The following is a 114,595-nucleotide window of genomic DNA, read 5'->3' as shown; positions in this document are numbered from 1 at the left end:
CGGAGCCTCGCCGACCGTCCAGGCCAGACGCACGCCCCCGTATGCCACGGCCCAGCCGAGCACCGCGTACGTCAGACCATGGACGCTCCGCCCGACGATCCGTGTCGATGTCGTCATGGACCGATCCTGCCGGCGTCCCAGGGTGGGCGGGCCCCGCTGACAGGGGAAGGCACTCCCTCCCAGGAGGGAAGTGCCGACGGGGCGGGCGGCGGGCGGACTCGGGGGCGGTGCTCACCGTCGTCTCGGCGTCGAGCTTCGCGGCGTTGAGTCCGCGCTGATTCTCGTCTGACATCGCCCCACTCCAGGAATGATTGGCGGCGAAGATAGGTTGTTTGACAAACGATAGGCGCAAAACATGATAGGTTGACCAAACGATCGCGCGGATGGTGAAGCAATGTCGGACTATGGGCACGAACTCCGGTTTGGGTCGTTCCTGACACCCAGCGTGCACAACCCGGACCAGGTGGTGGCGCTGGCCGAGCAGACCGAGGCTGCGGGGCTGGACCTGGTCACCTTCCAGGACCACCCGTACAACGCGGAGTTCCTCGACACCTGGACACTGCTCAGTTGGGTCGCCGCCCGCACGCAGCGACTCCGGATCTCGGGGAACGTCCTCAGCCTGCCGCTGCGCCCGCCGGCCGTGCTGGCCCGGGCCGCGGCGAGCCTGGACCGGCTGTCGCACGGCCGATTCGAGCTGGGCCTCGGCGCCGGAGCGTTCTGGGACGGGATCGAGGGCATGGGAGCTCGTCGGCTGACCGCAGGGCAGGGCGTCACGGCGCTGCGGGAGGCGATCGACGTCCTGCGCGGCGTCTGGGACGAAACCGCCACCGGACCGCTGCGGCTGACCGGGGAGTACTACCCCGTACCCGGCATGCGGCGCGGCCCGAAGCCGGCACATGACATCGACATCTGGCTCGGCGCGTACCAGCCGAAGATGCTGGCCCTGACCGGCCAGAAGGCCAACGGCTGGCTGCCGACGCTGGAATACCTGCGGTCCCCGGACCGGGTGACCGCCAACCGGCTCATCGACGAGGCGGCCATCGCCGCGGGGCGCGAGCCCCGGGAGATCCGACGGCTGCTCAACCTGTTCACTGTCGGCGTCTCGTCGCGCAGCCGCGGCTTCCTCCAGGGTCCTGTCGCGCAGTGGGTCGACCAGCTCCTCCCACTGGTCGTTGAGGAGGGGTTCAGCACCTTCCTGATCGGCCGTGACGATCCACGCCTCATCCAGACCCTCGGGCAGGAGATCGCCCCCGCGCTGCGGGAGGCGGTAGCCAGGGAGCGCGCCGGCGGTGCGGTCGGCGGCGGGCCGACCCGCACCACCGTCACGTTGGCCGAGCGGCACGCCGGCCTCGACTACGACGCGCTGCCCCCGTCGCTGGCGACCAGCTCCGTCGAGCCCGGTGACCCGGAGTACGAGCGGGTGCGCCACACGTACAGCCGGCACGGGTCGCCGGCCCTGGTGATCCGTCCGCGGAACGCCGCCGAGGTGGTCGACGCCGTGTCGTACGCCCGGACTCAGGACGTCCCCCTGTCGGTGCGCAGCGGCGGGCACGGCATCAGCGGCCGGTCCACGAACGACGGGGGAGTCGTCATCGACCTGTCGAGGATGAACAAGGTCCAGGTGCTCGACCGGGCGACCCGTCGGGTGCGGCTGGAACCGGGCGCCCGGTGGGGCGACGTGGCCCAGGCACTCGCCCCGCACGGCCTGGCGATGAGCTCAGGCGACTACGGAGACGTGGGCGTCGGTGGTCTCGCCACCACCGGTGGCGTCGGATACCTGGCGCGCAGGTACGGCCTGACCATCGACCACGTCGTGGCCGCCGAGATCGTCACGGCGGACGGCCGCCTGCTCCGCGTCGACGACGAGCATCAACCCGACCTGTTCTGGGCCGTCCGGGGGGCCGGCGGGAACTTCGGTGTGGTCACCGCGCTCGAGCTGGAGGCGTACGAGGTCGGCAACGTCGTCTACGCGCAGCTTGTGGCGGACGCGACCGACACCGCCCGGCTGCTGCTCCGGTGGGGCCAGTTGGTCGAGGACGCGCCACGGGAGTTGACGAGCTTCCTCTCCCTCTTTCCCGGCCGCCGTGGCAACCCTCCGGCTGCTCAGGTCACCCTCGTCTACGCCGGTGACGACGTCGAGGCGGCGCAGTCCGCCCTGAGCCCGTTCCTGGAGATCGGGCCGATCCTCGACCAGCAGGCGCAGCTCGTGCCGTACCCGGCGATCGTCGTGCCGCCGGGCAACCAGCATCGGGGGCAGGGGCTGGAGGACACCCGCAGCGGTCTGTTGCACCACGTCACACCGCAGGTCGCCGACCTCATGGAGCACATGATCCATTCCGGTGATGTGATGATCATGCAGGTGCGATCCGTCGGTGGTGCGGTCAACGACGTCGCCCGGGACGCGACCGCCTACCCGCACCGTCAGCAGAACTTCTCGATGCTCGCCGCCACCGTCCCGGAGCGCCGACCCCAGCTCGACAAGCTGTGGGCCGAGCTGTACCCGCACCTCGACGGCCTGTACCTCAGCTTCGAGAGCGACACCGATCCGGCTCGACTGCTGGATGCCTGGCCCGAGCCCACCCTCGGCCGCCTGCGTGCCATCAAGGCCAGCTACGACCCGGACAACGTCTTCAACCGGAACTTCCCCATCCCACCGGCCGGGGCGGTCGACTAGAGCACGCCGGACAGGTACTCGCGGCGACGCTGTGGTTCGAACTTCTCGATCGCGTACCGCAGCATCACCCGTGGCATCACTCGGTAGCGGCGGGCGAGGAACTCCTCCTCCGCCGCTCTGTCCCGGTTGCCCACCTCGCGCAGCATCCAGCCCACCGCCTTCCGAACGAGGTCGTGCGGGTCGTGCAGGAGCCGGTCGCCGAGGCGGAAGGTCCACTCGAAGTCACCGGCCTTGATGAAGGCGAAGGTCGCCATGATGGCGGCGCGTCGCTCCCACACGAGGCTCGACTCGGCCAACCGATCCAGGACGCCCCGGTCCCTGTCGAGCAGCCAGGGGCCGACGATGTACGGCGCGGACGAGTCCACCAGGTCCCAGTTGTTGATCCGGCCGGTGTTGGCCAGGACGATGTCGAAGATCTGAGCCCGTTCCGGCTCGTCACCCTTGGCGAACTTCCGCACCAGGATGAGCAGCGCGGTCAACCGTTCCTCGTGCGCGCCGCCGGTGAGCAACGTCGTCGTCTCGGCCAGCGAGAGGTCGCGCCAGAACCGTGCGGCCACAGTGCGCTGGTCGGGCACGGAGACACCGAGGGCACGGTCGCCCTCGCCGTACCCACCGGGGACCATCTGGAGGAACCGGCTCGACGCCTCGGCTCGACGTGGGTCGGCGAGGACGGCGAGTGCCCGAGACACGTCGACGCTGGTGGCCATGACCGTCGACGCTACCGGGGCTCAGCCGGCGCGGCGTAGGCGTCCGAGCATTCCGTCGAGGTCCTGGACGAACAGGTCGTGGCGGAAGAAGTGGCCGCCCGGCACCTCGCGCCACTCGTGCGGAATGCCGGCTCGGGCGAGTGCCCCGCGGAACTCGCGCTGACCGGCGAGCACCTGGGTCTCGTTGGCCGTGTCGAACCAGTTGATCGGGTCGGGGGAGGTCCCGGCCGCCAGGAAGATCCGCTTGTTCTGGAAACTTGGGATGCGCTGGACCGGGTTGTCGGCGTTGACCCGTGCCTCGTCCCAGAACGGGACCCCGTAGACGGTGCCTCCACCGAGGTCCAGCGCGGCGGAGGTGGCATTCGCCCAGTGCACTACCAGTCCGAAGTCTCGGCGGAGACTGGCCGGCCCGGAGTGCGAGCTGACCGAGCAGAAGTGGCCGTAGTACTTGGCCGCGTACTTCAGCGCACCGAAGCCGCCCATCGAGAAGCCGGCCACCGCGCGCCCGTTGTACTCGGCGAACGTACGGAAGTTCGCGTCGACCCACGGCAGCAGTTGGGCGATGTGGAACGTCTCCCAGTTGCGGGGCCCGACGAAGCTGGTCACCGGATTGCAGTACCAGCCGGTCGACGCGTCCGGCATGACGACTATGACCTCCCGGCCGGCGGTCAGACCGACGACGTTGTCCTGGAGGTGGAAGGTGCGGAAGTCGGCGTTGCCGCCGTGCAGCAGGTACAACACCGGATACCGCTTGCCGCTGGTGTGGTAGCCGTCGGGTAGCAGCACGTTCACGCCCGGGTCCCACTCGATGGCGTAGGTGGCGAAGCGGTAGTACTGGAGCCGGCCGCCGTTCTCGTTGCGGTCGACGATGCGCAGGCCGTACCCGTCACCGGCGGCCTGGGCGGCGGACGACCCGGCCAGGGCGCCGCCGAACATTCCGGTGGCCGCCGCCGCCGCGGAACCGCCGATCAGCCGACGCCGGCTGATCGACGCGGACGGGGGTACGTCGAACATCGCGGTCTCCCTGGGGTCAGAGGGTGGTTTCGTTGGGCAGCCCGAAGAAGTCGTGCCACTTCGCGCCGCCGAGGAAGCTGGTGCCTGTGGAGAGGCCGACGTAGACGTCGTTGAGGGTGCCCCTGGTGAAGGCGATGACGTCGTCCCGGCCGTCGCCGTTGAAGTCGCCCAGGTAGGGGAACTCGCCGGCCAGGCAGAAGAAGTCGTTCCACTTGACCGTGGTGCCGACGAACGAGGTGCCGGTGGAGACGGCCGCGTAGACGTCGGCGTCGGCGTTGCAGGTGAACGTGACGATGTCGTCGCGGCCGTCGCCGTTGATGTCCCCGACGCGCGGCAGCTCCGTGCCGACCGCGAACACGTCGTGCCAGGTCTGCGCCGCCCCGAACGCGGTTCCGGTGGACAGGGCGACGATGACGTCCGATGCCGTGACCGGCCCCTGGGTGAAGGTGATGATGTCGTCCCGGCCGTCGCCGTTGACGTCACCGAGAGCCGGGTACTCACCGGCGATCGAGAAGTACTCGTGCCACTTGAGTGCCGTCCCGCTGAACGACGAACCGGCGGACAACGCGACGTACACGTCCCCGGCACCGTCATGGGTGAAGGCGATGATGTCGTCGCGGCCGTCGCCGTTGACGTCCCCCACCGCCGCGACCTCGGCGTTCGGCGCGAACCAGTCGTGCCACTTGGTGGCGCCGGCGAACGACGACCCGGTCGACAGCGCCACGTACACGTCGGCGAGCGAGCCGTGGGTGAACGCCACGACGTCGTCGCGCCCGTCGCCGTTGAAGTCCCCGGACAGCAACGTCTCGTCGTTGAGGCCGAAGAAGTCGTTCCACTTCACCGACGTTCCGGCGAACGAGGAGCCGGTGGACGCCGAGACGTACACGTCGTTGAGCGCGCCACGGGTGAACGCGACGATGTCGTCGCGCCCGTCGCCGGTGAAGTCCGTCGGTGAACCCGCCAGGTACCGGCCTCCCGAGCCGCCGGCGTTGACCAGGGAGAGGTAGTAGTTCCAGTTCCAGTTCGGCCCAGGGTCGGTGTGGTCGTTGCCGGGCAGCTCGTTGTGACCCCTGATCGACGCACGGGTTTTCGGCAGCCCGTACTTGTCGCAGAGGTAGCGGGTCAGTGCGGCGGACGACCGGTACATGGCGTCGGTGAACCAGGCCGGGTTGTCCACGAACCCCTCGTGCTCGATACCCACCGCGTACGGATTGGCCGAGCGTGCGTGGTAGGCAGTGTCGCCCTCGCGCACCATCTGGGTGATCTCGCCGTTGCTCGATCTCACCACGTAGTGCGCGCTCACCCCCGCCGACGGGTTCTGGAACCAGCTGACCGTGCCGGCGTAGGACCCCTGGGTCACGTGGATTACAACAGTGGTGATCCGCGCCGATCGGCCGGCCTGGTAGTTACCGCCGTAGGCGGACACCCACCGGGCCGGCGCGTACTCCGGCACCGCGGCCGCGGCGTTCGCACCGGCGGCGCCCGCGGGGGCGACCCCCGCGTAGCGGCCGAGCTCGGGTCGCAGCGGTCGCGGCGCGACCCGTATCGGTCCGGCGGCGATGCCGGTACGCAGCAGGTCGTAGACGTGGTCGGCGTAGAGCCGGGCGGTCGAGGCGTCGACGGCGGCGCTGTAGCGCGCCACCACCGGATACCAGGCGGGGAGCCGGTCGCGGGCCCCGCCGGTCAGCCCCTCGTCGTCGGCCAGGTCGCGCAGCACCGCCGCGCCGCCGCGGATGTTGGCGGAGGTGACCGAGCGCAGGCGGTCGACCGGTTCGCCGGTGAGCGTGGCCGCCCGCTCCAGGCTGTGCTGGGTGGGGTTGCTGACCAGGTGCATCACCCCGTACCCGTTGGCCTGGCTGGGCAGGCCACCGTGCCCGTCCAGCCGGGACTCACCGTAGGCGACGGCGACCAGCAGGTCCCGGGGCACGTCGAACTCGGAGGCGGCCCGGGCGAAGTCAGCGGTGAGCGAGCCGGACGCCGCGGGCCCGGCCGCGTCGGCCGGCGCGACAGCTACCTGACCGGCCAGCGCCGCCGCCAGGAAGAGGGCACACGCGCGCCTGGTCAGTCGCATGAGGTCTCCAATCCGCTGATCACAGCGTCGTCTCGCCGTTGAGGCCGAAGAAGTCGTGCCATCTGGTGGCACCGAGGAAGCCGGTGCCGGTGGACAGCGCGACGTGGACATCGTTGGTGGCGCCCTTGGTGAAGACGATGAGGTCGTCGGTGCCGTCACCGTTGGCGTCGCCGAGATAGGGGAACTCGCCGGCCAGGCAGAAGAAGTCGTGCCATTTCACTGTGGTCCCGGCGAAGCCGGTGCCGGTGGAGGTGGCCACGTACACGTCGGCGTTGGTATCGCAGGTGAAGGTGACGATGTCGTCGCGGCCGTCGCCGTTGACGTCACCGACCCGGGGTAGTTCGGCGCCGACGGCGAACAGGTCGTGCCACTTCTGCGCGGCGCCGAAGGAGCTGCCGTTCGACAGGGCGACGATGACGTAGCTGGCGCTGGCCGGGCCCTGGGTGAAGGTGATGAGGTCGTCGGTGCCGTCACCGTTGACGTCACCGAGCGCGGGGAACTCGCCGAACGGGCTGAAGAACTCGTGCCACTTGAGGCCGGGACCGAAGCCGGTGCCGGTGGAGAGCGCGACGTACACGTCACCGGCGGGGTTGTGGGTGAATGCCACGATGTCGTCGCGCCCGTCGCCGTTGACGTCGCCGACCGCGCCGATCTCCGCACCTGGGGCGAACCAGTCGTGCCACCTGAGGCCCGCACCGAACGAGGTGCCCGTGGACAGCGCGACGTAGACGTCGCCGGTGTTGCTGTGCGCGAAGGTGACGACGTCGTCGCGGCCGTCGCCGTTGACGTCGCCGGTGGAGGCGGTCTCGCCGCCGAGGGAGAAGAAGTCGTTCCACCTCGCCGAGGTGCCGGTGTAGGAGCTGCCGGTGGACGTGCCCACGTAGACGTCGGCGAGGGCGTTCTGGGTGAAGGTGACGACGTCGTCCCGGCCGTCGCCGTTGACGTCGGTGGGGGAGCCACCGGCGATGGCGTGGGTTCGGGCCGCCTCGGTGAGCTGGGTCCGTGCGGTGGCGGCCGCCTGGTCGTACCGGTCGGGGAAGCCCGACCGTTGGACGCACTGCGCGACCTGACCCGCGCTGTATCCGGGGTTGTCGCGGTCGCAGACGATGGCCCGGGTGACGTACTGGGCGCTGGCGTAGACCGGGTCCATGATCTGCTCCGGAGTGCCCCACCCGTAGTCCCAGCGCTGTTGGAACACCCCGAGTGACGACTTGTCGCCACACGGGAGGTTGTTCATGTGTGACTCGACCCAGCCCGCCTCGAAGGCGGACAGCATCACCTTGTCGGTGGCGTTGTGGGCCCGGGCGACCCGGTAGACGACCAGCGTCACGGCCGGGTCGCGGTTGGCGGGGATGGAGGGGCAGGCCAGGGTGCCGACCGGGTCGGCGTGTGCTGGCGCCGCCGCGCCCGCCGCGGTGGCGGTACCGAGCGCGACCAGCAGTGCCAGGAGGGTACGTCGCACGATGCTCCTCGCGAGGTCGGGTGGTCAGCCGTTGCGTCGCACGGCTGTCTCGGACCGCAAGCCGGTTCTGGGAAGTTTGTTCAGAGCGGTGATGGCTGTCAATGTTCTGTGAAGATTTCCTTCAATGCGACGGTCCGGGCGGGCAGGCATTGACAGCGGTGCACGTCCCGGGTTTACTCGCCCACGACCGCTGTCCAACCGCCTTCGCGGCCTGGATGGATGCGACGAAGAAGGACTGTCATGGCTATGCGTCGTCGCTCGTTTCTCGGTCACGCCGCAGCACTGGGCGTGGCTGGCGTGGTCGGTGCCGCCGGCACGGTCCTGGCAACTGCCGCCCCGGCCCAGGCGGCGGTCTGGAAGAAACGGTTGACGGGCGCGGACCTGGACACCAGCAGCCGATGGCGGGTGGCCGGCACCGATCTGGGCATCCCCTACGTGCTGGAGAACGGATCCATCGGCTACCTCTTCGGCGACACCTTCGACACGCCGTGGCCCGAGGGCCCGCCAGTGCCGAACGACTGGCGGTCGCCGGTCATGTTGCGCTCCGCCGTCCACCCCGGCGCGCCGGGCGGAATCGTCTTCGACAGCGCCGCACGCGTCGCCGGCAACGGACGGGCCCCGGAGCTGATGCACAACGGCCACCACGGCATCGGCATCGACGGTCTTCCCGAGGTGACAGTCATCCCCAACGACGGCGTCAGCTTTCCGGAGACCGGCCGGCAGCTCATCTCCTACATGAGCATCGAGAACTGGAACTCCGCAGGCCCCGCCGGGCCGCAGTGGAAGTCCCGCTACGCGGGGCTGGCCTTCTCCGACAACGGCAACGACTTCATCCGTACGCCGTTGAAGTGGTGGAACAGCCCGGACAACAAGGACCCGTTCCAGATGTGGACCATGCAACGCGACGGCGAGTACGTCTACGTCTTCTCCGTCCGGTCGGGGCGGCAGGACGGTCCGATGATGCTGCGACGCGTCCGGTGGGATCGGCTGTTCTACCCCGAGTCGTACGAGGGCTGGGGCTGGAACGGCGCCAACTGGGGTTGGGGGAGGCCCTGCACACCCATCCTCACCGGTCGCTTCGGTGAACCATCGGTGCGCCGGCTGGCCGACGGGACCTGGGTGATGTCCTACCTGAACTGCCAGAACGGGTGCCTGGTCACCCGGACCGCATCCGGACCCGATCGGGCCTGGACGGCGGAGAAGGTGCAGGTGACCAGTTGGCAGGAGCCCGCGCTCTACGGCGGGTTCATCCATCCCTGGTCCAGCCGGAACGCCGACGACCTGCACCTGATGGTCTCGAAGTGGACCCGCACCCCGGACGGCCGCAGCACCGCCTACCACGTCAGCCAGTTCACCGGCTCGGTGTGACGGGGCCACCGACCGACCTCGTCCTGGCTTCTCGAGGTCAGCGCGGGTGTGGGTGCCTGGGCGGTGGGTAGGGCTGGACCATGCTGAAGCGAGCGGTGTGGCAGGGGCTGGTGGCGGGCCTGGCCGGGGCGGCGGTGATGACGGCGGCGGAGAAGATCGAACAGCGGGTGACCGGTCGACCCGACTCCTACGTTCCGGCCCGGGTTCTGGCACGGCTGACCGGCCTGCCGGAATCCTCGGGGCAGCCGTCCCGTTGGCAGAACCTGGCAATGCACTACGGCCAGGGCGTGCTGGTCGGTGTGCTGCGCAGCGTCATGGCGCAGGCCGGGTTGCGGGGCGTCTGGGCGTCGACGATGTTCACCGCGCTGCGCCTGAGCAACGATCAGATCCTGGAGAACGCCACCGGTGTGGGGGCGCCGCCGTTCACCTGGCCCCGCTCCGAGCTCGCCATCGACGTGTTGCACAAGTCCATCTACGCGTTCGCCACCGGAGCGGTGGCCGACGCGCTCGCCGCCCGCGACGGGGCGGGTCCCGGGCAGCGGCACGCGGCGCTGCGTCCCGGTCGTCACTCGGACGTCGGACCGCTGCCCCGGGCTGCCTGGGCGCGGGGTGCTTAGCTGAACGGATGATCACACCCGTTCCCCTCGGTACCTGGCCGACGCCGCTGGAGGCCGCCCCCCGGCTCGCCGCCCGGCTGGGGCTGGCCGAGCTCTGGTTCAAGCGTGACGATCTCAGCGGCCTCGGTGGGGGTGGCAACAAGATCCGTAAACTCCGGTACACCTGCGCGCAGGCGATGGCCGTCGGCGCCTCCACTGTCATCACCTCAGGGGCGCCGCAGAGCAACCACGCCCGGCTCACCGCGGCCGCCGCCGCGCGGCTCGGCCTCTCCTGCGTGCTGGTGCTCGCCGGCCCGCCTTCGGAGACCAGGCGGGGAAACCTGCTGCTCGACGAGTTCGCGGGCGCGGAGATCGTCTGGAGCCGAGACCGTCCGCCCGCCGAGGTGGCGGCGGCCGAGGGAGAGCGACGATCGGCGTACGTCATCCCGTTCGGCGGCACCTCACCCGCGTCGGTACAGGGTTACGTGGACTGTGGTCGGGAGCTGCGGGCCCAGTTGCCGGACGCCGACGGCGTCGAGGTCGTGACGGCGCTCGGGTCCGGCGGGACGATGGCCGGCCTGGTGCGGGAGTTGGGCGCGCGGCGGGTGGTCGGCGTGGACGTCGGCGCCGTGCCGGACCCACGGGCGACGGTCGCCGGGCTGCTCGCCGGCGAGATCGAGCCCGGGGAGCTGCGGATCGACGGCACCCAGGTGGGTGCGGGTTACCGCACGCTGACCGACGCCGTTCGCGACGCGCTGGAGGTGACCGCGCGTACGGAGGGGGTCTTCCTGGACCCGACATACACCGGTAGGGCGATGGCGGCGCTGCTGGCCGGCAGCTTCCCGCGCGGCGACCGGGTCGTCTTCCTGCACAGCGGCGGGCTGCCGGGGCTTTTCGGTCACCCCGAGCTGTAGGGGCGCCGGTCGGGCACGTACGGCGGTGCCCTCCGGCCGATCGCGCCGGAGGGCACCGCGTCGAGCTGTCGACGGGTCAGACGCTGGCGAAGTGCTCGCGGTGATCGCTGGCGAACTCGGCGAAGGTCCGCGGCTGCCGGCCGACGATCCGCTCGACATGGTCGTTGGTGAAGTCGCCCCACCCGGAGCCGTAGGCGACCCGGTACTCGGCGAGGACCTCGGCCGACCATTGGTCGAGGCCGGCCTGGAGCAGGCCGTCGCGTGCCTGCTGCGGGCTCTGCGGCACGTAGCGCACCGGCTGGCCGAGGGTGCGGGTGATCTCGTCGGCCGCTTGGCCGAGCGTGATGCTCTCCGGGCCGGTGGGCGTGTAGATCCTGCTCTCGTGCTGCTGTGGCGCGGCGAGGATCGCCGCCCCGGCGGCGGCGATGTCCCGTGCGTCGATCAGGCCGACCCGCGCGTCACCGAAGAGGCCGTAGAGGTGGTCACCGGCCTTGGCCGCGAGCAGGTTCTGCATGAAGTGACTCGGTCGCAGGATGGTCCAGGCAATGCCCGACTCCTGGAGCTCCGCGTCGGAGAGCGCGTGCAGGCGGCCGTTGCGGGTTGGCGCGTCGTGCGCGGCGCCGATCGCGGAGAGCCGGACGATGTGCCGCACGCCGGCCTGTCGGGCCGCCCAGACGGCGTTCATGCTCTGGCTCGGTGCCAGCGGGCCCATCGGCATCAGCAGCCAGAGCGTCGTCACACCCTCGAACGCCGGGGCCAGTGTGGTGGGGCTGTCCAGGTCGCCGACGACGTACTCGACCCCGTCGAGCCCTGGCGTACGCGACGCGTCCCGGACGAGGGCGCGAACCGGCTGCTTGCCGGCCAGCTCTCGCAGCACCTCCCGCGACACGGTGCCATTTGCCCCGGTTATCAGAATGGTCATGGTCATCCTCTCGGTCAGGCGGACCGAGGTCGGACCGCCGGTCGCCGCCAGCGACGATATAGTCCATAAGTTGTACCGTCCAATGATTGGACCAAATTATGAAGCGCAGCACACTGAAAGAGCAGGACCCCGACCTCGGGATCCTTGTCGTGCAGCTCTCCGCGCGCGTTCAGCGGGAGATCTTCCGCCGCTCGGCGGAGCAGGGATTCGACGATGTGCGGCCCCGCCACGGCGCGGTCCTCGCGTACCTGGACGCCGAGGGCACCCGCCCCGGTGAGCTGGCCCGGCTGGCCGGCCGCAACAAGCAGACGATGGGCGCGATCCTCGACGAGTTGGAACGGTTGGGTTACGTGCGGCGTACGCCCGACCCGGCCGACCGACGGGCGAAGTTGATAGTGCCGACGGATCGGGGCCTCAGCTTGATGGCGGCGTCCGACGGCTTCGTGCACCAGATCGAGCAGAACCTCGCCGACACGCTCGGCCCCGACCGGTACCGCGACTTCAGGGACGCGCTGGCGCGTGGCGTGGCCAGCCTTCCCGGGGTCGGCCAGGACACCGAGGGCTGAGCCGTGGGCATGTGTCGGCGCGCAACGGGTACGCCGACGTGGCCCCGGGGGCCGGCGGAACGCCCAGGCTGACCGCTCTCCACGCAGCCGAGGAGCACCGACATGCCAATCGCGGGGCGGGCCCGACTCACGCCGACGGTCTCCCTGGTGCTGCTGGCGTCCATCCTCGTGTCGTTCCTGGCCGCGTCGGCGGCTCCGACCCCGCTCTACGGTACGTACCAGGAACGCTGGCACTTCTCGCCTGTCACCACCACGATTGTGTTTGCCGTCTACGCCCTCGCGGTGCTCGCGTCGCTGCTCACCTTCGGCAAGTTGTCCGACCACGTCGGTCGGCGGCCGGTGCTGGGCGTCGCGATCGCGGTGCAGATGCTCGCGCTTGTCGTCTTCATCTTCGCCAACGGCGTTGCGTCCCTGCTGGTCGCCCGCCTCGTGCAGGGGCTGGCGGCCGGGGCCGCCACCGGTGCCGTGGGCGCCGCCATGCTCGACATCGACCGTGGACGTGGCACGCTGGCGAACTCTCTCGCCCCCGGTATCGGAACCGGAAGCGGCGCCCTGCTCTCGGCGTTGCTCATCCAGTTCCTGCCCGCGCCGACGCGACTGGTGTACGTCGTGCTGCTCGTCGTCCTGCTGATCCAGGCCGTCGGAGTCGCGCTGATGCCGGAGACGGTGAGCCCGATGGGCGGGGCCCGCCGCAGCCTCCGGCCGGACATCGCTCTGCCCCGTCCGGTGCGCAGGCCGGTCCTGGTCGTGGTGCCGGTGCTCTTCGCGGTCTGGGCCTTGGCCGGGTTCTTCGGCGCGCTCGGCCCAGCGCTCGTCCGCAGTCTCATGAGCACGTCCATCGTGATCGGTGGCCTCGTCCTCTTCGTCTTCGCCGTCTTCGGGTCGGCAGCCGTTCTGATACAGCGCAACACCGCCGCGCGGACCGTGATCCTGACCGGGATCACCGCGCTCATCCTGGGCATGGTCGTCACGTTGGTGTCGGTCATGGCGAAGTCCGTCCCGGGCTTCTTCGTCGGCCTCGCGCTCGGGGGCGTCGGCTTCGGCAGCGGCTTCCAGGGCAGTCTCAAGACGGTCATGCCGCTGGTCGAGGCTCACCAACGCGCCAGCGTGCTGTCGGTGCTCTACGTCGTCTGCTACGTCGGCTTCGGTCTCCCCACGGTGATCGCCGGCTTCCTCGTGGTCTACGCCGGCGGCCTGCCGAGGACCGCCGACGAGTACTCGGTCGCCGTCATCCTTCTCGCCGTGGTCGCCCTGTTGGGGGTGCGCAGGGCCACCAGGACGACGCCGGGCTGATGCCGGAGAGCCGGGGTCGAGCGGTAACGCAGACAGCAGCGTGATGATCAGGAAGGGAGCGGGGGATGAGCCCGAAGGTTGACCAGGGAGACGCGGGCGCGACATCGCGCATCGAGAGCCTCGACGTCAAGCTCGAGGTGATCGTCATTCCGGTGTCGGATGTCGACCGGGCGAAGGCGTTCTACGAACGGCTCGGATGGCGACTCGACCAGACGCCGCCCGGCATCGTCCAGCTGACTCCGCACGGCTCCGCGTGCTCCGTGCAGTTCGGCCCCGGGCTCACTCCGGCGGCACCCGGCTCGGCCGTGGCGTACCTGATCGTGTCCGACATCGAGGCGGCCCACGACACCCTCGTCGCCGCCGGTGTCGAGGTCGGTGACGTCTTCCACGTCAGCCCGGACGGCCCGGTCGACGGGCCGGACCCGCAGCGGCGCAGCTACTTCTCGCGTGCCACGCTGCGCGACCCGGACGGGAACACCTGGCTGATGCAGGAGATCACGACCAGGCTTCCCGGGCGCGTCGAGGGCGGCCTCACGTCGTTCGGCTCCACGAGCGACCTGGCGAGCGCGCTTCGGCGCGCGGCCGCCGCGCACGGTGAACACGAGGAACGTACGGGCGAGCATGACGACAACTGGCCCGACTGGTACGCGGCGTACATGGTCAGCGAGCAGTCGGGGGCGAAGCCGCCCGAGTGAGCTACGCCCCCGCGTAGGACCTGCTGATCGACGTACTGCCGGTGAGTCACCTGATGACTCACCGGCAGCGCCGTCTCCGCTTTCGGAGTGCGCGCCGCCACCCGCTGCGCGCTGGTCGTACAAGCGATGTACGCGGGTTGTACGCCGAGCGCCCTACCATCCCCCGGACGCGATGATCTTCGATCCAAGCGGCAGCGCCGGATTCAAGGCTGACTCGGGCGTGCCGTACCTCGTCGCCTGTGCGCGGTTCCCCGGCCGCCGGTAGGGAGGAGACCTCGATGACGAGTCCTGGTGCGGGCGGTGCGATGCCGTGACGCGGGTACGGTTTCTCGCCCTCGGCCCGCTTCACGCCGAGGTCGGCAGTGAGTGGCTCGACCTCGGGCCCGTCCGGCAACAGGCGGTCTTCGCGATCCTGCTGTTCAACGCGGACCGCGTGGTCACACCGGCGTCGATCCTGCAGGGCGTCTGGGGCGGCCAGACCCCGGCGACCGGCGCCAAGCTGATCCCGCCGTACATCTATCGCCTGCGACGCACGCTTCAGGCGGCGTGCGAAGGCCCCGACGGCCCCACGATCGACAGTTCCCGGATCGGCTACCGGCTGCGTCTCGGTTCGGCCCGCACCGACGTCGCGGACTTCGACGAGGCGGTGGAGCGGGCCGCCGTGGCCGAGGCGGCTGGCGACCTCGCCGGGGCGGCGGCGCTACTGGCCGAGGCCGAACAGAGCTGGGCGGGCGAACCATTGGCGGGCCTGACCGGCCCGTACGTGGAGAGCCGTCGACAGCACCTGCTCGAACGCCGCATCGTCTGCCTGGAACACCGGCTGGAACTGCACCTGCGGCTGGGCGACTGCCGCCGGGCGATCCCCGCGCTCACCGCGTTGCAGACGGAGTATCCGCTGCGGGAACGGCTCGCGATCATGCTGATGACCGCCCTGTACCAGACCGGCAGGCAGGGCGAGGCGATGGACCTGTTCGGGGCCTTCCGTACCCGCCTGGCGGCCGAGTTGGGCGTCGAGCCGACCCCGGCCTTGTTCGCCGCGTACACCTCGATGTTGCGGGGTGACCTGGGCCCGCCGTCGGTGCCGGGCCGTTTTCCCGAAGGACCCGCCCGGGCATGGGCGGCGACCACCACGTGATGCGCGGCGAAGCCGCGCGGTGAGGCGGAGCAGATGGACGACGGCCTTGCCCCGGTGCAGCCGGGGGACGCCAGATGGTTTCTCGGTCATTCCCTGCGGGAGCGGCTGAGCGGCGCGGCGCCGACCGGCCCCGTCGACGAGGATCTCGGCCGGACCCGGCTGAAGATGTGGCTGGACGAACCGGTTCACGTGCGGCGGCCCGACCTGGTCGCGCAGCGGCTGGCCCAGCACGAGCTCGACGAGGATGCTCTGGTCCGGGTCCTGGGCGAGCAGCCCGAGACCGTTCGGGCCCGGTTCGCCGAGGCGCCGGACTACGCCCGTCGGCTGGTCGAGGCCGCTCGGCGACATCCGGCCGCCGCGGTGGCGCCCGGGCACGGCGCGGCCGGACACGACGACAACGCGGGATTCGCGGTGCTCGTCGCGCCACTGATCGCCGCCGCACTCGAACGGTTGGGCGCGCGGGTGGCGGCGTTGGTCCACGGCCACCCGCATCTGTCGGCCGAGGCGATGACCACGCGCCTGGGCCCGGGGCCGGTCGACACCGTCAACATGCTGGTGGCCCGGACGATGGCGCTGGAACTCAACGTGCTGCGGCTCCGGGGCGAGCTGTCCGGGAGCAGCCCGCACGAGCGCTTCCACGACTTCCTCCACCGGCTGGAGCAGCCGCAGCGCGCGCTGCGCCTGCTTCGTGAATACCCGGTGCTGGCCCGGGATCTCGTGCGGGTCGTCGACAACTGGCAGGCCAGCCGGCTGGAGTTCGCCGAGCGCGTCGTCGCCGACCACGCGGAGCTGTCCGACCGGTGCGGGGGGCCGGACTCGCTCGGCGACCTGGCCGAGGTGAGCTTCGGGGCGGGGGACAACCATCGGGGCGGTCGCTCGGTGGCGGCCGTCCGCTTCGCGACCGGTGCGCGGGTGATGTACAAGCCCCGCCGCCTGCAGGTCGACGGCCACTTCCAACACCTCCTGGCCTGGCTGAACGAGCGTGGCGCGGACCCCGTGCTGCGCACGTTCTGGGTCATCGACCGTGAGGTGTACGGGTGGACCGAGTTCGTCGAGAGTGGACCCTGCGCCGACCGCGACGCACTCGGCCGGTTCTATCGGCGGCAGGGCGCCCTGCTCGCCCTGTTGCAGACCCTCGGCGCGACGGATTTCCATCTGGAGAACGTGATCGCCTCCGGTGAGCACCCGATGCTCATCGACCTGGAAGCGATGCTGCACAACTGGCAGTGGGAACGACCGGTCGGCGACCAGGCGGGCTACCTGCAGAGCGTCGGGGTCGAGTTGATGAGCAGGTCCGTCGTCACGGTGGGGCTGCTGCCGGCACCGGTGGTCTGGACCGAGGGCAACCAGGTCAACCAGTTCGACATGAGCGGGATGTCCGGGGCCGGCGGGCAGTTGACCGCCCGACCCGTCACGGTCTGGGACGGGTTCGGCACCGACGAGATGCGCCTGGACCGGCGGCGGGTGCTGCTGCCCGGCTCGGGGAACCTGCCCGCCCTGGGCGAGCAGCGCCCGGACGTGACGGAGTTCGCGCCCGAGATCGGCGACGGATACCGCACGCTCTACCGGATCCTGCTCCGACACCGCGACGAGCTGCTGGGCCCGTCCGGCCCGTTGGCCGCGTTCGCGCACGACGAGGTGCGGGTGGTCCTGCGCGCCACCGAGTCGTACGTGCGGTTGCTCGCCGAGACCCAGCACCCGGACCTGCTGCGGGACGCCTTGGACCGCGACCGGTACCTCGAGAACCTGTGGGCGGGGCACGAGCACCGCGAGCACCGCGACGCGCTCATCGCCGCGGAGCTGGCCCAGATGTACGCCGGCGATGTGCCGATCTTCGTGACCACACCCTCGTCGACGGACCTCACCGGTGGAGACGGCACAGTGGTGGCGGGGGTACTACGCCGTACCGGCCTGGACGCGGTCCACGACCGACTGGTGGGCATGTCCGAGGAGCACCTGGCCCAGCAGGGCTGGATCATCGAAGCCTCGCTCACCGCGCTGATCATGGGGGACCCGTCGCGGTGGCGTCCACCGAGCCGGACGGAGGCGGTGCGGCCGCTGCCGGTCGTACCCGGGAAGGCCGTGCCGTCGACTGTTGTGCCCGCGTCGGTCGCACCTGAGCGGTTCGTCGACGCGGCACGCGTCATCGGGGACCGCCTGCTGGCGACAGCGCTGACCGAGGACGACAGGATCTGCTGGCTGGGCCTGAGCCTGATCGCCGACAAGGTCTGGATGCTCGGCCCGAGCGCCATGGACCTCTACAACGGGATCAGCGGCATAGCGCTGTTCCTCGCCCGGCTGGCTGACGTCACCGGTGACGCGGCCTACCGGCAGGCCGCCGACCGGGCCGCCACGATGATGCTCCGCGAGGCGCAGAGCTGGCTCGCCGACCCGGCCGGAACCGCCGGCGTCGGCGGCTTCGACCACCTGGGCGGCTCGGTGTACGCCCTGAGCCACCTCACCGCCGTCCTGAACCGCGAAGACCTGGTCGACACCGCCGTGAGCCTCGCCGCGTCGATGGTCACGCACGCCACCGAGGGCCGCGAGTACGACATCATCAACGGCAGCGCCGGTGGGCTGCTGGCCCTGCTGTCGCTGCACCGGGTCACCGGTGACGCCGGCCTGCTCGACGGTGCCCGAACGCTGGCCCGACACGTGCGCGACGGCGCGCGGCCGGTCGGCGACGGGGTCGGCTGGTCCGGCGCCCTCTACGCCGATGCGCCCCTGGCGGGGTTCTCCCACGGCGCGTCCGGTATCGCTGCCGCACTGGCCCGATGGGACCGGTACGCCGGGACGCGCGAGCATCGCGACACTGTGGACGCGGCGCTGCGCTACGAGCGCACCCTGTACGACGAAAGAATCCGCAACTGGCGCGACCTACGACCGGACACGCCAGAGGGCGACTCCATGGTCGCCTGGTGCCACGGCGCGGCCGGCGTCGCGATGGCCCGCGCCGAGCTTCTGGGCTACGCCACCGACGACAGGTTGCTGCGCGACGACCTGCGGCGTGCGCTGACGACGACGCTCGACCCGGGCGCACTGCTGCACAACCACTCGATCTGCCATGGGGACCTCGGTAACGCCGAGGCGGCGCTCGCCGCCGCGCGAGCCCTCGGTGACGACGGGGCGGCCCAGCGTGCCGCCGCGACCGCGGCGGCAGCCGTCACGGACATCGAGAACCGTGAGTGGCGGTGCGGCGTGCCCAGGGGCGTGGAGACTCCCGGGCTGATGAGCGGCCTGGCCGGTATCGGGTACGCGCTCCTGCGCTGGGCCGATCCGGTGGGTGTGCCGTCGGTGCTGCTGCTGGAGCCACCTGCCGACCATCGCGGTGCCATCGATCTGCCATAGCGCGGTCCTACGTTTCCGCCCGTGGATCCGATCCACGTATGGCTCCACACCACCTAAAGATCGGAGTTGCACATGGACTACATCAGGGCGTGGAAGGACCCGGTCTACCGGGCGTCCCTCAGCGCCGAGGAGCGGGCCACCCTGCCGGCCAACCCGGCCGGCTTCGTCGAGCTGAACGACCAGGAGCTCGACGGCGCCGACGGCGGCACGCTCACCCCGACCCCCACGATCACGATGGTGACCGGGGCGGCGGGCTGCTTCAGCTTCAACGGCACCTTCTGCAACGGCACCTGCGCGGCGTTCACCGTCGGCTGCTGCGGCTGATCGATCCACCTCGGCGGTGAGCGCGGACGGTCCGTACAGCTGCGTTCTCCCGCCAGCACATACCGAATCACCTGAGGAGAGCCCTTCATGAACATCGTGCAAGCCTGGAAGGACCCCGAGTACCGGGCGAGCCTCTCCGCCGAGCAGTTGGCCGCGCTGCCGGAGCACCCCTGCGGCGTGGTCGAGCTCGGCGACGACGTCCTCGCACACATCGCGGGCGCACGCACCGAGGGCCTCTGGACCCTCGGTTGCTGCGGTGGCTTCACCGCCCGGGAGACCCCGTGCGGTTCCTGTGGCGCGACGTGCGGCGGGACCACCTGTGGCACGTGCCAGACGCAGTCGACCTGCGGTCTGTGCACCGCCTGATCCACGCGTTGAACCGGCGGTGCCCGGACACGTGAGTGTCCGGGCACCGTCCCCCGCGAGACCCGACCGCTGCGCGAGAGAGAGCACCCCCGATGACGCAGTCGCACCTGCCCGGCCACGACCCGGTGGACGTTTCGAACCCCTGCTGGTACCTGGCGTACTCCCTGCCGGAGAGGCTCGGCGGGGCGGCGCCGGCCGGCTCGGTGGACGAGGACCGGGGGCGGCTCCGGCTCGATCGGTGGAAGAACGAACCGGTCTTCGCCGGTGACACGGACCTGTTCGAGAGCTGGCTCGACGCGCTCGACCTGGACGAGCCGACGCTGACCAGGGTGCTGGGCGAGACGCCAGAGACGGTCCGCGGCCGCTTCGCCGACATCCCGGACTACGTGCGCACCATCGCGCGCGCCTGGCGCGACCACCGACCGGGCGAGACCGCCGACGCCGACCACCACGGGCATGACCACGGCAACGACCACGACCACGACCACGACCACCACCACGAGCCGCACCCGCACGCCGCGTTCGTCGAACTGGTGCGCCCGCTGGTGGACGACGGCGTCCGCCGGGTACGCGAGGCGGTGCACGCGGCCTGCGCGGGCTCGCCGGGCACGCACATCGACGCCGACCTGCTCGCCGACCAACTCTGCGAGCCGCCCTACGGGGCGATCAACCTGCTCGTCGGCCGGGTGCTCGTGCTGGAACTCAATGTCCTGCGGTTGCAGGGGCAGTTGGAGGGGGAGACCTCGCAGCAGCGCTTCCAGGACTTCGCCCGGCGGCTGCGCGACCCGAAGTACACGCTCGACGTCCTGATGGAGTACCCGGTGCTGGCCCGGGACGCGACCATCCTCATCGACAACTGGGTGGACGCCAGGGTCGAGTTCGCCCAGCGTCTCAGCGCGGACGCGGCGGAGCTGACCGCCCGGCTGGGCGACCCGGCGGAGCTGGGCAGCGTGACCGAGGTGTCGTTCGGCGCCGGTGACTCCCATCGCGGTGGCCGCTCGGTCGGGTTCGTCCGCTTCGCCAACGGCGCCCGCGCCGTCTACAAGCCCCGAGGACTGCAGGTCGAGCTGCACTTCCAGCAACTGCTGGACTGGCTCAACACGCGCGGCGCGCAACCGTCGCTGCGCACCATGTGGGTGCTCGACCGCGGTGACTACGGCTGGTCGGAGTTCGTCACCGCCGGGCCCTGCGCCGATCACGACGCGTTGCGCCGCTTCTACACCCGACAGGGCAGCTACCTGGCGTTGCTGCACAGCCTCGCGGCAGTCGACTTCCACCTGGAGAACATCATCGCCGCCGGCGAGCACCCGATGCTGGTCGACCTGGAAGCCCTCTTCCACCCGCAGGGTGAGCAGACCGACCAGCAGATCGGCGTCTCGGCGGAGTCTTTCCGCACGATGCGGGAGTCGGTCCTGGAGGTCGGGCTTCTGCCCCGGCCCATCATCTACCAGGACGACGACGGCGTCGGCGGTGTCGACTTCAGCGGCCTGGCCGGCACCGCCGGGCAGCTCACGCCCACCCCGGTCGCCACCTGGGAGGAGTCCGGCACCGACGAGATGCGCCTGGTCCGCAAACGGATCGAGATGGGCGGGGGGCAGAACCTTCCCAGCCTGAGCGACGCGGCACATCACACCCTCGACTTCAGCGCCGACATCATGGCCGGGTTCGAACAGACCTACCGGCTGCTGCACCGCCACCGCGACGAGCTGCTGGCACCCGGCGGGCCGGTGGCCGCGTTCGCCGGTGACGAGGTACGCGTGATCCTGCGCGCCACCCGCACCTACGGCAAGCTGCTGCAGGAGAGCCGCCACCCCGACCTGCTGCGCAACGCGCTGGACCGGGAGCGGTTCTTCAGCTTCCTCTGGTTGCAGGAGGAGTGGCCCGGGGCCGAGGCCCGGATCGCCACCGCCGAGCAGGCGCAGCTGAGCCGCGGAGATATCCCCTTCTTCAGCACGACACCCGCCTCGCACGACTTCGTCGCCGGAGACGGAACTGTCGTCGCCGGGGTGCTGCCCACCAGCGGTCTGGAGCGGTCGCGGCAGCGCCTCCACGCCCTCTCCGAAACGCACCTGGCCCAGCAGACCTGGATCCTGCGCAGCTCGCTCGCGGCGCTGACGATGGGTGTGGAGAGTCAGGGGCAGTGGTCGGAGTACCAGGTCACCGCCGCCACGGTTCCCGCCGACGTGGACCGCTTCATCGCCGCCGCGTGCGCCGCCGGCGACCGGCTGCTGCTGTCGGCCGACACCGGCGAGGACTCGATCGCCTGGCTCGGGCACACCCTGGTGGCTGACAAGATCTGGCAGCTCGGCCCGGTCGGGATCGACCTCTACAGCGGGCTGTCCGGAATCGCGCTCTTCCTCGGTTACCTCGGCGAGGTCAGCGGCGAGCAGCGCTTCCGCGGCGCGGCCGAGGTCGCCGCCGGCATGCTGGTACGTCAGATCGACCTGCTCGACGAGACGCCGACGGAGAGCCTGGAGAACTTCACCGTCGGCGCCTTCAATGAGCTGGGCGGGCCGCTGTACGCGTTGAGTCACCTGGGCGCCCTGTGGCAGCGCGACGACCTGTTGGACGCAGCCGGGCGCATCGTGCCCGTCCTGCTGCACCTCGCGCCGCAGGACGAGGCGTACGACGTGATCAGCGGCGCGGCCGGAGCGATCCTCGCGCTGCTGGCGTTGCACGCGGCGCGACCGTCGGAGCCGGTCCTCGACGCGGCCCGCACGTTCGCCCGGATCCTGGCGGACAAGGCCGAGCCGGCCGGCGACGGGGTCGGCTGGGCGGGCGCGGTGAACCCGAGTCGGCCGCTGGCGGGTTTCTCCCACGGTGGTTCCGGCATCGCGGTCGCCCTGGCCCGGCTGGACCGGGCCCTCGGCAACCGCGATCACCTGCCGCTGGTCGAGGGGGCGATGCGCTACGAACGTTCGGCCTTCGACCCGGAGCACATGTGCTGGCTCGACCTGCGCGACACCACGCCGGAGCGGTACTCCATGGTCGCCTGGTGCCACGGCGGGCCCGGCATCGCGCTCGCCCGCGCCGACCTGGCCGGCTACGTCGACGACCACGAGCTGCTCGACCGCGACCTCTCCGACGCCAGCACGGGCATGCTCCGGTTCGGCCTGACCGGCGAGGTCATCACCGGCACCGGTAACCACAGCATCTGCCACGGCGACCTCGGTAACGTCGAGGCCCTGCTGGCCGCCGCCCGGGTCCGCGGCGACGAGGACGCCGCCCGGCAGGCCGAGCTGGTGGCCGCCAGCATCCTGGACTACATCGACCGGGACGGTTGGCTGTGTGGGGTTCCGCTCGGCGCGGAGACTCCCGGCCTGATGAGCGGCATCGCCGGCATCGGCTACAACCTGCTGCGCCTGGCCTTGCCGGAGCGGGTCCCGTCGGTCCTGCTGGTCGAGCCTCCGATCTCGGCGGCGGGAGGTGACGCGCATGGCTGAGCAGCAGGTCTGGCCGTACCGCCCGCAGGCGTTGGCGACCTACCGCGGTGGCGTGCACGACGGCACCGCACGCAGCCCGATCCGGTCCTCCGGGCGGCCGCTGGTGGCGCTCGCCGTACTGCTGTTGATCGGCCTGGGCTTCGCGGCGGTGATGCGGGTGCCGCGCACTGTCGACGGCGCCGCGATCGGTGCCGACGGCTCGAATCTGGTCTCCATGTTCGCCGGACGCCTCGACCCCGAGCCGGCGCAGGGCACGGAGGTCACACTGGTCCAGGAGGGCGGACGGGCGACGCTGCGGGTCGTGCGGGCCGAGGTCGTCGTCGACGACGCCTCAGCTCGGCGCTGGAACATCCCGGCGGAGGTGGCCAAGCCGGTCACCGTCGTCCTGCTCTCCGGCGAGACGAAGCAGACCTTCGGCCGGCTCAGTCTCGTGGTCGCCAACCCCACCCTGCTGGAGTTGGTGCCGGGCGTCGAGAGGATGCTCCGATGACGCCGAGTTGGCTGCGACCGCGCCGCCGAGTGCCGATCATGCTTCAGATGAGCGCCACCGAATGTGGCGCCGCGTGCCTGGCCATGGTCTTCAGTTCCTACCGGCGGTGGACCTCGGTCGCCGAGTGCCGCGAGCAGTTGGGTATCGGCCGCGACGGTGCCACGGCGTTGCAGATGACCCAACTCGCCCGCCGCACGGGCATGCAGGCCCGAGGTGTCAGCGTCGATCTCGACGGACTGCCGCAGCTGCGGTTGCCGGCGATAGTGCACTGGAACTTCCGGCACTATCTGGTGCTGGAGCGGTGGGACCGACGGGGTGCCGTCGTCGTCGACCCGGGGATGGGCCGGCGGCGGATGAGTCGCGAGGAGTTCGGCGAGGGATTTACCGGCATCGCCATCGAACTCACCCCCGGTGAGGAGTTCGAGCGTCGCCCCAGCCCGGGACGGCTGGCCTCGTTGCGGTTCGCCCGCAGCATGCTGACCTTCTCCCGTCCGCTGCTCGGCCTGGTCCTGGTCGTCTCGCTGCTGCTCCAACTGGCGGTCCTGCTGCCGGCACTGATCACCAAGTTCGCTGTCGACACGGTGATCGGGCAGGGGCAGGTCGAAGCCCTGACCGTCCTCGGCCTCGGCATGCTCCTGTTGTTGGCCACCCAGGGCGTGGGCACCTACGCCCGAGGTGTCGCTCTCAACGTGTTGCACGCCCGCATGGACGACACCATGATGCGGCGCTTCTTCGACCACCTGCTCGCCCTGCCGTACTCGTACTTCCAACTCCGCAGCAGCGGCGACCTGCTGATGCGGATGTCCAGCAACACCGTCATCCGGGACCTGGTCACCAGCCAGACGATGTCGCTCGTCCTCGACGGACTGTTCGTCGTCGTCTACATCGGAATGCTGCTGGCGTTCACACCGCTCTACGCCTGGCTGGTGCTGGGCCTGGGTCTGCTGCAACTCGGTGCGATCGTGGCGACGTACCGGGCCATGCGGGAACGCACGCACCGGGACATCGCCGCGCAGGCCGAGGAGCAGAACTACGCGGTCGAGGTGCTGGCCGGCGCCGAATCGGTGAAGGCGATGGGCGCCGAGCAGCAGGTCCTCGGCCGCTGGTCCGGGCTGTTCCAGACCCGGCAGTTCGCCTCGCTGCACCGCCGTCAGCTGGAGACCGGGTTGGAGGCGACGCTCGGGGTGTTCCGAATGGGCTCGCCGCTGCTCCTGCTGTGGGTCGGCGCGCACCAGGTCGTCGCCGGGGCGATGTCGCTGGGCACCATGCTGGCGCTCAACGCCCTCGCCGCGGCCGTGCTCACCCCGCTGATGGGCCTGGTCAACACGGCCCGTCAACTACAGACGGTCGGCACCCACCTCGAACGGATCCGGGACGTGATGGACGAGGCCGTCGAGCAGGACCGTTCCACGTCCCAGCCACCGGGCCGCATCTCCGGGCAGGTGACGCTGAGCGGAGTCGGCATGCGTTACAGCGCCAACGCCGCCTGGGCCGTACGCGGGGTCGACCTCTCCATTCCGGCCGGCGCGAAGGTGGCGCTGGTCGGACGGACCGGTTCGGGTAAGACGACGCTCGCCAAGACGATCATCGGGCTGTACGTGCCCAGCGAGGGCGAGGTCCGCTTCGGCGGGCGCCTGCTGCAGGACCTCGACTTCCGCGAGCTGCGACGCTGGTGTGGCATGGTCACCCAGGAGCCCGCCCTGTTCGCCGGATCCGTCCGCGACAACATCACCCTCGGGCACCCGTCGGCGACCTACGACGAGGTCGTCCTCGCCGCCGAGCGCGCGCAGATCCACGACGAGATCATGGCGATGCCGATGGCGTACGAGACACGACTCACCGAGGGCGGTGGAGGGCTCTCCGGCGGCCAGCGGCAACGGCTGGCCCTGGCCCGCGCCCTCGTGCACAACCCGCCGCTGCTCCTGCTCGACGAGGCGACCAGCCACCTGGACGTGGTCACCGAGCGTCGGGTGGACGAGGTTCTCTCGGCGTTGTCGTGCACCAGGATCGTCATCGCGCACCGGTTGAGCACGGTGCTCAACGCGGACCTGATCGGTGTGATGGAGGAGGGCTCCCTGGTGGAGCAGGGCACGCACGACGAGCTGATCGCGCACGGGCGTCACTACGAGGCGCTGATCCGCGACCAGCTCCAGACGGCCCGGCCGCTGTAGCCGGGCGTCTCACTCGGGCGGGGTCACCGGGCCGCAGTGGCCGGGCGCGACGCGTACCAGCAGTTGCCGCACCACGTCCGCGGCGGGGTCGCCCAGGTCGTCGTAGATCCGGATGGCCCGCTGCCATGCCTCGGCAGCGGCCGGAGGGTCCGCCATCGCCTCGCGCGCCTCGCCGAGCCGGACGAGGGTCAGCCCCTCGTGATACCGGTTGGCCGATTCCTGGAAGCGTTGGACGGACTGCTCGTAACAGACCGCAGCTCTGGCCGGGTCGCCGAGCCGGTGGTACGCGAAGCCCAGACTGTCCAACGTCGCGGCCTGCCCGACGCGATCGTCGATCGCCTCCTGTTGGGCCAGCGCCTCGGCGCAGTCGACGACGGCCTGCTGGTAGTCACCGGTCAGGGCGTGCAGGTAACCCTTGACGTTCAGCGCGCGTGCCTCCGCGTACCGGTTGCCGATGAGCTGCGAGACCCGCAGCGCCTCGGCGCTGTGCTTGAGCGCCTCGTCCAGCCGGCCGTACTGGGTGCAGTGCTCGGTGTACTGGCGCAGGATCAGCGCCAGGCTGTCCAGGTCCCCAAGCTGTTCGTACAGTTCCAGCGCCCGCTGAACGTGGTGCTCGGCCGCGTGCTGGTCGCCGAGCCGCATGAGTGCGCGGGCGAGCATCCGGCTGGCCTGCGCCTGCGCCCGGACGTCGCCGATCCGCTGCGCCGCCGCGAGCGCCGCCTGCTGGGCCGCGAGCTGCTCCTGGAACATGCCTCTGGGCGCGAGGTACGCGGCGAGAGCCCAGGCGAGCTGGCAGGCGTACCGCTCGAAGCCCGTCTCCGCGGCCTGACGCAGCACCCGCAGCAGGACGGGGTGCTCGGCGTGGAACCAGGCCGCCGCGACGACCCGATCGGGCATCGGCACGTGCACGTTCGCCGGCATCGGTGGTTCCAGGTCGATGGGTGTCCAGGTCGGCTGGAGCAGCACCGCGCCGGGGTGCGCGCTGTGCAGGTAGTGGTCGTGCATCCGGCGCGCGGCGACCTGTCGCTCCTCGGCCAGGTCGGATGCCTGGGCCAGTTCGGCGGCGTACGACCGGAGCAGGTCGTGCAGGGCGTACCGCTCGGGTATGTGCTCGGTCAGCAGGTGCAGCCGGGTCAGCTCCTTCAGCAACGGGGTGACCGCCGCCCGGGGGCGGCCGACCAGCGCGGCGGCGGCGTCTCCGGTCAGGTCGGGGCCCGGGTGCAGGCCCAGCAGGCGCAGCAGGCGGGCCGCCTCGGCGCTCAGCGCCCGGTACGACCAGGAGAAGATCCGGCGGACGTCCCCGTCGGCCAGCTGCTCGAGGCGGGACTCGGACTGGCGGAGTTGGGCCGCGACGGCGTCGATCGGGAAGGTGCACCGGGCGGTCAGCCGGGCCGCCACGATGGACAGGGCGAGCGGGAGGCGTCCTGTCGACTCGATCACCTCGCTGGTCGCCGCCGGTTCCGCCGCCACCCGGGCGTCACCGAGTCGGCTGCGGAGCAGCCTCGTCGACTCGGCGGCGGTCAGCACCTCCAGCGTCAACGGTCGGGCGCCCTCGGCCACCGCGAGGCTGCTCAGCTGGTCGCGGCTGGTCACCAGGACCGCACACCGACCCACGCCGGGCAGCAGCGGGCGCACCTGGTCGGCGTCGCGCGAGTTGTCGAGGACGACGAGCATCCGACGCGAGGCGAGCAGGCTGCGGTACAGCCCGGCCCGAGCGTCGACGCTGCTGGGGATACGGCCGACAGGTACGCCGAGCGCCTCGAGGAAGTCGACCAGGGCATCAGCGGGGGATACCGCGTCCGCGTCGTCGTAGCCTCGGAGGTTGACGTACAACTGGCCGTCGGGAAAGCAGTCGGCGGCCCGGTGGGCCCAGTGCAGCGCGAGCGTCGTCTTGCCCACGCCGGCCATGCCGCTGATGGTGACGATGTCCACAGTGGTCTGTTGTGCGGATCGGGCGCCGAGGGTCGCGTCGAGAAGGTCGAGTTCGGCGCTGCGCCCGACGAAGCCGGGCATGGCAAGTGGCAGTTGCCGAGGGCGGCCCGGTGCCGCGCCGGTTGACGCGTCGCCCACCGGCCCCGTCGTCGTGGCCTGCTGGCTGAGGCGGTGGTGCAGGATGTCGTCGTGCAACCGGGTCAGTTCGGGGCCGGGGTCCATCCCGGTCTCCTCGGCCAGCGCACGTCTGGCCTGTTGGAAGGCTGCCAGCGCCCCGGCGATGTCGCCGATCTGGTAGAGGCCGGTCATGAGTTGGGACCAGGCCCGTTGCCGCAGTGGGTGACGGTCGAGCAGTGCCCGCAACCGGGGGATCACCTGGGCGGCCTCGCCGAGCGCGAGCCGCGCTGCGGCGTGGTCTTCCTCGGTTAGCAGACGCCGCTCGGTGATCCGCGCGACCCGGCCGGTGAGTAGCCGGGGCAGCGGCAAACCGGCGAAGGTCGACCCCCGCCACATGCCCAGCGCGCGGGCCAGTTCCGGCTGCGCGGCTGCCGGGTCGCCGGCGGCCAGCGCTGCCCGTCCGCGCGCCGCCGCCGCGTCGAACCGGTCCACGTCCCGCTCGTCCGGCTCGACGCGAAGCAGGTAGCCGCCCGGTGTGGTGAGGATCCGGCGGCGCTCGTCCGCGGCGCAGTCGAGTGCCTGGCGCAGCCCGCGCAGGTAGGTGCGCAGGTTCGCGGCGGCCGAGGCGGGGGGTTGGTCGCCCCACACCATCGTCATCAGCTCGGTGGCGGAGATCGCCTCACCCGGGCGTAGCAGCAGAGCGGCCAGCACCAGCTGCTGTTTCGTCGACCCGAGGGGGACCGGCCGGCCGTCCCGCGACACTGTCAGCGGCCCGAGCAGGTCGAAGTGGAGGGGCATCCTCACCTCAGCTTGCGGTGTCGGCCGGGCGAGACTGACGATCGCTTGAGCATCGATCAATGACGTTAGCACCGATTGAACATGATCTTCATATTTGGTCGGGCCGGCCCACCTCCTGGAGGCGTGGGGTGGCGGCGTCCAGTCCCCGAATTCCATGCAGTGGGTGAAGCCTTGTGGATACCCCACCAAAGCTGTAGGAATAGTAGGTCATAGTGATCGGGAGGAGCCGTGACAGTTGTTTCCGCAGTACAGACCACGCCCACCGACAGCGGCGCGGCACCGCCGGCACACCCACCGCGCGCGCAGCGGAGGGCCGGCTGGAGGCGACGCACCACGCTCCGCGTCGTCTCCCTGCTGGCGCTGCTGGCCCTCTGGCAGATCCTCGCGGTGCTGACCGACAACCCCACGTTCATACCGTCACCGGCTGCCGTGTGGGACCGCCTGGTGCAGACCTCCACCACCCACGACGGCGTTCGCGGCTACAGCGGCCACCTGCTCATCGAGCACCTCGGTGTCAGTCTGCGCCGCATCCTGATCGGCTCGGTGGTCGGCGTGGCCGCCGGGTTGGTGCTCGGCCTGGTGATGGGCACCGTCGCCTGGGTGCGGGTCGCGACCGAGCCGGTCGTCACCTTCGTCCGCGCGCTGCCACCGCTGGCGTACTTCAGCCTGTTCATCATCTGGTTCGGCATCGACGAGACGCCGAAGCTGTGGCTGCTGTCCATCGCCGCGCTGCCACCGGTCGCGGTCGCCACCGCCTCCGCCGTCAAGGCCGCGCCCGCCACCCTCGTCGAAGCCGCCAGGGCGCTGGGCGGCGGCCGTTGGGCGGTCACCCGTGACGTGGTGCTCCCGCACGCGCTGCCGGAGATCTTCACCGGCATCCGTCTCGCTGTGGGCATCGCCTACTCGTCGGTGGTCGCCGCCGAGACCATCAACGGCGTACCGGGCATCGGCGGCATGGTCCGCGACGCGCAACGGTACTCGCAGACCGACGTGGTGGTGCTCGGGCTGTTCGCCATCGGCCTGTCCGGCCTCCTCATCGACGCACTGCTGCGTACCGCGGAGGACCGACTCGTTCCCTGGCGCGGTCGAAGCTGACCCGCGCTGTCCACAACCTCTCAGAATGGGCGTCCCGTGCGTAGACCGATCACCCCAACCCTCATCGCGGCCGCTCTGCTCGCTGCCGTCGTGCCACTCGCGGCCTGCGGCGACGGTGCCGCCAGCGGCGGTGGCGATCCAGAGCGCAAGAGCCTCCGGCTCGCCTATCAGGCGTTCCCGAGCGGCGACCTGATCGTGAAGAATCAGCAACTGCTGGAGAGGGCGCTACCCGACTACAAGATCACCTGGACCAAGTTCGACTCCGGCGCGAGCATCAACACCGCGTTCGCGGCCGGCAGCGTGGATATCGCCGCGATCGGCTCCAGCCCGGTCGCGCGGGGCCTGTCGGCGCCGCTGAACCTGCCCTACAAGGTGGCCTTCGTCCTCGACGTCGCCGGCGACAACGAGGCGTTGGTGGCACGCAACGGCACCGGCGTCGCCAGCGTCAGCGACCTGCGGGGCAAGAAGATCGGCACCCCGTTCGCGTCGACCGCGCACTTCAGTCTGCTCGCGGCCCTGGAAGGGGCCGGAGTGAAGGAGAGCGAGGTGACGCTTGTCGACCTGGAGCCGCAGGACATCCTCGCCGCCTGGACCCGGGGTGACCTCGACGCCGCGTACTCCTGGCTGCCGTCCCTCGACGAGTTGAAGAAGACCGGGAAGGTGCTCGTGAGCAGCCGCGAGTTGGCCACCGCCGGCAAGCCCACACTGGATCTCGGGGTGGTCTCCACCGCCTTCGCCGACGCGCACCCGGAGGCTGTCGACGCGTGGCGCAAGGCCGAGGCGAAGGCCCTCGACCTCATCGCGAGCGACCCGACCGCCGCGGCGACGGCCGTGGGTCGCGAGCTGAACCTGGACACCGCCGTAGCCCAGCACCAGTTGAGTCAGGGCGTGTTCCTCAAGCCCGCCGACCTGGCCAGCCCCGAGTGGCTGGGCTCGCCTGACAAGGTCGGCGCGCTCGCCGAGAACCTCTACAACGCGGCGGTCTTCCTCAAGGGGCAGAAGAAGATCGACGCGATCCCGGACCGGTCGGTGTTCGAGGCAGCGATCTACACCAAGGGTCTGCCGAATGTCCTCCAGCCCTGACGCCGCGGTCGAGGTCCGCGACGTCACCCACACCTACGGGAGCGGTTCGGCCGCCGTCACCGCCCTCGGCCCGGTCGACCTCCGCGTACCGCCGGGCGCCTTCCTGGTGATCGTGGGCGCCTCGGGCTGCGGCAAGACGACACTGCTGCGGCTGATCGCCGGCTTCGAGCGGCCGACGGTCGGCACGGTGACCGCGGCCGGCCGACCACCGGTGCCGGGACGTAACGCCGGTCTGGTCTTCCAGCAGCCCCGACTGCTGCCCTGGAAGACGGTCGGCGGCAATGTCGGGCTCGCGCTGCGCTACGCCGGAGTGCCCCGCCCGGAGCGGTCCCGCCGGGTGTCCGCGCTGCTGGACCGGGTCGGCCTGCCGCACGTGGGGCACCGTCGCACGTGGCAGCTCTCCGGCGGCCAGCAGCAGCGGGTGGCCATCGCGCGGGCACTGGCCGTGGACAACCCGTTGCTGCTGCTCGACGAGCCGTTCGCGGCCCTCGACGCGTTGACCCGGGAGCGACTGCAGGAGGACCTGCGCCAGGTCAGCGCGGAATCCGGGCGGACGTGTGTGTTCGTCACGCACAGCGTGGACGAGGCCGTGTTCCTCGGCAGCCGGGTGATCGTCCTGACCCGGCGGCCCGGTCGGGTGGCCCTTGACCTCGACGTCGGTCTTCCACGCACCGACGTCGAGCCGGACGAGTTGCGTGGCTCACCGGAGTACGCGGCCCTGCGCGCCACCATCGGCCACGCCGTCCGTGCCGCCGCCGCCTGACAACGAAAGGACACCGTCATGACCGACACTCTCGTGAAACTGGCGCTGGAGCCACTCGGGCCGCACTTCGGGGCCGAGGTGCGGGACCTGGACCTGCACGACGCCACGGACGCCGAACTTGCCGCGGTACGGGCAACTCTGGTGCAGCGCAAGGTCCTCTTCTTCGCCGACCAACGCCTCGACGACGATGGCCAGGTACGCCTCGGTCGCCGGCTCGGCGAGCTGACCGCCTCGCATCCCGTGGTCGGTGGTGTCGACGAGAAACACCCCGAGGTGTACGCCCTCGACAGTGCGGACAACGGTTTCGCCGACGTCTGGCACACCGACGTGACCTTCGTGGCCCGTCCGCCGCTCGGTTCGATCCTGCGCGCGGTGACGCTACCGCCCAGCGGCGGTGACACGACCTGGGCGGACAGCCAACTCGCGTACGACTCCCTCGCCGAACCGGTGCGGCGGCTGGTGGACCAACTGGTCGCCGTGCACGACGGCAACCGGGAGTTCGGTTACTACCTGGCGCAGCGCCGTGGTGGCCGGGGCAGTGTGTGGGAGGGGGAGACGGTCACCCGGCTCGACCCGGTGGAGCACCCCGTCGTACGCGTCCACCCGGAGACCGGCCGTCGGGGCATCTTCGTCAACCCCGGCTTCACCTCGCACATCGTGGGCGTGTCCGAGGCCGAGAGCCGGGCGATCCTGGACCTGCTCTACGCCCACCTCACCAAGCCGGAGCACCTGGTGCGGCACCGCTGGCGGCCGGGTGACGTGGCGATGTGGGACAACCGCAGCACCGCGCACTACGCCAACCGGGACTACGGCGGCGCGCGGCGGGTCGTACACCGAATCACCCTGCGTGGCGACCACCCGCGGGGCCCGGTCGACCCCTGGCGTGGCGATGTGGCCTGACCGGTTGCCGGTCAGCGCAGTCCGCGGATGAGGTTGTCGACCAGGGTGCGGGCGAAGTCCTCGGTGAGCGGCAGGTCCGCGATGAGAAGCCGGTGGTAGCAGGCCCCCCAGAGCTGGTCGACAACCGATTCGGGGTCGATGTCGGCGCGTAGCTGCCCACGGGTCATGGCCGTGGTGAGGGTCTCGACGGCGAGGGCCCGGCGGGGGGCGGAGTAGCGCTCGCGGTAGGCGGCGGCCAGTTCCGGGTCGGTCTGCGCCTGCCCGATGAGTTGGCTGATGACCCGTCCGGCGGTGGTGTCCCGCACCAGGTGGACGAAGGCGACCAGTTGGTCGGTCAGGTCGGCCACGATGTCGCCGGTGTCCGGGAACGCCAGCGTGGGCGCGACGACCGTGAAGTAGCCGTCCAGGGCGAGCGCGCCCTTGGAGGGCCACCACTTGTAGATCGTCATCCGGCTGGCCCCGGCGAGGGCGGCGACCTTCTCGATGGTGAAGCCGGCCATGCCCTCGGCGAGCAGGAGTTCGCCGGCGGCCGTGAGGATCTCCGCTCGTACCTGATCGGTGGGCCGGCGGCCACGACCACGACGTGCTGGCGGCTGGGCATCCGGCGTGAGCTCGGCCACTGGTCCTCCCGGTTATGTGGACACGCTGTCTACTTGCTGGTTATATGGACACAGCGTACACAGCGGTGCCTGGGACGCCACCACGCACCGACGGCGACCGAAGGAGACGAGGGACATGACGGGTCTACGACGGCGACGGTTGGGTGCCTCCGGGCCGGAGGTGTCGATCATCGGGCTGGGCGCGATGGGCATGTCCGACCTGTACGGGCCGGCCGACGAGGCGGAGAGCGTCGCAACGCTGCACGCCGCGATCGATGCCGGCGTGAACCTGATCGACACCGCCGACTTCTACGGTTCGGGTCACAACGAGATGCTGATCGGCCGGGTGCTGCGGGAGCGTCGGCGGGACGAGGTACTGCTCAGCGTGAAGTTCGGCGCACGCCGGACACCCGACGGCGGCTTCCAGGCGGCACCGTACGACGTGTCGGCGGCGGCGGTGAAGGACCGGCTGGCGTACTCGCTGCGACGGTTGGGCACCGATCACATCGACATCTACCGGCCGTCGCGGCTGAACCCGCAGGTACCGGTCGAGGAGACCGTCGGCGCGCTGTTGGAGATGCAGCAGGCCGGCTACATCCGGCACATCGGGCTCTCCGAGGTGGGTGCGGACAGCATCCGTCGGGCCGCGGCGGTGGCACCGATCAGCGACGTCCAGATCGAGTACTCGCTGCTCTCCCGAGGCCCGGAGGCCACCATCCTGCCGGCGCTGCGCGAGCTGGGCATCGGGTTGACCGCCTACGGGGTGCTGTCCCGAGGTCTGCTCAGCGGCCACTGGTCGGCGGAGCGTGAGCTGACCGGCACGGACTTCCGGGCGAACAGCCCACGGTTCCAGGGCGAGAACCTGGCCGCCAACCTCCGCCTGGTGGACGCGCTCGGCCGGGTCGCACAGCGGCTCGGAGTGACCACCGGTCAGGTGGCGATCGCCTGGGTCGCGGCACAGGGCGAAGACATCGTGCCGCTGGTCGGGGCGCGGCGGCGGGACCGGCTGACCGAGTCGCTGGCCGCTGTCGACGTGGTGCTCGACCAGGACGCGGTGGACGAGATCGAGCGGGCGGTCCCGGCCGGCGCAGCCTCCGGCCAGCGGTACGCGACCGCCATGATGGGCCTGCTCGACAGCGAGAAGTGACGGCGGGGGAGCGGGCTCAGGAGGCTGCTCGCCAGACCCAGTTGCGACGTTCGTAGAGCGGCACCAGCCCGGCCCGGCGCATGTTGTTCAGCGAGGGGTTCTGCTGACCGGGCGCGGGCTTGCCGGTCTCGGCGAACAGCCACCGGCATCCCGCCTCGGCTGCGGCCCGGGCGCGGGCGGCGATCAGCGCCGACTGCGCCCCGAGGCCGCGGTGACCGGAGGCCGTCGCGGCGGCGTTGAGCGACGCGGCCTCGCCGTGCAGGAACAGGTTGCCGCCCGCGACCAGTTCGCCGTCGTCCCAGGCCGCATAGGGTCGCCACGCTGGCTGGCCGACCGTCGCGGCCAGCATGTCGGTGAGCCCACCGGTCGGCATGCCGAACCCGGTGAGGAGCACGTCGGCCCAGCGCCGTGCGTCGGCGGCCGGCACCGGGGCAACGCGCAGACGGGTCTGCGCCGCGGCGACGTCGCCGGGTCGGGCGGCGAGCTTCACCCAGGTGCTGCCCGGCTCGGGCCCGCGCGCCGCGGCGACCTCGTCGAAGCCCGCCGGCAGCACCGACGGAACGAGCTGGAGGACTGCCTGGTCGACGCCCCACTCCCGGTAGAAGTCGAGGACACGGTCCAGGGTCTGCACTGTGAACGGCTCGGTGGTGCCGAAGCCGAGGGCCTTGTTCCAGTACCCGCCGGAGGGATCGTTGCGCATGGCGAGGGCGACACCGCCGCCGATGCGGGTGGTCGCGATCCCGAGATCGGTGTACGCGGGCCCGGGCGCCTGCGACTCGTAGGAGTGCATGAATTCGCACTCCACGGCTTCGGCGAGCGGGGTCAGGTCGGCTGGCGCGGTCATCGGCTGATTATCGTCCGGCGCGTTCCCAGGCCCGCGCCAACTGCATCCGATTGTGAATGCCCAGCTTGTGGTAAATGGAGCGGAGTTGGGTGTCCACGGTGTGGAAGGAGACGAAGAGGATCCTGGCCGCCTCCTTCTTCGTGGCACCGGTGGCGAGCATCTCGGCGACCCGCTCCTCGGCGGGGGTGAGCGCGTCGATGCCCCGGCTCGGCAGCTCGTCCATCGAGGGTCGGTGGCGCGGGGTGGCGGCGAGGTCGGCGCAGCGCTGGTCCGCGATTGCCTGGTCGCCAGGAGCACCGATCCGGGCGTACAGGGCAGCCGCCTCGTGCGCGGCATCGCGCGCTTCTCCGGACCGCGTCCGAGGGCAGTTCGCGAGGTCCAGCAACGCGTCGGCCAGCGCCGGCCGGGCGGCGGTGGTGCGCAGTTGGTCGACCGCCGACCGGAGCGCGCCAGCGTCACCGTCACGCAACCCTCGGCTCTGGTCGGCCAGCGCTCGCCACAGCGGCACCGGCGTACGGGTGGACACCAGCTCCACCAGTTCGGTGACCCGACCCGCGGCCTGGGTGTCGCAGACTGCCACCGCCGCGCGTACCAGTCGGGGGCCGAAGTGCGGCACGGGCAGGAGTGGCCGGACCGATCGGTGCAGGTCGGTGACGACCCTGGTGAGCAGGCCCGCCGGAGTGCTGAGGGTGGCATCGCGCACCGCCGCACAGAACGCGAACGTCCACATCGTACGGTCGGGCCATCGGTCCTCGGCCAGGCAGGCGCGGAGGATGGCGCGGGCGTCGTCGTGTTCGCCGCGGCGGTAGCGGACCTCGCCGATCACCGCGACCAACAGGGCATGCACCTCCCTGCTGAGGTTCGCCGAACCGGAGCTGAGCGTCGTGACGGCCAGCGCGGCCGCCTCGGGTAGCTCTCCCACGGCCACCATGCGCAGGCAGTCCAGCCCGGGGAGTGATACGTCGGTCGCCTCGGGCGGCTGGTGGGTCGCGGCTCGCGCGTCCTGGTGCCGGCCCAGACCGAGCTGCACGAGGATGCGTTCCGCCCTGATGGACGGGGCGTCGGCGCGTGCCGCCCAGGAGTCCGGGTCGAGGGCCGCCAGCACGGCCTGGGCGCCCGGCAGATCGCCGTGCGCGAGTGATCGGGCGGCCCGGCCGAGGGCGAGATAGCGAGCGGACGCCTGATCACCCGACGCGGCGTGCGCGGTACCCGCGTCGCGCAGCAGGGCATCGGTGTCCGGATGTCCCGTGCGGGCCGCGATCGTGGCGACCAGGGCGAGCACCGTGCTGCGGCTGCGGTCATCCAGGCGGAGGTGCAACGCTTCCCGCAGCCCGGCGAGGGCGATGGTCGGCTGCTCCAGTGCCACGATCTGCGCCAGGCGCCCGAGCAGGAGGGCGCGGTGGCGCTCGCCGCTGCGACTCGTGGCAATCTCCGCCGCAAGGACGTGCAGCGCCTCCATCCCGCGCCCGGCCAGCCGGAGCTGGTCCGCCGTGGCGAAGAGCCGGTGCCGTCGTTGTGCGGCGTCGGTGGCGATGTCGTCGGCCGGAAGCGTTCCGGCGTTGAAGGGTGATTCGGACAATGGCATTCTCCCCGGTTGTTACCAGGCGCGTCGAAAGGCCGTCCTGCGACCGAGCCTATCGACGGCGTCAGGCAGGGGCGACCAGATCGACGAACCGGCTCGATTGGGCGGAATGACCTGCGCCGTCCGGGACCTGACCGGCGGCAATGGCGCGATCACGTGATGCGTCGGGCGGTGTTCGGCGCCAATCATCGAGTCATGGCCCCGCTCACCGAACTTCCCGGTCTGCATCGGCTCCGGGTCGTACTGCTGATGTTCGTTCTCTACGCCGGCACCGGTGCGGGTGGTCACGCTCCGGCGTGGACCCGTCTGGTGCTGATGGCGACCGCCGCGGCGATTCCGGTCGCGATCACGGTCCAGTACGGCTGGCCCGGACTTCGTGCCCTGCTGGGGGCCTCGTCCCGGCTACGGCTGCGGGGCGGATCCGTTCCCGCACCCAACCCGATCCAACCTGACTGAGGAGACAGCGATCATGGCGAACAGCGATCCCCAGCCGCGGCGCGGCGATCAGGGTGCCGCGCCGCTTGCCGGCCGTAACGTCGAGCTTGAGCGGCAGAACCCTGATCTGGTGGTGCCGCCGACGACCGACAGCCGGTTGGTGCCCAACCTCAAGTTCTCCTTCTCGCAGGCGCACACCCGGGTGGAGAAGGGCGGCTGGACCCGGGAGGTCACCAGTCGTGACCTCCCGATCGCCACACAGTTGGCTGGTGTCCAGTTCGGCTTGGAGCCGGGCGGATACCGGGAGATCCACTGGCACCAGCAGTCCGAGTGGGCGTACATGCTCAGCGGCAGTTGCCGGATCAGCGCCGTCGACCACGAGGGACGCAACTTCATCGAGGACGTGAAGGCCGGCGATCTGTGGTTCTTTCCGCAGGGCGTGCCGCACAACATCCAGGCGCTGGAGGACGGCGCCCAGTTCCTGCTGGTCTTCGACGACGGCATGTTCTCGGAGAACAACACGTTCCTGCTCAGCGACTTCTTCGCACACACCCCTCGGCACGTCCTGGCCAAGAACTTCGGCTGGACGATGGAACAGATGGAGAACCTGCCCGAGCGGGAGAAGTACATCTTCCAAGGTGATGTCCCGCCGCCCCTGCAACAGGACCGGGTGGTCAGCCCGACCGGTGACATCCCCCGGAGCTTCAAGCACCGGATGCTCGCGCAGACCCCGCAACGGTTCCGCGGGGGTACGGTCCGGGTCACCGACTCGACGAACTTCGCCGCCTCCGTGACCACCGCCGCGGCCCTGGTGGAGGTTGAGCCGGGAGGGATGCGCGAGTTGCACTGGCATCCCACCACCGACGAGTGGCAGTACTACATCTCCGGCACCGGGCGGATGGGCGTCTTCGCCTCGCAGGCCGCCGCCCGGACGTTCGACTTCCAGGCCGGCGACGTGGGTTACGTCCCCTTCGCGTACGGCCACTACATCGAGAACACCGGTGACGAGCCACTGGTGTTCCTGGAGATGTTCCGCCACCCCCGATTCGAGGACATCTCGGTGATGCAGTGGATGGCGAACACGCCCCACGAGATCATCGCGGACACGATCAACGTGCAGAAGTCGATAGTGGACAGCCTGCCGAACACCAAACAGGTAGTGATCTGAGCGAACCGTCCGGCCGTCCGGCCGTCCGTCCGAGGACGGACGGCCGCACAGGTGAATCAGCTCCCCGCGGGTGCCGGGGAGGTGGGAGCCGCGGCAGGTCGTCGGCGTCGGGACACCGCACCCACCACCACGTCGACGAGGAGGAAGGCGAGCAGGGTGAGCCCGAACAGGGGCAGCGTCCAGCCGATCGCCACCGTCACCGGTACGCCGATCAGCAGCGCCCAGAGCGGCAGGCCGCGTACGCCGCCGCGCGCCGGCGGGGTGCCGGCGATCGCACGGCGGTCGGCGCGGGTGGGCCGGCGTTGCCACCACATGCGGTAGCCCCAGAAGATGACGCAGAGCAGGCCGAGGGCGAGCGCGGCGAGCAGGATCTGGTTGACCAGGCCGAAGAGGATCCCCATGTGGGCCTGGATGCCGAGGCTGCTCAGTTTGGCCAGCAGGGGCCAGTCGGCGAAGTCGCTGCGGGCGGTGACCGTGTCGGAGGCCGGGTCGACGGCGATGCGGTCCTTCTTGACCGGCCAGGTGTTGTCGACCTGCGTGACGGTCCAGGCGGAGCCCGGCTCCGGCGCGGGACTGATCTCGACCGGACCGGAGAGGCCCGCGCCGCGAGCGACGGTCAGGACCCGATCGAAGGCCGCCGACTCGACGACCCCGCCCGCCCCGGCGGCACCGTGCTCGTGACTGCCGCCGGTCTCGGCAGGGGCGGTGGGGCCGGCGGTGAGGCTGGTGGAGATCTCCGGAGTGCGGGCACTGAGCGCGTCGAGGCCGGCGGCGAAGTTCGCGCCGGCGTATCGGGACCAGGTCAGGCCGGTGACGGAGAGGAAGAGGAGACCGACGGTGAGCCAGATGCCGGTGGTGGCGTGCCACCCTCGGGTACGGCGGACACCCTTACCCGTGGACAGGTCCGGCACGAACAGGTGCCGGGCGGCGGCTCGGGCGGCGCCACGTCGCCGCCACCAGAGGACGACCCCACCGAGCGCCATCACCCACAGCCAACTCGCGGCCAGCTCGGAGTAGTGCTCGCCCACCGTTCCCAGGTGCAGGTGGCGGTGCAGGTCGTCCAGCCAGGTGGTGATCGGCGTGGACCCGAACCAGGTGGTGAGCTGCCCCTGGGACTCGCCGGTGTACGGGTTGATGTAGACGGTGTGCTGGTTCTCGCCGAGCTCGGGCAGGGAGAACACCACAGTGGTGGTCTGGTCGCCGGCGCCGGGTTGCAATGTGGTGATGCTGCCGTCCGGGTGCGCGTTGCGCGCGGCCCCGATCTGCTCGGCCAGCGGCAGTTGCCGGTCACCCACCTGGGCGACTTTCAACTGGTCGCCGTAGAGGATCGTGTCGAGTTGCGGGGTGACGGTGTAGGCAAGGCCGGTCAGTGCGGCGACCACCAGGAACGGGGCGACGAGGATGCCGGCGTAGAAGTGCAGCCGCAGCAGCAGCGCGCCGAACGGCGACGTGCGCCGGGCGGCTCGGGCCGGTTTCTCGGCGGTGGTGGCGGGCTCCGGCTGCGGGGTGCCGGACAATTCAGTCAGAGACATGGTGATCCGATCGGAAGAGTCGGGAAGCACGAAGGTGTTTCCCGTACTGGTCTGGTCGCCCGGTGAGGTGTCGCATCGGCCCTGACTGGTAGTCGGGGGGAAGACGCCGGCGGTTCCCGAAGGTCTCGATGTCAGGGCTGGTCCGGCCGGGCCGCACGGGGGCGGGTCGGATCAGCGTCGGGCCGTCCGTCGCCACAGCAGCCCAGCCGCCACCAGGACGAGGAGGGCCAGCGCGGCAGCCGCGGTGAGGACACCGGCACTCGGACCGCCGCCGGACGCTGCCGCGGCGGCGGGCGCTGACGCGCTGACGGCGACAGGTGGCGCGGCGCTGGCCGAGGGATCGGCCACCGTAAACGGGTACGACCCCTGAACCGGGTGCCCGTCGACGGAGACGACCCGGTAGGCGACCGTGTATGTCCCGTTCGGCAGGGTGTCGGTCACCTGGATCGTGCTCTTCGCACCGGTGACCACCGGTTCGCCGGTGGGAAGCTTCCGCTTGGCGGCGTCGGTGAGCACGATCGTGGTGAACGCGGGGTCGAGCCGCTGCATGAATTCGAGCGTGACCTCGGTCGGTGCGCTCGGCAGTGTCGCGTCCCGAGCGGGCGTGGCCGTTCGGAGCGAGTTGTGCGCCCAGGCCGGGCTGGCCGGGATGAGCACCGCCACGAGGACGGCGAGCACCGCCGCGCCGAGTCGGACGGCTGCGGGACGGGACGGTGGCACGCTCATGCGAGCACCTGCTCGCCGATCCAACCGCCGGGACGACATCCGGGCGGGATGGCGAAGACAGCGGAGCCGATCGGCGTGGTCCACTCGTTGAGCAGGTCCCGGTCGGCCAGCCGGCGCTGGATGGGCAGGAACTGCTGTGCGATGTCGGCCTGGTACGAGGCGAAGATCAAGCCGCTGTCCGCCTGGCCCTCCGCCGTCGGCACCCCGTCGTAGTTGTAGGGCCGGCGCAGAATCTTCAACCGGTCGTCGGTGACGTGGGCGCGGGTCATGTGCGAGAAGTCGGGGATGACGGTGAGGCCGTCGGCGTCGGTGGCGGCGAAGTCGGGTTCGTCGTGTTCGGCGGTCCCGGTGAGCGGGGCGCCGGTGTCGAGCCGCCGCCCGACGGCGAGTTCGCGGTCGGTCCGGCCGAGCAGGTCCCAGGTCTCCATGTTCATGCTGATCCGGCGGAGCACCAGTGTGGTGCTGTCGCGCAGCCACGCCGGGCCCTCCGGGACCCAGAGCGCGGTGTCCATGGGCGCGCCGGCCCTGGGGTTGGCGGTGCCGTCGAGCTGACCGAACAGGTTGCGTTGGGTGTGGCCGCCCGGCTCGACACCGGGGCTGCGTCGGAAGCCCTGCTGGACCCACCGCACTGTCGCGAACGGGCGGCTGTCCTTGACCAGGACCCGCTGGGCGTGGGCGACGGAGATCGCGTCGTCCGCGCAGATCTGCAGCAGCAGGTCACCGCCGGACCAGGCCGGCTGGAGTCGGTCGATGCGGAACGACGGCAGTTCGGTGACCGATGCCGGCCGGCGGTCGTCGACGCCGGCTGCCCGGTAGAGGCCCGGCCCGAAGCCGAAGGTCACTGTCAACCGTGCAGGCAGCAGCCCGAGTTCGGCCTCGGTGTCGGCCAACGCGGGTCGGCCCTGGGTGAGCCGGGCAGCGTCGTCGGTGAGCAACCGCAACATCCGGCCCAGCGCGGCCCGGTCGGTGCCGGCCCGCAGGGTGAGCGCCACGAACGACGCGTGCGCCTGTGGTTCGGTGGACACCCCCGCCTGCCGGGCGCCATGGAACGGCTCGACCAGGCCGCCGACGCTCGCCACCGTCGTGGTGTCGGCGGCGGCCGGTGGTTGCCCGCTGCCGGTTCGGGTCGTGGCGATGGCGGCGCCGCCGGCCAGGGCCCCACCGGCAGCCAGGGCACCGCCGGTGAGCAGGCCGCGCCTGCTCAGCGGCCGGACGGGTGGTGTCTGCGTCACGATGAGGGGCTCATGCTCATCTCCGGCGTGGCGCTCACGCCGGGCATGGGCTGACCGTGCCCGGGGGCGTAGCTCTCCTGCGCGCCGGTGAACGGCTTGGCCACGGCACTGAACTGCTGGGTCCTGCCGTCGGCGAAGGTCAGCGTGAAGGTCAACTCGTCGCCGGCCTGAACGGGCTTGGTGAGGCTCATCAGCATGAGGTGGTCGCCGCCCGGCTCCAGCGCATGCGTGCTCCTGGCCTTGATCACGATGCCACCCTGCTTGGCCTGCATGACCATCTTGCCGTCCTTCATGGTCATCTCATGCAGCTCCATCGGTGACAGGGGGTTCGTGGCGCCCGTCACCGTGACATCGCTGTCGCCGTCGTTGACCAGGGTCCCGAAGGCCGCCGTCATGCCCTTGTCGGCGGCCTTCACCCACGGGTCACGAATGCCGAGCACACCAGCGTCCGGGTTGGCCGGGGCCGACGCGGACGGGCCCGCCTGCGCGGTCGACGGGGAGTCGGACGACCCACACCCGGCGGCGCCCACCGTCAGGATCGCGGCGGCGAGGATCGCGGCCGAGCGGCGGCGTGAAACGTTCGGGCTGGTGGCGCGCATGTGTTCTTCCTCCGATGGTTGCTGCTGGGAGGTTGGTCGGCCGCAGCAGGGAGAAAGTTCCGGACTCAGGGAACGTTGATCGTGAACTCCCCGGTGTGCACCTTGCCGGCGACCTGGAAGTCGAAGAAGGCCCGGTACCGGCCCGAACTCGGCGCGGTCAGCCAGAACTTCACAGTCCCGTCGACCAGCTCCGGCTCGGGGTGCACGTGCACGTAGCCGAGGTCACCCTCACGAACCACCACCAGGTGCCCGTACGCGGCAAGGTATCGCTCCAGCTGCGCGGGCGTGGCCGTGTCGGCGCTGGCGACCTGGAAGTGGATCGGCGCCGTCACCCCCACCGTCGCGGTGCCGGTCATCGACACCGTGTACGGACCAGCCGTCGCCTGCGCCTGCGCTGGCGGCAGCGCGGTCGGGGTGTGCGCGCCGGGCACTGTGTGGTCGACGCCCAGCACGAGCGGCAGCGGCGTGCCGTTGGCAGCGGTGACGGAGAAATCGGCGTAGACGCGGTAACCGCCGGGTCGGGCCAGCGTCATGGGGACGCTCCAGGTGCCGTCGGGTGCCATCGTCGGGTGCAGGTGCTGGTAGCCGGTCAGGTCACGGCCCACGACAATCATGTGCAACGGCTTGTCGTGGACGACCGCGAAGCGGGTCGCCGGCTGCCGGTCGGTGCCGACGATGCGGAAGCGGTAGTCGGCGCGTACCCCGGGGGGTTGGGTTCGCTCCAGCGGTTGCAGCGTGTACCCGCCGGCGCTGACGGTCGTCCCGGTGGCTAGCGTCTCGCCCGTTGCGCCGTCGCCCCGGTGCGTGTGCGGTCCGGTGCCCGCCGGGTGTTGGTGTCCGTCGGCCGCGGACCCTGCCGGGCCGGAGGCGGGCAGACCGCCCGCGGGCTGCCGGGCGGTGTTGGCGGCCGGGCCCTCGTTGCCGCTGATGCGCGCCAATCCGAACCCGCCGAGCAGGGCCAGGACCAGGACCAGGACCAGGGTACCGACGAACAGTGCCAGGCTGGTGTTGCTCAGCCGGGACCCGGGCATCGCCGTGGCGAGATCCGGGTCAGGCGATGTCCCGGAGTCGACGGGCGGTCGGCTGTCCGTCGTGGCGGGGGCTTTCGCGTCCTCATCGGTCGGAGTTGGATCGACAGCGACGCTGGTCCGAGCCACGACGACAGCGGTGCCCTTACGCGCGGCCGGCACGACGCCGGGTCGCCGCTTACCGTCCGAGGTCTGCGTACCGCTGCCGGTCGCCGCGACGGTCCTGTCCGCGTCGGTCCTGCCACCGACCGCTCTGCCGCCGCCGGTCCTGGCAACGGCGGCCTTGCTACCGGCACCCTTGGCACCGGCGGCCTTGGCGCTGGCGATCCTGGTGCCGGCGGTCCTGGTCCCGGGACGGGTGCCGGCCCCGCGTCGAGCGGATGTCGCCGACGCGGTACGGCCCCGGCCGGCGGGTCGGCCGGTGGGGGTCGTCCGCCGACGCCAAACGACGAATCCGGCCGATGCGGCCGCCACCGCGACCACCGCCAGGCCGACCCACGCGACCGCTCCGGGGCCGCTCTCGTCAGTAGACCCGTTTGGCGCAGCTGCCGCGGACGGCGGAACCGCCGTCTCGGCCGCGACTGTCGGCACCGCCGACGCCTGCCCGGACGACCCGTGTTGCTCGGCAGTGGCCAACAGCGCCGGATCTGGCTGGGTCGACGGAGGGCTCCACCCCTTGGGCGCCGCCGTCACCGGTCCGTCGTAGCGGAAGGTCAAGGTGCCGCGTACGGGGTCGCCGTCCGAGGCGACCGACAGGTAGCTCACCGAGTACTGGCCCTTGGCCGGCAGGTGCGCGACCGCCACCGTCGCGGGGAACCCTGTCGTGTACTCGCGTGGCTCGAACTGGCCGTTGACCAGGAAGTACTCGCGCACCGGCTTGTCCAGCGGCTTCGGCTCCCCGTACGACCAGCCATTGTCGACCCGGGTGCCACCCGGCGCGGTGATCGTGAAGAACGCGTTGGCAGCGGCCTTCTCGGTGAAGAACAGCTGCACCGAGGTCAGCGGCTCGCGCACGGTGGCGCCACCCGCCGGCGTGGACATCGCGAGGGTCCCGTGAGCTGCGGCGGGCTGGGCGGACGCGAGGAGAGCGACCGCCGAGGCGAGGAGGAGCGCGAGGAGGCCCGAGACCACCCGCCCAGGAATCTGAGGGTGACGACGCATCTGAATATCCTCACTGGGCGGAGACTTTTTACAAGAGGTGACGAACTTTTTCCTCACATGGCTAAAGCCGAACACCTCCCGGGTGGTCGGCCGGGCTGAAGGGCCGTCGCTCCTGCTCAGCTATGCTCCCGGTGGCGCTGGTTCGCCCGGTCGTGAGCTGGCCGGGCGTCGTAAGAGGGAACCCGGTGGGAATCCGGGGCTGCCCCGCAGCGGTGAGCGGGAACGACCGCCGTCATCAGCACTGGGCCAGTGGCCTGGGAAGCGACGGCCAGTAGGGGACCGGCGTGGAGCCGGTCGGGCCCGCGAGTCCGAAGACCTGCCCGCGCCGCGTACACAACCGTGTGCGCTGCCGTCGGCCTCGCGGGTGGGCTGAGCGGGTGACGTGCCGGGCGGTGTGCGCCGGTGTGCCCTCGTCAGCGTGTGCCCGCGTTCCGGCGGTGTGGTTTCCCGAGGGACGGACTACCGCTGTGCACGACACCACCACGATCTTGTAGTTGGTTGTGGGCTCATGCCGATGGTCGGTCAGGTAGTCGGTTGGTCGTATTCGGCTTCGAACCCTGATCTGCGTTGCCCTCGTCTTCTTTGATCGACTAGGTTCCCTCTCTTGATCAAGGCAACGCCGAGTATTGAACGTTTACTCCTGTGGCGGGGGAGTGAGCCAGGCCAGGGGTTGTCCGCTGAGGGCGGCGTCGGCAAGGCGGTGGGCGCTGGCGGTCTTCAGAGCCGCTCGTGAGCTGTCGATCCAGCGCTGCACGTTGTCAATGCCCTGGTGGCGGTACTCAACGGCTTGGACGAGGCATTCCAGTTTGTCGGCGTCGCGGGCGACGACGGCTTCGAGTGTCTCGCCGGCTTCGTATTCGGCGACGGCGGCGGTGATGACGTCGGCGACGGCTGGGGGACAGGTGGCGACCTGGTCGGCGGTGACGGCGGTGTTGGGTACGGCGGTGAGGTAGCGCTTGGCGATGTGGGGGATGTCGGTGATTCGGGTTTCCTGGGTGTCGTGCAGGGTGCAGAGCATCGACACTCGGGCTGGGTCGGCGCCCTCCATGGCGGCGAGCATCATTCCGATGAGCGCTGTTCGGAAGGAGTGTTCGGCGATGGATTCGGGTTGCTTGACGCCGGCGAACCACCAGCCGGTGCGGGCGGCGCGTTTGAGGACGCCGGCTTCGAAGATGAAGTTCATCGCTCCGGCGGCGTCGTGGTCGTCGGTCATCTGCCCGTCCCTGTGCCGGTGAGTCCGTCCGCCCGCAGGCTGTAGACGATAGAGGTTAGTTCCTTCCGAGACTGCGCGGAGATCCGGTCACTGTCCAGGAGCGGGACACTGCGGTCCAGGAGCGCCCGAGCTGCGGCGGGGTTGTCGAGAGCGAGGCCGCGTCGTGCGGCCAGCAGAGCCCAGACGTTGTGGATGTTGAGGTCCACGATCGGATGCCCTGGTTCGAGGCGATGGACCAGGTGCCGAAGAAGGATCGAGCCGTGCCAGTCGGCGAGCGCTTCGGGCATGAAGGAGTCGTCGCGCTGGCGGTACGGGATTTCCCCTACCCAGTAGGCCGAGTAGTTGAGGGCCGCTCGCTCGCAGGCGTCATCGGGGTGTGCGCGAGCGATGAAGTCTCGTAACGGTTCCGGGTCGCCCTGGTTGGCGAGGGACGTGACGACAGAGCGAGCGTCTGGCCACAGCGGTGACCACGTGCGGAAGGTGGTCGTGCGGCCTGCTCGGGCGGTGGTCAGGGTGAGCCAACCTGCTGCCGATTTGGTTGGGTCCATGCCAGCGAGGAAGCACGCTTGCCGGTGCAGCAGCACGCTCCGATGCCGTCCGGCTGCGGCGCGTTCGGCGAGCACGTGAAGGTGAGCGAAGAACGCACGTTGCTCGTCGACGGACAGGGTCGGCCCGGACGCGACTGGACCCCGCCGGGGACGGGCGATGGGTAGCCCTCTGGCGAAGGTCGGTATCTGCCCGAGGACGGCCCAGAGGATCAAGTCGGTCAGACGGTGGGTGAGGACGGACCAGCCCAGCGGCTGTTCGGCGATGTCGCAGCGGTCCACCTGTCTGCTGAGGACGGCGGAGAGAATGAGGTCCGCCTCGGCGGCGTCGTCGAGTGCTGCGAGCAGGAGGGTGTTCGCGCCGAGCCGTCCGAGCCGGAGTCGGACGGTGATCGCCTGCCCGAGTGGTACCGCGGTGAACGGCCGACGGCCGGTCTCCCAGCTCTGCACGGTCACCCGATCGACGTCCAGGTCGACGGCGAGTTGCTCCTGGGTGAGCGGGATGGACTCCCGGATCAGTTTGAACAGGTAGCCGGTCATCTCGCCACGATGTGGTGCTGATCGTCCGTGACCTCTCATGCGTCACCCCTACGTTGACCCGTGGTCGACGTTCCGCCGTGAACACAGAGCTGCGGCCGCCCATCTGGCCTGCTCACTCGTACTGCGGGTGAGTCCCACCGCCGCCGTCGTGATCGTAGCGTCGCAGTTACCGAACGTTCCAGATCCGGTCCCGCCGTTTCGGGGGTCGGGCATGGAGTGCTGCCCGGTGGAGGGGGCCAGTGATGCGGTACAGGACACCACCATGGCGACGAGTGACCTACGACCAGTACCTGATCGCCGTTGCGATGACCCTGGCACGGCGACACCGCCCGGCATGGTCGTGGCGGAAGTGGAACTGGATCTGCCGTTGCGGGGCGGAGCTGCCCTGTCGCAGCCGACACCGCATTCCGATCAACCGGGGGCACTGGCCCGCCGAGGAGGAGCAGTGAGCAACGACGCCGAGCGGCACATCATGGTCGTACATGTGCCCGGGATAGACGGCCTTTGCAGTGGCTGTCGGGCGTGGTGGTCGCTGCTCACGCCGTACCCCTGTTGGCAGGTGGACTGGGCGGCGAGCCAGCAGACGCGGTCGATGGCGGCGGCGCTGCTCGGAGGCCGCGCGTGACCACGCACGGCCCTGTGCTGCCGATCTGGAGTTGCGGCGGCTGCGATGCGCCCTGGCCCTGCCGCACGCGGCAGCGCGAGCTGCGTGCCGAGTTCGACGACGCTCCGATATCCCTGGCCATTTATCTGGGTGCGCAGCTGGTGCGGGCCTCCGAGGACCTGACCTGGGTGCCGGCGGGTGCGTTGCACAGACGCTTCCTCGGCTGGCTTCGGTGAGCATCCTGCGGCCCGGTGACGAGAAGTTCCACTACAGCGACGGCTCGCACAAGTGGATCCCACCGGACCCGGACTACGACCAGGAGGTCTGGGACGAGCAGGTCCGACAGCACAAGCACGGCCACCTCAGGAACGAGCGTCCCAAGGTCCGAATACAGCGCCGCGTCTGACGCCAGCAGCACAGCACCGAAGTGCAGCAACCCTGCGAGCCGCGTGACCGCTTGGCAACCCGTTACCGCAAATCAGTCGAGGTGTGCTGAGCCGAGGCGGTCGTTGACCACGCTGATGGCCGCCGTGGTCTCGCTGTGCGGAAGTGGACGTGGCTCGGTCGCGCCTGGTAGGCAGGCGGTTGTGCGCATCGTTTCCCTGCTGCCGGCGGCCACGGACATCGTGGCCATGCTTGGCCTGACCGGGCACCTGGCCGGCCGTACCCACGAGTGTGACTGGCCGCCGGGGGCCCTGGCCGACGTCCCGGCGGTGACCGCGACGTCCCTGCCGGAGACCTTGACGAGCCGGGAGATCTCGGCGGCGATCGCCGGTGACGCGCACCGAGGATCGTCGTTGTACCAGCTCGACGTTGCCATGCTGGAGGGCCTGAAGCCGGATCTGATCCTGACCCAGGATCTGTGCGACGTGTGTGCGGTCTCCTACGAGCGGGTCAACGACGCGGTTGGTCTGATCGATCTCGACACCAGGGTGATGTCCCTGGAGGCGCGGACCATCGACGGGATCCTGGACACTGTCGATGCCGTGGCCGCGCTGACCGGCACCGAAGTCAGGGCGGCGGAGATCCGAGCTGACGCCGAGCGTCGCCTCGCCGCGTTGCCGGGGCCGGTGACCGGCGCGCCGACGGTGCTGTTCGTCGAGTGGCTCGACCCGTTGATGCCGGGCGGGCACTGGGTTCCGGAGCAGATCACCTACGCAGGTGGGCTGTCGCTGCTGCTCGGGCCGGGTGCGCACAGCACCCCGCACCCGTGGTCGGTGGTCGCCGACCTGGCCCCCGACGTGGTGGTGTTCGGGCCGTGCGGGTTCACGCCGGAGCGAACCATCGACGAGCTTTCCGTGGCGACCGCGCAACCCGGCTGGGCGGACCTGCCTGCGGTTCGTCAGGGGCAGGTGTGGGTGGTCGACGGGCCTGCCTACTTCAACCGCCCCGGCCCGCGGGTCGTCGACGGCGCGGAGATCCTCGCCGGCATCCTCGCTGGCCGCCCTGACTTCCGCGCTCGGCGGGTTTCCCCCGACGTCGGGTGACCCTGCCACGCCTGAGCGGCCGGGATGAACAGCCGTCGCCGGTCGCCTGCTGCCCCCGGCCCGCCCGGCCCGGATCGCGATTCAGGTGCGCGCCCTCGCTGCATCGGCCAGGTCGACGATCCGGTCACTCCAGCGGGCCAGCAGGGTCTGGTCGTGGCTGATGACCAGCACTCCGGCCCGCTGGGTCCGCTGATAGTCGCGGATGACGGCGGCGACGTGTGCCTGAGTGGAGGCGTCCAGCATCGCGGTGGCCTCGTCGCAGAGCAGGTAGTCCGGGCGGTGCGCCAGGGCCCGGGCGAGGCAGGCGCGTTGCAGTTGCCCGTCGGAGACGGCATGTGGCCGCCGGCTGCGCAGGTCGGCGGTGAGGCCGACGAGGTCGGCGAGTTCGGCCACCCGTTCGCGGACCGCCGGCTCGGGCGTCCGGGTGGCGCGTAGCGGTTCGGCGATCAGGTCGGCGAGGCTCAGTCGGGGGTCGGCGGCGGCACGCGGGCTCTGGAAGAGGGCGGCGACGCGGGTCCGCAGGGCGACCGGTACGGCGTACCGGATGCCGTCGACCGGGGTGCCGTCGATGCTGACCCGACCCTGATCGGGGCGGTGCAGGAGAGCCAGGACCCGAACCAGCGTCGACTTTCCGCAGCCGGAGGGCCCGCGCAGTCCGACCGTCTCTCCGCGGTCGACCCGCACTGTGACGCCGTCGAGGACGATGTGGCGGCCGTAGGAGACGGTCACCTCGTCGGCGAGCAGGTGCTGCGGGCTGGTCACGTGGTGGCTCCCGTGGGGAGCGGGTGGTGGCAGGCCACCGTGCCGCCACCGGCGACCGGTGTCGGCTCTGGTCGGTCCGCGCAGGTGTCGGTGCGGCGCGGGCAGCGGGGTGCGAACGCGCAGCCGGGTGGCAGCGCGGTGAGCATCGGCGGGTCGCCCGGCACCGGCCGGAAGGCCCGGTCCGGCAGGGCGTCGAGCAACGCCGAGGCGTACGGGTGGGTCGGCGCGGTGAAGAGCTGGTCGGTGTCGCGGTGTTCCACGATGCGGCTGGCGTACATCACGGCGACGGTGTCGGCGACCCGTTGCGCGGCAGCCAGGTCGTGCGTGATGAGCACAACCGCGGAGCCGTTGTCGCAGCGACGTCTCAGAAGGTCGAGTGTGTGGTCGACCAGGGGTCGGTCCAGCCCGGTGGTGGGCTCGTCGGCGATGAGCAGCGACGGGTCGGGTGCCAGCGCGAGCGCGGTGACCAGACGCTGTGCCATGCCACCGGAGAGCTCGTGGGGGTAGCGGTCCAGGTCCGCCGGGTCGAGCCCGACATCGACAGCGAGCTGGTCTGTGGCGGCGCGGTCGCGGCCGTGCGCCCGCAGCGTCTCGGCGAGCAGTCGGCGTCCGGTGCGTACCGGGTTCAGGGCGGTGGCCGGGCTCTGCGGTACCAGCCCGACGCGGCGCCCGCGCACCTGGCGCGCCAGGTGGCGCTGACCGCAGGTGATCAGGTCGACCGGTTCGCTGTCCGGCTCGTGCAGGACGGCGTGGCCGGTGGTCGTGGCGTTGGCGGGTAGCAGGCCGAGCAGGGCGTGGGCCAGGACGGACTTGCCGCAGCCGGACTCACCGACGATGGCCAGCAGTCCGCCGGCCCGTACGGTGAGGCTGAGGTTGCTGACGGCACGCACCGTCGTGTCGCGGAGCCGGAACTCGACGCCGAGGCCGTCCACTGTGAGCAGCGGCTGACCCGCGGCGGCGCGGGGAGACGCCGTGGCCGAAAAGGTCTCGGTGGTGGTCACAGGTGCAGCTCCGCTCGGATCCGGGGATCGAGGCGGTCGCGCCAGCGGGCGGCGAGGACCGCGATGGCGAGGGTGACGACGACGATGACCGCGCCCGGTGCCAGGCTCGCCCACCAGGCACCGGTCAGCAGCGACCCCTGGCCGTCATTGATCATGTTGCCCAGTGAGGCGAGGTGCGGAGGCAGGCCGAGGCCGAGGAACGACAGGGCGGTCTCGTGCCACACCGCGTGCGGGATCATCAGGGTGGTGGCCAGCGCCAGCCGGGGCAGGACGTGCGGCAGCAGGTGCCGGGTGAGGACCCGGAGTCGGCCGGCCCCACCGCTGATCGCGGCGTCGATGAACGGTCTGGTCCGCAGGCTCAACAACTCGGATCGGACGATGCGGGCGGTGGAGAGCCAGTGGGTGAGCCCGACGGAGGCGATCACGGCACCGAGGCTGGGACGCAGCATGGCGACGATGAAGATGCCCAGCAGCAGGTGGGGCATCGCGGCGATGGTGTCCACGACCCGCATCAGGATCCGGTCCACCCGGCCGCCGAGCGTGCCGGCGATCCCGCCGACCACGCCCCCGAGGACCGTGGCCACGAGGGCGGCGACCGCGCCGACGAGCAACGAGACCCGCAGTCCGTAGACGGCCCGGTGTGCCACGTCGCGGCCGAGGTCGTCGGTGCCGGCGAGGTGGGTCCAGGACGGTGCCAACCGGGTCTGGTCCAGCGCGACCGCGCTCTGGTCGAGCGGCCAGACGAGCGGTGCGAGCAGCGAGCCGGCGACGGCCACCAGCAGGACCAGACCGGCGACGACGGCACCGGTCTGGCCGGGTCGCAACCGTAGCCGGGACCGGGCCAGGCGGAGCAGCGGCGGTCGGGCAGCGAGGTCAGCCATCGAGTCGCACCCTCGGGTCGGCGGCGGCGTAGGCGAGGTCGGTCGTGAGGTTCGCGGCCAGCACCACGGCGGTGGTGACCAACGTGATCGCCGCCAACAGCGGGAAGTCGCTGCCCATCGCGGCGGCCACCGTGACGGCACCGAGGCCCGGCAGCGAGAACACCGTCTCGACGAGCACCGCCCCGCCGACCAGCTCGGGCAGGTGGGTGCCGACCAGGGTGAGGAACGGCAGCAGCGCGGTCCGTAACGCGTGCCCGAACAGGACCGTCCGCCCGGGCAACCCGCGGGCCCGCGCCGCGAGCACGTGGTCGTCGCGCATGCTCTCCGCCACCGCGTCCCGGACGAACAGCACGAACCACGGCGCCTGGGAAACGGCAAGCACTCCGACCGGCAGGGTCAGATGGTGCGCCACGTCGGCCCAGGAGGTGCTGGTCGCCGTGACATCGGTGAGCCCGCCCGCCGGAAACCAGCCCAGGGCCAGTGCGAACACGGCGATCGCGGCCAGGCCCAGCCAGAACACCGGCATCGACTCGACCGCGTAGGCCGCCGCCCGCAAACCCCGGTCGAACAACCCACCCCGGCGGTACGCGGCCAGCGCCCCCAGCAGCAGACTGCCGACCAGGACCAGGGCGAGGGTCGCCCCGATCAGCAGCAGCGTCCAGCCGGCCCGGGCAGAGAGCACCGAGGCGACCGGCTCGTGACGACTCGTCGACCAGCCCAGATCGCCCTGGACCAGATTGCCGATCCAGCGCAGGTACTGCACCGGCAGCGGGTCGTCGACACCCCAGTTGGCGCGGATCTGCGCCAGGTTCTCCTCGCTGGCGGTGAAGGCCGCAGCGCCCGCGTACTGCTTGGCGGGGTCCACCGGCGAGGCGGCCCCCAGGGCGAACATCCCGATGCTCGTCGCGGCGAGCACGGGGACGGCGACCAGGAGGCGGCGTCGGACCACCGCCCCGGCCCCGGCCAGTCGGCCGGAGCGGGTCACGAGCGCGTCCAGGTGTTGATGTTCCACCAGATGCTGTTCGCCACCCCGTGCTCGTGCGCCTCGACCCGAGGGGCCGCGCCCTGGACGGAGGACTTCAGCACGTAGGTGTGCCGCAGGTAGGTGAGGAACAGCCACGGCACGTCGGCGGCCAACTGCTTCAGGAACTGCGCGTACGCGGCCTTGCGAAGCGCCGGGTCGATCTGGTCGCGGCCCTCCTGCAGAGCGCGGTCCGTCACCTCGGAGCGGTACGAGCCAGGGTTGAAGTAGCCCTGCCCGGCGAACTGCGAGCTGAACAGCTTGTACGAGACGAAGTCCGGGTCGTACGGCGTGCCGTAGCCCATCAGCAGGGCGTCGGACTTCATTCGCGGGTCGATGGCGTCCCAGGTGAGCCCGGCCGGGGTGACCTCGATGCCGATCTTCTTCGCGTCGGCGGTGACGGCCAGGGCCAGGTCCTTGCGCAGGGTGTCGGTTGCCGGGTACATCAGCGTGAACCGGGCCGGCCGGCCGTCCTTGGCCCGCACCCCACCCGAGCCGGGTTTCCAGCCGGCCGCGTCGAGTAACGCGCTCGCCGCCGTCGCGTCGGCGGTCGGCGTGCCGACTGTCGAAGGGTCGGCGAACTCGGAGGTCGGGGGGACCGGTCCGAACGCCGGCTCGCCGGCGCCACCGAGGATCCCGGAGACCATCGCGGCCCGGTCGACGGCGAGGTTGAGCGCCCGGCGGACCGCCGGGTCGGCGAGGACCGGGTTGCCCATCGGCAGCATCACGCCCCGGTAGTCGGCGGTCGGCACCCGCTGCACCCGGTACGCGGTGTCGGAGTCGAATCCGGAGGCGAGCTTCGGCGGCAGCTCGGCGGCGTCGAACTCACCGGCCCGCATCCGCTGGGCGCGAACGTTGTCGTCGGCGACGAACGCCACCACGACCCGGTTGTTCGCCGGCCGGCCACCGAAGTAGCGCTCGTTCGCGGTGAGCACCAGCCGGTCACCCGGCGTCCAGGACTCGACCCTGTACGGCCCGGTCCCGATCGGCTTCCGGTTGAACCCGGTGGTGTTGATGTCCTGCCCGCTGAGCAGCTTCGACGGCACGATGCCGAGGGTGAGTCGCTGGAGGAACGGCGCGTACGGGTAGCGCAGCCGGAAGACGACGGTGGCCGCGTCGGGCGCGGTCACCGACTCCACCATGTCCAGGTCGGAGCGGAGCGTGGAGTCCACAGTCGGGTCCAGCACCGCCCGGTAGGTGAAGGCGACGTCCGCTGCGCTCAGCGTGGTGCCGTCGTGGAACTGCACCCCGTCACGCAGTGTCGCGGTCACTGTGCGTCCGTCGGCGGACAGCACCGGCAACGCCGTGGCCAGCCCGGGAACGAGGCGGTTGTCACTGTCGCGGGCGACGAGCCCGTCGAAGATCAGCGCGGCGCCGTCGACGCCGAAGTTGAGCACCGGGTTCAGCGCGTCGGGCTCGTCGGAGGTGGCCACGACCAGGGTCGCGCCGCCGGCTGGGCTGTCCGGGGTGGTCGGCGCCGAGCAGCCGGCGAGGACGAGCATCCCGGCCGCTGCTGTCGACGCCACGAGGCGTCGGAAGATCGGACGGATCCGGGTCACGGAACGCTCCTGTGGTGTGGAGAACGGGGTGTGGGCGCGCAGGTGCAGCCGCCTACAGTGATGATCACGGTGGCACAATTGCAAGTCCTTTGCAATTGCCACACACCGGCATCATGCCCGGCGCGGCCCGTCGGACAGGGCCTCACTCTCCGGTGGTGACGGTCACCGGTGACCGGCTAGGGTTCCGGGATGTTCCGCGCCGTCGTGTTGATCGCTGCCGTGGTGCTCGCCGCCGATCAGGCCACCAAATTCTGGGCCGAGTCCGCGCTGTCCGACGGGCAGGCCATCACGCTCCTCGGTGAGCTGCTGCAACTGCGCCTCGTCTACAACCCGGGCGCGGCCTTCTCGATCGGCTCCGCGTACACCTGGATCTTCGCGGTGTTCGCCGCCGCGGCGGTGGTCGCGGTGACGGTGGTGGCCCGGCGGGTCACGTCGCGTCCCTGGGCGGTGGCGTTGGGCCTGGTGCTCGGCGGCGCGACGACGCACCTGCTGGACCGACTCTTCCGCGAGCCGGGGTTCGCGCGGGGACACGTGGTGGACTTCATCGACTACGCCGGGTTCTTCGTCGGCAACGTCGCCGACATCGCCCTGGTGGTCGGCGTCGGCATCGTCATGCTGCTCAACGTGCGCGGCGTCCCGCTGCGGGAACCGGCGGGCGAGCCCCGCGAGCAGGTGCCGTCAGACTCCTGAGCTGACCAGGACGACCTCCAGGCGGCGCGGTCCGTGCACTCCCTCGACCCGGTTCAGTTCGATATCGCTCGTCGCGGAAGGGCCCGAGATCCAGGTCAGAGGCGCGCGTGGGTCCAGCCGGGCCAGCGCCTCCGGCAGCAGGCCGACGACCTGGTCGGTGCGGACGACACAGATGTGCCGGTCGGGCACCAGGGTGAGCGCGCGTCGCCCCTGCGTCGGGCCGGCGTCGAGGATGATGGTGCCCGTGTCGGCGACCGCCACGGCACAGCCGGTCAGGACCGCGTCCAGGCCGTCGAGCGCGGCCGGTGACAGCGGGGGCGCGTCGCGGTGCAGCTCTCCGGCGTAGCCGTCCAGCCAGTCAGCGGGGGTGTCGGTAGGAACGGCGAGCCGGCCGACCTCGCCGAGCAGCCGGTGCAGGGCCCCGGTGCCACGGTGGACGACGGCCCGGTAGTCCTCCAGGCGGTCGACGAGGGTTTCGATCAGGTCGGGGTGGTCGCCGACCCGGCGATAGCGGCGGGGCACCTGCACCGGCGGCGGGCTGTCGGCCAGGGCTGTCCGGAGCCGCGCCAGGATCTCGTCACGTGCGCTCACTGCTTTCCCCACCATTCCCGGAAGGTCTGCGGCGCGGGCAGCGGCAGGTCACGCGACCGGGTCCACGCCGACGCGGGCCAGGGCAGTCGACGCAGCGTGCGAGCGCCGCTGCGCCGCTGACGGTACGCCCCGAGCGGCCCCGCGCCGGCCCGGGCCAGGCGCAGGGCGGCGGTCCACCGTCGGGGGCTGCGCATCACCCAGGACAGGAGCCGCATGGTGGCCCGTTCCGCAGGCGGGTGCGGTGCCTGCTGGCGGAGGTGGACCAGGATCTCCGGAATGTTGATCTTCACGGGGCACACGTCGTAGCAGGCGCCGCAGAGGGTCGACGCGTACGGCAGTGAGGCGTTGTCGGCGACGCCGGTCAGCTGCGGCGACAGGATCGCGCCGATCGGGCCCGGGTACACCGAGCCGTACGCGTGACCACCGGCCCGTTCGTACACCGGGCAGACGTTGAGGCACGCGGAGCAGCGGATGCAGGACAGCGCGGGCCGCCCGACCGGGTCGGCGAGCACAGCGGAGCGGCCATTGTCGACGAGCACGACGTGCACGTCCTGCGGGCCGTCCCCGGGGGTGACACCGGTCCACATCGAGGTGTACGGGTTCATCCGCTCACCGGTCGAGGACCGCGGCAGCAGTTGCAGGAAGACCTCCAGGTCGGTGAAGGTCGGCAGCAGCTTCTCGACGCCGACGACGCTGATCAGCGTCTCGGGGAGGGTGAGGCACATGCGGCCGTTGCCCTCGGACTCGACCACCACGAGGGTGCCGGTGTCGGCGACGGCGAAGTTCGCGCCGGAGACGGCGACCCGGGCCGAGAGGAAACGCCGTCGCAGGTGAGCGCGGGCCGCCTCGGCAAGCGCGGCCGGTTCGTCGCTCAGGTCGGGCGGCGCGTCGGCCATGCGACGTTCGAAGATCTCCCGGATCTGGGCCCGGTTGTAGTGAATCGCCGGCACCAGGATGTGCGAGGGGGTGTCCTCGCCGAGCTGCACGATCAGCTCGGCGAGGTCGGTCTCGTACGCGGCGATCCCGGCGGCCTCCAGCGCCTCGTTGAGCTCGATCTCCTGGGTCGCCATCGACTTGACCTTCACGACCTCGTCGGCCCCGGTGGCCCGGGTCAGCTCGACCACGATCCGGCACGCCTCGGCCGCGTCGCGGGCCCAGTGCACAGTGGCGCCGGCGGCGGTGACGGACGCCTCAAACTGCTCCAGCAACTCCGGCAACCGCCGTTGGACGTCCGCCTTGATCGCCGAGCCGGTGTCGCGCAGAGCCTCCCAGTCGGGTACCTCGTCGACGACCCGGGCTCGCTTGGCCCGGATGGTGCGGGGGTTCAGACCGCCGCCGATGTGGGCCAGGCAGGAGTTGTCGGCCGCGGCGAGCACCCGTGCGCCGGTGTCGCGGACCCGGGCGCACTTGTCGGTGAGCATGGCGGTGGAGACGTCCGGGTTCTTCAGTGCGAACGTGCCGCCGAAGCCACAGCACTCCTCGGCGTCGCCCAGCTCGACCAGTTGGATTCCGCGCACCTGGCGCAGCAGGGTCAGCGGTCGGTCGCCGAGACGCAGCATCCGCAGGCCGTGGCAGGTCGGGTGGTAGGTGACCGTCTCCGGGAACTCGGCGCCGACGTCGGTGACGCCGAGAACGTCGACGAGCAACTCGGACAGCTCGTACGTGCGGGCGGCCACCGAGGTGGCCGGCGCGTGCAGGCGCGGGTACTGGTCGCGGATCATCGCGGTGCACGACCCGGACGGCGCGACGATGGCGTCGTAGGAGTCGAAGACGTCGACGTAGTTGCGCACCATCGGCATGGCCTCGGCCCGGTAACCCGTGTTGGCGTGCATCTGACCGCAGCAGGTCTGGTCGGCGGGGAAGTCGACGGTGTGGCCGAGTCGCCGCAGGATGCGGGTGACCGCGATGCCGGTGGCCGGGAACGCGAGGTCGTTGACGCAGGTGATGAAGAGGGCGATCCGCATGGCGGCTCCTCGGATCTGTGGGGGTGGGTCAGGCCGAGTCGCGCGGTGTCGCGGGGGTGGGGAGCCGGTCGAAGGCGGGCAGGTGGCGCTCCCGGGCGGCGCTGAGGTGGGCACGCATCGCCTCGGTCGCGGCTGTCGCGTCGCCGGCGACGATGGCGGCGGCGATGCGCTGGTGCTCGGTGTTGGTGTCCGCTGCGCCGGCGGCCGGGAAGTACAGCCGGTGCAGGTGCAGGTGTGAGTGCAGCCGCGTGATGGTGTCCCGCAGCAACGGGCTGCCGGAGACCTCGGCGATCAGGTCGTGGAACGTCGCGTCCAGTGCGGTGAAGGCGGCGTGGCGGCGATATCCGTCGCCGGCCTCCACGTCGATGCTCGCCGCCGCCTCGACGCTGATCCGTTGGCGAGCCTCGTCGGAGGCGTGGGTGGCGGCCCGCCCGGCGGTGGCGCCCTCCAGCAGTTGCCGGACGTCGAACAGGTCGTCGAACTCGGCACGGCTCAACAGTGGTGTCGTGGTGTAGCCGGAGAGTGGGCGTTTACGGACCAGTCCGTCGGCCTCCAGCCGTGCGAGGGCCTCACGGACGGGAGTGGGGGAGACGTCCAGTTCCCGGGCGAGCGCGTCGATGTTGACCCGCTCGCCGGGCGGAAGGACGTGGTCCATGACCAGCGTCTTTATCGACTCGTAGACGTCCTCGGCGAGGGTGAGCCGACGGGCGGGGCGGAGTCGACCCTCGCGAGGTTCCTGCTGGGCCATCTCGTCTCCTCAGCGACCCCTTGACTGCGCCGGTGTGAGCGAGTACACACGAGCCGAACAACATCCTATAGGAAATTGGGTCTTTGGCGATCCAGGCGGTGGAGGTTGGTTCGTGAGATTCATGCGCGTCGGGCCGGTGGGACGGGAACGCCCCGTGCTGCACGTCGATGGGCGGCACTTCGACCTCTCGTCGCTCACCGCCGACATCGACGGCGAGTTCCTTGCCGGCGACGGCGTCCGGCGGGCCCGCGAGGCCACCGACCTGACCGAGATCGACGTCACCGGGCAGCGGGTCGGCGCGCCGATCGCCCGGCCGGGGGTGGTGCTCTGCGTCGGGCAGAACTACGCCGCGCACGCCGCCGAGTCCGGTGCCGAGCCACCGACCGAGCCGATCATCTTCTACAAGGCGCCCAACACCGTCGTCGGCCCGTACGACGAGGTCCTGATCCCGCGCGGATCGACGAAGACCGACTGGGAGGTGGAGCTGGCGGTGGTGATCGGCCGAACGGCCCGCTACCTCGCCTCACCGGCCGACGCCCTCGGGCACATCGCCGGGTACGTGCTGTCCAACGACGTCTCCGAGCGGGACTTCCAACTCGCGGTCTCCGGCGGTCAGTGGTCCAAGGGCAAGTCCTGTGAGACGTTCCAACCGCTCGGCCCGTGGCTGGTCAGCGCCGACGAGATCGGCGACCCGCAGGCGCTGCGGCTGCGCTCCTGGGTCAACGGCGAGCCCCGCCAGGACTCCAGCACCAAGGACATGATCTTCGACGTGGCGTACCTGGTCTGGCACCTGTCCCAGTACACCGTCCTGGACCCGGGCGACGTCATCAACACAGGCACCCCGCAGGGAGTGGCGCTATCCGGCCGCTTCCCGTACCTGGCCGTCGGCGACGTGATGGAGGTCGAGATCGACGGCCTCGGTCGGCAGCGCAACACGCTCCGGGACGCCTGATGCGGTGTGACGGTCTCGTGGCGGTGGTGACCGGAGGCGCATCGGGGATCGGCCTCGCCTGCGTGCGGGCGTTCGTCGCCGCCGGCGCCCGGGTGGGTGTCCTGGACCTGGAACTGTCCGGGCTGCCCGAGACCCCCGGGGTGCTCGGCGTCCAGGCGGACGTGGCCGACCGGTCCTCACTCACCGCGGCCGTCGCCTCGGTCGCGGAGACGTTCGGCGGCATCGACATCCTGGTGAACAACGCCGCCATCTCGGCCGTGGGCACTGTGGAGGAGAACGACGACGAGCAGTGGAGCCGCGTACTCGACGTCAACGTCTCCGGCGTGGCCCGAACCAGCGCCGTCGCTCTGCCGTACCTGCGCCGGTCGTCGTCCGCGGCGATCGTCAACATCTCCTCGATCGCCGCGACCACCGGTCTGCCCAAGCGCGCCCTGTACTCGGCGTCGAAGGGTGCCGTGCACGCCCTCACCCTGGCCATGGCCGCCGACCTGGTGACGGAGGGCGTCCGGGTCAACTGTGTCGCCCCCGGCACCGTCGACACGCCGTGGGTGGCCCGCCTGCTCGCCGGTGCGGCCGACCCGACGGTGGAGAAGCGGCAGTTGGCCGCCCGCCAGCCGACCGGCCGACTGGTGACCGCCGACGAGGTGGCCGCCACCGTCGTCTACCTGGCCTCGCCCGCGACCAGGTCGGTGACCGGTTCGTCGCTGCCGGTGGACGGCGGCATGTCCGGCCTGCGCCTGCCCGCCCCGGTTCCGCCCGTGGCCAATCCTGCCGAATCGGGCGCGTGACATGATTGCGGCATGGGGAAACAGCAGGACGTCGGCGCGGCCGACCGTCACAGCGCGTCCGGCACCACCGCCCACCGTCCGATCGGTGGCAGCGCTGACGCTCGGCTCGCCCTCGCTCAGGACCCCACAACGCCACAAATGACCCTCATCGACCTGGCGTCCGACCCGTCGGTCCTGGTCCGCAAGGCGGTCGCCTCTCGGGCCGACGCACCCGCGCAGGCCCTGCGACCGCTCACCCGCGACCAGGACCGTCAGGTCCGGGAGGCCGTGGCGAGGAACCCCTCCACGTCGATCGCCAACCTCATGCGCCTGGTCAAGGACGCCGACCGGTGGGTCCGCTGGGCCGTCGCCAGCAATCCGGCCTGTGACGAGTCGATCCGCCAGGTCATGTCGAAGACCTCGGACAAGGAGCTTCGCGGGCTCCTGGCGGAAAGTCGTCAACTGGAGCCGGAACTGGCCGCCAAGCTGATCGACGACGTGTCACCCGAGGTACGGGAACGACTCGGCACGCACACCCACGACCCCGACGTGATCGACGCCCTGCTGGCCGATCGCACCGCACGCGTACGCAAGGGGGTTGCCCGCAACCCGCGGACCACCGCCGCGCAGCGCAGCGCGCTCGCCGCGGACCCGGTGGTCGACGTCCGCGCCGCGCTGGTGCGGGCCGTCGAGCTGAGCGAGGCGGACCTCGCCCGCCTGGTCGACGACCGCGCGGTGCAGGTCCGACTGGCGATGGCGACGTCCGAGTTCGTTCCGCCGCACATCCGGGAGACGCTTACCCGCGACGCCGACGAGATGGTGGCCAGCGCGGCACGGGATTACCGCCCGGGGGCGGGCAACGCCTCCGCCGTGCGGGCGCCCCGCATCGCGCACCGGCCCTCCGCCGCCGGCACGAGTCGATCGAGCGGCGGCACCAGCCGGTAGGACCGCTGCACGTACGCCTCCGGCCCGGCACAACGTCATCGTCGTCACCCACCACTACATCGACGGCAGCGGCAACATCAAGCAGAGCGCTCTGTGCGGCGGGACCAGCCCGCAGTGCCTCCGCTCCGGCGAGCGGTGGATGCGGCTGCGAGCGTGATGACTCAGGGGCATCATGATGCCCCTGAGTCATCACGCTGGTCGGGGCGTGCGACCCGCGACGACGACCATCTGGGCATTATCCCAGCACCACTTGCCATCTCGATCAGGCCCGAGCGATGAGTTGTCGCATCCGCGCCCGTCATACCTGCGACAGGACATGACGAGGCGGAAGGATGACGTGATGAGTGCGGAAACGCGGCTGCAGGAGCTGGGCGTGAGCGGTCTGGGCGAGGTCGACGAGCCGGCGTTCTCGGGGCTGGCGCAGCGGCACCGGCGGGAACTGCACGTGCACTGCTACCGGATGCTCGGCTCGTTCGAGGACGCCGAGGACACCGTGCAGGAGACGTTCCTGCGTGCCTGGCGGCGGCGGGAGACGTTCGAGGGGCGGTCGACGTTCCGGGCGTGGCTGTACCGGATCGCCACCAACGCCTGCCTGGACCTGCTCGCCAAGCGCCGCCCGGAGCCGGCGACCGGCGGCGAGGTGCTGTGGTTGCAGCCCTACCCGGACCGGTTGCTCGACGAGCTGCCCGCTGGCGACGCGGACGAGCCGGAGACCGTCGCCGTCGCGCGGGAGACGATCGAGCTGGCGTACCTGGTCGCGGTCCAGCACCTCGCGCCGCGTCCACGGGCCGTACTGATCCTGCGGGACGTGCTCGGCTGGCCCGCCAGGGACGTCGCGGAGCTGCTCGGGGACTCGGTCAACTCGGTCAACAGTGCCTTGCAGCGGGCTCGCGCCGGCATGCGCGAGCACCTGCCCGCCGAGCGGCAGGACTGGACCGGCGGCGACGAGGACGCCGGCACGCGCGAGCTGGTGCGGCGCTTCACCGACGCCAGCGTGGCCACGAACGTCGACGCGCTCGCCGCCATGCTGCGAGACGACGTCCGCTACTCGATGCCGCCCACGCCGGGCCTGTACGTCGGCCGCGACGCGGTGGTGAACAGCTGGGTCGAGGACGGCTTCGATGGCATGAAGGGCCTGCGTGCGGTCCCCACCTCGGTGAACCGCCAGCCCGCTGTCGCCTTCTACCACTGGCGGGAGCAGGAGGGCGCGTACCTGCCGTTGACGATCGACGTCCTGCGCATCACCGGCGGCGCGATCACCGAGGTCTTCATCTTCCACGACGACCAGTTCCCGCGGCTCGGGCTGCCGGAACGCCTGCCGGCGGACGGCACGGAGTAGTCCCGGTGCGGACGCTCACGCTGCACGGCGGCGCGCGTGCCGAGGTGGTCGCGGCGGAGTGGCACGACGCGTTCGGCGTGGTCACCAGCGGGCGGGTGCAGTTGGAGCTGCGCGACGGTGAGCCCGGGCCGGTCCTCGGGCGCGACGCCGGCTTCTGGCTGCGCGGCACCGGCGTCCGTGCGCTGTGCAACCCCGACCGTCGCACGGCGCGAGTGCGTGTCTTCACGCCCGGTGCCGTCACACGTCAGCCAACACATCCGGTACGACAGCCTCCATGTGAGGGAGACGACATGAACAGCATGAAGGACACCGGGAGCGTGGCCGGCCCGGCATCGGGCCCAACCCGCTACACCCACCGATTCCGTGGGCTCGCCGGCACCGGCGTGATCGCCACGCTCGCGGCGGTGGTGAGCACCACCCTCGCCGCCGCGCTGGCCCGGGCCGCCGGCGTCGATTTCGAGATCCCCGATGGTGGCGAGACGATTCCGTTGTCCGGGATCGCCGTGGTGACCGGCTTCTTCTCGGTGGTGGGTGTCGTCATCGCCGTGGCGCTGCTGCGCTGGAGTGCTCGACCCGCCGACCGGTTCGTGTGGACGGCGGTGGCCCTGACCGTGATCTCGCTGGTCCCGCCCCTCATCTCCGGAGCGAACGCGGCCACCGTCACCGCCCTTGTCGGGCTGCACGTCGTCGCTGCGGCGGTGATGATCCCGGTCCTGACCCGGAGCCTTCGGGCCGGTCGCCGGCCGCGCCGATCGCCTTTGTCGGCCTAGACTCCAACCCCCGTTCTGGAGGAACGAAAGGCACCCCGTGAAGATCGTCGCAGCAGACATCATCGTGACCAGCCCCGACCGGAACTTCGTCACCCTCAAGATCACCACTGATGAGGGCATCACCGGTCTGGGCGACGCCACGCTCAACGGCCGCGAGCTCTCCGTCGCCTCGTACCTGCGCGACCACATCGCTCCTCTGCTGATGGGACGGGACCCGCACCGGATCGAGGACACCTGGCAGTTCCTGTACCGCTCGGCGTACTGGCGGCGGGGCCCGGTCACCATGGCGGCCATCGCCGCGGTCGATGTCGCGCTGTGGGACATCTTGGCCAAGGCCGCCGGCATGCCGCTGTACCAACTGCTCGGCGGCGCGTCCCGCACCGGCATCATGGCGTACGGGCACGCGTCGGGGCGGGACATCCCCGAGCTGTTCGACTCGATCCGCCGCCACCTCGACGAGGGCTTCCGGTCGATCCGGGTGCAGACCGCGGTGCCGGGGATCAACGCGGTCTACGGGGTGGCCGCGCAGCCCAGCGCCACCGGCCAGCGCTACGACTACGAGCCCGCGCAGCGCACGCCGCTGCCCGTCGAGGAGGACTGGGACACCCGCGCGTACCTGCGCCACCTACCGTCGGTCTTCGAGGCGGTGCGTGGCGAGTTCGGCCCGGAGTTGCCGCTGCTGCACGACGGTCACCACCGGATGACGCCGATCCAGGCCGCCAAGCTCGGCAAGGCCCTCGAACCGTACGACCTGTTCTGGCTGGAGGACTGCACCCCGGCCGAGAACCAGGAGGCGCTGCGGCTGGTCCGCCAGCACACCACCACCCCGCTGGCCATCGGTGAGGTCTTCAACACCGTCTGGGACTACCAGACCCTGATCCGGGAGCAGTTGATCGACTACGTCCGGTCCGCTGTCACCCACACCGGCGGCATCACCGCGATGCGCAAGCTGCTCGACTTCGCCGCCCAGTACCAGATCAAGTCGGGCATCCACGGCCCGACCGACATCTCCCCGGTGGGGATGGCCGCGGCCCTGCACCTGGACCTGGCCATCCACAACTTCGGGATCCAGGAGTACATGAAGCACACCCCGTTGGCCAACGAGGTGTTCCGGCAGTCGTTCACCTTCACCGACGGCTACCTGCATCCGGGCGACCAGCCGGGGCTCGGGGTGGAGCTCGACGAGGAGGCGGCGGCCCGGTTCCCGTACGAGCCGGCGTACCTGCCGTTCAACCGGCTCAAGGACGGCACGGTGCATGACTGGTGAGCCGGGTGGCCGGCACGTGGCTCCGGCGGGGGAGCGGTAGCCGAGGCGGATGCGGACCGTCGACGCCGGCCCCTGCCGTCCATGGCAAGGCGGCCGGCGTCACCGCACTCGGCGGCTGCGGTTGGCCGAGGGCGTGTTAGGTTGCCTGCCCTCACCTACTGGAGTCTGCCGCCATGCCCCCACCGATCCGAGCATGACAGTCGCCGAGATCAGCGGGAGCGTGGTGCTCCGCCGCGCCCTGCGCCGACAGCGCCGCCGGGTGGTGCTCGGCATCGTGCTGCTCTGCGCCCACCAGGCCACCGAGGCCCTCGTACCGGTCGCCATCGGCGTGATCATCGACCGGGCGGTGGCCACCGGGGACGTCGCCGCGCTGCTGCTCTCCCTCGCCGGCCTCGCCGCCCTGTTCACCGCCCTCGCCTTCGCCTACCGCACCGGCGCCCGGCTGGCCTACGCCGCCGTCGAACACGAGGCGCACGCGACCCGCGTCGAGATCGTCCGGAGCGCCCTCGACCCGCGCGGACACCGCTCGGGTCTGCGCGATGGCGAACTGCTGTCCGTCACGGCCTCCGACGCTGAGCTGTCCGCACTGGTCGTACGCGTCGCCGGGCTCACCGCCGCGGCGCTCACCGCGATCGTGGTCGCGGCCGTCGCGTTGCTCGTCGTCGACGTCCCCCTCGGGCTCGGGGTGCTCGTCGGCGTACCGCTGCTGGTCGTCGCCCTCCAGCGGATGGCGCCGTTGCTCACCCGGCGCAGCACGTCGCAGCAGGAGGCCCTCGCGGCCACGACGGCACTCGCCGTCGACCTCGTCACCGGGCTGCGCGTGCTGCGCGGCATCGGCGCGCAGGACCACGCCGCCCGACGGTACGCGGGCGCCAGCCGGCACGCCCTCGACGTGACCCTCCGCGCCGCTACCACCAAGGGCCTGCACCTCGGCCTCACCACCATGGTCAACGGACTCTTCCTCGCGACGGTCGCCGGTGTCGCGGGGTGGCTCGCGCTCCAGGGTCGGCTCACCATCGGCGAACTCGTCGCCGTCGTCGGGCTGGCCCAGTTCATCGCCGAGCCGGTGCAGACGCTCGGGTACTGCGTACAACTGTTCGCCATGGCCCGCGCCTCGGCGGCGCGGGTCGCGCGGGTCCTCGGCGCGGCGCCGGTCCTCGCGCCGGGCGACGCCGGGCCGCCCACCCCGAGCCCGTCCCGGCTCGCCCTCGACGCGGTCTCGCACGCCGGCCTCGACGCCGTCAGCCTGCGCGTCCGCGCCGGTGAGGTCGTGGGCGTGCTCGCCTACGACCCGAGCGAGGCCGAAGCGCTTGTCGCGCTGCTGGCCGGCCGGGTGCACCACGCGGACTACCGGGGGACGCTGTACGTCGACGGCGTACCCGTGGAGGACCTGCACATCGACGCCGCCCGCGCCGTGGTCCTGGTGGAGCCACACGACGTGGCGCTGTTCGAGGGCACCCTGCGCGCCAACCTCAGCGCCGATGCCGACGTCGACGACACGGTCCTGCGGGCCGCCGTGCGGGCTGCCGCCGCCGAGGACGTGCTCACCGCACACCCGGACGGCTTCGACCGCCGGCTCACCGAGCGGGGCGCGAACCTGTCCGGCGGCCAGCGGCAGCGGATCGGGCTCGCCCGCGCGCTCGTCGCCGACCCACCGGTGCTGGTGCTGCACAACCCCACGACGGCCGTCGACGCGGTGACCGAGGCGCTGCTCGCCGAAGGGCTGGCCTCGGTTCGCGCGGCGGACACTCGCGCCACGGTGCTGATCACCACCAGCCCGGCCCTGCTGCACGTCACGCACCGGGTCGTCGTGATCGACAAGGGTCGGGTCGTCGCCGAGGGGCCGCACGAGCGGCTGCTCGCCAGCGACACCCGCTACCGGGAGGAGGTCCTACGATGACCGACCCGTCGACCGCGAGCGGCGTCGAGGCCCGGCAGCTGCTGCCAACGGCCACCGGCCGGCAGACCTGGGCCGCCCTCCGGACCGAGCTCGCCCGCCTGCCGGTACTCAGCGCCGTCGCCGGCACGTTGCTGGTCGCCGCGTCCGCGACCGGGCTCGTCGCGCCGTGGGTGCTCGGTCGCCTCGTCGACGACGTCATCGCCGGCACCGACACACCGCAGGTCGTGTCCTGGGCGGGCGTGATCGCGGGTGCGGCGGTGCTCGCGGGGCTCCTCACCGCGGCCGGAGCCGCTGTCGCCGCACGTCTCGGCGAGACTGTGCTGGCCCGGCTCCGGGAGCGGGTCCTCGACCGTGCGCTGCACCTGCCGTCGGCCACACTGGAACGAGCCGGGACCGGCGACCTGGTGGCCCGGGCCGGCGACGACGTGGCAGTGGTGACGAACGTGATCGCCACCAGCGGCCCCGCCTTCCTCGGCGCGACGCTGTCCGTCGTGTTGACCGCGCTGGGGCTCTTCGCCCTCGACTGGCGGCTCGGCATCGCCGGGCTGGCCGCCGCACCGGCGTACGCGCTGGCGCTGCGCTGGTACCTCAAACGGTCGGTGCCGTACTACGCCCGCGAGCGGGTGGCGACGGGCGAGCGGACGCAGGCGACGGCCGAGGCGCTGCGCGGCTCGGCGACGGTACGCGCCTACCGGATGGAGGACGCGCACGTCGTCCGGATCGCGGCTCGCTCCGGCGTCGCCCGCGACCTGTCGCTGGAGATCTTCGGCCTGTTCACCCGGTTCGGGCTGCGCATCAACAGGTCCGAGTTCGTGGGGCTGGCCGCCGTGCTGCTCGCCGGCTTCCTGCTGGTCCGCGAGGACCTGTCGACCGTCGGCGCGGCGACCACCGCCGCCCTCTACTTCCACCGCCTGTTCAACCCCATCGGCCTGCTGCTGTTCGAATCGGACTCGGTGCTCCAGGCCGGCGCGAGCCTCGCCCGGCTCGTCGGGGTGACCACACTGCCGGACACCGCGTCGCCCGTCGGTCGCCGGCCGGCCCGTCCGGAGCGGCCCGAGCCCGCGGCGCTGGAGGTGACCGTCGCGCAGCACCGCTACGACGACGGACCGGTCGTGCTGCGGGACGTCGCCCTACGTCTCGCGCCCGGGGAGCGCGTGGCGCTGGTCGGCGCGAGCGGCGCGGGCAAGAGCACCCTCGCCGGCATCATCGCCGGCATCGTCGAGCCCAGCCAGGGTTCGGTGCGCCTGCGCGGCGTGCCGTTGGCCGACCTCGGCGAACACCAGCTCCGGCGGGAGATCGCCCTGATCAGCCAGGAGGTGCACGTGTTCGCCGGACCGCTGGCCGAGGACCTGCGCCTGGCCGACCCGGACGCCACCGACGCCGAGCTGACCCGCGCCCTCGACCTCGTCGGCGCCACCGGGTGGCTGCGTACCCTGCCGGACGGGTTGGCGACCGCGGTGGGGGAGGGCGGTCGGCAGCTCACCGCGGCGCAGGCCCAGCATCTCGCGCTGGCCCGCCTGGTGCTCGCCGACCCCGCCGTCGCGGTCCTCGACGAGGCCACCGCGGAGGCGGGCAGCGCGGGCGCGCGTGACCTCGACCGCGCCGCCGTAGCGGCCACCGAGGGCCGTACCACGTTGGTGGTCGCCCACCGGCTCAGCCAGGCGGCCACCGCGGACCGCATCGTCGTCCTGGACCAGGGTCGCGTCGCCGAGCACGGTACGCACGCCGAGCTGCTCGCGGCCGGTGGCGGCTACAGCAACCTGTGGCGATCCTGGCGTACGCCCGGCCCGGTGCCGCCGCCCGCCCGGGAGAACACCGAGCGGATCCAGGACCAGAGTCACCCGAATGGGGGAGCCCCGGGAACTTTTCCGGACCGGCCGGCGACAACCAGATTGCGCGGCTGACCGGCGGCGTCCCGACGACGGCCTCCCGGCCGAAAAGGAGCGTCCGTGGCACACAGGACGGTGGTCTGTGCGGACCGGCGGCGTTGACGACACCCAGGTCACCCGGTGGGCGCAGGAGGCGGGCCAGGGCGACCGGCAGGCCGCTACGGCGTTCATCCGGGCCCTCCAGGACCAGGTCTGGCGGTTCCTGTCGCATCTCGCCGGGCCGGGTGAGGCGGACGACCTGACCCAGGAGACGTTCCTGCGGGCATTCCGCAACCTCCCCGGCTTCGCCGGCCGTTCGTCGGCCCGCACGTGGGTGTTCACGATCGCCCGACGGGTCGCCGTGGACCACGTGCGTACGGCGGTGGCCCGGCCGAGGCTGGCGTCCGTGCCGGACTGGCAGGCGGCGGCCGAGGCGGCCGGGGCGATCACCGCCGGGGCCGACGAGAGCGTGACCGTGCACCAGCTGATCGCCGGCCTGGCCCGCGAGCGCCGCGAGGCGTTCGTCGCCACCCAGGTGCTCGGCCTGTCGTACGCCGAGGCGGCGGAGATCTGCCAGTGCCCGGTCGGCACGATCCGGTCCCGGGTGGCCCGGGCCCGCGAGGATCTCGCCGCGGCCTGGCAGCTCGACGGCGCCCCGAGCCACGAGCGCCGAATCGGCTGAGGGCGGATTCCACAGGCACCGTGCGGCGTTTCTGGGATTGATCGAAGTCACTTCGGTGGCTACCCTCGATGGTCCATGGTCATCTGCGACCGTACGGAGACTGGTGATGAGACACGACCCTCCGCCCGCCTGCTGCGGCGACGACGGGAAGCAGCCGCGGCCGGGGTTGAGTCGCCGCAGGCTGTTGCGCGGCACCGTGTCGGCCGGCGGGGCCTTCGCCCTCGGCGGTGTCATCGGTCTGCCGGGGACCGCTCGTGCCGCTCCCGCCATCTACAACCCGTTCGCCGGCTACCCGATCACCGGAAGCTGGCAGGAGCACCTCAACCGCGGCTCGTTGGGCGGCATCGACTTCGCGATGGGCGTCGGGACGAACCTGCCGGCCTGCGGTGCCGGCACGATCCAGAACATCCCGAACAACGGTACGGGCGGCCACACGGTGACGATCCAGCACGCGGACGGTTACCGCAGCCAGTACCTGCACCTGTCGCAGTTCCTGCTGGCCAACGGCGCCGCCGTCGGCGCCGGCGCGATAGTGGGCCGCTCGGGTGGTGCGGCTGGCGCCCCCGGCTCCGGCAGCTCGACGGGCCCGCACGTGCACTGGCACATGATCAACCCCAGCGGCGTACGCATCAACCCGCTGACCTACGTCAACCAGAACCCGGGCGGCGGTGGTCTGCCGAAGACATCCACCGAGCAGGACGGCATCCCCGGCACCATCTTCTACAAGCGCATGCAGAACTGGCTGCGGATCACCTCCGGCTACACCGGCCCGATCGACGGCGTGCCCGGTGCGCGGACCTATGCCGCGTTGCAACTGGCCATGCGCGGCTACGGCTACACCGGCCCGATCGACGGTGTGCCGGGAGCGAACACCTGGTCGGCGGTGCAGCGCCTCGCCTCGGGGTGGGGTTACACCGGCCCGATCGACGGGGTGATGGGGCCGAACTCGTGGCGAGGTTTCGCCCGCTTCCTCAACCAGGACCGGTGGAACTGACGCCTCACCCCCTTCCACACGTCAGCACCACCGGTCGTCGACCGGTGGTGCTGACGTGGTTCGGGCCTTTCGACCGCTCTACCCCAGGCGGGCCTCGATGGCCTCGATGATGCGCGGACGCAGCTCGGCGGCGCGGATGACGGCGTCCACCGAGCCGACCTCGACGGCGCGGTGGATGTTGTGCACCCGGTCGAACTCCGCGGCCACCTCGCTCAGTTTCTCCGCGCGCACCGAAGACCGCAGCTCGTCGAGCTCCGCGGTCAGCGCGGCGCGTTCGGTGCCGCTGGCGGCCGCGACACTGGCCTCCAGGTCCCGCACCCGCGCGTCGGCAGCCGTACGAGCGTTGACGTCGGCGGAGAACACCACAGCGGCAGCGGGTGCGCCACCGAGCACCGAGGCGAACGAGCCCTCCAGCGCCAGCACCGTCATGTTCGGGTTCAGCGCCTTCGAGAACACCACGAACGCACCGCCGTGGTAGCGCGAGATCACGCAGAAGACGATGGGCCCCCGGAAGTTCACGATCGCCCGGCCGATCTCGGCGCCGTACTCCAGTTGCAGCTTGCGCATCGACTCCGGTGAGCCGTCGAAGCCGGACAGGTTCGCCAGCACGACGAGCGGTCGGTTGCCGCTGGCCGCGTTGATCGCCCGCGCGGCCTTCTTCGACGAGCGGGGGAACAGCGTGCCCGCCGTGTAGGTGTCCGGGCCGTCGGTGGGCGGGAAGCCGTGTCGGGGCACCGACCGGGACTCGATGCCGAGAAGGCAGACCGGGATGCCACCGAGGTGGACGTCCTGCACGACGGCGGTGTCCGCGTCCGCCATGCCGGCCCAGCGCTCCAGCACCGGGTGGTCCTGGTCGGAGAGGGCCCGCATCACCGTACGGATGTCGAACGGCTTCTTGCGGTCCGGGTTGGACTCGACGGAGAAGATCTCCCCGACGGTGGCGAAGGCGCTGCCCGCCACGTCGTGCGGGAAGCCGGAGACGTCGCGGTCGGCCGGGTCGGTGGTGACCGCCCGCCGGGGCGCGTCCTCGCCGGGCGCGACGTAGGAGTGGTCGTAGTGCGCCATCACCACGTCCCGTGCGGCCGTCAGGTTCGGCGCCCAGTACTGCGCCTGCCCGTTCGGCCCCATCACCCGGTCGTAGCCGCCGATGCCGAAGTTGTCCTCAGCCGACACGCCACCGGAGAAGTCGAGCGACTGCTTGCCGGTGAGCACCATCGCCGAGTCGGGCGTCATCACCAGGATGCCCTTGGTGTGCATGAGCATCGTCGCCTCGGCGTTCCAGTACGGCTGCGCGCCGACGTTGATGCCCGCGACCACGATGTTGATCTCACCGCCGGCCTGGGTGAACTCGACGATCCGCTTGAGCGCCGCGGCAACCCAGTCCATGTTCTCCGTACCGGAGGTCATCGAGATCCGGGCACCGGCGGACAGCGCCCACCACTCCAGCGGCACCTGCATCCGCTCGGCCAGGTCCAGGGCGGCGATCACGCGCCGGCACTCCGGCTCCGACAGGGCGCCCAGCGACTTCGTCGGGTCGCCGAGCAGCACCACCCGGGTGACACCCTGGGGGTAGCGCTCGGTCGGCGTCGTGACGACCCCGGCGACGATCGCGGCGCTGTTGCGCCCCTTCGGCCGGTCCACCGGCACCAGCGCGTGGTCGTCGTCGAGGTCGTGCTCGACGAAGTCGCCGAGCCGGCCGGTCAGCTCGTACGGGTACACGGTGTTGCGGCTGCTGGCCCGCAGCACCTTGAGCCGGTACTCGTCGAGCGGCTCGAGCGGCTCGACCGGCGGCTCCCCGACGGCCAGTTCGGCACCGCCCGCGGCGTCGAACGAGATCCGTACGGCGATCTTGGTCAGCTCGCCGGTCCGGCGGTCGCGCTGGCGCGCGATGAACAGGATCTCCTCCAGGCCGGCGCCCGCTGTCGTCGGGCGGACCCGCCCGGCGATCATCTCCATCTCTTCGCGGGTCAGCTCGCTCGGCGGCCACACGTAGACGACGATGCGGTTGGTGTTGAAGCGCGTCTTCGACGGCCGCCGCGACTGGGCGCGGCGGATCGAGTCGAGGCAGGCGGCGATGGCGTCCTCGGCCGTCGGCAGCGCGACCAGTCGGCCGTCCTGCTCGCGGAGCTCGGTCAGGTCACGCACCTGCGCGAACGCGACGAGGCGCTCGTCGGCGCGGTTCTCCCGGGCCACACACTGGAAGAGGTAGACCTCCTCGTCCGACGACGGCAGCCGGGTCAGGTCGAACTTGTGCAGCCGCTCCAGCTGCATCCGCTGCGCGATGTACGGGTGCAGCCCACGGATCAGCCGGTCCTCGGTCAGCTGGGTGCCCGACGGACGGAAGGTGAAGTGGTGGTGCATCACCGCTCCGCCGCGACCCGCGACGGTGGTGGTGACCCGACGGACCTGGGGCGGCAGCGGGTGCGCGGCGATGACCTCGGCCAGCGCGGCCGCCATCGCGTCGAAGTCCTCCGGCTGGTTCTCCCAGCCGAGGTAGATGTCGGCGTCCACGGCGTCCTCGCCGGTGGCCAGCTCGGCCAGCCCGCGCAGGGCGCTGCCCAGCGCGTCGAAGCTGACCGCGGCGGAGACCACGCTGGAGTCGACGCGCTCGGCGACCACGAACGTGCAGCCCGCGACCTCGCGGGTGAGCACAGTGGTGAGCGACCGGTTGCCGTAGTACCGCCGGGTCAGCACCTCCAACATGACGGCGTTGTCGAGGTTGTCGCGGACGAGCCGCTGGCCGAGCAGCCGGACCAGCGGCTCGGTGCTGCGCACCATCGCGGCGATGCGCTCGGCGCGATCCGGGGCGTCCGGGTGCGCGTCGAGGTGCCGCAGGTGCCCACGGACCTCGGCGTAGACGCGCGCGCGGTTGCGGCGCAGCAGCGGCTGGGCGAACCAGGCGAACACCACGCCGCGGGCGAGGTCCGCGATCACGGGGAAGCGGACCTGCGTCGCGGCGATCAGCCGCTCCAGTGCGAGGCCGGCCGGCTCGCGCAGCGTCTCGTCCGGCGGGGTCTCCAGCAGCCACGCGCGCAACAGCGCCGCGATGACCTGCGCGTCCGCGGAGGCGCGCTGCTGGGCGAGGAAGATCCGGAAGACGGCGGCTTCGAGGGCGGGGGTGCGGTCGAGGTCGGTGACGCCGTACCGGCCGAGGGCCTTGCCGAGCCTGGTCTGGAAGGCGTCCGGCAGCCCGGCCCGCTCGACGTCGAGGCTCTGCAGGTAGGTGTGGAAGTACTCCCGTGCGCTGTGTACGTGCGCGGCGCCGCCGTCCTCACCCGTCGGCCGGTTGCGGCTCAGTTCGGCGAGATCGGCGAACACCTCGATGAGGTCGAGTTCGGCGGCCAGGGGCCGCTGACCGGCTTCGGTGGCCGTCCGCCGCGCGGTGAGGTAGTCGTCGAGCACCCGGCGGTCGTCGTGCGGATCGACGTCGAAGCCGAGCAGCAGACCCCGCAGGTCCTCCTGGCCGCGCCTGCTGCGCTCGTACGCCGGGATGTCCGTGGCGGCGGTGGGCAGGTCCAGTTCGACGGTCTCGGTGCCGGCGTCGTCAGCGGTCTCCTCGGCGTCGTCCGCGAGCGGCTCCAGGCGCAGCAGCGGCGCACCGGCCTCCACCTGGCTGCCCACCGAGACGGCGCACTCCTTGAGCCGCGCCTTGAACGGCGCCCGCAGCACCGTCTCCATCTTCATCGCTTCCAGCACCAGCACCGGCGCGCCCGCCTCGACCTCCGCGCCGACCTCCAGCGGCGTGGCGACGACCAGCGCGGGCATCGGGGAGCGCAGGACGCCACCCTCGTCCCGGCTGACCCGGTGCGTCACGCCGTCCACCTCGACCAGGTGGGTCGGCCCGTACGTGCCGGTGAGCAGGCGGTAGCGGATGCCGTTGACGACGATCTGACCGGTGTGCCGGTCGAAGCGGTCGAGCTCGACGTCGGCGGTGCGCACGACGGGGCCGGTCTCGATGCCGACCCGGAACCGGTGCGCGCCGACCCGCGCCACCCGGGTGCGGTAGCCGACGCCGCGCAGCTTGAGGTCCAACGGTCGGCCGCTGGCGTGCTGCACCTGCGGGCGCCCGCCGGCCGCCGTCGACAGCAGCCGCTGACGCTCGACGCGCTCCTCCTCCTCGTACGCCTCGATGGCGGCGGCGGCCAGGGCGACGGCGGAGTGGCGGTGCGTGACCAGGCGGCCCTCGCCGCGGACCCGGTCGATCCATCCGGTGTCCGCGCTGGCGTCGATCACCTCGGGCTGGTCGAGCAGGTCGAGCACGAAGCTCTTGTTCGTGGCCCCACCTTCGATGATCACCGTGGTGTTCGCCATCGCCCGGCGCAGCCTGCCGAGGGCCTCGTCGCGGTCCCGGCCGTACGCGATGATCTTCGCGATCATCGAGTCGAAGTCGGCGGGGATGGTGTCACCCTCGCTGACGCCGGTGTCCACCCGGATGCCGGGGCCGCTGGGCAGGTCCAGCCGGGCGATGCGGCCGGGGGACGGTGCGAAGTCGCGGTCGGGGTCCTCGGCGTTGAGCCGGGCCTCGATGGCGTGCCCGCGCTCTGCCGGCGGCGCACCGTCGAGCCGCCCGCCGGCGGCGACGTGCAGCTGGGCCTTGACCAGGTCGAAACCGGTGGTCAGCTCGGTGATCGGGTGCTCGACCTGGAGGCGGGTGTTGACCTCCAGGAACGCGAACAACCGGTCACCGGGGTGGTAGAGGAACTCGACGGTCGCCGCGCCGCGGTAGCCGACCGCCACGGCCAGTCGCTCGGCCGACGTCTTCAGCTCGGCGGCCTGCGCCGGGTCGAGCACCGGCGACGCCGACTCCTCGATGACCTTCTGGTTGCGTCGCTGCACCGAGCAGTCGCGGACGCCGAGGGCCCACGCGGTGCCCTGCCCGTCGGCGATCACCTGGACCTCGACGTGCCGGGCCCCGGTGACCAGGCGCTCCAGGAACACGATGCCGCTGCCGAAGGCCCGTGCCGCCTCCTGGCTGGTGCGCTCGTACGCGTCGACCAGCTCGGCCTCGTTCCTGATCACGCGGATGCCGCGTCCGCCGCCGCCGGCTGTCGCCTTCAGCATCAGCGGGTAGCCGACCTCTGCTGCCGAGGCCTGGGCGGCGGCGAGGGTTTCGACGGCGCCTCGGCTCCATGGCGCGACCGGCACGCCGACCTTCTCGGCGATCAGCTTCGAGCCGATCTTGTCGCCGAGTTGGCGCATGGCGTCCGGGCTGGGGCCGACGAAGGTGACGCCGATCTTCTCGCACAGCTCGGCGAACGCCGGATCCTCGGCGACGAAGCCCCAGCCGACCCACGCGGCGTCGGCCCCGGTCTCGGTCAGGGCGCGCTCCAGCACCGCCAGGTTGAGGTACGGGCGGGCGGAGGCCGGGCCGAGGTCGTAGGCGATGTCCGCTTCACGGACGAATGTGGCGTTGCGGTCGACATCGGTGTAGAGGGCCACGGTTTCGAGCGGGATGCCGGTCTCCGCGGCCAGCTCGCGGACCGCGTGGATGAGCCGCATGGCGGCTTCACCACGGTTGACGATGGCGACACGGTTGAACACCCGAAGAACCCCTTAGCTAGACCTCGACCTGCGTGCGGAGAGACGGCGGCTCCCAGCAGTGATCACCTTTCCGGCTGGCGGCGGCCAGCGCTATGGCGCAACCACCGAACCCACCGTCCCTCAGTTGTAGGAAGTCCACAAAACTTTTTGGCACCCCCAAGGGCTGTGCCGATCGGATCCGACCACTCCGGCAGTTGATCAAGGCGGTGCGGACGGTTCACGTCCCTTGCCTCCCGTGTTCACCCCCGGTGATCGGCTGACCAGGAAGATCATCGCCGGTCCGGTCAACAACCGCCCGGCCCGACCATCCCGACCCAGGCCAGGAACGCACCAGGAAAGCAGCGGCAATGAGGTCACCGCACCTCGTACGCCCACGGCTGGCGCTGCTGCTCGCGGCGGGACTCACCGCGCTCGTCACGCCGGCAGGCGTCGCCCACGCCGCGACCGCCACGGTACCCGCGACCGGCACCCCGATCACCATCACCATCCGACGGTACGGAGCGAATGGTCGCCAACGGCATCGGGATCTTCGTCGGCAAGCACTGACCGGTCCACCCCGCTCGAATTCGCCCCGTCCGGCCTCACCGGGCGGGGCGAATCCGCGTACCCGAGACGGTTGGGCACCCGGACTGTCGGCCCCTGGTCGGATAATGAGCCCGGCCGAAGGGACCTGATGACCATTCTCGACACCCGGGCGCTCAACCGTGCGACGCTCGCCCGGCAGCTGCTGCTCGACCGCGCCCACCTGCCGGCGCTCGACGCCGTCGCCCACCTCGGCGGCCTGCAGGCCCAGGAGCCGCAGGAGCCGTTCATCGGGCTGTGGTCGCGGCTGCGGGCGTTCGACCCGACGGTGCTCTCGACCCTGCTGACCCAGCGACACGTGGTGCGTACCCACCTCATGCGCCGCACCGTCCACCTGCTCGTCGCCGACGACGTCGTGGCCTGGCGCACCCGTCACGACGCCATGCTGCGCCAACGCGTGCTCGGGGTCTACCGCGGCGAGCTCGACGGGGTGGACCTCGACGACCTCGCCGCTGCCGCGCTTGCCGTGGTGGCCGACGGTGAGCCCCGCTCGATGCCCGACATCGGGCGGGCGCTCAGCGAGCGGTGGCCGACGCCGGGGCTGCGCGTGCTGGGCGAGATCGCTGTCGCGTTGCTACCGATGACGCAGGTCCCGCCGCGCGGGGTGTGGCGGGCGAAGGGAGGCGCGCGCTACGTCCTGCTCTCGGCCTGGCTCGGCCGGGAGATAGACCCGCCGGCCGCGACCGGGGTCGATGAGGTCGGCCGGCTGCTCGTGCGCCGTTACCTGGCCGCGTTCGGCCCGGCGGCCACGGCCGACCTGCGCGCCTGGTGCGGCCTCGCCGGGCTGCCGGCAGTGGTGACCGCCCTGCGGGACGAGTTGGTGACCTTCCGCGACGAGCGTGGCCGGAAGCTCGTCGACCTCCCCGACGCGCCGCGCCCCGACCCGGACACACCCGCCCCGGTGCGGTTCCTGCCAGCGTTCGACAACGCGATCCTCGGCTACGACGACCGCAGTCGGATCATCGACGACGCGCACCGTAACCTCTCGGTGGCCGGTGAGCGCGTGGTGCTCGTCGACGGCCGGGTCGCGGCGACCTGGACCGTCGATTCGGGGACGGTCGTCGTGAGACCGCTCGGCGGCCTCTCCCGGACGGAGCGGGATGCCGTGGCCGAGCAGGGGCAGGCACTGGCGTCCTTCCTCTCCGACAAGGAGAGCGATCGGGTGCGGGTCGATCCGTCTCCCCGGTGACGGACCAGGACGGTCCGACCCCGGGGAGACGACGGCATCAGTCGACGGTCGGCGGAGCTGTCCTCGCTGCCTCGGCGAGCGCTGCCGCCGCGCCGGCGTACGGGTTGTAGCTGTAGGTGCGTGCCAGGCCGCTCGGCACCGTGAAGTACGCGGCGGCCAGCTTCGCCGGGTCGCTGGCGATCTCGCCACGCGCGGGGGCGTCGTTGCCGTCGTCCCAGCCCCAGGGTGCGTTGGCCGAGTTGGTCGAACAACTCCAGGTGCCGACGCCGCAGTCGCCGGACGTGTCACCGGCGAACGTGCCGAGGCTGGCGAAGAGGCTCGCGTTGGACCGCTGGGCCCACAGGCCGCCGGTGGCGAAGATGTCGATCAGCTGATACCGCACGTCGCGGTCGTTGCCGCTGCTCGGCGTCTCGGCGACTGTCGACGGGTAGTAGACCAGGCCGTCGCCGTTGATGTCGTACTGCGGGTGCGCCTTGAGGCCGTGGCCCTGCGCCTCCTGTGCCGTCACCGGGTGCTGGAACGTGTCGTGCGGTGACGCCTGGAACCTCAGGGTGCCGTCGATGCTCTCCCCGCCGTTGGTCCAGGTGCTGCCGGTCGGCGTGTAGGAGAAGAAGTCACTGTGTGCGACGGTGACAGCCGAACGGAGAACGCCGTACGTGGAGCCGTCGCGTTCGATCGCGAACAGCGCGCCCTCGCCGTCGTTCTCGTGCTCGGTCTCGAAGAACGGGTGGTCGGTCCAGTCGCGGGGGTGGAAGAAGAAGTACGTGATGTACCAGTGGGTGCTCGTCTCGACGACGGAGTAGTACACGTGCGCGGCGAGTGCGGCGCCTGCCTGGCCGGTCCGGTCCCAGTTGTTGCGTCCGTCCAGGTCGCCGTCGAAATCGACCCGGGTGACGTAGTCCGACTGCCCGCTGAGGGCGTGGCTGCCGGTGGCGTCGACGTCCTGGTAGTGGATGGGCGCCCAGCGGAGGGCCAGTTCGGCCCGGCTGACGGCGGCGTCGGCGGGGCTGGGTGCGGCCAGCGCGGCGGCGGCCAGCATCACCGCGATCAGTAACCTCACTCCCCGGGGTCGCCGGGCCGTGCTGCTTGCGTCGAGCATGGTGTGCTCCCGTCTCCGAATGAATAGACTGTGATGAATCATTCTCGGGGCGAGCGCCCGGCGGATGTCCCTTCGGCGACGAGAAAGCGGACGATGCCCAACGGCTTCGGGATCGCCTTGTATCGATGCCTGTCGACTGCCATGCTGTGGTTCGGTCGTGCTCGGGGAGCCAGCGCGCACCAGATCTCCTCCGGTCCACGGGGCGCGCGAGGTGACCATGTCACCCGTGCCGGGCAGCCTCGTCGATGACCGGAAACCCGAGCGTGCACCGGCTACCACCTCGGTCATCGGTGCCCGCTGACCACGGAGGTTCCGATGCTTCGCATGTTCCTCGCTGTCACCACCATGGCGCTGGCCGCCTGGACCGGGACGACCAGCGGCACCGACGCGACGCCCACCCCCACGCTGTCGGCCACGCCGTCGCCGTCGCCGACCATCGCCTGCCCACCGGCGCTGCCGATCACCGCGAGCGTCGCCGGGGTCACCACCACCAGCGTGACCATCTCGTACTCGATCTTCTTCCGGCCGCCCTGCGGCTACGACCCGCCGATGACCGTCAGCCTCTTCGCCAGCCGCGAGGACGCCCAACAGTGGCGGACGCCGGTGGCCGAGGCCGTTTCCGGGCCGGAGCGCTTCGGCACGGTGACCATCGGGGGTCTGACGCCCGACACGGAGTACTGGTACCGGTTCAGCGACCCTGACGGCAAGCGCGACCCGTACATGATCGGGTCGGCGCGGACCGCCCCGCTGACCGCGTGCCGGGCGACGGCCACGATCGACGCCCGCTGGGGCAACGGTTTCGTCGCCACGGTCACCGTCCGCAACACCGGGACGCAGCCCTTGGACCGCTGGCGCGTCTCCTGGCGGTGGTCCGGTGACGAGCGGGTCCAGACCGTCTGGGGTGGGGTGGTCGAGACCACCGGCGCCGACGTGTCGGTCCGCAACGCGTCCTACAACGGGACGCTGGCGCTGGACGGGGCGACGACGTTCGGGATGCTCGTGACGGCCAGTGCGGTTCCCGACGGGCTGACCATGAGCTGCGCCCGGTGAACGACGTCCGCCCCGCTTCCGGCGCGACGGCGGAAGCGGGGCGGACGTCGTGTCGGTCAGGGCTTGCGGGCCACGGCCCCGTAGGCGTCGATCCCGACGGCGTCAGCCTCGTCCGGTCGCCACAGCGGGATCGGCACCAGGCCGGGTTCCACTTTGGTGAGCCCGGCGAAGCAGGTGTCGAGCTCCTCCGGGCTGCGCAGGATGTACGGCACTCCACCGCTCTGTGCCAGCCGTTCGGCACCGGCGACCACGGCGGGGCTGGTGTCGGTGCCGTCCCAGAGCACGAGGTAGCTGCCGGACGGCATCGCGGCCATCGTCCGCTCGACGATCGACCGCACCTCGGCCAGGTCGGGCTCGTAGCCCATGACGCCCATGTACATCACGGCGATGGGCTGGCTGAAGTCGAGCGTCTGCGCCGCCTCGGCGAGGATCTTCTCGGGGTCGTGGTAGTCGGCCGGAACGTAGGTGGTGACACCCTCCGACGTCGTGCTGGCCAGCAACGCCCGCGCGTGCACCAGCACCATCGGGTCGTTGTCCACGTAGACGATGCGGGCGTCGGGCGTGATGCCCTGGGCGACCGCGTGCGTGTTCTGCATGCTGGGGAGGCCGGTGCCGATGTCCAGGAACTGCCGGATGCCCGCCTCGGCCGCGAGGTAACGCACCGCCCGCACCAGGAACACACGGGACTGCTGTGCCATGAGGACGATCTCCGGGTAGACCTCGGCGACAGCGTCGCCGGCCGCCCGGTCGGACTGGAAGTTGTCCTTGCCGCCCATCCAGTAGTTCCAGATCCGTGCCGCGTGCGGCACGTCGGGCTGAAGCTTCGCGGCGAGTTCGGGGTCCGGGCCGGCCATGCCAGGCTCCTATCGAGGGGTCGTCAGCTGGAGGTCACCACAGCGGTACGACGGGATCGTACTCCGGCAATGTCCACTCTCGACCACGGGTGGACCCGCCGCCGCTGGGTAGCGGGCCAGGGTCGCGGTCACCGGTGGACCACCCCGTTCTGGTACGCCCACACGACGGTCTGTAGCCGGTCCCGTGCGCCGATCTTGGTCATGGCGCGCCCGAGGTGCGACTTGACGGTGCTGGTCTCGATGAAGAGCCGCTGGGCGATCTCGACGTTCGACAGGCCCTGCGCGAGCAACTCCACGATCTCGGTCTCCCGCGCGGTCAGCTGGTGCGCCGCCGCCGCGTCCGAGCGGGGAGCGGGTGTACGCCTGGCGAACTCGGAGATCACCCTATGGGTGACGGCCTGGTCGACGAGCCCGTACCCGCTCGCCAGGCGACGGATGGCCTCGATCAGCTCCTCGGGCTCACAGTCCTTGAGGATGAACCCGCTGGCGCCGGACTCCAACGCGCCGAAGACGTACTCGTCGAGGTCGAAGGTCGTCACGACTAGCACCGCCGGTGGCGTCCCACTCGCCTCGGCGACGATCTGCCGGGTCGCGGTGAGCCCGTCGCCGTGCGGCATCCGGACGTCCATGCAGATGACGTCCGGTTGCAGCCGGCGGGCGAGCTCGACGGCGGTGGACCCGTTCGACGCCTCGGCCACGACCTCGATCTCGCCGGCCTGCTCCAGGATGACGCGAAAGCCGGCGCGGACCACTGCCTGGTCGTCCACGAGCATCACTCTGATCATGCCGGGGCCTCTTCCTTCGGACGCGATGTGGCAGGACCGTTCGTCGGGAGGGTCGCGGCGACCGACCAGCCACCGGCCGCCGTCGGGCCGGCGGTGAACGTCGCCCCGATCAGCTGGGCCCGCTCACGCATGCCCACCAGGCCGACGCCACCGGTGCGTGCCGCCGGTACGCGTCGCGGCGCGGCGGGTTCGTTCACCACCTCCAGCGACACCGAGCGGGGCTCGAAGCGGAGCACCACCCGCGCCGCGGCGCCCGGGGCGTGCTGGCGTGCGTTGCTGAGCGACTCCTGCGCGATCCGGTAGAGCGCGACGTCGGCGATCGGCGGCACCTCGCGCTGCTCGCCCTGCCGGACGAACTCCACCGGGCCGGCGAGGTTGCCCGCGGTGCGGACGAGGTCGTCGAGCATGCCCAGTCCCGGCACCGGAGTGGCACCGTCGCCTCCCTCGTGTCCCGGTCTGCCGCGCAGCACCCCGACGACCAGCCGCAGGTTGTCCAGGGTCTCCTTGCCCTGGCTGCGGATCCAGGCCACACCGGCCTTCGCGGCCGCCGGGTCCCGGTCGATCAGCCGCTCGACCGCCGCCGCCTGCACGACCATGCCGGAGAGGTGGTGCGCGGCCACGTCGTGCAACTCCCGGGCCATCCGGGAACGCTCCGCGCCGATCGCCGCCTGGACCTTCGTGCGCTGCTCCCGGATCGCCTCGTCCGCCCGCACCCGGACCAACTCCACGTAGCGTCGGTAGGTGGCCACGTAGCCGCCGACGAAGGTCGCGCCGGCGTAGGTGAGGGCGCTCGCCGAGACGTACGCGATGGCCGTCAGCAGATCCGGGGTCACCACGACGGCCGCCCCGATCGACTCCACCACCACGACCGCGCCGACGGCCAGCAGCGCACGGCGAACCGGCAGCAACGACCCGACCGTGTACGCCGCGACGAACGGTGCGAGGCCCCGGATGGTCGCCTCCGGCAGGGAGAAGCCGATGATGGGCAGTTGGAGGCCGACGACGAGCGCGAGGCAGAGCAGCGGCCGGACCCGACGCAGGCACAGCAGCATCGCCTGCGCGCAGCAGATGGCGACGAGCAGCCAGGCCCGCGCCGGGTCGAACGACACCCCGTCCTCCGGTGCCACGAACCAGAACAGCGCGGTGAGCAGTACGAACGTCAGGACGGTCAGCGCCGCGGCCAGCAGGCAGTCCCGGCGGAACACGCCGTTCACCCCGAGCCGGGTGAGCCGTCCGTCGAGCCACTTCGTCAGTCGCGGCGTGCCGGGTTCGGTGTCGACGTGGTCCCTCATGGGGTGCGCATCCTTGCTCCGGATCGTCCCGGGTAGGGCGGGTCAGTAGGAGATGCTAGGCGCGAGCAGGTGGAACTCCACGGCGAACCAGCCCGCTCCGGCGAGAGCGAACAGGATCAGGCCGCTGCCGGTGATCCGCCGCCAGCCGACGTGGCGTCGCACGTCGTCGACGAGCCGGACGGCGGCGGGCAGCACTCCGAGCAGACCGAGCAGTTGCAGCACCTGGATGATGCGCAGGGCGGGCCCGGGAACGTCCTGGAGGCTCATGATGCTGCCGATGGTCAGCACCCAACCGGCGAACGCGAGCAGCGTGCCGGCGACGGCGAGGCGGCTCAGGATCCGCGCGGTGCGCCCCGCCCGTTCCCGGGGAGCGCGCCCGAGCCGACGGCGGACGATCGCGCCGACCGGCCAGGACAGCACGGCGAGCAGCAGCACGACGGTGGACAGGGCCAGCACCGGGACGGCCACGGCGGAGGCGCGGGCCGGCTCGACGGGCAGCAACGCGAACGCGGAGTCGAAACTGATCGCCTCGACCCGGTCGTCGGTCGCCCGCATGGCGATCGTGCGCTGCCCGTCGACCTCGCGCCAGACCCAGGGCGCCACCTCCTCGTAGAGGGCGGGAGAGTCCGACAGCGGGCCCGGGTCCACCAGCAACCGGTCGCCGTCGGCAACGCTGACAGTGGTCCGACCGACCAGGCCGATCGCCGTCAGGAAGTTGCTCCCGATCGCTCGCGAGGACTCGTAGGTGCCGGCGGCCAGCGCGGCGTGCTCGGCGGTGGTCGCCGGGTCCACGCCGACGGTCTGCTGGTCGCCGCGGGCGGGGAAGTAGCGGTCGGCGAAGCCGTTCACTACCGAATCGCGAAGCTCGTGGCTGTCGAGGGCGCCGGAGCCGTTGCTGTTGAGGGACAGGAAGATGCCGGCGCGATCGTCGGGGTAGATCTGCAGGTGCGAGTGGAAGTACTTGGTGTCGCCGCCGTGGCCGAGGATCCGGTGGCCGTTGCGGTCCTCGGTGAAAAAGCCGAGGGTCATCCGGGGCCCGTCGGCCAGCGCGCCCAACGACGTCGCGTCGAGTGCCGGCCGCTGCATCAGCTCACGGGTCGGTTGGTCCAGCAGGGGCGCGAAGCCCACCGGCTCGCCGAGCTGGGCGAGCATGAATCGCGCCATGTCCGTCGCCGGGGCGCTCAGCGCACCGGGCGGAGGCGTGCCGACGATCTCGAACGGCACGGCAGGCCCGGCGGAGGTGTCGTACCCGTTGGACATCCGGTCGCGCAGCGCCGCCGGGAGGGGCTGCTCGAAGGTCGACGACGGCATGCCCGCGCGGTCCAGGACGTTGCGTTGGACGTACTCCTCGAAGCGCGTCCCGCTGACGCGTTCGACGATGTAGCCGGCGAGCGCGTTGCTGTAGTTGGAGTACGCCGGGACTGTGCCGGGCTGGTAGATCTGCTCCGGTGGGTCGGTCATCAGGGCCTTGCGCAGGTTGAGGTCGCTGCCGTCGGTGCCGATGAGGCCGGCGATCCGCTCCTCGAAGCCGGCGGTGTGCGTCAGCAGGTGCCGCAGGGTGACGGCCCGCTCGTGGCGGAGAGGCAGTTCGAAATCGAGGTACGTCCTGACGTCGGTGTCAAGGTCGAGCTTCCCGTCCTGCACGAGTTGCAGCACCGCGGTGGCGGTGACGAGCTTCGACACCGATCCCATCCGGAACAGATGGCGATCCGGGTCGACCGGTACGCCCGCGTTCCCGCCGGCTCCGGTGTCGGCGTACCCGTACCCCCGGGTTGTGAGGATCTTGCCGTCGTTCACGACGGCGACAGTGGCTCCCGCGATGCCGCTACGGTCGAGGGCGGCCGGCAGCAGGCCGTCGAGCCAGGCGTTGACGTCGGTGTCGGTCAGGGCGGAACCCGCCCCGCTCGCGGCGGCCGGTGCCGCCGGAGCGCCGATGGGCGGTGCGGGGTCGTGCTGCGTCGCTCCGCAGCCAGCGGCGCTGACAGCGATGACGACAGTGGTCAGGAGCACCGCGCCGAGTCGGACGACCGGCCGGGGTGCAGCGGGGGCGAGAAGGGAAAGAGAGCGCATCGTCTGCCAGTGCCTTTCCTGGGCAAACGGGTGTCCGGAGCAGGTCCGTACGGCGTCACCCGATGCCTTGGAACAAGCCTGTTCGAGTGACCGCCCCGAGCCATCTGGCGCGAGACGGCAATGCGCTTACGACTTGAGGAGGAGGGCGGGCGCACCGATGGTGGGCAGGTATGCCCCCGATCGAGGGACATCGTTTGACTTGTGCGACGAATGCATCTTTGATGGTCGATGTGCTTGTTCGGCGTGGTCGGGCGCTTCGTCGTCTGGGTGGGCCGGTCGATGCCCCTGAGCCTGGAGGACTGATGCGAGTCGCCGCACGGAGGACCCCACTACGCCCACGACGACGGCTGTTGCCGGTGGCGATGGCGGCGGTGACACTGCTGAGCCTGGCCGTCGGTGTGCCGGCGAACGCCGCGGCGCCCTCGACAGTCGTCGGCGTGGCCAGCGGTCGTTGCCTGGACGTGGTCGGCAACGTCAGGACCGCCGGTGCCGGCATCAACATCTACGACTGCAATGGCCAGGCCAACCAGGCGTGGACCTTCACCTCAAGTGGTGAGCTGCGGGTCTACGACGACACGATGTGCCTGGACGTGGTCGGTCAGGACACCACCGCGCCGGCGGCGCTACAGATCAACAACTGCACCGGTGGGGCGAACCAACGCTGGCGGACCACCACCTCGGGGACGATCGTCGGCGTCCAGTCCGGTCTGTGCCTGGACGTGAACGGCGCCGGCACCGCCAACAGCACCACAGTCGGTCTCTGGACCTGCAACGGGCAGTCCAACCAACGGTGGACGACGTCCTTCGGCAGCGCCGACAGCCAGCCGCCGACGGCGCCGGGCAGCCCTCGGGTCAGCGGTCTGACCTGCAACTCGGTGACGTTCGCGTGGAACGCCTCGACGGACAACGTCGCGGTTGCCTTCTACGACATCTACCACGACGGCCAGTTGATGACGTCGGTGAGCGGTACGACGCTCTCCACCAACCTGACCGTGGTGGCCGGGGCGACCTGGGGTCTGTACGTCAACGCCCGCGACGCCGCCGGCAACGTCTCACAGGCGAGCGCCACCGTCTCGATCACACCGCCGCCCTGTCAGGCCGACAGTCAGCCGCCCACCGCGCCGCAACAGCTCACCGGCACCGCGTCGGGCACCACCGTGACGCTGCGCTGGACCGCGTCGACCGACAACATCGGGGTGCGGGCGTACGACATCTACCGGGCCGGCACGAAGGTGGGCACGGTCACCGGCGCGCCGCCGGCGACCACGTTCACCGACAGCGGCCTGACGGCGAACACCTCCTACCAGTACTACGTGGTGGCTCGGGACGCGCAGGACAACGCCTCGTCGCGCAGCGGCACCGCGACGGTGACCACCGGCGCGGCGTGCGCCAACCCGGTGTGCGGGGTGCGGCAGGTCACCACCGACACCGACATCCCGTGGGGTCTGGTGACGTTGCCCGACGGCAGCGTGCTCTACAACCGGCGCGACGCGCACGACATCATCCAGCTCAACCCGAGCACCGGGGCCAAGACCAACCTGGGCACCGTGCCGAACGTGCAGAGCACCGACGGTGAGGGTGGCCTGTTGGGGCTCGCCATCTCGGCCAGCTACTCCAGCGACCGTTGGCTCTACATCATGCACACCTCGCCGAGCGACAACCGCATCGTCCGGATCAGGCTGGAGAACGGGCGACTCAACACCGCCAGCGAGCAGGTCCTGCTCAGCGGCATCCGGCGTAACAAGTACCACGACGGTGGTCGCCTGCGGTTCGGCCCGGACGGCAAGCTGTACGCCAGCACCGGCGACGCCCAGAACGGCAACTACGCCCAGGACCGGTCCAGCCTCGAAGGCAAGATCCTGCGACTCAACCCGGACGGCACCGTCCCCTCGGACAACCCGTTCGGCAACTACGTGTGGAGCTACGGCCACCGCAACCCGCAGGGGCTGGCGTTCGACTCGCAGGGCCGGCTGTGGGAGCAGGAGTTCGGCAACTCGGTGATGGACGAGACCAACCTGATCACCAAGGGTGGAAACTACGGCTGGCCGGCGTGCGAGGGCACCAGCGGCACGTGCGGCACGGCCGGGTTCATCGCACCGGCGCGCACGTACCCGACTGCTGAAGGGTCCTGCTCCGGTATCACGATCGTCCGCGACGCGCTCTACGTGGCCTGCGCCCGAGGCGCTCGGATGTACCGCGCGGTGATCAGCGGCAGCAGCCTGACGAACGTGCAGACGTACTTCAGTGGCACCTACGGCCGGCTGCGGACGGTGGAGCCGGCTCCGGACGGCGGGCTGTGGCTGACCACCACCAACGTCGGTGACAAGGACAGCACCCCGAACAACAGCAACGAGAAGATCCTGCACGTCACGCTCGGCAACTAACTCCGACGTCTCCGCAGGGCCACCCCCGTGCTGGCCCTGCGGAGACAGGTGGTGTGCGTACGGCCTCAGGTCACCAGTACTGGGTCAGGCTGGTCGCCGTGTACATGTATGAATTGCTGGCGTTGTAGAAGGCCGCCCGCGTGTACGCGTAACCGCTGGAGCATGGCTTATTCATAGCGATCTGGGGCGAGTGGTTGGGGACGATGGTCCACCAGTAGGGGTTTGTGAACGTTGCGCTGTTGCCGCACCACGCAATGATCTGGATATTGGCTGTCCGCTCGCCGGACGGGGTGGAGTTGAGGTAGAAGTCGCCGATCAGTGGATTCGTCGTGCCGCTGCGGACGCTGATGCAGACGTACGGGTTCGAGTACGCCCCGTAGTTGCGGCATCCGCCGCCCGAATCCGCCGACGCGGGTGCGGACGGCGCCAGCGCCGCCGTAGCCAGTACCAGTACGATCGCTCCGATCCGTGCCATGCTCCTGAGCATCGACCCTCCCTCTGGGTCCGTCCGGCCCGTCGATCCGCGCCGGCTCTACCGAGAGACTGACGCGGCGGACTGACCAAACCCTTACCAGAGCAGGGCGGCCCGGTGGCTCAGGCCGGATCGTTGGGTGCGTGACGGCCCGCCCTCGCGAGGGCCGCGGCGGGATACTCCGCATCCGCGGTGCCGATGTCGGTCATCAAGCCGAGGGACTCCTGCCAGCAGGCGACCGCCTCCTCGGTTGACCCGAGGCCGTCGAGACCCACGCCGAGCCAGTAGAGCCCGCGAGCCGTGCTGAGATGATCGCCGAGGTGTCGCAGCGCCATTGCCGCTCGGGCGTGCCGGACCGTGGCCTCGTACCGTGCGAGGTTTGCGTTCTGGTGTGCGAGGTGCACCTCAAGCGGCGCGATCTGCTGCCGGATGTCGTGGTCGACGGCGATCCGCAGCGCCTCTTCGAGGAGGGACAGCGACTCCTGCGCCCGACCCTGCTCGGTATAGAGCCATCCGAGACTGCTCAGGCAGACACACAGGATGAAGACGTCGTCCAACTGCCGGGCACCGGCCAGGGCCCGGCGCAGATGCCTCTCGGATTCGTCCCAGTCGCCCTTCTGCCCGTAGGCGTTGCCGATGTTCATCCGGCTGACGACCTCGTCGCGGGGGGAACTCTGCTCCAGGTTGACCTGCGCGGCAACTTCCATCCACCTGATGGCCTGGTCGAAGTTCCGCCCCAGCGCGTAGGCGACACCCAGCCCGTTCGCCATCAGTCGCTCACCGTCCGGCCGGTCGTCGAGGCGCGACGCGACCATCCCCAGCTCGTGAGTCTCCCGCAGCGTCGTCAACGCGTGAGTTCGCACCAGGAAGCTGTACTGGCAATCGGCGAGCTGCCAGGTTTCTCGCGCCAGTCCGAGGCTGTCGCAGATCCTGACCAACGCCACCAGATTGGCGGCCTCCACCTGGAACCAGGCGCTGGCAGCACCCATCGAGTCGAAGGTGGGCGCCTGCGCGAGGGGATGCGCGATGCGCATGGCGACGGACGTCCGGAGGCGCTGGAACATGCTCTGAGCGGCCACACCCTGCTGGACGTACGCATCGGCGAGCCGCCCCACCGCCAGGAGGCGATCCTGATCGGTGTCTTCCTGCTCGGCCCGCTCGGCGCCGTAGAGCCGGAGCAGGTCGTGCATCTGGTAGCGGCCCGTGCCGTCATCGTCGAGAAGGTGCCGGCCCACCAACTCGTCGATGTGCTCCTGGATCTGGCTCTCGACCTGGCCCGCGAGGACTGCCACTGCCACAGCCGGCAGCGCCGTGTCCGGCACGAGGCCCAACAGCCGGAAAACGCGCGCCGGGGCGGCCGGCAGTGCGCGATAGGACACCGCGAAGACGCCGCGTACCGCGCTGTCACCCTCGACGGCCAGTCCGGAGAGCCGCTCTCGGGCGTTGGCCAGCTCCAACAGCAGATCCGGGACGGTCTGACGTTCGTCCACAACGATCCGTGCGGCGGCGACGCGCAAGGCCAGTGGCAGGTTTCCGCAGAGCGCTGCCAGCCGGAAGATCTCGTCCCGGCTGGCTGCCGCCCGATCCGCGCCGATCATCGTCGCGACAAGCCGGTACGCCTCGTCGTCGGACAGCAGACCCAGCCGTAAACTCTGCGCCCCCTCGTGCGCCACCAGCCCGTCGAGACGGTTACGGCTGGTGATGACCGTCAGGCAGCGCGCCGACGCCGGGAGCAGCGGTCTCACCTGCTCGGAGGAGATGGCGTTGTCGAGCAGGACCAGCACCCGCCGGTCCGCGAGTGTCGACCGGTACAGAGCCGCTGCCTCATCGACGTCGAGGGGTATCCGCTCCGGTGGCACGCTCAGCGCCCGCAACAGTTGGCCGAGTGCGTCGATCGGGCGGGTCGGCGAATCGGTCCCGTGGCCGCGAAGGTTGACGAAAACCTGGCCGTCTGGATAACGCGACGCCACCCGATGCGCCCAGTGCACTGCCAACGCCGTCTTACCGAGCCCGCCGATTCGCCGATCGTGCAGATCGGGGCGACCCCGGAGGGATCCACACCGTCGCCGACGGTGTTGTCGAGGTTCACGAGATCCGCCTCGCGGCCGATGAAACCCGGGATGTCGCGTGGCAGGTGTCGCGGTGCGACGGACATGCCGTCGGTGCCGCTGGGCGTGGGGAACGCGAGATCCGGATCGTCGGCGAGGATCCGTTGGTGCAGGCGCTGAAGATCCTGGCCGGGCTCGACACCGAACTCCTCCACAAGCGTCCGGCGCGCGTCGCGGTAGACCTCCAGGGCATCGGTACGCCGGCCGGCCCGACTCAGTGCCAGCATGAACAGCTCGATCCCATGCTCCCTGGTCGGAAACTCCCGCACCAGGTCGGCCAGCAGCCCCACCACCCGGACATGCTCACCGGCCGCCAGTTCGGCCTCCACCCGCCGCTCGAAGGCAGCCAACCGCCGCTCCTCAAGACCACGCCCGAGTCGCCGACGTAGCGCCTCGTCGGCGACGCCGGCCAGCAGCGGACCGCGCCACAGATCGAGGGCCGCCGCCAGGGCCTGAGCGCGGACCGCCGGGTCAGCGATCGTGCGCGTCCGGTCCACCTCTGCCGTGAACCGGTGCAGGTCGACTGTCGCGGGGTCCACGTCGATCAGGTAACCCGCGCCGCGCGTGACGATGTGAGCCCCGTACGGAGCGAGCCTGCGCCGCAGCCGGGCCACGTAGGTGTGCAGGGTCGCACGGCGATCGGCCGCGTCGATGTCATTCCAGAGCAACTCGATCAGGCGTTCCGTCAGCAGCACCCGGCCGGGCTCCAGCAGCAGCAACCCCAGCAGGCAGCGCTCCTGCCGTCGACCCAACTCGACTGGGGTGCCCCGGTGGCTGGCCGCGACATCCCCGAGCACCTGGAACTCCACAGGGCGCAGCGTATCGGTTGTCGATGTCCTCAAACGGCAGTCAGGTGTGCTGCGCCAGGGCCTGCAACGCCCTCAGTCGCTGGTCAGGAGCACGAGTTGCTGGGTGGCCCGGGTCATCGCGACGTAGCGGTCGACCGCCCCCGGGACGCCGCTGCCGAACGCTTGCGGGTCGACGAGGATGACCAGGTCGAATTCGAGGCCCTTGGCCTGCTCCGGGCTCAGTGACCGGACCCGGGACGTCGGCGCGAAGGCCGGGTCGCCGATCACGCAGGCGATCCCTTCGGCGTGGTCGGCGAGCCAGCTGTCGAGGATCGACAGCAGGTCGGCGGCCGAGCCGTGGACGACGGGGAGCCCGTTGCCGCGAATGGAGGTGGGCACGTTGGCGTCGGGGAGCACGCCCCGGATGACCGGCTCGGCCTCCGCCATGACCTCCGCCGGCGTCCGTAGTTGATGGTCAACGAGGCCACTGTGACGCGGTCGAGCCCGACCCTCCCGTTTTCCGTGTTCAGGGCGCGTCGACGACCTCACGGCCGAGCGGCCAGAACGCCGCCGGTACGAGCTTGAAGTTGGCGATGCCGAACGGGATCCCGATGATCGTCACGCAGAGGGCGATGCCCGCGAGGATGTGCGAGAGCGCGAGCCACCAGCCGGCCAGCACCACCCAGAGGATGTTCGCCAGGCCGGAGCCGACGCCCACGCCCGGCTTGGGCACCAGGGTGCGGCCGAAGGGCCACAGCGAGTAGACCGCGAGGCGCAGCGAGGCGACGCCGAACGGGATGGTGATGACCAGGGCGAAGCAGATCAGCGCGGCGATGCCGTAGCCGACCGCCAGTACGAGGCCACCGCCGAAGACGAGCCACAGCACATTCAGTACGAAACGAATCATTACTCCAGCATGAATCATGCTCGCCACCCGGTCGTCTCGCCCCGTTCCCTCAACGGGGGACGGCCACCGCGTGGCCCGCGGAAAGGGGCCTCCCGCCACCGTCGGAGAGCTCGGCGAGGGCGTGGTCGCGGCTGTCGAAGATCGGGAAGGCCCCGTCCAGACGCATGGTGTGCAGGACGGTGCGGATGAATCTCGACGGCGCGGCGAGGCAGAGCGTGACACCCCGTTCCCGGGCGTCACGGTGGGCGCGCACAAGCAGACCGAGGCCGGTCGAGTCGATGATGTGCACCCGGCTCAGGTCGACCACGACGTGCCCGCCCACCTCGGCCACGTGCCGCAGCGCCGTGCGCAGGTTGTCGCCGGTGTCGAGGTCGATGTCACCAGTGGCGGCGATGACTGTCGTGCCGTCGAGGTGGTCGATGCCGAGGATGCCACCGGGGCCATGCTCGTCGCACGACACGTGTCCACCGGTCGAGGCGGGCAGGAGGCTGCAGTGCGGGCAGCGGTGCGGCCCGGTGGCGAAGGGGGAGCCGCTCCAGCCATGTTCGGCCACCAGGGTCCAGACGACCTCGGCGTCGGGGAGCACGCACGCGGTGCCGCGGATGGTCTCGCCGCAGGTGTCGCAGATCAGGGTCATCAGATACTCGTCCGGGACGACGGTCATGCTGCTGGTCCTTCCTCATTGACGATCGGGAGCACCTGATCCAGGCGGGTGATGTGCAGGATGCGCCGGACCCGGGGGTTCGGATCGCGGACGGTGAGGGCCGCATCGGCGCGAGTCAGCCGCCGGTGCACGTCGAGCAGCAGGCCGATGGCGGCGGCGTCGAGGTGCTGGCAGTCGGACAGGTCGAGCACGACCTGTGCGGGGCGCAGCGCCAGCAGTCGGTCGAACACCGCGCCGACCTCCGGCAGACAGGCCAGATCGAGTTCGGTGACGCGAACCTCGACCAGCGGCAGCGTGTACCTCGCGGGCAGCACCGGCGTCGCCATTGCCGTACCCCTCTCCGTCGACCTTGCTTCTTCCCCACCGTGCTGGGCGGGGTTGGCGGTCACTGCAAGGCTCTGTGACAGTTGTGTGACAAAACCGCCGGCCGGCGGGCACGGTTGGCCGCCCGGCGGTCGGCCGAGGATGATTCCGGGATGACGGCCGTACTGGTGATCGAGGACGACGACCGCATCCGGCTCGCGCTGCTGCTCGCACTTGAGGACGAGGGCTACGACGCCCTCGGCGCGGCCACGGCCGAGGAGGGCCTGCGCGCCCAGCGCCACCACCCGGCCGACTACGTGCTCGTCGACCTGATGCTGCCCGGCCTCGACGGCTTCGAGTGCATCCGACAGTTGCGCCGAGACGACGACGTCCCGATCGTGGTGGTCAGCGCCCGTGACGGCACCGACGACATCGTGGCCGCCCTCGAAGCCGGCGCCGACGACTACGTGGTCAAACCCGTGGCCATCCGGGAGCTGACCGCCCGCCTGCGGGCTCTGCGCCGCCGTGCCCGGCCGGTGGTCACGACCTCGGCACCGGAGCCCGTGCCGGCGGTCGCCTTCGGCGAGTTGGAGATCAGCCCGGAGGCGGGGGAGGTGCGCCGCGCCGGCCAGCAGGTCACTGTCACCCGCACCGAGTTTCGGCTGCTCTGTGAGCTGGCCGAGCACGCCGGTCGGGTGTTGTCGCGTCAGCAGTTGCTGCAACGGGTCTGGGGGTACGACAGCGGCGACGAACGGCTCGTCGACGTGCACGTCGGTCGGCTGCGGCAGAAGATCGAGCTGGACCCGGCGAACCCCCGGCACCTGGTCACCCTGCGGGGCCTTGGCTACAAGTTGCAACGATGAGACGTCTCGGACTGCGTACCCGGGTGACCGCCGCGTTCGCCGTCGGCGCGCTCCTGCTCTCAGCGTCGATGGCCCTGATCTCCTACGAGTTGACCCGCCGGTCCCTGCTCGACGACCGCGAACGCATCGCCCTGCGGGCCGCCTACTTCGACGCCGCCGTGGTGCATGCCGGCCTCGACACCGACACCCCGGACGTGGTGGAGGTGCTCCGGTCGTTGGACACCGGCGGAAGCCGTCGACCGGTGCTGCACCTCAACGGCGAGTGGTACGCGAGGGCCGCCGATCCCGGCACCACGGCCGCGATCCCCGACGAGCTGCTCCGGGTCGTCTCCGCCGGGGAGCCGGCCGTGCAGCGTGTCCGCGTCGACGGACAACCGGCCCTGGTGGTCGGTGTGCCGTTGTCCGCGTCCGCGACGTACTTCGAGGTCAATTCGCTGCGCGAGCTGGAGCAGACCTTCCGGGTGCTGGCCCTCGCGCTGACCAGCGTCGCGGTGCTGGTCGCCGGATCCGGCGCCGCCCTCGCCTGGTACGCCACCCGACACGGGCTGCGGCCGCTGACAGCGGTCGCCGACGCGGCCGAGAAGATCGCCGCCGGCGACTTCACCGCCCGGCTCGACCCGGCCACCGACCCTGACCTCACCCGCCTCTCCTCGTCGTTCAACCAGATGGTCGACCGCCTCGCCCTGCGCATCGAACGGGACCGCCGGTTCGCCGCCGACGTCAGCCACGAACTGCGGTCCCCGTTGCAGACCCTCGCCGCGGCGGCCAGCGTCCTGGCCCGCCGTCGGGAGCACCAGGACGAACGGACCGCCACCGCCGCCGGGCTCGTCGCCGACGAGATCGATCGTTTCCAACGGCTCGTGAACGACCTGATCGACCTGGCCCGCAGCGACCAGCCGGCCCACCGTGCCCCGGTGGACGTGGTGGAGCTGGCCCGGGAGACCTGCGACGCGTACGACCTGCCGGGCACCCTCGTCAGCCTGGCACCGGACGTGCCCACGACGTGGCAGGTCGAGCGGCGGCGGGTCGCCCAGATCCTGGCGAACCTGCTCGACAACGCCGCGACCTACGGCGGTGGCCCGGTGGCTGTTCGCCTGGACCGGGACGGGCACAGCGGCGTCATCGAGGTCGACGATGACGGTCCGGGTGTTCCCGTGGAGGACCGCGAGGCGATCTTCGACCGGTTCGTCCGGGGGCGAGCCGCCCACACCCGTGGCGCCGGCGACGGCACCGGCCTGGGGTTGGCGCTGGTCGCGCAGCACGCCGCCGCGCACGCGGGGCAGGTGACGGTCGCCGACCGTCCGGGCGGGGGCGCCTGTTTCCGGGTCACCCTGCCGGGGAGCCTGTCGTGAGGCCCCGTCGTCTCGTCCCGTTGGCCCTCGTTGTGCTGCTGACCGCGTGTGGCATCCCCACCGACGACACCCCACGCGCGGTGCCGGCCCCGCGAGGGCCGCTGAGCAGCGCCGCTCCCGCCGACACCACCGCACCGGCCGGCAGCGCCGCCGAGACGCTCTGCCTGGTCCGGAACAACCGCATCGTCCCCGTGGTCCGGCGCGTCGACAGGGCACCCAGCATCGCGGACCAGTTGCGGCACCTGCTGGCCGGCCCCAGCGGGGCCGAACGGGACAGCGATCTGACCAGCGCGCTGCCGGGGGCGGTCAACGCCGCCCTCGCGACAGTTACCGGGACGCAGGCCGTCGTCGCTGTGGACGAACCCGCCGAGGTGGGCGGTCGCAGCGACGAGGTCCTCGCCTTCGGGCAGATCGTCTGCACTCTCACCAGCCGCGAGGACGTCTCCACAGTGGCCTTCCTGCGCGACGGCAGGGCTCTGGGCGTGCCCCGGGCCGACGGCTCCCTGTCGACCATGCCGCTCACCCGCGGCGACTACGCCCCCCTCATCACCGAACGCTGAACGCGAGGTGTCGGGGTTGCTCGGTGGAAGACCTGAGACGAAAGCCAGGGCGACCCGAGGGTAGCTCCCGGAGGTCGGCAGGCGTCGGCGGTCACATGCTGACTGGCATGAAACGCGCTGCGCTCTACGTGATCGCCGGCCCGGTCGGCATCGTGGCCTACGGACTGGTCCGGCTGTGGGGAAAGTCCGACGGGGTGTACGGCCCCGGGCTAGACTGGCAGGCCGCCCACTTGGCGGCCCTCGCCGGCATGGTCTGCTTCGTCCCGGGTGTGCTCGCGCTGTCCCGCCTGCTGCCCCGCAGTCCGTGGCGCACCGGGGTGGTGGCCGGCACGTTCGTCGGCCTCGCCGCGACGATGGTGCAGTTCGGCGCGGACATCGTCGAGGGGCTGCTGGCCGAGGACCGGGCGGAGATGTCGAGGCTCGGCGCGGAATTCAAAGACATCCCCGGCGTGGAGGTGGCCTTCTACGACGTCGTACCCCAGTTCTTCTTCCTCGGCCTGCTCGTGCTCACGGGCATGCTCGCCGCCCGACGGCGGCTGCCGTGGTGGAGCGTGCCGCTGCTCCTCGTCGGCATCGTCCTGCCGGCGGTCACCCTCGACCTGCTTCCCATCGGCGGCCTGTGCATGGCGCTGGCGTTGGCCCCGGCGCTGCCGCTGGTACGACGGCGGGGCGAACATGCCGGGTCACCGGTCGGCATCTACTGACGACCGGGGGCGGCGCTGGCCCCATCAGGCCAGCGCCACCCTTCGAGTCGCTACTTCAGGGCGAGGGTTCGGGCGTCGGCGGCGATGACACTCGCGACCTCCGCCGGCACCAGCTTGCCGGCCTGCCGGTCGGCGTAGGTGGCCAGCTCGGCGTACTGGGTGTGGGCCAGCTTGGTGGTCATCGCCGTGACGGCGGCCGGGTCCGCGCCCGAGGTGAGGATCAGGTAGCCGAGGCCAGCCTGGCTCACCGTCACGGTGAAGGTGCTGGTCGCCGTGGCGGTGCCCTCGGGCCCGGTCGCCTCGGTGGTGATGGTGTGCCGGCCGGCGGTCAGCTTGGCCAGGTCGAGCTTGCGCCCGGCGGCCCACTTCTTACCGTCCAGCGTCACGGTGACGGTGTCGGCGTTGGTCGCGGCGACCGCGATCACCGGTGACTGCGCCCGGTCCAGCCGAGCCCCGCCGGTCGGCGAGGTGATCTGCACGGTCGGGTCGGCGGGGGCCCGCTGGACGAACGCCGAGTTCCAGCCGACCAGTTCCGCCGCCCGGTTGGTGATGATCGCGTCGGTGCCGATCCGCTCCAGCCGCTGCCACAAGCCGGCGGAGTCCATCGTCCACGCCATCACGGCGACCCCGGCTGCGTGCAGCGGGGCGACGACCTCGGGCTTGGCCAACAGCGCGTTGCCGTCCGGGTTGTACGCGGTCAGGTGCAGCTCCTTCGCAATCGCCACCGGGTCGGCGTCCAGGGTGCTGCGGAGCAGGCCGAGCGGCAGCTCGGGGGCGATCTCGTAGGTGTACTTCAGAGCGTCGACCTCGAAGCTCTGGATGAAGACCCGGCCCATCATCTGCTCGGTCCGGATCACCTGGATGATCGTGGCGACCTCGTCGCGGGTGTGCTTGCCCTTGATCTCCACGAGCAGGTTGCCACCCCGCGTCCGCAGGTCGGCGAGCTGCTCGGCGAGGGTGGGCACCCGCTCGCCGACGTACTGCGGGCCGAACCAGGAACCGGCGTCGAGCGCCTTGATCTGCGCGGCGGTCAGGTCCCGGATGTTGCCGGTGCCGTCGGTGGTCCGGTCGACGGTGCCGTCGTGCAGGATGAACGGGACACCGTCCCTGCTCGGCTGGACGTCGTTCTCGATCCAGTCGGCGCCGCCCCTACGGGCGATCTCCTGGGCGACGAGGGTGTTCTCCGGTGCGGCGGCGGACGCGCCCCGGTGGGCGATCACGGTGAACGGGCTGCCCTCGGGGCGGAGGTAGCCGTTCGGCGCCAGCTCGGTGACGGTGACGTCGTCGTACGACACGGTCGCGCCGTTGACGAAGAGCCCCTGGACGCCGTCGGCGGAACGCTGGAGGCTGCTGGTCCGCATCGCCTCCCGCCCGTCGAAGATCCAACGGGCCTGGTTGCCGTGCACCTCGACGGCGACGCGTACGTCCCGACCGGTGCCGGCGGCGGACGGGGCGGAGGCGGTGTTCGTCACGACCCAGGCGTTGGCAGCGGTCCGCTGGGCGAATTCGAGCCCGTTGGCGGCGGTGGTGCCGCTGCGCATGGTGGCGATCCACCAGGGGGTCGCGCCGCTGGCGGGGACGTCGATGCCGAGCGAGGCCCAGCGGGTGGTGGCCGAGACCGACTCGAAGCGCATGGTCGCCTCGAGGCGGAAGTCGTTCAGGTGCCGACCGAAGGTGATCTTGTTGTTCTCGCTGGAGCTGGCGGAGGTTCCGTACAGTCGGCCGTTCTCGACCTTCCAGGTGCCGTCGACCGCATGCCAACCGGCGGGCAGCGACCCGGCCGAGAAGTTCTCCGAGACGACGACGCTGCCCGGCTCGGCGGTGGCGGGCGACGAGGTGGCGACGGCGACCGCGACGGCAGCGCCGGTGACGGCGAGAGCGGCGACGGCGGCGGCGGCCCGGGCACCCAGGGCGCCGAGGCGTGACCCGACGCGGCGAGGCGACGGTGATGCGGGTGGGACAGTCATGGTCGCACGGTACGAAGCACGCCCGAACTGATGATCAATCAAGCATGGCTGCCGCCGGAACGCCGGGTGTACCGCGCTCGACCCGGGCGTTCCAGGCTGGTCAGTTCGGCAGGCCGGAGCAGGCGACCCCGTCGATCGTGCACGCCCTGGGGGCGGCACCGGTCAACGATCCATTGACCCGGAACGTCACCCGGACCGAGGCGCTGCCGGGCACCTGACCGGTGTTCGGGTCCGGCACGAACGTCCACACCGCACCGTCCCGGCTGGCCTGTGCCCCCTCGACCCCGCTGACGCCCAGCGACTCCCGGGGCAGGGTGACGACCAGCGTCCACCCCGGCGCCGGGACCGGGCCGGGATTGCTGATCGTCACTGTCGCGCCGTAGCTGAGCAGGGCGTTGTCAGTGATGGCGAAGTCCGCGCCCAGGGCCGCCGGGGTGGGTTCGGCGGTGGCACCGGTCGGCGTGGGCCGGGTCGACGACGCGACGGCCGGTGGGACCGACGAGGCCGAGGCGGACGGGGGCGCGGCCACCGCCGGGCTGGTGAGCGCCGGTCGCGCCTGCGCGCGGGGGGTGGCGGACGGCGACGCGCCCACCTGCTCGTTCGACGGCGGCGGGTCGAGGGTCACCGGCGTCAGCTTCTCCGGCGTGCGCAGCACCCCGACGACGGACACGGCCGTCGCGATCAGCACCCCGAGCGCCGCGACAACAGCCACCCAGGTGGCCCGCGAGACGTCCTCCCGACCGGTGAGCACCCGCCGTGCGGCCGTGACGAGGGCCACGACCCGATCCAGCAGGATGATCGCCACGGTACGGCGTGGTTGGGGTGGTGTTGCCGGCACTGCCAGTCTCTCTTTCAGTTCGTCGCCGGGTGCGTGCCCGCGATCCGTCCGGGTCGCGGGTGGCGCCTGCCCGGTCACAACCCGCGAAGCCCAACGAGTATCGCCTCGAGCAGGTCCTCGGTCGGCAGCTCCGACAGCATCGGCGGTTCGTGCGTCTCGATCAGCCCGGCGGCGAGCAGGTCACCGAGCAGCACCCGGACCGTCCCCAGTGGAAGGTCCAATTCGGCACCTACCTCGGCCACCGACACTGGATGGTGACACAGCTCGAGGATCCGCGCCTGTTCGGGGAAGAGCGGCGTGGGAGGGGTGACCCCCCGCCGGGCGACGACCAGCGAGATCAGGTCGAACTGGCCGCGTGCGGGCGCGGTACGCCCACCGGTCATCGTGTAGGGCCGGGCGACCGGGCCCGCGTCGTCGTCGTACCACGCCTCGTCAGTGGCGCCGCTGGAGTGCACCTGTGTCCCCGATCGTCACCGAGGAGGCCGGGCCCAGCGTGATCGGCAGGTGCTGCTCGGCCTGCCCCACGAAGAGCGCCACCTCGTACGCCATGTCACCGACCTCCACGTCGTCACCGGCGATCCGCACGGTGAGGATGGTCCCGTTCGGGATGGTGGCGATGAACAGGAACGCTCGCGACATCTGCACCACGACCTGACGCAGCTCACCCGCGTCACAGGTCCGGGTGGCGGCCAGTCCCAACGCGATCAGTCCGGCGACCACGCCGGAGATCTGCTCGGCCAGCTTCGCCCCCACCCGCCGCGAGCCACCGAGCGGCAGCCCGTCCGGTGAGAGCACCACTGCGAACTCCGCACCGTGCACCCGGTCGACCAGGTCGTTCAGGGCGTCGGTCAGGCCGCCCTCGGTGGCCACTGCAGACGTCATTGTTGTCTCCTCGCTGTTCTGGCGACCGGCAACTCAACCGTGTCGAGGCTGGTCCTGACGTGTTCCGGGCCGTTCGGCCCGGGCTGGCGGACCCGCGTCGGCAGCGCGCCGTCGCCGACGGGGTCGGTCAGGTCGGCGCCGGTGAGGGCCGGTGGGTACGGGCTGTCGGGTGGTGCGGTGGCCGGGATACGGCCGGTGTCGGTGACCGTGATCAGCCGGGAGGGTAGGAGCACGACAGCGGTCGTCCCGCCGCGCCGGCTGGGGCGCAGCGAGACGTGGGCACCGCATCGGCCGGCCAGTACGGCGGCCGCGTACCAGCCGGTGCGGCCCGCGGCCGGGCCGTCCGGTGGCGGACTGCCGAGCAGGTGGTTCGCCTCGGCCAGCGCGGCGGCGTCCAGGCCCGGCCCGTCGTCGACGACGATCACGGCACATCCCTGCGGTCGCTGTTCGCCGCTGACCCGGACGGTGGTCTCCGCCCCGGAGGAGGCCAGCGCGTTCTCGATCAGCTCCGCCAGCAGGTGGATGACGTCCGTGACGGCCGGGCCCGCGAGCGACCACGGCCAGTGCGGCGCGATCAGGACCCGGTGGTAGTCCGGCACCTCGGCGACCGCGCCGCGCGCCACGTCGAGCAGTGGCACGGGGCGTCGCCAACGGCGGGCGGGTGTCGCGCCGGCCAGGGTGATCAGCTTCTCCACGTTGCGGCGGACCCGGGTGGTGAGGTGGTCGAGTTGGAACAGCTCGCCGGTCTCCTCGGTGGACCGTTCCCGACGTTGCATCCCGTCCAGCAGGCTGAGCTGGTCGCGCAGCAGGACCTGGTTGCGTCGGGTCAACCTCAGGAACAGCTCCCGCTCGGTGTCAACCTCCGGCGTCGCCGGGGTCGGGGGTGGGGCCGGCGTGCCCGGCAACGGAGTCGGAAGGTCGGTGCCGCTTCTGGTCAGTTCGTCGGTCAGGCGTCGGACGGTGCCCGCCCAGCTCAGCAGGAGCACGAGCACGACGATGAGGCCGAGCCCCACGACGGCCCCGGTACGCGCGATGAGCATGGCGGCACCGGGGGTGGCCCGCTCGACGCTGCCGCGGGCGGTGTTCGTCACGACTGTCTGCAACGCGCCGAGGGAGGCGTCCGCCGCGGGCCGCCATTCCTGGACGGTGAGACCGGCCAGGGCGTTGGCGGTGCCGCCCTGGAGCAGCAGCCGGTCCTCCAGGGCGAGCAGGGCCGCGAACTCGGGGCCGGCCGCGAGGCGCTGATGCTCGGCCCCGCCGTCGGGCGGGAGCCCGGCCGCGGCCTCGGTGTGCGCGTACCGCTGGATGCTGACCAGCGCGGTCAGCTTGCGCTGCTCGTCGACGCCGAGCCGCGCGGCGGCCAGGCCCGCGCTGACCGCGGTGTCCTCCCGGGCGAGCAGCTCCCGGGCGCGGGCCAGCGCGATCACCGCGCGGGTCTCGGCGGCCAACCCGCTCTCGTACGCGCCCCACTCCGGGCCGTACACCCCGAAGGCGATGTCGATGACCTCGTCGTACCCGTCGACTGCCGCGCCCTGGTCGAGCCGCCCGGCGTCGACCCGGGACCGGGTCGTGCCCAGGCCGTCGAGCCGGCGGACCAGCTCGCCGGCCCGGTCGCGGACGGTGCCGGCGCTGAGCAGCCGAAGGTCGCGGCCCTTGGTGAACTCGCGGATCTCGGCGGCGGCCCGGTCGGTGCCTTCGCGGGCCCCGACCAGCGCGGGCGTCGTCCGCCCCGCCCCGGCGATCGTCTCGGCGGTGATCCGGCGTTCCGTCTGGAGGCTCAGGATCAGGCGGTCGATGGGCTGGCCCAGCGTGTCCGCCAGTGCCCGGACGCGCAGCAGGTCGACGGCGTCCTGACTGGACACGTAGGCCGCGTACGACCAGAGCGTGACCAGCACGGCGGCCAGTACGGCCAGCCTGGTCCGGATCAGCCGGACGTCGTCCCGGGTCATCGGGTCGCCCGCTGCGGCCACGGTTGCCCGGCCGTGTCGCTGGCCCGGTCGGCGACGAGGGTGCGCAGCAGCGCCAGCAGTTCGGTGCGGTTGGCGCAGTTGAGCCGGTTACGCATCCGCGCCACGTGGTGTTCGACAGTCTTGGCCGAGATGAAGAGCCGATCGCCGATCTCCCGGTAGGTCAGTCCGGCGAGCACCAGCTCGGCGACCTCGTACTCGCGGTCGCTCAGGCCGTGTTGGGTGGGGCCGGCGACCCGCGCCGTGCTCGCACCGGCCGTCGGTGTCTGCCCGCTCTGCCCACCGGAGGGCCGCCCCTGCAACGCACGGGCGCGTTCCAGCAGGGCGGTCATCGCCCGTCGGTCCGCGGTGCGGATGGCGGCCTGCCCGGCGAGGCGGGCGCCGTCCCAGCACAACCCGGTGTCGTGCAGCCCTCGGGCGGCGGCCTCCACCCGGATCGGGTCGACGACACCCCGGAGCACCTCCACCCAGCTCTCCGCGGCGGCGGCGACCACTGCCGCGTACCGGCTGTGGCCGGCGGCGGCCAGCAACGCCGTGACGTGTCCGTCGGCGGTCGTCGGCTCGCCGGTCAGGATGGCGGCGTGCAGCCCGCTCCAGTGCAGCGGAACACTCCACAATGCTGGGTTGTCGAGGCGGTCGAGGAGCTCACGACCCTGGTGCAGGTACGGCTCCAGCCGGGCCAGGTCACCCAGCCGTGCGCCCGCGATGGCCAGCTCACCCAACGGCAGCAGGGTGAACAGGTCGACGGGATGCCGCACCACGGCCTCCAGCGCCTGTTCCCAACCACGCTTGAGCGCCCCGAGGTCACTGTTGCGCCGGCCGATGCCCATCCGGATCGCGGCGGCGAAGAGCTGGTCGCGTGACTCCAGTGGCCGCCCGTCGAGCGTCACAGTGGCGAGCCGCTCGCCGGCGGCGTGGATCTCGCCACGGACCATCAGGATCCAGGCCTGCAACAGCCGGTGGCGGCGGGCCATCAGCGGGCCGCCGACACCGGCGCCCAGGGCGCGGTGCAGCACCCGCTCGGCGATTTCCAGCTCACCGCAGTGCACCGCGGTCAACGCGGCGAGTGCCGCCGGGCTGTCGGGCAGCAGCGCCGCCCGGCCGTCCGGCTCCAGCAGCGCGGCGGCCTGCACGAGCGCGGAGAGCGCGGCGGTCGGCGGGCCGGTCACGCTCTCCCGTACACCGTTGGCCATCAGTCGGGCGGCGCTGGCGTGCAGGGTCGGGGGTTCGCCCGCCGGGTCGCCCGCCGGGTCGCCTGCCGGTGACTCGGTGCTGGCGGCCGGGTCACCGATGGCCAACCCGCCGACGATGGCGAACGCCGCCGCCGAGGCGGTGCCCGACCACCGGAACAGCTCGACGCTGCGACCGATGTGGCCACGGTGGGCCAGGGCGGTGGCGGCGACCACGGCCGCCTCGGAGCGATCCGGGGGAGCGGCAGTGGCCAGGAGTCGGTCCGCCAGCCGAAGCGCGTCGTCGAGGTCACCGGCGAGCGCGGCGGCGAGCGCCTGCCGTGCGTTGGGCGGCTGGCCGGCCGCCGTGGCCGCCGCGAAGAGCTCGGCGGCGAACGCCGGCTCGTCGGCCGGCGCCTCGTCCGCCGCGGCGGCCAGGGTCGCGGCCGGGCAGTCGCCGAGCGCGCCGAGCGCCAGCAGGGAACGGACCAGCGGCAGCACCGCGCCACCCCGGGCGAGTTGCAACTCGGTGAGCCCCCGCCAGACCGCTGTCCGCTCGGTGGTCGGGCTGAGTGTCGCGACGGCCCGCCGGACGATCGGTGCGAGCCGGCCGTCCGCGCCGAGCAGCCCGGCCGCCCTGGTCGTGGCGATCAGTTCGTCCACCCCGGCCGGGTCCCGGCCCAGCAGCGCGCCGAGCATGCTCACCGGCAGCGCCCCGCCGGCCGCGACAGCGAGCAGCAGACGCCGTACCCCGGCGGGCTGGACGTCCAGGTCCGGGCCGAACTCGAGGATGACGGAGCGGGGTGGGTCCACCGTGCCGGTCCGGGTCTCCGCGCCGGCCAGGCCGCGGGCCAGCCGTGCCACGTCGCGGGGTACGCCGGCGGTCTGCGTGTGGACGAAGTCGACCAGGTCGGCCGGGCGGCCCAGCTCGGGCGTGGTGGCGAGATGGGCGGCGGTCTGCTCCCTGGTGAACGGTGTGAGCAGCACGGCCTGCCCGTCGCGTCGCAGAGCGTCGACCAGCTCACTGAACGCCGCTGAACGGGGCCACGGGCGGTGGGCGACCACCAGCCGGTGTCGCCGGCCCGCGACCAGACGCAGCAGCGCTTCGGTCCGTGCGTCGTCGAGCAGGTGCGCGTCGTCGACCAGCACCACCGTGTCGGGGTCGACCGGCTCATCCGGCTCCGGGGCGGCCGTGCGGACGGCGATCCCGGCGCGCTGGTGAACGCGCTCCAGCTCGGTGAGGAACGCGGTCTTTCCGTGACCGGCCGGGCCGGCGACGCCGACGGCGAGTGGGCCGCTCGGGTCCTGCGCGACCGTGTCCAGTAGCGCCTGCAACCCCCTGTCCAGGATCAACCCTGGTGCGGCGAGGTCATTCATGATCATCGGGGTCATCCTTCGCGTCCGCGGCCGCGGGCCAGCGCAAGGCGGGACGGCTTCGGCAGTTCCAGTGGGAGGACCCGGACCGGGGGCCGCGGTGGCGGATCGCCCGGAACGGTGTGATGAGGGCGGCGTGGTGCCGGGAGGGTGGCCTGCCCGGTGCCGCTGACCGGGGCCGGAACTCGGGCCGGCGCCGGCTGGCGAGGGCGTGGTGACACCACCTGGCAGGCGGCCATCGCCGCCCCGGTGGCGGCGGTCAACTGTGCGTCCGGCTCCACCTCGACGGGCACCGCGAGAGCCGCGCCGATCAGTTCGGTCACCAGCGGGACCCGGGTGGAGCCGCCGGCCAGCAGGACGCCGTCGAGCTGAGCCGGGGTCAGGTCGGCACTGCGCACGGCCCGGAGCAGGAGGTCGACGGTGGCCTGCACCGTCGGGCGGATCATGGCCTCGAACTGCGCTCGGGTCACCGGCACCCGCGCCGGGCCGCTCGGCAGGGTCAGCACCACGTCGGCCGTGAGGTCGACGGTCAGCACCCGCTTGACCCGGTCACACTCCGCGCGTAGCCCGCGCAGCGCGGCCTGGGCCCCGCGACGCCCGGTCGCGGCCAACTCCCGAGCCAGCACGGTACGGGCATGTTCGGCGAGCGCCTCGTCGAAGTCGGCGCCACCGATCGAGTCGAGACCCTGCGGGGTGCCGAACGTCTCGTACGTGCCGCGCGGGGTCCGGCGCACCAGAGCGGCCTCGAAACTGTTGCCCCCGACGGCGTAGACAACGGCAGTGCTTCCCGCGAACCCTCGAGCGGCGTGGCTCTCGGCGACCGTGACCGTGCGGGGCAGCAACGTCACGTGCCGTAGGCCGAGGTCCGACAGGGCCCGGTGCAGCACCTCCCGCCGGTAGGGGCGCCACCCTGCCGGGTGGCTGAGCACGATCGCCTCGGCCGCCCCGCCCTCCAGGGCGTGGACCCGCTCGACCACCCACGCCGCCAGTTCGGCGGTCAGCGTCTGCGGCGCGCACGGTTCGCCGCCGAGCAGCACCGGCACGTCGTCGCCTATGCGGTGGACGAAGTCCCGGGTGGTGCGGCTGCCGTCGTCGGTCACCGGCTCGCCGACGCGCAGCGAACCGTCCTCGACCAGGCACAACACCGAGGGCATGAGAGGTGAGCCGGCGCTCAGCGGGACGGCTTCGGGACGGGTCCAGGTCGCGCCGCGTCGCCGTGCGACGGCGGCGGCCGTGTTGCTGCTTCCGATGTCTATCCCCAGGACGTACGGCATCGTCTCTGTCTCTCCCCGTGAGTCAGCCGGTCGGTGGCGATGGCGTCGGCTGCCCGACGACCCACCCCCGGCGAACCCCGCGGGCTCCTACGTTCGTACCAGAGATCACTCCCTGGTCGGGACCCTAATCTCGTCGGGACGGTTTCCCCCTGTCCCCCTAACGTACGAGGTGGCGCAGCCCCTAGTTCAACCGACCCGGATGCGGGCTCAGCCCCGATGCCCGGGGGTGAGCCCCGGCAATAGCGTCGTCACTGTCGACGTACGACACCCCGCCAATGCCACATCCGAGGAGAACCGGCACATGGACTCGCAGCAGACGCTCCACGACTTCGTGCTCGACCTACTGACGAACCCGGATGCGCGGTCGGCCTTCGACCTCGACCCCGAGGGTGCGTTGCGGGGCGCCGGGCTCACCGACATCACCGCTGCGGACGTGCAGGACGTCGTACCGCTGGTCGTCGACTACGCGCCGGGTGCCGGTCTCGCGCCGTTGGCCTCGCCGGTCGGGCAGCTCGGGCTGGACCCGCTGCTCACCGACACCACCGACGTGGTGGGTCAGTTGCAGAGCGTGGCGCAGCAGATCAGCGTCACCAGCTCGCCCAGCGGTGTGGACGTCAAGGCCGGCGTGCTCGGCGCCATCGCTGTCGACCCGTCGACCGCCGCCGCCGGGGTCACCGTGCTGCCGGGCATCGGTCTGGGTGTCGGCCCGTCCGGCCTCGACACCGACCTGGCCGGTGTCTCCGACGTGGCGCACACCCTCGACGCCGACGTGGTGCAGCCGGTGGACGCGATCGCGGACCCGGTGCTCGGGGACGTCACCGGCACCGTCGGCGACCCGAGCGGTCTGCTCGGCGTCACTGACTCGAACCTGATCGGCGGCGACCTGACCGGCGGTGTCCTCTCCGGCACCCACGGTCAGCTCGGCGGGGTCGTCAGCTCCCTCGGTGTCGACGACACCCTTGGCGGGCTGGGCCTCGGGCATGGCGACGGCATCGTCGGCGGGGTCCCGCCGCTCGACGTGTCGTCGACGGTGGGCGGCGTGACGCACCAGGTGGACAGCCTCCTCCCCGGTGTCACCGACACGGTCGGTGACGTGACCGGTGGGGTCACCGATGGTGTGCTCGGCGGCGACTCGCACGCCTCGTCCGATCACGGGCTGCTGGGTATCACCGGCGGTCTGCTCTGATCCGGATTTCCGGTCGGAGCGGAGGGCCGGATCGTCTCGGGCGATCCGGCCCTTCCCGGTTCCACATCCGGTCCCTCTTGATAATTGAGCCGAAATCCGCACACTTGGTGCGGTGATGGCCGGGATCTGGTTGGACGTGCTGGACGAAATCGCCCGCACGTGCAGTGCACACGGTCGCGGTGACCTACTTCAGACGGTGCGGCAGAAGCGCGCGCAACTGCTGGACCCGACGCTGCGTGTCCTGGTCATCGGCGAGCCGAACCAGGGCAAGAGTCAGTTGATCAACGCGATCATCAACGCTCCGGCCTGCCCGGTCGGCGACGGCCGGACGACAGTCCTGCCGACCGTGGTGCGGCATGCAGAGGCCCCCGCCGCGGCGGTGGCGCAGGCACCACCATCAGCCCCGGGGCACCCCACCGGCGCCGCCGACGCGGTGGCCGTCGAGCGGACCCCGGTGGCGCTTAACCAGGTCGCGGCGGGCGTGGCCGGCCTGGTCGGTCGTCGGCCGGGCGGCGGCCCGGCGTACGTCGAGATCGGAGTGCCCCGTGCGCTGCTCGGTGCCGGGTTGGTGCTGGTGGACACTCCCGGCACCGACGAGGTCGCCGGCATCGGCACCGCCGCTTCGGTCGCCGCACCGGCCCGCGCGGACACCGTGCTGCTTGTCTCCGACTCCACTCGGGAGTTGTCGGTCGCCGAGCTGAACATGCTGCTGCACATCATGCGTTCGCATCCGAACGTGGTGGTGGTGCAGAGCAAGACCGACCTGGTGGCGGACTGGCGGACTGTCGCCGAGCGCAACCGGCAGCACCTGGCCGAGGCGGGGATTCCGGCGACGCTGATCCCGGTTTCGGCGGCGCTGCGACTGCGCGCGGCCGCCGCCGACGACCGTGGCCTCAACGCCGAGTCGGGCTTCCCCGCGCTGATCGCCCGCCTGCACGGTGACCTGGCCGGCAAGGCCGACCACCTGGCCCGGGCGGCGGTGCAGACCGTGGCCCGGACGGTGGTGGAGCAGTTGGCCGCGCCGCTGCGCGCCGAGTTGGCGACCCAGGAGGCCGAGGAGCAGTCCGGGCCGATCTCCCGTCTGCACGCGGCGCAGCGCGAGGTCGACGAGTTGCGCCGGTGCTCCACCCGGTGGCAGAACACGCTGACCGACGAGATCACCGACCTGCTCGCCGACCTTGAGTACGACCTGCGTGACCGGACCAGACAGATCCTGCGGGCGGTGGACGAGGCGTTCGACACCGCGGACCCGTTGGTCGCCTGGGACACCTTCCAGGACTGGCTGGAGCGGAGCCTGGTGGAGGCGGCCGAGGCGAACCACGAGTGGCTGATCCAGCGCTGTGACTGGATCGCCCGGCGGGTGGCAGCCAACTTCGACAGGTACGGCTACGACGTGCTGCCGCCCTGGTCGATGACGATGCCGGACGACATCGGCGAGCGACTGCCCGACCTGCAACGGCCGACGATCGACAGGTTCACCACCGGTCAGAAGCTGTTCACCGGCATGAAGGGCTCGTACGGCGGCATGCTGATGTTCGGTCTGGCGACCACCCTGGCCGGCATGCCAATGATCAATCCGGTCTCGGTCGGCATCGGGGCGCTCTTCGGCGGCAAGAGCATCCGTGACGAGAGCAAGCAGTTGCTCCGTCGGCGGCAGGCGACGGTCAAGACGGCCATCCAGCGGCATGTCGACGACTTCTTCGTCCGGATCATCCGAGACTGCCGCGACGCCGCCCGGCAGGTGCAGCGGATGCTGCGCGACCACTTCACGGGGCTGACCGAGGAGCTGCAGGAGGCCATCGTGCAGTCGTTCCGCAGCGCGAAGCAGGAGGCCGACACCGATGCCTCGGTGCGCGAGCAGCGGCAGCGCGAGATCCGGCTGAAGATGACCAGGTTGGCGGCGGTGTACGAGCAGGCTCAGCAGTTGACCGGCGCCCGTCCCGCCCCGCTGCTGCTGGAGCCACAGGCATGACCGTGGGAGTGCGCCTGGACGAGGCGGCGTGGGGGTTGCTGCACCAGGCCATCGAGCTGTACCAGGACAATCCCCGGGCCGTCGCCGATCTTCGGCAACAGGTGGCCAGGTTGGAGCAGCCGTTGCGGATCGCCATCGTCGGCCCGTGGCGATCGGGCAAGTCGACGGTGCTCAACGCGTTGATGGGTGAGGAGGTCGCGCCGGTCGAGCGGGCGGACCGGGCCTTCACCTGGTACGAGGACGGTGCCGCGCCGCGCGCCACCGCCTACCCGGTCGGGCAGCCACCGCAGGAGTTGGCGGTGGTGAAGTCGGCGACCGGGCTGCGGGTGGATCTGGGCTGGGGCGCGGGGGAGGTGCGGGACATCGTCGTGCGGTGGCCGACGCGGGCGCTGCGGCAGATCACGCTGATCGACACTCCGGCGGTCACCGGTGGCGCCGAGCAGGGCCGGGCGCCGGTGTTGGAGCGGGTGTTGCGCGACTCGGACGCGGTGCTGTACCTGACCCGCGACGGTCGCGACAGCGACCTGCGGGTGCTGGAGTCCGCACGGGACAGTGCCGTCGGGCAGTCCGCTCCGGTCAACGTGATCATGGTGCTGTCCCGCGCCGACGAGACCGGTGGCGGCCGGATCGACGGCCTGCTCACGGCCCGCCAGCTCGCTCGCCGGCACTACCGCGACCCGAGGGTGAACGCGCTCAGCGTCAACGTCGTGGCGTGCAGCGGCATGATCGGCCTGGCTGGCCGGTTGCTCGGTGAATCCGATTTCGCCGCGCTCGCGACCCTGGCTCAGGTGCCCCGGGCGGAGCTGGACGCCCACCTCATCTCCGCCGACCGCTTCCTCCGCGGCGAGCTCCCGGTGCGGCTGGACACCGAGGTGCGCGCCGCACTGCTGGGCCGGTTCGGGATCTTCGGTGTCCGGCTGGCGGCCACGCTGGTGCGCAGCGGGTTCGACAGCCGGGTGAAGCTCTCCGCCGAGTTGATTCGGCGAAGTGGTCTCACCGAGCTGCGTGAGTCGCTGACGCGGTCCTTCATCGATCGCCACGACGCCCTCAAGGCGCGGTCCGCGCTGGCCGCGGTGGACGCGCTGCTGCGGGCCGAGCCCACCCGGGGCTCCGCCGAGCTGGTCGGCGCGGTGGAGCAGATCCTCGCCGGCGCGCACGAGTTCCGGGAGCTGCGCCTGCTGGTGGCGCTGCGGAACACCCGACTGGGGTTCGACGCGGAGCTGGCCGCCGAGGCGCAACGGCTGGTCGGCGGCGACGGGGTGGGCCTCGCGGCTCGGCTCGGTGTCGAGCATGAGGCCGACGTGCGGCAACTCTGGGAGATCGCCGCCGAGGCGCAGTGGCGGTGGCGGGACCGGGCGGAGGATCCTCTGCTCCCGCTGGCGCAGCGCCGCGGCGCTCAGGTCGTCGTCCGCAGTTGCGAGGGGATGATCGCCGAGCTGGCCGCGGGCGGGCGCTGAGCACCTGCCGGCAGGCCGATGGTCGTCCCCGCGTCACCGGCAGCGCGACGCGAGTGAAGGACGGCAGTGGCGGCCATCCCTCACTCGCGTCGCGCCGGGATCAGCGCGGCTCGTACGTCTGACAGTCCGCGATGTCCTGACCCGGACCCACTCGGATGGACGGCGCGTGGCACTCCAACTCGGCGTTGTGCTGACAGTCGGACCGCTTGCAGGCACCGACCTGGGCGATGACGCGGTCCAGCCCGCCCTTCGCCGAGGTGTCGATGAACGTGGCGCAGCTGGCGTTCTGCTGCCCGATGGTGATGGCGAACGCGTGGCAGCCGTCGTGGTTGTAGCCGCAGTCGGTGACTGTGCACTCGTGTACCCGCGGCATCTCCAGCATGTCGGTCATGGCGATCTCGCTTCCGTCGGTGGCACCGGGTCATCTCCATACCCGGCTCCGACCGGACAATTCCCTATCTTTTGGGGTGTTTTGTGTAGGCCAGCCTTGCCTAACCACCATTGCCGGCGACTCCGGCGCAGGTGTCGGCACGGGAGCCCTCACGACTGTGGATCGTGGCCCGAAAACCGTTATTCGATCTCACTTTATGCAGTCGCCCCTGACCTGCGGAGATAACGCTCTCACGGATGCTGGGTGAGTGCTTGACGCGCCCGTCATCCGACCGCAACGATGCATTCACATGTCTCGTCCCACCACCGCCTGGCGTGATCGGCGCACGCCGTCCCCCGCACCGCGAAAGGACCCCACTGTGCGCAGATCCCTGAGATCGTGGCTCGGCCTCGTGCTGAGCGCGATCCTTGTGGCGGGCGGCATCGTCGCCTCGCCACCCACGGCCAGTGCCGCACCGTTCACCGTGCTGGTCTTCAGCAAGACCGCCGGGTTCCGGCACGGATCCATCACGCAGGGCATCGCCGCGATCCAGCAACTCGGTGCGGCAAACGGCTTCACCGTCGAGGCCACCGAGGACGCCGCCCAGTTCACCGACGCCAACCTGGACCGGTTCGCCGCGGTGATCTGGCTCTCCACCACCGGTGACGTTCTCAACGCCGCCCAGCAGGCCGCGTTCGAGCGCTACATCACCGGCGGCGGTGGGTACGTCGGCGTGCACTCCGCCTCCGACACCGAGTACGACTGGCCCTGGTACGGGGGACTGGTCGGGGCGTACTTCGCCTCGCACCCGGCCGAGCAGAACGTCACGGTCAAGGTGGCCGACCAGGTGCACCCGTCCACAGCGGGGCTGCCGCAGCGGTGGAGCCGGTTCGACGAGTTGTACAACTACCGGACCAACCCCCGGGGCAACGCGCACGTGCTGGCCACCCTGGACGAGACCACCTACACCGGCGGCAGCATGGGCGCCGACCACCCGATCTCCTGGTGCCAGAACTACTCCGGCGGCCGAGCCTGGTACACCGGCCTGGGGCACACCGACGCGTCGTACACCGAGGCGAACTTCCGTCAGCACCTGCTCGGCGGCATCCAGACGGCCGCCGGCGCGGTCGACGCCGACTGTGGCCCCACCGTCACCAGCAGCTTCCAGCAGGTGGAGCTGGCCAAGGGCGCGGCCGAGACCGGCGAGCCGATGAGCCTCACCGTCCTGCCCGACCGGGGCGTGCTGCACACCTCCCGCAACGGCGTGATCCGGCACACCGACGCCGCCGGCAACACCAAGATCGCCGCCACCCTGCCGGTCTACACCGGCGACGAAGAGGGTTTGCAGGGCATCAAGGCCGACCCGAACTTCGCCACCAACCGCTGGGTGTACGCGTACTTCGCCCCACCACTGAGCACCCCTGGCGGTGGTGCGCCCGCCGAGGGCACGCCGGCCCAATTCGCCGTCTGGGAGGGTGTCAACCGGTTGGCCCGGTTCACGGTGAACGCGGACAACACCATCAACCTGGCCAGCGAGACGTTGATCCTCAACGTGCCGACCAGCCGGGGCATGTGCTGCCACGTCGGCGGCGACATGGACTTCGACGCGGCGGGCAACCTCTACCTGTCCACAGGCGACGACACCAACCCGTTCGACTCGGCCGGCTTCACCCCGATCGACGAGCGGGCGGGCCGTAACCCGGCGTTCGACGCGCAGCGCACCTCGGCGAACAGCAACGACCTGCGCGGCAAGGTCCTCCGGATCAAGCCGAGTGCGGCCGGCGGCTACACCATCCCGGCCGGCAACATGTTCGCCCCGGGCACCGCGCGGACCCGTCCGGAGGTCTACGCGATGGGCTTCCGCAACCCGTTCCGGATGAGCGTGGACAAGGCCACCGGCATCGTCTACCTCGGTGACTACGGCCCCGACGCGGGCACCGCCGACCCGAACCGGGGGCCGGCGGGCAACGTCGAGTTCGCCCGGATCGACAGGCCCGGCTTCTACGGCTGGCCGTACTGCACCGCCCGCAACGACGCCTACAACGACTACACCTTCCCGTCCGGGCCCTCCGGGGCGAAGTTCAACTGCGCCGGTGGGCCGGTGAACAACTCGCCCAACAACACCGGCATCACCCAGCTGCCGCCGGCCGTTCCGGCCTGGTTGCCGTACGGCGGCTCCGGCTCGCCGCCGGAGTTCACCGGCGGTGGCCTCTCGCCGATGGGCGGGCCGGTCTACCGGTACGACCGCAACAACACCTCGCCCGTGGCGTTTCCCGAGTACTACGACGGGACCTACTTCGCCGGTGAGTTCGGTCGCCGCTGGATCAAGAACATCAAGCTCGACGCGTCCGGCCAGCCGCTGAAGATCAACCCGTTCCCGTGGACCGGCACCCAGGTCATGGACATGGAGTTCGGCCCGGACGGCGCGCTCTACGTGCTGGACTACGGCACCGGCTGGTTCAACGGCGATGCCAACTCGGCGCTCTACCGCATCGAGTACGCCCGCGAGGGCAGAGCACCCGTCGCCAGGGCCTCGGCCACCCCGACCAGTGGCACCGCGCCGCTGACAGTGGCCTTCTCCTCGGCCGGCACCCTCGACCCGGACGGGGACCCGTTCACCTACGCCTGGGACTTCGACAACAACGGCACCACCGACTCGACCGCGGCGAACCCGAGCTTCACGTACACCACGAACGGGACCCGAAGCCCGACGCTGACGGTCCGGGACACCACCGGAAAGACGGCCACCGCGAGCGTGGTCGTCACTGTCGGCAACAGCGCCCCGGTGGTCACCGTCAACACCCCGTTGAACGGGCAGACCTTCACCTTCGGGGACGCCGTGCCGTTCTCCGTGACGGTCACCGACGCCCAGGACGGCGCGATCAACTGCGCCCGGGTGAAGGTGAACTACGTCCTCGGCCATGACTCGCACGGCCACCAGCTCGGCAGCGTGCAGGGCTGCACCGGGGTCATCCAGACCTCGAAGGACGGCGAGCACGACGCGGCGGCGAACATCTTCGGCATCATCGACGCCGAGTACACCGACCTGGGTGGAGGTGGCCAGCCGGCACTGACCACGCACACCCAGGCTGTCCTGCAACCTCGGGTACGCCAGGCCGAGCACTTCGGTGACTCGTCCGGCATCCAGATCGTCGCCGGGGCAGCGGGCAACGGCGGCGCGGCGGTCGGCTACGTCGACAACAACGACTGGATCTCCTTCCGCCCGTACAACCTGACCGGCGTCCAGTCGTTCAGCGCCCGGGTCGGCGCACCGGCCGGTGGCGGCGGCACGTTGGAGTTGCGGGTCGACTCGCCCACCGGCCCGCTCGTCGGTTCGGCCACCGTCACCTCCACCGGCGGGTACGCCAACTTCGCCACGGTCACCGGTGGGGTCACCGCCCCGACCGGCACCCGGACCCTGTTCCTGGTCTTCAAGGGCACCGGCCCGTACTTCGACATCGACGAGTTCACGCTCTCCACGAGCCCCGGCGGTCCCGGACCTGACCCGGACCCGGACCCGGATCCCGAGCCGGGCGCCAACCTGGCCCGGGGCAAGCCGGCGCGCGCGTCCAGCTTCGAGGGCGCGTTCACCGCGGCGAACGCGTTCGACGGCGTGGCCGGAACCCGGTGGGGCAGCGCCTTCGGGGACCCACAGTGGATCGACGTGGACCTCGGCGCCACGTACGCCATCAACCGGGTCAAGCTGACCTGGGAGGCGGCATACGGCAGTGGCTACCAGATCCAGACCTCGCCGGACGGGGTCAACTTCACCACGATCCGTACGGTGACCGGCGGTGACGGCGGGGTGGACGACCTGACCGGGCTCAGCGGCTCCGGCCGGTACATCCGGCTCCTCGGCACCACCCGGGGGACCGCCTGGGGCTACTCGCTGTTCGAGTTCGAGGTGTACGGCGGCACCGGAAGCCCGACCGGCGGCAACCTGCTGCTGAACAAGCCGACGTCGACGTCCAGCAACGAGGGGGCCGACGTGTCCGGCGCCCAGGCGGTCGACGGCAGCCTCACCACCCGCTGGTCGAGCACGTTCTCCGACCCGCAGTGGATCCGCGTCGACCTCGGCAGCCCCACCGCGATCGGTCGGGTCAAGCTGAGCTGGGAGGCGGCGTACAGCAGCGCGTACCAGATCCAGACGTCGAACGACGGCACCACCTGGACCACGGTGAAGACGGTGACCGGGGCCGACGGCGGCGTGGACGAGCACACCGCCCTCGGCGCCAACGGCCGCTACCTGCGGATCCTTGGCACGGCCCGGGGCACCGGATATGGCCACTCGCTCTGGGAGCTGGAGGCCTACGCCAGCTGAACCACCACCGATGACGTGGCCGGCACGGGGATCCGTGCCGGCCACGTCGCTTTCACGGCCTTGCATATACCGACTATCGGTATATGCTCCCTGGCATGGCTGAGGCTCCACTGCGGGAACCGACGTTCCTGGTGCTCACGGCGCTGGCGGAGGCGCCCATGCATGGGTACGCCGTCATCGAAGACGTGCTGCGCATCTCCGACGGCCGGGTGCGCCTGCGCGCCGGCACCCTCTACGCGGTCCTCGACCGACTCCGCGTCGACGGCCTCATCGAGGTCGAGCGCGAGGAGGTCGTGCAGTCCCGGCTGCGCCGCTACTACCGCCTCACCGCGCTGGGCGCGCGGCGGCTCAGCGAAGAGGCGGCCCGCCTGCGACACAACGCGGACGCCGCTCGGGTGCGGCTGCGTCGAGGCGGCCTACTGACCGACGGGGGTGCGGCGTGAGCGGTGACGAACTGGAGCGCGGTTATCGGCGACTGCTGGCCGTCTATCCCTGGGAACACCGTCGGGTGTACGAGGACGAGATGCTGGCCGTGCTCCTCGCCGGTGCGCGACCGGGTCAGCGGCGACCTGACGTCGCCGACGTGCGGAATCTGGTCGGTGCCGGCCTGCGGGCGCGGCTGCGGGTGGGCGCACGGGGGTTCACCGAGCCGAGCTGGGCTGATGCGGCGACGGTGACCGGCCTGCTGGTCGGAGTCGTCCTGCTGGCCCTAGGTTCTGTCTCGTAGATCTTGGTGGTCGGGGACGGCGCGTAGCCAGTCAAGGGTTTCGACCAGGTCGAGGGTGGCCTGGAAATGGGTGGCGAGTTTGTCGTAGCGGGTGGCGAGGCCGCGCCAGTGTTTGCGTCGGTTGAAGCCGCGTT

The 114,595-nt window shown here is 71.3% G+C and carries 95 protein-coding genes, 2 pseudogenes and 1 riboswitch (1 of these 98 cut by a window edge); of the genes and pseudogenes, 50 read left to right on the top strand and 47 right to left on the bottom strand.

From position 1 onward, the window contains the following. Positions 1 to 117, bottom strand: partial view of a hypothetical protein gene (locus ACIBEF_RS06570; protein WP_396791759.1) — the start only. Its footprint begins 819 nt before the window's first position; only the first 117 of its 936 coding nucleotides appear in the window; the start codon lies at positions 115 to 117; its stop codon lies beyond the left edge, outside the window. A 277-nt stretch (positions 118 to 394) separates the two neighbouring features. Between ACIBEF_RS06570 and ACIBEF_RS06565 the strand changes: the two genes are divergently transcribed. Beyond that, positions 395 to 2,674, top strand: a complete 2,280-nt coding sequence (locus tag ACIBEF_RS06565; protein ID WP_396791758.1) for an LLM class flavin-dependent oxidoreductase — start codon at positions 395 to 397, stop codon at positions 2,672 to 2,674. Here ACIBEF_RS06565 and ACIBEF_RS06560 read toward each other — a convergent pair. Genes ACIBEF_RS06560 through ACIBEF_RS06545 form a run of 4 tightly spaced genes read right to left on the bottom strand, consistent with a single transcriptional unit; the run spans position 2,671 to position 7,928 of the window. Next, positions 2,671 to 3,381 (bottom strand): DNA alkylation repair protein, encoded by a 711-nt coding sequence (locus tag ACIBEF_RS06560; RefSeq protein ID WP_396791756.1) that lies wholly within the window; start codon positions 3,379 to 3,381, stop codon positions 2,671 to 2,673. The two genes, ACIBEF_RS06565 and ACIBEF_RS06560, sit on opposite strands and share 4 nt — an antisense overlap. Before the next feature lie 21 nt (positions 3,382 to 3,402). After that, positions 3,403 to 4,395 carry an alpha/beta hydrolase gene (locus tag ACIBEF_RS06555; protein WP_396791754.1) on the bottom strand — a complete coding sequence of 331 codons (993 nt, stop codon included), beginning with the start codon at positions 4,393 to 4,395 and terminating at the stop codon, positions 3,403 to 3,405. Positions 4,396 to 4,411: 16 nt separating this feature from the next. Further along, positions 4,412 to 6,466 (bottom strand): N-acetylmuramoyl-L-alanine amidase, encoded by a 2,055-nt coding sequence (locus ACIBEF_RS06550; protein ID WP_396791752.1) that lies wholly within the window; start codon positions 6,464 to 6,466, stop codon positions 4,412 to 4,414. Positions 6,467 to 6,485: 19 nt separating this feature from the next. After that, positions 6,486 to 7,928, bottom strand: a complete 1,443-nt coding sequence (locus ACIBEF_RS06545; protein ID WP_396791750.1) for an FG-GAP repeat domain-containing protein — start codon at positions 7,926 to 7,928, stop codon at positions 6,486 to 6,488. A 240-nt stretch (positions 7,929 to 8,168) separates the two neighbouring features. On the opposite strand from ACIBEF_RS06545, the gene ACIBEF_RS06540 reads away from it, so the two are divergent. The 3 genes from ACIBEF_RS06540 (at position 8,169) to ACIBEF_RS06530 (ending at position 10,806) form a co-directional block, all read left to right on the top strand. After that, complete coding sequence (locus tag ACIBEF_RS06540) at positions 8,169 to 9,296, top strand: DUF4185 domain-containing protein (protein WP_396791749.1); 1,128 nt, start codon at positions 8,169 to 8,171, stop codon at positions 9,294 to 9,296. Between the two features lie 80 nt (positions 9,297 to 9,376). Further along, positions 9,377 to 9,913, top strand: coding sequence for a hypothetical protein (locus tag ACIBEF_RS06535; protein WP_396791748.1), 537 nt, complete (start codon positions 9,377 to 9,379; stop codon positions 9,911 to 9,913). A gap of 8 nt (positions 9,914 to 9,921) precedes the next feature. Further along, a complete protein-coding gene (locus ACIBEF_RS06530) occupies positions 9,922 to 10,806 on the top strand; it encodes a pyridoxal-phosphate dependent enzyme (RefSeq protein WP_396791747.1) in 885 nt (294 codons plus the stop codon). A 76-nt stretch (positions 10,807 to 10,882) separates the two neighbouring features. On the opposite strand, the gene ACIBEF_RS06525 is transcribed toward ACIBEF_RS06530, so the two are convergent. Continuing rightward, positions 10,883 to 11,728, bottom strand: coding sequence for an NAD(P)H-binding protein (locus tag ACIBEF_RS06525; protein WP_396791745.1), 846 nt, complete (start codon positions 11,726 to 11,728; stop codon positions 10,883 to 10,885). A gap of 86 nt (positions 11,729 to 11,814) precedes the next feature. Between ACIBEF_RS06525 and ACIBEF_RS06520 the strand changes: the two genes are divergently transcribed. The 10 genes from ACIBEF_RS06520 (at position 11,815) to ACIBEF_RS06475 (ending at position 25,559) form a co-directional block, all read left to right on the top strand. Then, the gene (locus tag ACIBEF_RS06520; RefSeq protein ID WP_396791744.1) at positions 11,815 to 12,294 is read left to right on the top strand and encodes a MarR family winged helix-turn-helix transcriptional regulator; all 480 of its coding nucleotides are present in this window, start codon (positions 11,815 to 11,817) and stop codon (positions 12,292 to 12,294) included. A gap of 102 nt (positions 12,295 to 12,396) precedes the next feature. Continuing rightward, positions 12,397 to 13,587 carry an MFS transporter gene (locus tag ACIBEF_RS06515; RefSeq protein ID WP_396791742.1) on the top strand — a complete coding sequence of 397 codons (1,191 nt, stop codon included), beginning with the start codon at positions 12,397 to 12,399 and terminating at the stop codon, positions 13,585 to 13,587. Between the two features lie 65 nt (positions 13,588 to 13,652). Continuing rightward, positions 13,653 to 14,282 (top strand): VOC family protein, encoded by a 630-nt coding sequence (locus ACIBEF_RS06510; RefSeq protein ID WP_396791741.1) that lies wholly within the window; start codon positions 13,653 to 13,655, stop codon positions 14,280 to 14,282. A 310-nt stretch (positions 14,283 to 14,592) separates the two neighbouring features. After that, positions 14,593 to 15,417: a BTAD domain-containing putative transcriptional regulator gene (locus tag ACIBEF_RS06505; RefSeq protein WP_396791739.1), complete on the top strand. Its 825-nt coding sequence runs from the start codon at positions 14,593 to 14,595 to the stop codon at positions 15,415 to 15,417. Positions 15,418 to 15,450: 33 nt separating this feature from the next. Then, on the top strand, positions 15,451 to 18,765 hold the full coding sequence (locus ACIBEF_RS06500) for a type 2 lanthipeptide synthetase LanM family protein (protein ID WP_396791737.1): 3,315 nt from the start codon (positions 15,451 to 15,453) through the stop codon (positions 18,763 to 18,765). A gap of 72 nt (positions 18,766 to 18,837) precedes the next feature. After that, entirely contained in the window at positions 18,838 to 19,089 is a 252-nt protein-coding gene (locus tag ACIBEF_RS06495) for a mersacidin/lichenicidin family type 2 lantibiotic (RefSeq protein ID WP_396791735.1), read from the top strand. 87 nt (positions 19,090 to 19,176) lie between these two features. Further along, positions 19,177 to 19,455, top strand: coding sequence for a mersacidin/lichenicidin family type 2 lantibiotic (locus tag ACIBEF_RS06490; protein ID WP_091399738.1), 279 nt, complete (start codon positions 19,177 to 19,179; stop codon positions 19,453 to 19,455). Between the two features lie 92 nt (positions 19,456 to 19,547). After that, positions 19,548 to 22,898 carry a type 2 lanthipeptide synthetase LanM family protein gene (locus ACIBEF_RS06485; protein WP_396791732.1) on the top strand — a complete coding sequence of 1,117 codons (3,351 nt, stop codon included), beginning with the start codon at positions 19,548 to 19,550 and terminating at the stop codon, positions 22,896 to 22,898. Beyond that, on the top strand, positions 22,891 to 23,388 hold the full coding sequence (locus ACIBEF_RS06480) for a hypothetical protein (RefSeq protein ID WP_396791731.1): 498 nt from the start codon (positions 22,891 to 22,893) through the stop codon (positions 23,386 to 23,388). Before ACIBEF_RS06485 ends, ACIBEF_RS06480 begins: the two co-directional genes overlap by 8 nt. After that, on the top strand, positions 23,385 to 25,559 hold the full coding sequence (locus ACIBEF_RS06475) for a peptidase domain-containing ABC transporter (protein ID WP_396791729.1): 2,175 nt from the start codon (positions 23,385 to 23,387) through the stop codon (positions 25,557 to 25,559). The genes ACIBEF_RS06480 and ACIBEF_RS06475 overlap by 4 nt, the downstream gene beginning before the upstream one ends. A 9-nt stretch (positions 25,560 to 25,568) precedes the next feature. Here ACIBEF_RS06475 and ACIBEF_RS06470 read toward each other — a convergent pair whose 3' ends face one another. Next, positions 25,569 to 28,406: an AfsR/SARP family transcriptional regulator gene (locus ACIBEF_RS06470; protein WP_396791727.1), complete on the bottom strand. Its 2,838-nt coding sequence runs from the start codon at positions 28,404 to 28,406 to the stop codon at positions 25,569 to 25,571. A gap of 228 nt (positions 28,407 to 28,634) precedes the next feature. Between ACIBEF_RS06470 and ACIBEF_RS06465 the strand changes: the two genes are divergently transcribed. The 4 genes from ACIBEF_RS06465 to ACIBEF_RS06450 are packed head-to-tail and all read left to right on the top strand — an operon-like array spanning position 28,635 to position 32,247. Beyond that, positions 28,635 to 29,501 (top strand): ABC transporter permease, encoded by an 867-nt coding sequence (locus ACIBEF_RS06465; protein WP_396791725.1) that lies wholly within the window; start codon positions 28,635 to 28,637, stop codon positions 29,499 to 29,501. A gap of 36 nt (positions 29,502 to 29,537) precedes the next feature. Further along, positions 29,538 to 30,584, top strand: coding sequence for an ABC transporter substrate-binding protein (locus tag ACIBEF_RS06460; RefSeq protein ID WP_396791724.1), 1,047 nt, complete (start codon positions 29,538 to 29,540; stop codon positions 30,582 to 30,584). After that, positions 30,568 to 31,347: an ABC transporter ATP-binding protein gene (locus ACIBEF_RS06455; RefSeq protein ID WP_357206642.1), complete on the top strand. Its 780-nt coding sequence runs from the start codon at positions 30,568 to 30,570 to the stop codon at positions 31,345 to 31,347. The genes ACIBEF_RS06460 and ACIBEF_RS06455 overlap by 17 nt, the downstream gene beginning before the upstream one ends. Positions 31,348 to 31,365: 18 nt before the next feature. After that, on the top strand, positions 31,366 to 32,247 hold the full coding sequence (locus ACIBEF_RS06450) for a TauD/TfdA dioxygenase family protein (protein ID WP_396791722.1): 882 nt from the start codon (positions 31,366 to 31,368) through the stop codon (positions 32,245 to 32,247). Positions 32,248 to 32,258: 11 nt separating this feature from the next. Here the strand turns inward: ACIBEF_RS06450 and ACIBEF_RS06445 are convergent, their stop codons facing one another. Then, the gene (locus ACIBEF_RS06445) at positions 32,259 to 32,867 is read right to left on the bottom strand and encodes a TetR/AcrR family transcriptional regulator (protein ID WP_396791720.1); all 609 of its coding nucleotides are present in this window, start codon (positions 32,865 to 32,867) and stop codon (positions 32,259 to 32,261) included. A gap of 115 nt (positions 32,868 to 32,982) precedes the next feature. Here ACIBEF_RS06445 and ACIBEF_RS06440 point away from each other — a divergent pair, with 115 nt between their 5' ends. Further along, positions 32,983 to 33,993, top strand: a complete 1,011-nt coding sequence (locus ACIBEF_RS06440) for an aldo/keto reductase (protein ID WP_396791718.1) — start codon at positions 32,983 to 32,985, stop codon at positions 33,991 to 33,993. 16 nt (positions 33,994 to 34,009) lie between these two features. Here the strand turns inward: ACIBEF_RS06440 and ACIBEF_RS06435 are convergent, their stop codons facing one another. Both ACIBEF_RS06435 and ACIBEF_RS06430 read right to left on the bottom strand, forming a co-directional pair. Further along, positions 34,010 to 34,837, bottom strand: a complete 828-nt coding sequence (locus ACIBEF_RS06435) for a GNAT family N-acetyltransferase (RefSeq protein ID WP_396791717.1) — start codon at positions 34,835 to 34,837, stop codon at positions 34,010 to 34,012. Positions 34,838 to 34,844: 7 nt separating this feature from the next. After that, the gene (locus tag ACIBEF_RS06430; RefSeq protein WP_396791716.1) at positions 34,845 to 36,416 is read right to left on the bottom strand and encodes a response regulator transcription factor; all 1,572 of its coding nucleotides are present in this window, start codon (positions 36,414 to 36,416) and stop codon (positions 34,845 to 34,847) included. A 198-nt stretch (positions 36,417 to 36,614) separates the two neighbouring features. Here ACIBEF_RS06430 and ACIBEF_RS06425 point away from each other — a divergent pair, with 198 nt between their 5' ends. Together ACIBEF_RS06425 and ACIBEF_RS06420 are read left to right on the top strand one after the other, a co-directional pair. Continuing rightward, entirely contained in the window at positions 36,615 to 36,875 is a 261-nt protein-coding gene (locus ACIBEF_RS06425) for a hypothetical protein (protein ID WP_396791714.1), read from the top strand. A 13-nt stretch (positions 36,876 to 36,888) separates the two neighbouring features. Next, positions 36,889 to 38,022 carry a cupin domain-containing protein gene (locus ACIBEF_RS06420; protein WP_396791713.1) on the top strand — a complete coding sequence of 378 codons (1,134 nt, stop codon included), beginning with the start codon at positions 36,889 to 36,891 and terminating at the stop codon, positions 38,020 to 38,022. Positions 38,023 to 38,078: 56 nt separating this feature from the next. On the opposite strand, the gene ACIBEF_RS06415 is transcribed toward ACIBEF_RS06420, so the two are convergent. From ACIBEF_RS06415 to ACIBEF_RS06385, 7 genes are all read right to left on the bottom strand, one after another. Next, positions 38,079 to 39,554: a PepSY-associated TM helix domain-containing protein gene (locus ACIBEF_RS06415; RefSeq protein ID WP_396791712.1), complete on the bottom strand. Its 1,476-nt coding sequence runs from the start codon at positions 39,552 to 39,554 to the stop codon at positions 38,079 to 38,081. Positions 39,555 to 39,725: 171 nt separating this feature from the next. Continuing rightward, on the bottom strand, positions 39,726 to 40,280 hold the full coding sequence (locus ACIBEF_RS06410; RefSeq protein ID WP_396791711.1) for a copper resistance protein CopC: 555 nt from the start codon (positions 40,278 to 40,280) through the stop codon (positions 39,726 to 39,728). After that, positions 40,277 to 41,485 carry a Dyp-type peroxidase gene (locus ACIBEF_RS06405; RefSeq protein WP_396791932.1) on the bottom strand — a complete coding sequence of 403 codons (1,209 nt, stop codon included), beginning with the start codon at positions 41,483 to 41,485 and terminating at the stop codon, positions 40,277 to 40,279. Before ACIBEF_RS06405 ends, ACIBEF_RS06410 begins: the two co-directional genes overlap by 4 nt. A gap of 23 nt (positions 41,486 to 41,508) precedes the next feature. Continuing rightward, positions 41,509 to 42,111, bottom strand: coding sequence for a copper chaperone PCu(A)C (locus tag ACIBEF_RS06400; RefSeq protein ID WP_396791710.1), 603 nt, complete (start codon positions 42,109 to 42,111; stop codon positions 41,509 to 41,511). Positions 42,112 to 42,176: 65 nt separating this feature from the next. Further along, positions 42,177 to 44,300, bottom strand: a complete 2,124-nt coding sequence (locus ACIBEF_RS06395) for a copper resistance protein CopC (protein ID WP_396791708.1) — start codon at positions 44,298 to 44,300, stop codon at positions 42,177 to 42,179. Positions 44,301 to 44,421: 121 nt separating this feature from the next. Continuing rightward, positions 44,422 to 44,639: riboswitch (cobalamin riboswitch) on the top strand. Positions 44,640 to 44,934: 295 nt separating this feature from the next. After that, complete coding sequence (locus tag ACIBEF_RS06390; RefSeq protein ID WP_396791706.1) at positions 44,935 to 45,513, bottom strand: HD family hydrolase; 579 nt, start codon at positions 45,511 to 45,513, stop codon at positions 44,935 to 44,937. Continuing rightward, positions 45,510 to 46,637, bottom strand: coding sequence for a helix-turn-helix domain-containing protein (locus tag ACIBEF_RS06385; RefSeq protein ID WP_396791704.1), 1,128 nt, complete (start codon positions 46,635 to 46,637; stop codon positions 45,510 to 45,512). The genes ACIBEF_RS06390 and ACIBEF_RS06385 overlap by 4 nt, the downstream gene beginning before the upstream one ends. Positions 46,638 to 46,870: 233 nt before the next feature. On the opposite strand from ACIBEF_RS06385, the gene ACIBEF_RS06380 reads away from it, so the two are divergent. From ACIBEF_RS06380 to ACIBEF_RS06360, 5 genes are all read left to right on the top strand, one after another. Next, positions 46,871 to 47,047: a hypothetical protein gene (locus tag ACIBEF_RS06380; protein WP_396791702.1), complete on the top strand. Its 177-nt coding sequence runs from the start codon at positions 46,871 to 46,873 to the stop codon at positions 47,045 to 47,047. Continuing rightward, positions 47,044 to 47,223, top strand: a complete 180-nt coding sequence (locus ACIBEF_RS06375) for a hypothetical protein (protein WP_396791701.1) — start codon at positions 47,044 to 47,046, stop codon at positions 47,221 to 47,223. The genes ACIBEF_RS06380 and ACIBEF_RS06375 overlap by 4 nt, the downstream gene beginning before the upstream one ends. Further along, positions 47,220 to 47,438, top strand: coding sequence for a hypothetical protein (locus ACIBEF_RS06370; RefSeq protein WP_238668483.1), 219 nt, complete (start codon positions 47,220 to 47,222; stop codon positions 47,436 to 47,438). The genes ACIBEF_RS06375 and ACIBEF_RS06370 overlap by 4 nt, the downstream gene beginning before the upstream one ends. Beyond that, positions 47,435 to 47,608: a hypothetical protein gene (locus ACIBEF_RS06365; RefSeq protein ID WP_396791698.1), complete on the top strand. Its 174-nt coding sequence runs from the start codon at positions 47,435 to 47,437 to the stop codon at positions 47,606 to 47,608. Before ACIBEF_RS06370 ends, ACIBEF_RS06365 begins: the two co-directional genes overlap by 4 nt. Positions 47,609 to 47,789: 181 nt before the next feature. After that, positions 47,790 to 48,689, top strand: a complete 900-nt coding sequence (locus ACIBEF_RS06360) for an ABC transporter substrate-binding protein (RefSeq protein WP_396791696.1) — start codon at positions 47,790 to 47,792, stop codon at positions 48,687 to 48,689. 81 nt (positions 48,690 to 48,770) lie between these two features. On the opposite strand, the gene ACIBEF_RS06355 is transcribed toward ACIBEF_RS06360, so the two are convergent. The 5 genes from ACIBEF_RS06355 to ACIBEF_RS06335 are packed head-to-tail and all read right to left on the bottom strand — an operon-like array spanning position 48,771 to position 53,913. Next, positions 48,771 to 49,451 (bottom strand): ABC transporter ATP-binding protein, encoded by a 681-nt coding sequence (locus tag ACIBEF_RS06355; RefSeq protein ID WP_396791694.1) that lies wholly within the window; start codon positions 49,449 to 49,451, stop codon positions 48,771 to 48,773. Continuing rightward, positions 49,448 to 50,452 (bottom strand): ABC transporter ATP-binding protein, encoded by a 1,005-nt coding sequence (locus tag ACIBEF_RS06350; protein ID WP_396791693.1) that lies wholly within the window; start codon positions 50,450 to 50,452, stop codon positions 49,448 to 49,450. The genes ACIBEF_RS06355 and ACIBEF_RS06350 overlap by 4 nt, the downstream gene beginning before the upstream one ends. Beyond that, positions 50,449 to 51,333: an ABC transporter permease gene (locus ACIBEF_RS06345; RefSeq protein WP_396791691.1), complete on the bottom strand. Its 885-nt coding sequence runs from the start codon at positions 51,331 to 51,333 to the stop codon at positions 50,449 to 50,451. Before ACIBEF_RS06345 ends, ACIBEF_RS06350 begins: the two co-directional genes overlap by 4 nt. After that, on the bottom strand, positions 51,326 to 52,345 hold the full coding sequence (locus tag ACIBEF_RS06340) for an ABC transporter permease (RefSeq protein WP_396791689.1): 1,020 nt from the start codon (positions 52,343 to 52,345) through the stop codon (positions 51,326 to 51,328). The genes ACIBEF_RS06345 and ACIBEF_RS06340 overlap by 8 nt, the downstream gene beginning before the upstream one ends. Beyond that, complete coding sequence (locus tag ACIBEF_RS06335) at positions 52,315 to 53,913, bottom strand: ABC transporter substrate-binding protein (protein ID WP_396791687.1); 1,599 nt, start codon at positions 53,911 to 53,913, stop codon at positions 52,315 to 52,317. The genes ACIBEF_RS06340 and ACIBEF_RS06335 overlap by 31 nt, the downstream gene beginning before the upstream one ends. A gap of 189 nt (positions 53,914 to 54,102) precedes the next feature. On the opposite strand from ACIBEF_RS06335, the gene ACIBEF_RS06330 reads away from it, so the two are divergent. Beyond that, positions 54,103 to 54,603, top strand: coding sequence for a signal peptidase II (locus tag ACIBEF_RS06330; protein WP_396791685.1), 501 nt, complete (start codon positions 54,103 to 54,105; stop codon positions 54,601 to 54,603). Here ACIBEF_RS06330 and ACIBEF_RS06325 read toward each other — a convergent pair. The 4 genes and pseudogenes from ACIBEF_RS06325 to ACIBEF_RS06310 form a co-directional block, all read right to left on the bottom strand. Next, complete coding sequence (locus ACIBEF_RS06325; protein WP_396791683.1) at positions 54,592 to 55,194, bottom strand: lactate utilization protein C; 603 nt, start codon at positions 55,192 to 55,194, stop codon at positions 54,592 to 54,594. The genes ACIBEF_RS06330 and ACIBEF_RS06325 overlap by 12 nt on opposite strands. Continuing rightward, positions 55,191 to 56,915 (bottom strand): LUD domain-containing protein, encoded by a 1,725-nt coding sequence (locus ACIBEF_RS06320; protein WP_396791930.1) that lies wholly within the window; start codon positions 56,913 to 56,915, stop codon positions 55,191 to 55,193. Before ACIBEF_RS06320 ends, ACIBEF_RS06325 begins: the two co-directional genes overlap by 4 nt. A 3-nt stretch (positions 56,916 to 56,918) precedes the next feature. Continuing rightward, a pseudogene (locus ACIBEF_RS06315) lies at positions 56,919 to 57,158 on the bottom strand (heterodisulfide reductase-related iron-sulfur binding cluster); the annotation flags it as partial. 28 nt (positions 57,159 to 57,186) lie between these two features. Beyond that, positions 57,187 to 57,906, bottom strand: coding sequence for a GntR family transcriptional regulator (locus tag ACIBEF_RS06310; RefSeq protein WP_396791682.1), 720 nt, complete (start codon positions 57,904 to 57,906; stop codon positions 57,187 to 57,189). 112 nt (positions 57,907 to 58,018) lie between these two features. On the opposite strand from ACIBEF_RS06310, the gene ACIBEF_RS06305 reads away from it, so the two are divergent. The 10 genes from ACIBEF_RS06305 to ACIBEF_RS06260 all read left to right on the top strand — a co-directional run bounded on the left by ACIBEF_RS06305 (position 58,019) and on the right by ACIBEF_RS06260 (position 69,390). Beyond that, on the top strand, positions 58,019 to 58,858 hold the full coding sequence (locus ACIBEF_RS06305; RefSeq protein WP_396791680.1) for a fumarylacetoacetate hydrolase family protein: 840 nt from the start codon (positions 58,019 to 58,021) through the stop codon (positions 58,856 to 58,858). A gap of 26 nt (positions 58,859 to 58,884) precedes the next feature. Next, complete coding sequence (locus ACIBEF_RS06300; RefSeq protein ID WP_396791678.1) at positions 58,885 to 59,646, top strand: SDR family NAD(P)-dependent oxidoreductase; 762 nt, start codon at positions 58,885 to 58,887, stop codon at positions 59,644 to 59,646. Positions 59,647 to 59,658: 12 nt separating this feature from the next. Beyond that, positions 59,659 to 60,570 (top strand): hypothetical protein, encoded by a 912-nt coding sequence (locus ACIBEF_RS06295; protein WP_396791676.1) that lies wholly within the window; start codon positions 59,659 to 59,661, stop codon positions 60,568 to 60,570. A 340-nt stretch (positions 60,571 to 60,910) separates the two neighbouring features. After that, positions 60,911 to 61,909: an RNA polymerase subunit sigma-70 gene (locus tag ACIBEF_RS06290; RefSeq protein WP_396791674.1), complete on the top strand. Its 999-nt coding sequence runs from the start codon at positions 60,911 to 60,913 to the stop codon at positions 61,907 to 61,909. Between the two features lie 5 nt (positions 61,910 to 61,914). Then, positions 61,915 to 62,679, top strand: coding sequence for a DUF6069 family protein (locus ACIBEF_RS06285; RefSeq protein WP_396791672.1), 765 nt, complete (start codon positions 61,915 to 61,917; stop codon positions 62,677 to 62,679). Between the two features lie 37 nt (positions 62,680 to 62,716). Then, a complete protein-coding gene (gene manD, locus ACIBEF_RS06280) occupies positions 62,717 to 63,946 on the top strand; it encodes a D-mannonate dehydratase ManD (RefSeq protein ID WP_396791670.1) in 1,230 nt (409 codons plus the stop codon). Between the two features lie 193 nt (positions 63,947 to 64,139). Then, positions 64,140 to 65,846, top strand: a complete 1,707-nt coding sequence (locus ACIBEF_RS06275) for an ABC transporter transmembrane domain-containing protein (RefSeq protein ID WP_396791668.1) — start codon at positions 64,140 to 64,142, stop codon at positions 65,844 to 65,846. Next, a complete protein-coding gene (locus ACIBEF_RS06270) occupies positions 65,843 to 67,750 on the top strand; it encodes an ABC transporter ATP-binding protein (protein ID WP_396791666.1) in 1,908 nt (635 codons plus the stop codon). Before ACIBEF_RS06275 ends, ACIBEF_RS06270 begins: the two co-directional genes overlap by 4 nt. Before the next feature lie 67 nt (positions 67,751 to 67,817). Next, positions 67,818 to 68,396 carry a sigma-70 family RNA polymerase sigma factor gene (locus tag ACIBEF_RS06265; protein WP_396791664.1) on the top strand — a complete coding sequence of 193 codons (579 nt, stop codon included), beginning with the start codon at positions 67,818 to 67,820 and terminating at the stop codon, positions 68,394 to 68,396. Between the two features lie 106 nt (positions 68,397 to 68,502). Continuing rightward, positions 68,503 to 69,390 (top strand): peptidoglycan DD-metalloendopeptidase family protein, encoded by an 888-nt coding sequence (locus ACIBEF_RS06260; protein ID WP_396791662.1) that lies wholly within the window; start codon positions 68,503 to 68,505, stop codon positions 69,388 to 69,390. A gap of 78 nt (positions 69,391 to 69,468) precedes the next feature. On the opposite strand, the gene ACIBEF_RS06255 is transcribed toward ACIBEF_RS06260, so the two are convergent. Beyond that, entirely contained in the window at positions 69,469 to 74,931 is a 5,463-nt protein-coding gene (locus ACIBEF_RS06255) for a carboxyl transferase domain-containing protein (RefSeq protein WP_396791660.1), read from the bottom strand. A 673-nt stretch (positions 74,932 to 75,604) separates the two neighbouring features. Between ACIBEF_RS06255 and ACIBEF_RS06250 the strand changes: the two genes are divergently transcribed. Next, positions 75,605 to 76,702 (top strand): winged helix DNA-binding domain-containing protein, encoded by a 1,098-nt coding sequence (locus ACIBEF_RS06250; protein ID WP_396791658.1) that lies wholly within the window; start codon positions 75,605 to 75,607, stop codon positions 76,700 to 76,702. 37 nt (positions 76,703 to 76,739) lie between these two features. Here ACIBEF_RS06250 and ACIBEF_RS06245 read toward each other — a convergent pair whose 3' ends face one another. Further along, a complete protein-coding gene (locus ACIBEF_RS06245) occupies positions 76,740 to 77,801 on the bottom strand; it encodes a hypothetical protein (RefSeq protein WP_396791656.1) in 1,062 nt (353 codons plus the stop codon). A gap of 315 nt (positions 77,802 to 78,116) precedes the next feature. On the opposite strand from ACIBEF_RS06245, the gene ACIBEF_RS06240 reads away from it, so the two are divergent. After that, a complete protein-coding gene (locus tag ACIBEF_RS06240; RefSeq protein WP_396791654.1) occupies positions 78,117 to 78,851 on the top strand; it encodes a cellulose binding domain-containing protein in 735 nt (244 codons plus the stop codon). 56 nt (positions 78,852 to 78,907) lie between these two features. Here the strand turns inward: ACIBEF_RS06240 and ACIBEF_RS06235 are convergent, their stop codons facing one another. The 4 genes from ACIBEF_RS06235 to ACIBEF_RS06220 form a co-directional block, all read right to left on the bottom strand. After that, positions 78,908 to 79,705 carry an SAM-dependent methyltransferase gene (locus tag ACIBEF_RS06235; RefSeq protein ID WP_396791652.1) on the bottom strand — a complete coding sequence of 266 codons (798 nt, stop codon included), beginning with the start codon at positions 79,703 to 79,705 and terminating at the stop codon, positions 78,908 to 78,910. A gap of 128 nt (positions 79,706 to 79,833) precedes the next feature. Then, the gene (locus tag ACIBEF_RS06230; RefSeq protein WP_396791650.1) at positions 79,834 to 80,490 is read right to left on the bottom strand and encodes a response regulator; all 657 of its coding nucleotides are present in this window, start codon (positions 80,488 to 80,490) and stop codon (positions 79,834 to 79,836) included. Then, positions 80,487 to 81,782: a sensor histidine kinase gene (locus ACIBEF_RS06225; protein ID WP_396791648.1), complete on the bottom strand. Its 1,296-nt coding sequence runs from the start codon at positions 81,780 to 81,782 to the stop codon at positions 80,487 to 80,489. Before ACIBEF_RS06225 ends, ACIBEF_RS06230 begins: the two co-directional genes overlap by 4 nt. Positions 81,783 to 81,824: 42 nt before the next feature. Continuing rightward, positions 81,825 to 83,852 carry a serine hydrolase domain-containing protein gene (locus ACIBEF_RS06220; protein ID WP_396791646.1) on the bottom strand — a complete coding sequence of 676 codons (2,028 nt, stop codon included), beginning with the start codon at positions 83,850 to 83,852 and terminating at the stop codon, positions 81,825 to 81,827. 302 nt (positions 83,853 to 84,154) lie between these two features. Here ACIBEF_RS06220 and ACIBEF_RS06215 point away from each other — a divergent pair, with 302 nt between their 5' ends. Then, positions 84,155 to 86,236, top strand: coding sequence for a PQQ-dependent sugar dehydrogenase (locus tag ACIBEF_RS06215; protein ID WP_396791644.1), 2,082 nt, complete (start codon positions 84,155 to 84,157; stop codon positions 86,234 to 86,236). Between the two features lie 70 nt (positions 86,237 to 86,306). Here ACIBEF_RS06215 and ACIBEF_RS06210 read toward each other — a convergent pair whose 3' ends face one another. The 7 genes and pseudogenes from ACIBEF_RS06210 to ACIBEF_RS06180 all read right to left on the bottom strand — a co-directional run bounded on the left by ACIBEF_RS06210 (position 86,307) and on the right by ACIBEF_RS06180 (position 91,501). Next, complete coding sequence (locus tag ACIBEF_RS06210) at positions 86,307 to 86,711, bottom strand: hypothetical protein (protein ID WP_396791642.1); 405 nt, start codon at positions 86,709 to 86,711, stop codon at positions 86,307 to 86,309. A 119-nt stretch (positions 86,712 to 86,830) separates the two neighbouring features. Next, positions 86,831 to 88,678 carry a tetratricopeptide repeat protein gene (locus tag ACIBEF_RS06205; RefSeq protein WP_396791640.1) on the bottom strand — a complete coding sequence of 616 codons (1,848 nt, stop codon included), beginning with the start codon at positions 88,676 to 88,678 and terminating at the stop codon, positions 86,831 to 86,833. Then, entirely contained in the window at positions 88,570 to 89,625 is a 1,056-nt protein-coding gene (locus tag ACIBEF_RS06200) for a BTAD domain-containing putative transcriptional regulator (protein WP_396791639.1), read from the bottom strand. The genes ACIBEF_RS06205 and ACIBEF_RS06200 overlap by 109 nt, the downstream gene beginning before the upstream one ends. Before the next feature lie 72 nt (positions 89,626 to 89,697). Next, positions 89,698 to 90,116: pseudogene (locus ACIBEF_RS06195) on the bottom strand (ATP-binding domain-containing protein); the annotation flags it as partial. Positions 90,117 to 90,130: 14 nt separating this feature from the next. After that, positions 90,131 to 90,511, bottom strand: a complete 381-nt coding sequence (locus ACIBEF_RS06190) for a YccF domain-containing protein (RefSeq protein ID WP_357205917.1) — start codon at positions 90,509 to 90,511, stop codon at positions 90,131 to 90,133. A 49-nt stretch (positions 90,512 to 90,560) separates the two neighbouring features. Next, positions 90,561 to 91,175: an STAS domain-containing protein gene (locus ACIBEF_RS06185; protein WP_357260997.1), complete on the bottom strand. Its 615-nt coding sequence runs from the start codon at positions 91,173 to 91,175 to the stop codon at positions 90,561 to 90,563. After that, positions 91,172 to 91,501 carry an STAS domain-containing protein gene (locus tag ACIBEF_RS06180; protein ID WP_396791637.1) on the bottom strand — a complete coding sequence of 110 codons (330 nt, stop codon included), beginning with the start codon at positions 91,499 to 91,501 and terminating at the stop codon, positions 91,172 to 91,174. The genes ACIBEF_RS06185 and ACIBEF_RS06180 overlap by 4 nt, the downstream gene beginning before the upstream one ends. 150 nt (positions 91,502 to 91,651) lie before the next feature. On the opposite strand from ACIBEF_RS06180, the gene ACIBEF_RS06175 reads away from it, so the two are divergent. From ACIBEF_RS06175 to ACIBEF_RS06160, 4 genes are all read left to right on the top strand, one after another. Then, the gene (locus ACIBEF_RS06175; protein WP_355006168.1) at positions 91,652 to 92,341 is read left to right on the top strand and encodes a response regulator transcription factor; all 690 of its coding nucleotides are present in this window, start codon (positions 91,652 to 91,654) and stop codon (positions 92,339 to 92,341) included. Further along, positions 92,338 to 93,693 (top strand): sensor histidine kinase, encoded by a 1,356-nt coding sequence (locus tag ACIBEF_RS06170; protein ID WP_396791634.1) that lies wholly within the window; start codon positions 92,338 to 92,340, stop codon positions 93,691 to 93,693. The genes ACIBEF_RS06175 and ACIBEF_RS06170 overlap by 4 nt, the downstream gene beginning before the upstream one ends. Continuing rightward, the gene (locus ACIBEF_RS06165) at positions 93,690 to 94,253 is read left to right on the top strand and encodes a GerMN domain-containing protein (protein ID WP_396791633.1); all 564 of its coding nucleotides are present in this window, start codon (positions 93,690 to 93,692) and stop codon (positions 94,251 to 94,253) included. The genes ACIBEF_RS06170 and ACIBEF_RS06165 overlap by 4 nt, the downstream gene beginning before the upstream one ends. Positions 94,254 to 94,360: 107 nt before the next feature. Next, complete coding sequence (locus ACIBEF_RS06160; protein WP_396791631.1) at positions 94,361 to 94,957, top strand: hypothetical protein; 597 nt, start codon at positions 94,361 to 94,363, stop codon at positions 94,955 to 94,957. Positions 94,958 to 95,007: 50 nt separating this feature from the next. Here the strand turns inward: ACIBEF_RS06160 and ACIBEF_RS06155 are convergent, their stop codons facing one another. The 7 genes from ACIBEF_RS06155 to ACIBEF_RS06125 all read right to left on the bottom strand — a co-directional run bounded on the left by ACIBEF_RS06155 (position 95,008) and on the right by ACIBEF_RS06125 (position 104,428). After that, positions 95,008 to 96,924, bottom strand: a complete 1,917-nt coding sequence (locus tag ACIBEF_RS06155; protein WP_396791629.1) for a glycerophosphodiester phosphodiesterase — start codon at positions 96,922 to 96,924, stop codon at positions 95,008 to 95,010. A gap of 100 nt (positions 96,925 to 97,024) precedes the next feature. Further along, positions 97,025 to 97,729, bottom strand: coding sequence for a cellulose binding domain-containing protein (locus tag ACIBEF_RS06150; RefSeq protein ID WP_396791627.1), 705 nt, complete (start codon positions 97,727 to 97,729; stop codon positions 97,025 to 97,027). A gap of 107 nt (positions 97,730 to 97,836) precedes the next feature. Next, positions 97,837 to 98,217, bottom strand: coding sequence for a DUF742 domain-containing protein (locus ACIBEF_RS06145; protein WP_396791625.1), 381 nt, complete (start codon positions 98,215 to 98,217; stop codon positions 97,837 to 97,839). Continuing rightward, positions 98,195 to 98,644: a roadblock/LC7 domain-containing protein gene (locus tag ACIBEF_RS06140; protein ID WP_396791624.1), complete on the bottom strand. Its 450-nt coding sequence runs from the start codon at positions 98,642 to 98,644 to the stop codon at positions 98,195 to 98,197. The genes ACIBEF_RS06145 and ACIBEF_RS06140 overlap by 23 nt, the downstream gene beginning before the upstream one ends. Continuing rightward, entirely contained in the window at positions 98,641 to 100,593 is a 1,953-nt protein-coding gene (locus ACIBEF_RS06135; RefSeq protein WP_396791622.1) for a nitrate- and nitrite sensing domain-containing protein, read from the bottom strand. The genes ACIBEF_RS06140 and ACIBEF_RS06135 overlap by 4 nt, the downstream gene beginning before the upstream one ends. Beyond that, the gene (locus ACIBEF_RS06130; RefSeq protein ID WP_396791620.1) at positions 100,590 to 103,163 is read right to left on the bottom strand and encodes a LuxR C-terminal-related transcriptional regulator; all 2,574 of its coding nucleotides are present in this window, start codon (positions 103,161 to 103,163) and stop codon (positions 100,590 to 100,592) included. The genes ACIBEF_RS06135 and ACIBEF_RS06130 overlap by 4 nt, the downstream gene beginning before the upstream one ends. Positions 103,164 to 103,168: 5 nt before the next feature. Further along, the gene (locus ACIBEF_RS06125; RefSeq protein ID WP_396791619.1) at positions 103,169 to 104,428 is read right to left on the bottom strand and encodes an Hsp70 family protein; all 1,260 of its coding nucleotides are present in this window, start codon (positions 104,426 to 104,428) and stop codon (positions 103,169 to 103,171) included. Positions 104,429 to 104,729: 301 nt separating this feature from the next. Here ACIBEF_RS06125 and ACIBEF_RS06120 point away from each other — a divergent pair, with 301 nt between their 5' ends. The 3 genes from ACIBEF_RS06120 (at position 104,730) to ACIBEF_RS06110 (ending at position 109,043) form a co-directional block, all read left to right on the top strand. After that, positions 104,730 to 105,614 carry an IniB N-terminal domain-containing protein gene (locus ACIBEF_RS06120; RefSeq protein WP_357205822.1) on the top strand — a complete coding sequence of 295 codons (885 nt, stop codon included), beginning with the start codon at positions 104,730 to 104,732 and terminating at the stop codon, positions 105,612 to 105,614. Positions 105,615 to 105,729: 115 nt separating this feature from the next. Then, positions 105,730 to 107,586 carry a dynamin family protein gene (locus ACIBEF_RS06115; RefSeq protein WP_396791928.1) on the top strand — a complete coding sequence of 619 codons (1,857 nt, stop codon included), beginning with the start codon at positions 105,730 to 105,732 and terminating at the stop codon, positions 107,584 to 107,586. Then, positions 107,583 to 109,043 (top strand): hypothetical protein, encoded by a 1,461-nt coding sequence (locus ACIBEF_RS06110; protein ID WP_396791618.1) that lies wholly within the window; start codon positions 107,583 to 107,585, stop codon positions 109,041 to 109,043. Before ACIBEF_RS06115 ends, ACIBEF_RS06110 begins: the two co-directional genes overlap by 4 nt. Before the next feature lie 100 nt (positions 109,044 to 109,143). Here the strand turns inward: ACIBEF_RS06110 and ACIBEF_RS06105 are convergent, their stop codons facing one another. Then, positions 109,144 to 109,434, bottom strand: a complete 291-nt coding sequence (locus ACIBEF_RS06105) for a DUF1540 domain-containing protein (RefSeq protein WP_357205816.1) — start codon at positions 109,432 to 109,434, stop codon at positions 109,144 to 109,146. Between the two features lie 358 nt (positions 109,435 to 109,792). On the opposite strand from ACIBEF_RS06105, the gene ACIBEF_RS06100 reads away from it, so the two are divergent. From ACIBEF_RS06100 to ACIBEF_RS06090, 3 genes are all read left to right on the top strand, one after another. Further along, a complete protein-coding gene (locus ACIBEF_RS06100) occupies positions 109,793 to 113,734 on the top strand; it encodes a ThuA domain-containing protein (protein ID WP_396791616.1) in 3,942 nt (1,313 codons plus the stop codon). 95 nt (positions 113,735 to 113,829) lie between these two features. Beyond that, on the top strand, positions 113,830 to 114,177 hold the full coding sequence (locus tag ACIBEF_RS06095) for a PadR family transcriptional regulator (protein WP_357205810.1): 348 nt from the start codon (positions 113,830 to 113,832) through the stop codon (positions 114,175 to 114,177). Further along, positions 114,174 to 114,461 (top strand): hypothetical protein, encoded by a 288-nt coding sequence (locus tag ACIBEF_RS06090; RefSeq protein ID WP_396791613.1) that lies wholly within the window; start codon positions 114,174 to 114,176, stop codon positions 114,459 to 114,461. Before ACIBEF_RS06095 ends, ACIBEF_RS06090 begins: the two co-directional genes overlap by 4 nt. Positions 114,462 to 114,595 lie beyond the last annotated feature (134 nt).

The organism is Micromonospora sp. NPDC050795 (genome assembly GCF_044456785.1).
Classification (GTDB): Bacteria; Actinomycetota; Actinomycetes; order Mycobacteriales; family Micromonosporaceae; genus Micromonospora.
The sequence above is the reverse complement of the archived record's forward strand: the minus strand, read 5'-3'. Positions and strand labels throughout refer to the sequence as shown.

Bases quoted from the DNA above. Each gene is read 5' to 3' on its own strand.
- ACIBEF_RS06565 (WP_396791758.1), top strand. From the start codon at position 395: ATGTCGGACTATGGGCACGAACTCCGGTTTGGGTCGTTCCTGACACCC.
- ACIBEF_RS06560 (WP_396791756.1), bottom strand. From the start codon at position 3,381: ATGGCCACCAGCGTCGACGTGTCTCGGGCACTCGCCGTCCTCGCCGAC.
- ACIBEF_RS06555 (WP_396791754.1), bottom strand. From the start codon at position 4,395: ATGTTCGACGTACCCCCGTCCGCGTCGATCAGCCGGCGTCGGCTGATC.
- ACIBEF_RS06550 (WP_396791752.1), bottom strand. From the start codon at position 6,466: ATGCGACTGACCAGGCGCGCGTGTGCCCTCTTCCTGGCGGCGGCGCTG.
- ACIBEF_RS06540 (WP_396791749.1), top strand. From the start codon at position 8,169: ATGGCTATGCGTCGTCGCTCGTTTCTCGGTCACGCCGCAGCACTGGGC.
- ACIBEF_RS06535 (WP_396791748.1), top strand. From the start codon at position 9,377: ATGCTGAAGCGAGCGGTGTGGCAGGGGCTGGTGGCGGGCCTGGCCGGG.
- ACIBEF_RS06530 (WP_396791747.1), top strand. From the start codon at position 9,922: ATGATCACACCCGTTCCCCTCGGTACCTGGCCGACGCCGCTGGAGGCC.
- ACIBEF_RS06525 (WP_396791745.1), bottom strand. From the start codon at position 11,728: ATGACCATTCTGATAACCGGGGCAAATGGCACCGTGTCGCGGGAGGTG.
- ACIBEF_RS06515 (WP_396791742.1), top strand. From the start codon at position 12,397: ATGCCAATCGCGGGGCGGGCCCGACTCACGCCGACGGTCTCCCTGGTG.
- ACIBEF_RS06510 (WP_396791741.1), top strand. From the start codon at position 13,653: ATGAGCCCGAAGGTTGACCAGGGAGACGCGGGCGCGACATCGCGCATC.
- ACIBEF_RS06500 (WP_396791737.1), top strand. From the start codon at position 15,451: ATGGACGACGGCCTTGCCCCGGTGCAGCCGGGGGACGCCAGATGGTTT.
- ACIBEF_RS06495 (WP_396791735.1), top strand. From the start codon at position 18,838: ATGGACTACATCAGGGCGTGGAAGGACCCGGTCTACCGGGCGTCCCTC.
- ACIBEF_RS06490 (WP_091399738.1), top strand. From the start codon at position 19,177: ATGAACATCGTGCAAGCCTGGAAGGACCCCGAGTACCGGGCGAGCCTC.
- ACIBEF_RS06485 (WP_396791732.1), top strand. From the start codon at position 19,548: ATGACGCAGTCGCACCTGCCCGGCCACGACCCGGTGGACGTTTCGAAC.
- ACIBEF_RS06480 (WP_396791731.1), top strand. From the start codon at position 22,891: ATGGCTGAGCAGCAGGTCTGGCCGTACCGCCCGCAGGCGTTGGCGACC.
- ACIBEF_RS06475 (WP_396791729.1), top strand. From the start codon at position 23,385: ATGACGCCGAGTTGGCTGCGACCGCGCCGCCGAGTGCCGATCATGCTT.
- ACIBEF_RS06470 (WP_396791727.1), bottom strand. From the start codon at position 28,406: ATGCCCCTCCACTTCGACCTGCTCGGGCCGCTGACAGTGTCGCGGGAC.
- ACIBEF_RS06455 (WP_357206642.1), top strand. From the start codon at position 30,568: ATGTCCTCCAGCCCTGACGCCGCGGTCGAGGTCCGCGACGTCACCCAC.
- ACIBEF_RS06450 (WP_396791722.1), top strand. From the start codon at position 31,366: ATGACCGACACTCTCGTGAAACTGGCGCTGGAGCCACTCGGGCCGCAC.
- ACIBEF_RS06440 (WP_396791718.1), top strand. From the start codon at position 32,983: ATGACGGGTCTACGACGGCGACGGTTGGGTGCCTCCGGGCCGGAGGTG.
- ACIBEF_RS06435 (WP_396791717.1), bottom strand. From the start codon at position 34,837: ATGACCGCGCCAGCCGACCTGACCCCGCTCGCCGAAGCCGTGGAGTGC.
- ACIBEF_RS06425 (WP_396791714.1), top strand. From the start codon at position 36,615: ATGGCCCCGCTCACCGAACTTCCCGGTCTGCATCGGCTCCGGGTCGTA.
- ACIBEF_RS06420 (WP_396791713.1), top strand. From the start codon at position 36,889: ATGGCGAACAGCGATCCCCAGCCGCGGCGCGGCGATCAGGGTGCCGCG.
- ACIBEF_RS06415 (WP_396791712.1), bottom strand. From the start codon at position 39,554: ATGTCTCTGACTGAATTGTCCGGCACCCCGCAGCCGGAGCCCGCCACC.
- ACIBEF_RS06410 (WP_396791711.1), bottom strand. From the start codon at position 40,280: ATGAGCGTGCCACCGTCCCGTCCCGCAGCCGTCCGACTCGGCGCGGCG.
- ACIBEF_RS06400 (WP_396791710.1), bottom strand. From the start codon at position 42,111: ATGCGCGCCACCAGCCCGAACGTTTCACGCCGCCGCTCGGCCGCGATC.
- ACIBEF_RS06395 (WP_396791708.1), bottom strand. From the start codon at position 44,300: ATGCGTCGTCACCCTCAGATTCCTGGGCGGGTGGTCTCGGGCCTCCTC.
- ACIBEF_RS06390 (WP_396791706.1), bottom strand. From the start codon at position 45,513: ATGACCGACGACCACGACGCCGCCGGAGCGATGAACTTCATCTTCGAA.
- ACIBEF_RS06385 (WP_396791704.1), bottom strand. From the start codon at position 46,637: ATGAGAGGTCACGGACGATCAGCACCACATCGTGGCGAGATGACCGGC.
- ACIBEF_RS06345 (WP_396791691.1), bottom strand. From the start codon at position 51,333: ATGGCTGACCTCGCTGCCCGACCGCCGCTGCTCCGCCTGGCCCGGTCC.
- ACIBEF_RS06330 (WP_396791685.1), top strand. From the start codon at position 54,103: ATGTTCCGCGCCGTCGTGTTGATCGCTGCCGTGGTGCTCGCCGCCGAT.
- ACIBEF_RS06320 (WP_396791930.1), bottom strand. From the start codon at position 56,915: ATGATCCGCGACCAGTACCCGCGCCTGCACGCGCCGGCCACCTCGGTG.
- ACIBEF_RS06310 (WP_396791682.1), bottom strand. From the start codon at position 57,906: ATGGCCCAGCAGGAACCTCGCGAGGGTCGACTCCGCCCCGCCCGTCGG.
- ACIBEF_RS06295 (WP_396791676.1), top strand. From the start codon at position 59,659: ATGGGGAAACAGCAGGACGTCGGCGCGGCCGACCGTCACAGCGCGTCC.
- ACIBEF_RS06290 (WP_396791674.1), top strand. From the start codon at position 60,911: ATGAGTGCGGAAACGCGGCTGCAGGAGCTGGGCGTGAGCGGTCTGGGC.
- ACIBEF_RS06275 (WP_396791668.1), top strand. From the start codon at position 64,140: ATGACAGTCGCCGAGATCAGCGGGAGCGTGGTGCTCCGCCGCGCCCTG.
- ACIBEF_RS06270 (WP_396791666.1), top strand. From the start codon at position 65,843: ATGACCGACCCGTCGACCGCGAGCGGCGTCGAGGCCCGGCAGCTGCTG.
- ACIBEF_RS06260 (WP_396791662.1), top strand. From the start codon at position 68,503: ATGAGACACGACCCTCCGCCCGCCTGCTGCGGCGACGACGGGAAGCAG.
- ACIBEF_RS06250 (WP_396791658.1), top strand. From the start codon at position 75,605: ATGACCATTCTCGACACCCGGGCGCTCAACCGTGCGACGCTCGCCCGG.
- ACIBEF_RS06245 (WP_396791656.1), bottom strand. From the start codon at position 77,801: ATGCTCGACGCAAGCAGCACGGCCCGGCGACCCCGGGGAGTGAGGTTA.
- ACIBEF_RS06240 (WP_396791654.1), top strand. From the start codon at position 78,117: ATGCTTCGCATGTTCCTCGCTGTCACCACCATGGCGCTGGCCGCCTGG.
- ACIBEF_RS06235 (WP_396791652.1), bottom strand. From the start codon at position 79,705: ATGGCCGGCCCGGACCCCGAACTCGCCGCGAAGCTTCAGCCCGACGTG.
- ACIBEF_RS06230 (WP_396791650.1), bottom strand. From the start codon at position 80,490: ATGATCAGAGTGATGCTCGTGGACGACCAGGCAGTGGTCCGCGCCGGC.
- ACIBEF_RS06225 (WP_396791648.1), bottom strand. From the start codon at position 81,782: ATGAGGGACCACGTCGACACCGAACCCGGCACGCCGCGACTGACGAAG.
- ACIBEF_RS06220 (WP_396791646.1), bottom strand. From the start codon at position 83,852: ATGCGCTCTCTTTCCCTTCTCGCCCCCGCTGCACCCCGGCCGGTCGTC.
- ACIBEF_RS06215 (WP_396791644.1), top strand. From the start codon at position 84,155: ATGCGAGTCGCCGCACGGAGGACCCCACTACGCCCACGACGACGGCTG.
- ACIBEF_RS06210 (WP_396791642.1), bottom strand. From the start codon at position 86,711: ATGGCACGGATCGGAGCGATCGTACTGGTACTGGCTACGGCGGCGCTG.
- ACIBEF_RS06190 (WP_357205917.1), bottom strand. From the start codon at position 90,511: ATGATTCGTTTCGTACTGAATGTGCTGTGGCTCGTCTTCGGCGGTGGC.
- ACIBEF_RS06185 (WP_357260997.1), bottom strand. From the start codon at position 91,175: ATGACCGTCGTCCCGGACGAGTATCTGATGACCCTGATCTGCGACACC.
- ACIBEF_RS06180 (WP_396791637.1), bottom strand. From the start codon at position 91,501: ATGGCGACGCCGGTGCTGCCCGCGAGGTACACGCTGCCGCTGGTCGAG.
- ACIBEF_RS06175 (WP_355006168.1), top strand. From the start codon at position 91,652: ATGACGGCCGTACTGGTGATCGAGGACGACGACCGCATCCGGCTCGCG.
- ACIBEF_RS06170 (WP_396791634.1), top strand. From the start codon at position 92,338: ATGAGACGTCTCGGACTGCGTACCCGGGTGACCGCCGCGTTCGCCGTC.
- ACIBEF_RS06160 (WP_396791631.1), top strand. From the start codon at position 94,361: ATGAAACGCGCTGCGCTCTACGTGATCGCCGGCCCGGTCGGCATCGTG.
- ACIBEF_RS06155 (WP_396791629.1), bottom strand. From the start codon at position 96,924: ATGACTGTCCCACCCGCATCACCGTCGCCTCGCCGCGTCGGGTCACGC.
- ACIBEF_RS06140 (WP_396791624.1), bottom strand. From the start codon at position 98,644: ATGACGTCTGCAGTGGCCACCGAGGGCGGCCTGACCGACGCCCTGAAC.
- ACIBEF_RS06135 (WP_396791622.1), bottom strand. From the start codon at position 100,593: ATGACCCGGGACGACGTCCGGCTGATCCGGACCAGGCTGGCCGTACTG.
- ACIBEF_RS06130 (WP_396791620.1), bottom strand. From the start codon at position 103,163: ATGATCATGAATGACCTCGCCGCACCAGGGTTGATCCTGGACAGGGGG.
- ACIBEF_RS06125 (WP_396791619.1), bottom strand. From the start codon at position 104,428: ATGCCGTACGTCCTGGGGATAGACATCGGAAGCAGCAACACGGCCGCC.
- ACIBEF_RS06120 (WP_357205822.1), top strand. From the start codon at position 104,730: ATGGACTCGCAGCAGACGCTCCACGACTTCGTGCTCGACCTACTGACG.
- ACIBEF_RS06115 (WP_396791928.1), top strand. From the start codon at position 105,730: ATGGCCGGGATCTGGTTGGACGTGCTGGACGAAATCGCCCGCACGTGC.
- ACIBEF_RS06110 (WP_396791618.1), top strand. From the start codon at position 107,583: ATGACCGTGGGAGTGCGCCTGGACGAGGCGGCGTGGGGGTTGCTGCAC.
- ACIBEF_RS06105 (WP_357205816.1), bottom strand. From the start codon at position 109,434: ATGACCGACATGCTGGAGATGCCGCGGGTACACGAGTGCACAGTCACC.
- ACIBEF_RS06095 (WP_357205810.1), top strand. From the start codon at position 113,830: ATGGCTGAGGCTCCACTGCGGGAACCGACGTTCCTGGTGCTCACGGCG.